Below are 115,343 nucleotides of genomic sequence, written 5' to 3'. Positions count from 1 at the left end.
GCCGGAGATAGCGCTGTTTTCTGCCGGAGGCGATACCTCTAAAGAGTGGGCCCCTAAATTTGCCGCGGCCGGAACTACGGTTATAGACAACAGTAGCGCATGGCGTATGGATACTACCAAAAAACTGGTAGTGCCCGAAATTAATGCCGGCGAACTTACAAAAGATGATAAAATTATAGCCAACCCCAACTGCTCTACCATACAAATGGTACTGGCACTGGCGCCGCTTCACAAAAAATACAATATTAAGCGCGTGGTGGTTTCTACCTACCAAAGCGTTACCGGTACGGGCGTTAAAGCCGTTAAACAGCTGGAAAACGAATACGCAGGCATTGAGGGTGAAATGGCGTACAAATACCCCATTCACCGTAATGCAATACCTCAGATAGACGTTTTTGAAGACAACGGCTACACCAAAGAGGAAATGAAAATGACCCGTGAGACCAAGAAAATTATAGGCGACGATTCTATCCAGGTTACGGCTACAACCGTGCGCATACCTACCGTAGGCGGCCACAGCGAAGCCGTTAACGTAGAGTTTACCAATGATTACGAACTGGCCGATATCCGCACCATTTTAGAAAACACCGATGGTATTACCGTACAGGATAACATTGCATTGTTTGACTACCCAATGCCGTTATATGCCGAAGGTAAAGACGATGTTTTTGTAGGCCGCATCCGCCGCGACGAAAGCCAGCCCAACACCCTTAACTTATGGATCGTAGCCGATAACCTTCGTAAAGGTGCCGCCACCAATGCCGTGCAAATCGCCGAGTACCTTGTTGCAAACGGTTTGGTGTAAACCTTTTTAAACTATATTTATAACCTGTAGCGTTTTAGGATGTTGCAGGTTATTTTGTTTTAGATATTATGGAATTAAAAAATGAAGCCGCTTATATTAACCAGCATTTATATCCTTAATTCTTGTAATTATACTTTTAGTATTTTCAATTATCTTCTCAATCTTTTCCTTTTGTTCAATAACAAGATTTGGTAAAATAATTTTAGTTATAATAACACATGTATTTAGATAATCGAGTTCCGAAGATAACATCAATTCATCTACTTCTTCCTTGTATGATTTTTTCGCTCTGTTTATTTCTGAAAAATGTCTATGCCATCGATTCAAAAAAGTTATCATTTGCATTATATAGATTCCTTTTTCTTGTAATTCAACTGGGTCAATAGTTTTTAAACCTATACCGTTTAAAATTAAAATGGCAGCATGCCCTTTATACTCTCTTCCGTTTGAAAATATTGATAATTGCTCAAAATTATTAGCTAGGTTACTCTGTTCATCAAACCTATATTGATACCACCGTAACGCATCCTGCTTTTTCATTTCGGAAATGACTCTGTTTCTCTCATAATTTAAAGCATCAAACTGCATCCTATTGGCTTTCAGTTGCGCCTGAAAAGAAACGTAAACCAATATTGCCCCAAACAAACCAATTATTGGCGCGGTTAGCCCGCCTATAGTATCTCCAATTTGTCCGGTTGCAGTAAAATCAAAACTTTCGAACGAAAAATTCCGTGTCAATAAAAACACCCAAAGGAATAATAAAATGACTATACCTGTGGAAATTAATATTACCGGCCAATACTTAACATCATACCTTTCTTTATCCAAGTCGTGCTTTTCCATATTAACTACACAAATGATTATAACTTTTGTTTAAAAACATTTTTTTAGCTAATATAACCGTTAAATCTTCAGTAATTGCAGCAAAATTAGTATTCATAAGAAAAATACCCATTGGTGGGGATAACATTTGCGCTTCGTTAAAAATTTCCTAAATGCAACTTTATTGCAATTAATAAAATTCTTTTAGTACCTTTGCCTTTCATGAAAAGAAAGTTCGCATTATTTAACCTGGCACTAATGGCATTGGTACAACTTACCATTGCCTACCAGTCTTTTCATGCCTTTAGCCACAAGCACACTGCCGAAACGCATACGCATGAGGCACACGCTAAGGAAAGCCACAACCTTACAGCCGACATCCAACATGGTGATGACGACTGCCACATTTGCGATTTCCACTTCGACTTTTTTGTTGCCCCGCCGCAATTTTGCCTTACCCTCAATTTTGCTTTTACCCCAATACCTTACAGCTACAGCAATACAGAAAGTGCCACTTTCTTTGCCGGTAGCCTCTTTGCACTACGAGCACCTCCTGTTTTAGCATAGCGTCATTTTAGACCTCACCCCCAGCCCCTCTCCAAAGGAGAGGGGAGCAACTACACCCATACTTACATCTATCAGTAAATTATATTGACGCGATAGAATACAACCTATTTACATCCGTAAGTAGCACGTTTGAGTTCCCCTCTCCTTCGGAGAGGGGTTAAGGGTGAGGACAAACAAGCTACTCGTCACTTAATATCCATCCCTGGCTCCCCTCTCCTTTGGAGAGGGGCTGGGGGTGAGGTCAAATCACATTACCATGCGAATTTATTTCACGCTGCTGGCCGTATTTTTGGCCGGAAGCTGGTGCGCATATTCCCAGGTTACCCTCAGCGGAAAAGTTGCCACCACCCAAAACCAGCCCTTAGATGGGGCGCACATCCACATAGATAACCTGCACGCCATGAGCCTGCCCGATGGGTTGTACAGCCTGCCCGGCATCCCCGCGGGGAGTCACCGCGTGGTTGTATCATACATTGGGTACAAAAGCCTGGATACGGTAGTCGATATCTATCGCAACCTTGTTTTAGATGCCGTCCTGAATCCCGAAAGCACCCAATTGCAGGAGGTGGTGTTAACCGAAACCGCACAGGCCAAAAGTACCGTGCACGAAGACCGGCTCAAGGCCGAAACCATAGAAAAATACAGCAACACCAGCCTGGGTGATGCTCTTAAGGAGATTGCCGGGGTAAGTTCGCTTAAAACGGGCAGCACCATTGTAAAACCGGTTATTAATGGGTTGCACAGCAGCAGGGTTCCGGTAATTAGCAATAATGTTAGGTTGGAAGACCAGCAATGGGGTACCGAACATGCCCCCAATTTAGATATCAATTCCGCCGGGCGGGTATCGGTAATAAAAGGCGCGGGTGCCTTGCAATATGGCGGCGATGCCGTGGGTGGCCTCGTTCTTGTAGAACCCGTTTCCGTGCTAAAGGACACGCTTTTTGGCCGCACGATACTTACCGCCGACAGCAACGGGCGCGGAGGCAGTGTAACAAGCAGCCTGCATCAGGGAGCCGAAAAAGGCTGGGCGTGGAATGCAAGTGGCACATTTAAATACATGGGCGACCGCGAAACGCCTGACTATGTGTTGAGCAACACCGGCAACCGCGAGGCCAATTTTGCAAGCGATGTAAAATACATTGGAAGCAACTACAACTTGCAGGCTACCTATAGCTTTTACAATGCTACCATTGGCATTGCTGAGGCTACACACATTGGTAACGTGAGCGATCTGGTTCGTGCGATTAACAATCAGGAGCCATCGGTAATTAGGCCGTTTACGTATAAAATTGGCGCGCCAAGGCAGGAGGTGCAGCATCATTTAGCAAAGCTGAATTTCAATAAAGATTTGGCAGATGGCGCTACCCTTGCACTACAATACGCCTTTCAGTTAAACCGAAGGGAGGAGTTCGACCTTCGCCGTGGCGATTACGCCAACATAGCAGCGCTCGACCTAACCTTATCAACACACTCCGTAAACGCCGACTGGAAAAAAACCGCAAACAACGCCACGTACAAGGCCGGCGTAAGCGGATCGATGCAGCATAACGATGCGAGTCCGGCAACAGGCATACGTCCGCTAATTCCTAATTACGATAAGTTAGATGCCGGGGTGTATGGCATTTACCAGTATGCCTTTAGCAGCAGCCTTAGCGGCGAAGCAGGCGTGCGTTATGATTTTAGCCGTATAGATGCTACTAAATACTACCAGAAATCACGTTGGGATGCCTTGGGTTATAACGGCGTTTTTGATGACATTATAATAGGCGATTACAGTTCGCAGTGGCTCACCAATCCTAAATTTACGTATCATAATGTTTCGGCAAGTGTGGGGCTACGGAAGGATTTCGGCAACAGCCTGACCCTTTTGGGTAATGTAAGCTTAGCTATGCGCAATCCTAATCCAAGCGAACTTTTTAGCGATGGCCTGCACCACAGCAACGCCACCATAGAGTTGGGTGATTTACGCACCCAAAAAGAAAAAGCCCTTAAATTCTCTGCAACGCTTTTAAAAACCGGCAGCGCGTTTAGTTTTGAGCTTACGCCTTACCTTAATTCCATCAATAACTTTATTTACCTGAGCCCTACAGGTGTAGAATATACTATTCGTGGCACGTTCCCGGTATACAAATACATGCAAACCAATGCCCTGCTTGCAGGCGCAGACCTGCATACCGACTGGAACATTACATCACATCTTAAGCACAGCCTTAACGCAGCCTATCTGCATGCTACCAATACATTGTCCAGCGAGCCGCTTATAGATATGCCACCGTTAAATATCACCAACACGCTTCGCTATACGCTTCAAAATTTTCACAGCCTGTTCGCTGAGGTACGTAGCGAAGCCGTGTTTACCCAAACCCGCTACCCCAACAATAATTTTAATGCCGATGTACCCGCGGGCAACGAGTTAGTGCCTACGCTGGTTAACATCAGTACTCCGCCGCCCGGCTATCAACTACTGCATTTTACAACGGGGGCGCAGTTTGCCTTAGGTAAAACAACGGCCGCGATAAATGTGTCGGTCAACAATATATTTAACACTGCATACCGCGACTATTTAAACCGCCAAAGGCTGTATACTGATGAAGTAGGCCGCAATTTTCAATTACAATTAAAACTTAATTATTAATACTTAAATACATTTCAAAATGAAGAATTTCAAAACCCTTGTCCTTGCTTTAGTAACCATTGTATCGCTTAGCGCATGCAGCAATGATGATACCCCCGCACCGGTAAACGAAGAAGAAGTAATAACCACCCTAACCGCAACTTTTACCCCAACCGCAGGCGGCGCGCCAGTAGTACTAACATCGCGCGATTTGGATGGCGACGGGCCCAACGCACCTGTAAAAACAGTATCGGGTAACTTTGCAGCAGGTATGGCTTATACCGGCACAATAACCTTTTTAAATGAACTTGCCAGCCCGGCCGATAATATTACCGAAGAGGTACACGAAGAAGCCACCGACCACCAGATCTTTTTTCAGCAGAGTGGCTTAGGCACCTTTACGTATGCCGACATGGATGCTAACGGGCACCCTGTGGGGCTAAACTTTACCTACACAGCAGCAGCGACAGGCACAAACGGCAACCTGACCATAACACTGATCCACCTGCCTAATAAGTCGGGCGCTAACGTAGCCAACGGCGATATTACGAATGCAGGTGGCGGTACCGATGCCGAAGCTACTTTTGCGGTAACTGTAGAGTAGCCATAGAATTATTTTAACCACAAATTACCAAATCAACAAATTACCAAATCCACTTGGTAATGGGATTTGTGGTTAAAATTTTCTGTTTATCGATATCATAAAAATTTCATAAAATTATTCAGGATAATTTAGTAGCTTTAGGTAATATTTTTATAATTAGTAACTTATAAACATTTAGCCTATGAATTCTAAATTTACCCAAATTGTAAGGATCTTGCTTGGAATTATCTTAATCGTGTTCGGTGCCAATAAAATTTACACCTTTATCCCCCTGCCGCAACCCCCTGCCGAAGCCGCCGATTTTTTAAAATCACTTGCCGATACCGGCTATGTACTTACCGTGGTAGCCGTTTTAGAAATTATTATAGGCATTATGCTCATCTTTAAACTCTGGGTGCCATTTGCCATATTGGTGCTCGTACCCATATCGCTTAACATATTGTTATTCCACCTGTTTTTAGATGTGCCTGCCATAGCAACAGCACTGGTAGTAGTAGCATTAAACGGAATATTACTGTATAAGCACAAGCAGAAATACAAACCTTTATTTACACAATAATAGTTTTATTTGGGTTATTTTTGTGTGAAATAAACGAGGCCACTTACCCATGAAAAACACCTTAGTTACCCTTACTATGGCCTGTGGCCTTAGCATGACCGCACAAATGAATCCTATCAAAATACAGTACCCGCAAACACGAAAAGACGCAACAACCGATAATTATTTTAACACCGCCGTTCCTGATCCGTACCGTTGGCTGGAAGACGACCGGTCTGCCGAAACTGCCGCATGGGTAAAGGCTGAGAATGAGGTTACGTTTAACTATTTGGATAAAATCCCTTTTAGGGAGGCTATACGGGCGCGCCTTGAAAAATTATGGAATTACGAAAGGATATCAGCGCCTACAAAAGAGGGTAACTATACCTATTACAGCAAAAATAACGGTTTGCAGAATCAAAGCGTAGTTTACCGTAAAGACAAAAATGGTAAAGAAGAGGTGTTTTTAGATCCCAACACGTTTTCTAAAGACGGTACCACATCACTGGCTAAACTCGACTTCAATAAAAATGGCGATTTAGCTGCCTATATGATATCGGAAGGCGGCAGCGACTGGGGCAAAGTTATCCTTATGGATGCCGTTACCAAAAAACCGCTGGAAACGCTGGAAAACATAAAATTCAGCGGCCTTGCATGGAAAGGTAGCGAAGGGCTGTATTATTCAACTTACGAAAAACCCGAGGGCAGCCTCCTTTCGGCAAAGACCGATGAGCACAAACTATATTTCCACAAAATGGGTACTGCCCAAAAGTCGGATAAGGTTATTTTCGGCGACAGCCAGAAAAGAAGGTACATAGGTGCCAGCCTAACCGAAGATGAGCGTTACCTGGTAATCTCGGCGGCGAATTCAACTTCGGGTGGGGAGCTTTTCATACAGGATCTCAGCAAGCCTAATAACCCTATAATTACCGCGGTTGACAACCTTGAAAGCAACAGCCATGTTATTGATAACGATGGCACCACCCTGTACATCCTTACCGATTATAAGGCCCCTAACAATCGCCTGGTTACTGTAGATGCTGCCAACCCGCAACAGGCAAATTGGAAAGATATCATTGCGGAGACCGATAACGTGCTTACCGTTAATAAAGGCGGCGGTTACCTTTTTGCCGCTTATATGAAGGATGCGGTATCGGCCATTAAGCAATACGATTACAAAGGCACACTGGTTAGGGATATTGAATTGCCGGGACTGGGCACTGCTGCCGGATTTAGCGGCAAAAAAGACGACAAAACCCTGTATTATTCGTTTACCAATTATGTTACACCGGGCACCATTTATTCATACGATGTAAAATCCGGTAAATCGGCCGTGTACGAAAAGCCTAAAGTAGATTTCAACAGCGATAATTACATCTCTAAACAGGTATTTTACAACTCTAAAGACGGTACTAAAATACCCATGATAATAACTTACCGTAAGGATTTAAAGCTGGACGGTAAAAACCCAACCATACTATACGGTTACGGTGGTTTCAACCAAAGTGTTACCCCTGCGTTTTCAATAGGCAATGCCGTATGGCTGGAAAACGGCGGTATTTATGCCGTGGCTAACCTGCGCGGTGGTGGCGAGTACGGTAAAAAATGGCATGATGCCGGTATAAAAATGCACAAGCAAAATGTATTTGACGATTTTATTGCCGCTGCCGAATACCTTAACGCCAACAAATATACATCTCCCGATTACATTGCCATACGTGGCGGTTCTAACGGCGGACTACTTGTAGGTGCCGCCATGACGCAGCGCCCGGAGCTGTTTAAAGTGGCGCTGCCTGCTGTAGGCGTTATGGATATGCTGCGTTACCACACCTTTACCGCAGGTGCAGGCTGGGGCTATGATTATGGCACTGCCGAAGACAGTAAAGAAATGTTTGAGTATCTAAGAGGTTACTCACCCGTACACAGCATTAAAAAAGGTGTTAAATACCCGGCAACCCTTGTTACTACCGGAGACCATGACGACCGCGTTGTACCGGCGCACAGTTTTAAGTTTGCTGCCACCCTACAGGAAAACCAGGCAGGCCCGGCACCGGTGCTTATCCGCATTGATGTTAACGCCGGCCACGGTGCAGGAAAATCAGTCAAGCAAAGTATTAACGAGCTGGCCGATATACAATCGTTCACGCTTTACAATATGGGTGTAACGCCAAAATAGTTTACCGTTGAAGTTTACAGTCGCAGTCGCAGTTTTCAGGAGCCGGTCATTGCGAGGGAGGACGACCGCGGCAATCTCACATTATTGTAACAGATGCTTCGGCTCTGTTGCGACTGAGACTGTAAACCGCGACTGAAAACTATTAATGCAGCATGTATGACAACACTATAGAGCCGTAATAATACCCCTCTATAACATTGTTATATAGCTCTTTACCGCGGTAGTTAAATGAGTAAGAGTACGTCCACGCATTTTTGCGGTATTTAACTCCGGCTTCGGCATTAAAGCGGTAGGGCACTAAGGGGAATGTAACCGGACTTTTATCGTTAAAAGGGCTGCCCTCTATGGTAGCATCAAAATATTGGTAGTTGATGTTAGGGTTAACGTAAATGAATAACTCGCGCTGCTCTTTGTATGCCTCAGGGTCGTGATTTAAGGCTGCTCCGTGCAAGGCAGAATCATACATGGGCAACAACAGCCCTTTAAGGCTTATACGCGCCATAATGCCCGCAGAAGCGCCAACCCAAATAGTTCCGGCATCGGCCTGCAACTGCGCATGAAAGTCGACTTTATCTTTAAAAGAGCCTCCTAATATTTTGTGGGAATATAATCCGTTAAGCTGTAACGCGGGTGTGGTGGTTATTTGGTAATTCCACCCCCTAACGGTGTGGTAACCTAATAAATCGTGTAACCCCTGCTGTGCCTGTTCGGCACCGGCTTCGGGTCCTACTACCCCTCCCTGAAAGTTAACTTTCAGTACGCTTTCATTTTTGTAAAAGGTGTTAATACCTGCTTCGGCAAAAAGGTAGCCTGCAAAAGGCCTGTCGTGCACATTAAGTTCTGCCGCCTGTATCGACTGAGGGTTGTAAATATACATTCCCAGCTTAAATTCGGTTATTTTTTTGGCAACATTTTCATTTTTTGCTTTGCCCAGGTAATGGCAAATAAGTTCTATACCCGCCGTGTAATACTGGTCGTTTACAGGCGATGTATACAGGTCGTTATCGGTAACAAAAGAAAATTCAACCGGCTTTTGTGCCGCGCATGCCATTGTAAAAAGCAGGGTTATAATAAAGCCGAAATGCTCTTTCATGACTAATATTCCAGCTTTACGTAACGCATAAGCTTTACTATCCTGCCTTTGCGGCGTTCTATGTACCGTGACGATTTTGTAGCCCTGTATTTAAGCGGGTTGGGAAGTATTGCCGCAATACTGGCGGCTTCGCGCCTGGTAAGGCTGGCCGCATCTTTATGGAACCAATGCTCTGCGGCTGCCTGGGCCCCGTATACGCCTTCGCCCATTTCTATGCTGTTAAGGTACACCTCCATAATGCGCTCTTTGCTCCACAGCAGCTCTATCAGCACGGTAAAATAAGCCTCCATCACTTTACGCACATAGCTCCTGCCCTGCCATAAAAACACGTTCTTGGCAGTTTGCTGGCTAATGGTACTGCCCCCTTTAATTTTTTTGCCTTTTTTATTGCCTTTATAGGCTTTGTACATGGCATCAAAATTAAAGCCGTGGTGGGTCAGGAATTTATCATCCTCGCTGGCAATAACCGCTTTTTGAAGATTAGGTGATATCTCCTCTATAGGCACCCAGTCGTGGCTGCTGTGCATTTCCCGGCCATCGGCTTTTTGTTCAAAAGCACGGCTTATCATAAGCGGGGTAAAAGGAATAGGGATAAAACGCAGCAGGAGTACCGAGAGTACCGATACTACAACAAACCACAGCATCAGCTTATACAATAAGCGGAGTATTTTTTTAAACATAAAAACAACAGGTTAACAGGCTGCGAAATTACGAATTTACCCTTTAGCAAATCATAATCAGGCAGTAAAACTATTCGGCATCATACTCGGTATTTGTACTATCGGCCTCTTCATACTCGTTAATGAGATTCTCTAAAAGCTCCAGTTCTTCGCCATCGGGGGTGTTGGGCTGTGCATGAAAAAGTTCCATAGTACGCCTTATGGCCAATTCGTATTCTGCCTCTGTAGTAATAGTTTTCCAGTCCATTGGTATGTGTTTTTAACGAAGATAAAACTTTTTGCAGAAATTAGAATGCTTATGATGAAACAATTAGCGCATAAATTTACTAAACTTCTTCCTCCTCATCCTCTTCGGCTTCAATGCCGTGTTCTTCCTCATAATCGGTAACCTGTTCTAAAAGTTTTTCCAGTTCTTCCTCTTCGGCAGTACCGGCTTCGGCATTAAATAATTCAATAATCCTGGCAGTTGCTTTTTGGTATTCTTCTTCTGATTGTAGTGGCTGTAAACCCATAGTATTTCTTTTTTACGAAGGTAAAACTTATTATGTATATTTAGTTACAGGCTTTTAAAAATGAAACACCTTATTACCATAATAATAATAATAATAATAATAATGCTATCCCTGCAATGTTTGTATGGGCAGAATGCGCCTAAGAAAGAAGGAGAAATTGTTGTGAAAATTATAGGGCATTATTTTAAGACTGATGAAGATAATAAGATCACTAAAAAAATCAGTAATAGAGCTAACAGGCCCTCTACAGTATTTTATTTAGATAAAAATGGCAGGCTCTTGGAAAAACTTGGTTATGCAAAGCCACACAGCAATGATTTAAAACGTATTGATAATTTTACAACGTATCAATATAATAATCTAAACCTGCTTGTAAAAGAAATCAAATTTTATACCGACGGCGAGAAAACTTTTTATCGTGGATATGAAAGCACGTATAATTATAATGACAACAATAAACCGATCGAAGAATTGAAAAACTTGCATTTTGGTGACTCTGTTAGTAAAAAGATAAATTATGAGTATGACCAAAACGGCAACAAAACCAAAACAATTTTCGAGTCGGGTTATTATCTTGAAAGGCTTTATGATTCAACCAACAGACTAAAAATTAAAAGACAGGTATATAAAAATCAATTAACTTGGGAATATATATACACCTATACCGACTCAACTCGTATTGGCAACTTTACAACATATCACGGCGACGGTGAAGATTATACTAAAGATGAGATCGTGAGGTACAATAACGATAACCAAATAATAGAGAGGGAAGAGATTTACACCAATGAGAATGGTCTTGATACAAAATATAAATATTTTTATAGTAAAGAAGGTTTGTTTGAAAAAACAGAATATTACGAAAGGTTTCTATCACACCAAAAAGACTATCATATAGTATCATATACAATTATAAAAACAGACGGGTTATCTACCAATCGAGATAAGACAGTTGTTGCGATGATAAACAAAATTTTACAATCTGATGATGATTGAGAGTAGAAACTTAAACCAAATCGGCCAGTTCCTGCCCGATAATGCTGCCAATGGCAATACCCATGCCGCCCAGCCTTACACCGCAGTAAACGTGGTTAGATAGTTGCTCTACCACGGGCTTTTTAGCCATACCCATACCCATGATGCCACTCCAGCGGTGGGCGACGGTAAAATCGGTTGTGGGGAGGATAACCTCCCGCAGTAGCTTTTCTAATTGGCTCTGGATGATGTCGGTCTCGCCGAAATCAGTGGTAGTTTCGCCCTCAAAGTCGAGGTTGCGGGCACCGCCAAAGAGTATGCGGTTGCCAATATTTCTAAAGTAATAATAACCTCTGTCGATATGAAATGTACCATTAATATCTAAGTTAAGAATAGGATCTGTAATAAGCACCTGCGCCCGTGCAGGCTTTACAGCACCATTGGTTAATTGCGATGCAAAACCGTTAGTAGCAAATAAAAGCTTTTTAGTGTTGAAGCTAAAATCGCTAAGGGACACCTCAACCCCATCGGCATTTTCGTGATAGGCAGTAACCGTTTGGCTGTTTAGGATAAGAATGTTATGTGCAGCAGCTTCTTTAAGTAACGCCTGCATCATTCGCCCCGTATCTATCTGCCCTTCAAACGGGTTAAATACCAGTTTTTCCTGCGTGCCTTTAAAGCCAAAACGGTCGGCCTCCGTAGCAAAAACATCGGCTTTAAATAACGGGCGAAGCACATCGTTTACAAATGGTAGTTTCCGCAGGCAGGTTTCATAACCTGCAGAATCATTATCCAGGAATATCTCGTATCCGCCGTAGGGCTTAAAATCAATTACGGCATCGCCCAGGCGTTTGCGCAGTAATTGGAGTCCGCTCCAGCGTTTTTGTATGAGGTTTATAACCTCTTCCTCGGAGTGGATATTGAGGTCGTCTATAATTTCAGAAAGGCTCCCAAAACAGGCAAAACCGGCATTTTTGGTACTGGCACCCTGTGGCAGCGGGCCTCTTTCTAAAACCAGTATTTTACTATGGGGGAAACGCTCGCGCAGCCGTATAGCTGCATGCAGGCCTACAATGCCGCTACCTACAATGGTATAGTCGACATTAGAGAACCAACTGTCTATTTCCCACCAGCTGAGTTTCAATTCGGGAAAATGCCTGATTTTTCGTTATCATCGTCATCGGTAGCCTCTTCTTCAAACTCCTTTTCGGTAACCTTATTACCTTTAAGGGCGTTAAGCACAAGTGGCACGGTAGTTATAAGTACAATGGCTATGATAATAAGCTCAATGTGCTTTTTAAGGTCGATATCAAACTTGTTCATAAACAACTCATACAGGTAGTGGCCTGCAAAAATAAGCGTAAACGACCACAGCAGTGAGCTGATGATGTTAAACAGCATGAACTTTTTCTTCTCCATTTTAACCACACCGGCTATAATGGGCGCAAACGTACGGATGATGGGTAAGAAACGCGCAAAGATGATAGCGCGGCCACCGTGTTTTTCAAAAAACTCGTGCGATTGTATAAGGTACTTTTTCTTGAACCAAAAGCTGTCTTCTTTAGCATAAAGGTACGTACCGCTCTTGGCACCAAACCAATAGCCAAAGGTATTGCCTACCACACCCGATGCCGCTACAAGCAGCGCCAGTATGGTAACATTTAAAAAGTCGCCATCAAAACTAAGCACGGTGCTAACCAGTTCTGTACTGTAAATACCCGCAAGGAACAAAAGGCTGTCTCCCGGTAAAAAGAAGCCTGCAAAAAGCCCTGTCTCGGCAAAAACAATAAACAATACTACGTAAATACCAACGGGTACCCCACCTATCTGCAGGTTAATATAAAACTCCGGGTTAATTAACTGCATCCAGTCGAAACCGTTTTCCATATCTCTTTAATTTTTTAATCTGTTTTAGTTTCCCATTTATCCACTGCTGTGGTGGCAAGGGCGTTACCAAGCACGTTAGTCATGCTTCGGGCCATATCGCAAAAATGGTCTATGGGTAATATAAGTGCTATGCCTTCTGGCGGAATGCCAAACATGGCGCAGGTAGCCACCACTACAATAAGTGAGGCGCGCGGCACACCGGCCACACCCTTACTGGTAAGCATTAGCACAAGCAGCATAAGCAACTGTTTTTCTATAGGCATGTCTATGCCGTATACCTGTGCTATGAAGAGGCTTGCAAAGGTCATGTACATCATGCTGCCATCCAGGTTAAACGAGTAACCCAGCGGAAGCGTAAACGATACTATTTTAGGGTCGCACCCAAAGCGCTCCAGTTCTTCGGTAAGCTTCGGAAAAACCGCCTCACTGCTCGTGGTACTAAAGGCAATAAGCAACGGACTCGCCAGCCTTTTTAGCAGGGCGAATAATCGTTTGCCTAGTATTAAGTACCCAACAGATAACAGTAAAATCCATAATAATAGTATGCCGAATGCAAAATCTACAAGGTAGTTGGCATACAGCTGCCAGATATCAAAACCGTAAATAGCTACGGCACCAGCTACTGCACCAAAAACGCCCAGCGGCGCTACCCACATAATATAGCTTACCATTTTTAGCACTACGTGCGATATGGTATCTAATACTTTAATAATGGGCTTGCCAATATCGCCTACAGATGATAGGGCAATGCCAAACATTATGGCAAAAATAACAATCTGTAAGATCTCGTTAGCCGCCATAGCTTCTATAATACTTTTGGGCACTACGTGCACCACAAAATTTTCAAGGGAAAAAGACCCGGTGTTGTGTACAAGATCATCAGCAGGGGCAACATCCTTCATGCTCACGGTAGTATTTTTGCCCGGCTCCAGCCAGTTTACCAAAACCATGCCTAACAACAACGATATTAACGACGCCGATATAAACCAGCCCATGGCCTTACCGCCCACGCGGCCTACCATTTTCATGTCGCCCATTTTGGCAATACCCACCACAAGGGTGCAAAAAACAAGGGGAGCAATTATCATTTGCACCATACGTATAAATATGGTACCCAATAGCTTGATGTTTTTAGCAAAGGCAGGGGCGCTCTCGGGCGCGTTATAAAATACCCACCCACCTAATGCCACACCGGCTACAAGGCCAATAATTATGGCTATAAATAATTTGTTATTGCTTTTCAATCCTGCCTGTTTTAAGCGCGTGAAATTACTGATAATTTTTTAAACGAGCCTTAGTTAATGGTTATTTAAACGGCAGTATCACCGCAGCAGTATGTATTAGCCTATAAATATATAATCAACAAAAACGTAAGAAAAGTATTTAAATGTTATTATTTAATCGTAAATAACCGTTATTACATCGGAATTTAACAATAAGGTTGATATTTGTTAAAAAGTAACGTTATTTTTATAGGATACCAACTGTAATATTTATGAAAAATGCACTACTAACATTCGCCATGTTGGCATCATCGGCATTGGCAAGTGCCCAAAGCGGCAAAACATTCTTTACCCCTGCACAGCAGCAAAGCGGCATAGCTACTTTTAATAACAGGGCTGCCCTACCGGGCAAAACATTGTTTAACCTTAACATGCAGGGCCTTAAGGCTGCCCTTGCCAATGCACCACTCCGCGGAAGCGGCACGTCTAAACTCGTTATTTCATTTCCGGATGCTGATGGCGTTATGCAACGCTACCGTATTATCGAAGCCCCCGTAATGGAAGCCGAGCTTGCAGCGCGTTATCCTGAAATTAAATCGTATGCCGGCCAGGGTGTAGATGACCCTATGGCTACCATCCGCTTTAGCGTTTCGCCCTTAGGCCTGCAAACCATGACAATGGCTGCCGATAAATCGGCCGTGTTTATTGAGCCCTATGCAACCGACCTGTCTACGTATTCGGTTTACAAAAGGGCAGACAAAACCATTCCGTTTTCTAAATTCGACTGCCAGGTAATGGACCATGCCTCAAAATCTATTAATGGCAGCCCATCTACACTACGGCCTAATGCAGATGATAGCACCCTGCGCACCTACCGCCTTGCCATGAGCGTTACCGGAGAATACACCGCATACTACGGCGGTACAAAAGCACTGGCCCTGGCAGCAATTAACGCTACCATGACGCGTGTTAACGGGGTTTTTGAAAAAGATTTTGGCGTACACATGAACCTCATTGCCAATAACGATGCGGTTATTTACACCAGCGCCTCAACCGACCCCTACGGCAGTACCGATGCCAATTACAACAGCCAGCTACAATCTACACTTACCAGCGTTATTGGTAACGCCAATTATGATATCGGCCACCTTATGTCGGCCATTGGCAATAATGGTAATGCAGGATGCATAGGCTGCGTATGCGCCAGCGGAAAAGGCAGCGGGTTTACTACCAGCACCGCACCTTTAGGCGATAATTTTGATATTGACTTTGTAGCCCACGAAATGGGCCATCAGTTTGGCGCCAACCATACCTTTACTTTTAGTAACGAAGGCACGGGCGTACAAAACGAGCCCGGCAGCGGCACTACCATTATGGGTTATGCAGGTATTACCGGTGCTACCGATGTGCAGCCACACAGCGATCCGTTTTTTCATGCCGTGAGCATACAGCAGGTAACCAACTATGTAAAAAGCACAAGCTGCCAAACCAACACGCCTACGGGCAATGCCGTACCAACAGCTAATGCGGGCAGTGATTACACCATACCCAAAGGCACACCATTTATGCTAACAGCCAGTGGTACCGATGCTAATGCCGATGCACTTACCTACTGCTGGGAACAAATGAATTCAGGAACCTCAACCACTACCTACCCAAGTGTAACGGCAACTTCGGGGCCTGCATTCAGGTCGTTTGTACCCAGCACCAGTGGGGTGCGCTATTTCCCAAGGCTTGCCACCATTAAAACCGGCGCAACTTCATGGCAATGGGAGGCTGTACCCAATGTGGCACGCACGTTAAACTTTAGGGTTACTGTACGCGACAACCACGCGGGCGGCCCTGCCAATAACAGTGATGACATGGTAGTAACTGTAAATGCAACCGCTGGGCCTTTTGTGGTAACAGCACCCAATACCGCAACATCATGGGCGGTTGGGTCTGCCCAAACCGTAACATGGAATGTAGCCGGAACCACTGCAAACGGCGTTAACACCGCCAATGTAGATATTTTACTCTCTACCGATGGTGGCGATACCTACCCCATTACCCTGCTAAGCGGAACCCCTAATGATGGATCGCAGGCTATAACCGTGCCTAATAACCCGGGCACATTAAACAGGATAATGGTTAAGGGAAGCAACCATATTTTCTTTGATATATCTAACACGAACTTTACCATAACTACAAGTACGGGCGACCCTACGCCGCCTTCTACCCCGCTTAACCTTGTAGCATCGGGTACTACGCAAACCACAACCAATTTATCATGGAGCGCTTCTACCGATAATGTTGGAGTAACCGGGTACGATGTATTCCAGGGCGGCGTGTTTAAGGCTAACGTTACCGGCACTACCTATACTGTTACCGGGCTAAGTGCTTCAACCGCTTACAGTTTTTATGTAAGGGCTAAAGATGCTGCGGGCAATGCATCGGGCAACAGCAATACCGTTAACGTAACCACACTTGCAGGTACGGGCGGATCGGCATACTGTGCCTCTAAAGGCAACAGCGTAGCCGATGAATACATAAGCAAAGTGCAGTTGGGCACCATCAATAATACTTCAACGGGCGGTACGGGTTATTCTGATTTTACATCGATATCTACCAACTTAACCAAAGGCACAGCCTATACGATAACTGTTACACCAACGTGGACAGGCAGTGCTTACCCTGAGGGATACGCTGTTTGGATAGATTATAACGCCGATGGGGATTTTAGCGATACAGGTGAGTTGGTATGGAGCAAAGCAGCCGCAACCACTACCCCTGCAACAGGCACGTTTACACCACCCACAACTGTCATTACAGGCACAACCCGAATGAGGGTAAGCATGAAATATAACGGCATACCAACGGCCTGCGAAGCCTTTAGCTATGGCGAGGTAGAAGATTACACCGTTAACCTTACCACAGGCTCCGGAGGTGGTACAACACCAACAGCTTATTGTGCCAGCAAAGGCAACAGCGTAGCCGATGAATATATTAGCAAAGTACAGTTTGGCACCATCAACAATACCTCTACGGGTGGCACCGGTTATTCTGATTTTACATCGGTATCTACATCGGTAAACAAAGGGTCGGCATACACCATTACTGTTACCCCAACATGGACAGGCAGTACTTACGCGGAAGGCTATGCTGTTTGGATAGACTACAATGCCGATGGGGATTTTAGCGATTCGGGAGAACTGGTTTGGAGCAAAGCGGCTTCTACCGCTACACCGGCAACGGGGTCGGTTACCATTCCCGCGACTGCTACAACAGGGTCAACGCGCATGAGGGTCAGCATGAAATACAATGCAGTGCCAACCGCCTGCGAAGCCTTTAGCTACGGCGAGGTAGAAGATTACACCATTGTAATTGCCGGTACCGGTAAAGGTGGGCAAAGCGTTCAGGCCATAGCCGATATTAAGCTATATCCTAACCCTACGGAAGATATGCTCAACATTACCAACATTACCAATCAGGCAACCTACAGGATAATCAATATTTATGGACAGGTAACCTCACAAGGCAAACTTACCGAGGGCACTGTAAATGTTGCCAACCTTGCATCCGGCACCTACCTCATAGAAATTAACGACAACGGAACGCTTTCTACCCTTAAGTTTATTAAAAAATAACAGGATACATCAATGTTTAAAAGCTGCCTTCGGGCGGCTTTTTTATTTAAAAATCAGTACGTTTACATGAATATATGCCGTAGCGCCGGGCTCATGCCGGTTGCATAAACTCTATGAATTACTACTATTCCAACATTTAGCTTTGAAGGAGCGGGATATAAATTTAATGAATCTACTTATTAAGCCATCCCTTAAGTAGTTTTGTAACAAGCGGCATTACTACCCAGGTTAACAAGCTTACCACACATGCGCCAAAAACCAACTGTTGTACAAGCACGTTTGCGTTGGCAATAAAGGGGCCAATTACATAGGAAAGAAAAACTCCCGTTGGCACAACCCCAATAAGTGTAGCAATGGCCATTTTATACCGCGGCGGTTGCCCAGGCGATCTAAACCATGCCTCTAACCCTGTTAAGTTGCGGTATATTCCCGGTTCTGTAACTGTGTTGGCATAGGCATCCCAGTCTTTAAATAGCTGCGAGCTGTAAAAGGCATCGCGCTCGGCTTCGCTGGCAAAGGTGCGCAAAATACCTATCTCGTTAGGTTGCGCGCCCGGCAATGCGGTTATCATCCCCGCACCCTGAACCCCGCCCTGTATAAACGATTCGCCTAAAAAATTCCTGAGGGCCGTTTTAAACTCCTCCTCTTTTCCGGGCAATACTTTTCTAACAATAGCAACGTGTACAGGTTTTTGTGTTTTCATGGTTTGGGGTTTATAAATGCGGCATAAATATAATCCATTTTTAAAAAGCCCGTAAATCTTTACGGCAGCTTTACAGTAATTTGATGTTTAATGCCTGTGCCTAAAAACTATTAATTATTTTTGGGAAAGTTTTTACACAATTCAACACATGAAAAAAGTTCTTCTCTTAACATTAACCATCATGGGATTATCTGCTTCGGCACAAAAAAGCATGACACCGGAACTGCTTTGGAGCCTGGGCCGCGTGAGCACACTGGGCATTACTAAAGACGGAAAAAGTATTGTATATAAAGTGAGTAAGCCTAATGTGGCCGAGAACAAATCGGACGCAAAGTTTTACACCATTCCTGTAACCGGGGGCGCAGCTACCGAAGTTAAGGAATACAAAGCGCTGCTGGCCGATAAGTATGTATCGCCCGATGGCAAATACTTTCTTACAAGTAAAGAAATTAAGGTAGAAAAAGTGTTGGGCAGCGACCATTATACCGACCTTGATAAAAGTACCGTACAAATATATGACGGGCTGGATTACCGCCACTGGGATACCTGGAACAACGGCACCCATAACCACGTGGGCTTTACTCCCGTAGCCGATAAAGATAATTTTACCGATATTATGCCCAATGAGCCGTATGATTCGCCGCAAAAGCCTTTTGGCGGTGAGGAAGATTACGCCTGGAGCCCCGATGGCAAAAGCATTATCTACGTTAGTAAAAAGAAAGCGGGCACGGCGTATGCCACCAGTACCGATACTAATATTTACGAGTACAACCTGGCTGCTAAAACCACCACCAACCTAACGCCAAAGAACCCGGGGTATGATACCAACCCGGCTTATTCGCCTGCGGGCGACCTTACCTGGCTGCAAATGAAACGCGACGGTTATGAGGCCGATAAGAATGATATCATTGTACGCTTTAAAGGTATGGATATTAACCTTACCGGCGGATGGGATGGCACGGTAGACAGTTTTATGTGGAGCCCCGATGGTAAAAAAGTATATTTTGTTGCCCCTATAGACGGTACAAAACAATTGTTTGAGGTTAACTTTCCCGGGTTAACAAAAATTGCCGTTACCGTTACGCAGTTAACCGATGGCTATTTTGATGTAAACCACATTGTGGGCTTTAGCGGCAACACTGTTATTATAGAGCGTGCCGATACCAACCACGCTACCGAGATTTACAGCTACGACCTTAAAAAGAAAACATGGAAACAGCTTACCACCGTTAATAACGAGGCGTACAGCTCTATTAAGCTAAGCAAGACCGAGAAACGCTACGTTACCACTACCGATGGTAAAAAGATGCTTGTTTGGGTAATACTGCCTCCTGATTTTGATGCGAAAAAGAAATACCCTACTCTATTGTATTGCCAGGGTGGCCCGCAAAGCGCGCTAACGCAGTTTTACTCGTTCAGGTGGAATTTCCAGCTTATGGCAGCACAGGGATATATCGTGGTTGCGCCTAACCGCCGCGGTATGCCTGGGCATGGTGTGGAGTGGAATGAAGCCATCAGCAAAGACTGGGGCGGCCAGGTTATGGACGATTACCTTAGCGCTATAGATGATGTGGCTAAAGAGCCGTATGTAGATAAAGGCAGGCTGGGTGCCGTGGGAGCCAGCTACGGTGGCTACTCGGTGTTTTATTTAGCGGGTATACACAACAACCGCTTTAAAACCCTTATAGCACACGATGGTGTGTTTAACCTGCAAAGCATGTACGGCACTACAGAGGAGGTTTTCTTTACTAACTGGGACAGCGGCGGCCCGTATTGGGAAAAAGATAATGCAGCAGCGCAAAAAACCTACAGCCAGTTTAACCCGGTTAATTATGTAGAAAAGTGGAATACCCCAATACTTATCGTTCAGGGCGGTGTTGATTTCCGTGTGCCGATAGGCCAGGGACAGGAAGCATTTCAGGCGGCACAGTTAAGAGGCATAAAAAGCCGCTTTTTATATTTCCCCGATGAGAACCACTGGGTGCTGAAGCCGCAAAATGCACTGGTATGGCAACGCGAATATTTTAAATGGCTAAAAGAAACTTTGTAGAATTTTCACAAAACATTAAGATTTTGTAAATTTTATGTATTTTTGGCCTAATTATCACACATTAAATGTATAAAGCTATGTCTAATTTTTCAATTAAGCCCTTTGTTGCCGCATCATTACTGCTTGCAGGCTTTCAGGGTGCTAATGCACAGGATTACCTTGTAAATTCGCTTAAAAGTAACCAGAGCGCAAACAGTAAAGATTCGTTTCAGTTTAAAGATGTTATAAATATCGAGAATACGCCGGTAAAAAACCAGGGATCATCGGGTACGTGCTGGAGTTATTCGGCCAACTCGTTCCTGGAGTCGGAAATGATCCGCGCAGGCAAGCAGCCGGTAGAGCTTTCCCAAATTTACACGGCACGTAATGCTTATATAGAAAAAGGTATTAACTATGTGCGCATGCACGGCGCTATTACCCTTGGCGATGGCGGTGCCCTGCACGATGTTATAAATATGTACCGCAAATATGGCGCTTTGCCGCAAAGCGTTTATACAGGCCTTAACTACGGCACTACCAACAATAAATTTGGCGAAATGGCTGCCATGAACGAAGGCCTTCTTGCTGCGGTGGTTAAAAACCCTAACGGTGAGCTTTCTCCAAACTGGGTTAAAGCCTATACATCGGTTATTGATACGTATCTTGGTGAAGTACCGCAGTCTTTTGACTATAAAGGCAAAAAATACACGCCGCAAACTTTTGCTAAAGAGGTGGTAGGCCTTAACCCTGATGATTATATTGAGCTGTCATCGTTTACAGATCATCCATACTACACACAGTTTGTACTTATGGTACCGGACAACTGGTCGCTTGACCTGGTGTACAACGTAAAAATGAACGACCTTACCGATATTATAGATGCTGCCCTTAAAAGTGGGTATACTGTAGGCTGGGCAGGCGATGTGAGCGAAAAAGGCTTTAGCTGGAAAAACGGTGTTGCCTACATTCCTGCAAAAAACCCGGCTGATATGACTGCTGAGGAAAAAGAGTCAATCTTTAAAGGCCCGCAGCCGGAACTTGAAATTACTGAGGCTTTACGCCAGAAAGCATTTGACGACTACCAGACTACCGATGACCACGGTATGCACATTGTAGGCCTTAGCAAAGACCAGAACGGTAAAGAATACTACATTGTTAAAAACTCATGGGGTGCCACTAACGACTACAAAGGTTACCTGTACATGAGCAAAAACTTTGTAAAATATAAAAGTACTGCCATACTGTTAAACAAGGGTGGCCTTACTAAAGAGATGACTAAAAAGTTAAACCTTAAGTAGTAATCCTTATTTTCAGAATAGAAAGTCCGCACATCGTTGCGGACTTTTTTTGTGTTGTTAAATGGTTAAGTGCTTCATTATTTAAATTTTAAGGTTATTTTAGCCCTATAGGTTATTAAATCTCTCAAAAATTGCATGAAAAAATTACGATGTTTTATTATAGCGCTAACGGCTTTTTGTGGGTTTAGTACGTACGCCCAGGACAGCCTTATTACCCAGCCCTTACCCACAGTACGCAGCCTTGTAAATATACAGGTGGGCATTGTAGGCGGGTATGTTAGTTATGAGGCGCGCATTAGCAACCAGTTCGCCCTGCGTACCGAAGCCGGCCTTGCAACAAACCTTTACAGCCGCATTAGCGAGGGCTACTTTACCCCAAACCTTACGGTAGAACCACGCTGGTATTATAATATAGAAAAGCGTGCGCGCCTTAATAAACGCACCCGTAACAACAGCGCTAACTTTGCAACCGTTGCCGTTACTTATTATGATGCTGTGTTTAAAGTAAGGGGTGGCGATGACGATGATTACGTTCCGCAGCAAATTGCGTTTATGCCTAAGTATGGCATTAGGCGCGATATAGGCCGAACCAACCTAAACTATGAAATTGCACTGGGCATTGGCTATCTTTTATTTTTAGATGATGCAACTAAACCTACCGTAAAGACCGGCGAACTGGCCGCCGACATCCATTTTAGGATTGGGTATACTTTTTAGCAGTTTTATATTTGGCTATGAATATTTTAAAGCTAATTTTGCCGCCAATTAATCTCCCCTAATGAAAAATACTTTACTCGCCTTACTATTTACGGGCTTTGCGTTTAACGCTTCTGCTCAAACCGCTGAAACAACCACTACCGAAACTGCATCCGGCATGGTAGAAAAATCAATCATTAACGTACAAACCGGTGCCGTAGGCCTTTGGGGCAGCTATGAAGGCCGCCTTAGTAACCGCTGGGCACTTCGTGCCGAAGTGGGCCTTGACCTTTGGTTTTATGAAGCGTATGAGGGCTATAGTTTTGCTAACAAAAAGACAGGCTCGTTTTTAGCGCCAAGCGTTAGTGTAGAGCCACGCTGGTATTATAACATAGAAAAACGTGCCCGTAAAGGCAAATACAGTGCAAACAATAGCGCCAGCTTTGTAACGGTTGCCATAAAATATTACCCCGACCTGTTTAAAATAGGCGGCCCTGACTATTTGTATGTACCTAACCAAATAAGCATTATACCTAAATGGGGCATTCGCCGTTCTATTGCAAAAAGTAATTTTAATTACGAGCTGGGCTTTGGTATCGGCTACCTGCGCTACCTTGACGACAGTTACTATTATTCTGAAAAATCAGATGTAGCAATAGACGTTCATGCACGTATAGGCTACACTTTTTAATACACATCCCGAAGTTAGCGCTTCGGGATTTTTTTTGATGTTACGTTCGCCTCTAAGGGCACGTCACTGCGAGGGAGGTACGACCGCAGCAGTCTCACTTGTTAGTAAAGATTGCTTCGTCGTTCCTCCTCGCAAAGACTTTCCCTGTAAGATGAGAAGCCAGGTAATTTGGCCACACCCCCATCAACGCGTGAGGGATTGCAGCGAACAGCCCACAGCGGGTGGCTGAGGCACGAAGCCGCCTGCGAGGACTGGCAGCGTAAAGCCCGGCCCGCAGGGACACGCCCAAAATTACTTATGCAGAATTATTCAAAATAACGTTTTCATAATGTTTTAGGCAAGGTTATAGAGAGGTTAAATAAACGGTTCTGATTAATTTTGTAAGGATTAAACATAAAAAACCTGCGCTTTTGCTTTTGCCGATAGGCGCATGGTACCAAACCGTATGAGAAAAATATTTTTAATTGCCAGCGTTACTGCCCTGGCCATAATTGCACTGCTAACGTATATTAATGTAAAGTCGGCATTGCTGCTGTTCATATTTTTACCGCTAATTTTAATGGGCCTGTATGATATGTATCAGTCTAAAAAAACCATTAGGCGCAACTTTCCGCTACTGGGCAGGCTAAGGTATTTACTGGAATCTATCGGCCCCGAAATGCGCCAGTACTTTTTTGAAACCGACCTTGATGGCAAGCCGTTTAACCGCCTGCAACGCAGCCTGGTGTACCAGCGTAGTAAAAAAGACCCCGATACCATGCCTTTTGGTACTCAGCTTGATGTGTATAACGAAGGTTACGAATGGATAAACCACAGCATACGTGCCATACCTTTTAATAAGGTAAACCTGGAGCCTCGGGTTAAGATAGGTTCATCGCAATGCGAAAAGCCGTATGAGGCGAGCCTTTTTAACATTAGTGCCATGAGTTACGGCTCACTTAGTAAAAATGCCATACTGGCGTTAAACTCGGGTGCCAAGCAGGGTAACTTTTACCACAACACGGGCGAAGGTGGCCTTTCTCCTTACCACCTGCACGAGGGTGGCGATGTGGTGTGGAACATTGGTACCGGCTACTTTAGCTGCCGTGACGATGATGGTAATTTTAGCTATGAGCAATACACCAAGCGCGCCGTGCTGGATAACGTAAAAATGATAGAGATTAAATTCTCGCAGGGTGCCAAACCCGGTCACGGAGGGATATTACCTAAAGAGAAAGTTACCGATGAAATTGCCAACATCCGCCTGGTGCGCAAAGGGCACGATATTATTAGTCCGCCCTACCACTCGGCGTTTACAACGCCGCTGGAGCTGATGGACTTTGTAAAACTGCTTCGCAAAGGCAGTGGCGGCAAGCCTATTGGCATGAAAATTTGTATTGGTAACAAGCACGAGTTTATTGCCATTTGCAAGGCTATGGTGCAGACTAAAACGTACTTTGACTTTATTACCGTTGATGGTGGCGAAGGTGGTACGGGTGCTGCCCCTCAGGAATACAGCGACCACGTGGGTATGCCATTGCGTGATGCCCTTGCCTTTGTGTATGACTGCCTTGTGGGTTACGGTATTAAAGACCAGATTAAGATTATTTGCAGCGGTAAAATCATTACCGGTTTTGATATTATTAAGGCGCTTTCTATTGGTGCCGACCTTTGTAACTCGGCACGTGGAATGATGTTCGCCCTGGGCTGCATACAGGCGCTGGAATGCCATAACAACACCTGCCCTACCGGTGTTGCCACCCAGGATCCGCACCTTGTTAAAGGACTTGTACCCGAGGAAAAAAGCGTGCGCGTGTTCCGCTTTCAGCATGAAACGGTTAAGAGCGCTATGGATTTAATGGCATCGGCGGGTATTGCCCATCCCGATGATGTAGACCGCAGTGTGGTGAGTATGCGTACCGACCGTACCACGATTAAAACCTACGAGCAAACCTACCCTGAGCCTGTACCGGGCTGTATGCTTGAAGGCCACTCGGTACCTACCGATATGTTTTACTTTTGGAAGAAAGCGAGCGCAGAGCGGTTTTAATACAGTGATGTATTGGACACAAATTTCACTAATTATCATAAATTAATTTGTGCTAATTCGTGTCGGACTATAGGTAATCTATAATCGATTCTAAAACAAAACCCGAAGCGTTTGCTTCGGGTTTTTATATATCCTTATTTTTCAAGGCAATCTTTTAATTTCTTTTTGTTGTCGGCCCTGCCGGCACCATAAATTTTGTATTGATCTTCGGTAAGAACACTTTTAAGTTTCGCTTCGCGGTCGTCGTCAATAGTTTTTAGCTTTTTAGCCTGCTCAACTTTATTAACGCTTTTTGCTTTGCTGTCCTTAACTTTTACCAGGTAGGTTTTGTTAATTTCCAACACTTTAGCATACTGACCATCATTTAGGGCAAGCTGCGTTTTCATACCGTCGGTTACTTTTTTAGTACCCTCGGCAACTTTGTCCTGCGCCATAGCAGCCGTTGTAAACATAACAAGCAGCGCCATCGCACTTGCTAACTTTTTTAAGATCTTGATCATTATTTGTTTTATTTATAGGTTGATAATCCGGATTCAGGGCAGCAATAGCCGACCCAAATTTTGATTGTCCGAATATACTTATTTTGATTATCTATACAAAAAAATTATTGCGGATTGGAGGGGATATTTTTTTGTTGGTGAGTTTGATTTAAAAGCACGGATTGCAAATCGGTGATATCGTGGGGTCTTTTTTGTTACCTTTATATCCATTCATTTTTTTTGTTATAAATCTAATCATAAATGCTATTCGAACAAGCAGCAGAAGCAACACAGAATAATGATTCTACATTCAAGATATTGGCAATACTATCACCATTTTTGAGTGGAATTATCATCGGTTTCATTACCAACAAACTTTCGAATAAATCGAAGAAAATGGAATTACTTTATCAAAGTAAGATTCCAGCTTTCAAAGAAATACATAAAGCATTAATTATGTACCGAACTTATCTAAATTCTATTATCGCGGAAAACGAAGGAAATGAATTTTATCCTCAATCTGAACAAACAAATAATTCATTGGGGCATAGAGGTATAATTTTAGAAGCTTTTGAATTAAATGGTATTTACTTAAATAAAAGTAGTAAAAAAGCCATCGAAGATTTAATTGGTAATATGTCCATTCTCTGCAATATTGAACTTTGGCAGGCTGGCGGAACAGATTCAACGGAAATTAATACAGTAGCTGCTTACGAGGAAAGCGTCAGTGAAGTGGACAAAGTAATAGAGTTATTATATAAAGACCTAAACCTGTAAACACCTATGGATCAAGAATACTATAAAACGTTTTATAATAGAATTATTGAAAGAAATCATGAGAAACTTTTTCCTTATCGTGAATTTGAGTCTCCTATATTCTGCAATTTGACAGGCTTGATGAATGAAAACTTTACTTGCCTAATGTTTGATAATTTCATTGCAAGTATTACTGTTAGTAATCATATTTTGGAAAGAATGATAAAGTTGACTCTTATTTACAATAAAAGTTTGCATGCTGACAAAGCAACCTCAATAGCAGCATATAATCAGTATCAGGGCAAACCTTTGGGGAAAAATATTGAAGCCTGCAGAAACCTCAATATCATTAGCAAACAAGAATATGACCATCTCAAACAAATTGTAAATGATGTAATGAGAAATGGTTTTTCACATTCTGAATTTGAAAAAGTGATAGGAGATATTCCATATGTCACCAAAGGTTATCAGGGCAGCTTCCATAGTCGAGAAATCAAGGAGGTTGAAATCGATAGAAGACATTTTGTTTCACTTTCTCAGATGATGATGCATGATTTCGCAAAACAAAATGCCTTTGAGTATTATAAATATCTAAGATACTTGCTATCCGAATTAGAGAAGAGATTGTTAGAAAAAACTAAAATGGATTAATTAGTACATCCAAATATATAATTATCTTAAATTTTATTCATACTAGTTTGAAACTTCAAAAAATTTAAATGTGCGATAAATCGCCAACAATATACCAATTTAACCCCAAATAAAAAGCCCCACGCAATGCGTGGGGCTTAATGTATATTGAAAAGTGCAGAGGAAAACTATTCTTCTACGCGTTCGTTCATTTTAAAACCTTCCATAAACTTGGTGGTGTAGTTACCGGCAACATAATCGGGCTCATCCATCAACTGCCTGTGGAAAGGAATGGTGGTTTTAATACCCTCTATAATAAACTCATCTAAGGCACGCTTCATTTTGCTTATGGCCTCTTCCCTCGTTTGGGCTGTGGTAATAAGTTTAGCGATCATAGAGTCGTAATTAGGCGGTATGGTGTAACCACTGTAAACATGAGTATCAAGCCTTACACCATGGCCACCCGGCATGTGCAGGGTAGTGATCTTGCCCGGCGACGGACGAAAATCATTATACGGGTCTTCAGCATTAATACGGCATTCTATAGAGTGCATTTGCGGCAGGTAGTTTTTGCCGCTAATAGGCACGCCTGCTGCAACAAGTATTTGCTCGCGTATAAGGTCGTAATCTATAACCTGCTCGGTAATAGGATGTTCTACCTGTATACGTGTATTCATTTCCATAAAGTAGAAATTCCTGTGTTTGTCTACAAGAAATTCTACGGTACCGGCGCCTTCGTAAGCAATGTATTCTGCGGCTTTAACAGCGGCAGCGCCCATTTTATCGCGAAGTTCGTCGGTCATGAACGGAGACGGAGTTTCTTCAGTAAGTTTTTGGTGGCGGCGTTGTACCGAACAATCCCTTTCAGAAAGGTGGCAGGCTTTACCAAAAGAGTCGCCCACTACCTGAATTTCGATATGGCGTGGCTCCTCGATAAGTTTTTCCATGTACATACCGTCGTTACCAAAAGAGGCGGCAGCTTCCTGCCTGGCGCTTTCCCATGCTTTAAGAAGTTCTTCTTCTTTCCACACGGCACGCATACCTTTACCCCCGCCGCCGGCCGTAGCCTTAAGCATTACAGGGTAGCCAAATTCTTTAGCCAGTTTTACAGTTTGCTCGTACGATTCTAATAAACCGTCAGATCCCGGTACACAAGGTACACCGGCAGCCTTCATGGTTGCTTTGGCCGTAGCTTTATCGCCCATTTTGTCTATCATCTCCGGCGATGCGCCTATAAATTTAATACCGTGCTCCTGGCATATCCTGCTAAAACGTGCGTTTTCGCTAAGGAAACCGTAACCCGGATGAATAGCATCGGCATTGGTTATCTCGGCAGCGGCAATTATATTTGATATTTTCAGATAAGAAAGGTTGCTTGGCGGCGGGCCTATACATACGGCCTCGTCAGCAAACTTAACGTGCAGGCTCTCGGCATCGGCAGTACTGTATACCGCAACGGTTTTTATGCCCATTTCCCTACAGGTCCTTATTACACGAAGTGCAATTTCTCCCCTGTTTGCAATTAGTATTTTTTTGAACATCACTTAGAATTTTAAATGTTGAATTTTAGATCTTAAATTATTTCAAACGGTGAAATTCACCATTTAAAATGTATAATTTAAAATTCTTTATGATGGGTCTACAAGGAATAACGGCTGGTCGTACTCTACAGGAGATGAATCATCTACCAGTACTTTTACGATCTTGCCCGATACTTCGCTCTCTATTTCGTTAAACAGCTTCATAGCCTCTATAACACATACAACATCTCCTTTAGAAATGTTACTGCCTACTTCTACGAACGTAGGTTTATCCGGCGATGGTTTCCTGTAAAGCGTACCAATAATTGGCGACTTAATTACAAGGAATTTAGAGGTGTCTTCTGCCGCCGGGGCTACCGGTGTAGTAGCTGCGGGAGCAATTTGTTGTTGCGGCTGGGCTACAGGAGCCTGCTGCTGAACCGGTACCTGCTGAACGTAGGTTGTAGTCTCGGGGGCGCCGGCCTCGTTAGTTGTTTTTATGGTGATCTTAATATCATCCATCTCTAATTTAACTTCTGTAGCTCCGGACTTAGCCACAAACTTTATTAGGTTTTGAATTTCTCTGATATCCATACTTTTCCGTTTTGTTTAGTTTGTTTTATTTTGTGTCGTAGGCCCATTTAAGGTAGATGGAACCCCAGGTAAACCCTCCGCCAAAAGATGCGAAAACAAGGTTGTCCCCTTTTTTAAATAAGTGTTCAAAATCGTGTAGTAACAGCGGCAGTGTGGCCGATGTTGTATTCCCGTACTTTTCTATATTAATAAGCACTTTAGATTCGTCTACGCCCATGCGCGAAGCTGTTGCATCTATAATCCTTTTATTGGCCTGGTGGGCTACTAAAAAGTTTACATCGCTGTGCTGCAGGTTATTTCTTTGCATTATCTTCTCGCTCACATCGGCCATGTTAGATACTGCATATTTAAACACGGTTTTACCGTCCTGGTGCACAAAATGCTGTTTTGCAGCAACTGTTTCATGGGTTGGTGGCAGTAAAGATCCGCCGGCCTCTATTTTAAGGAATTCACGGCCTATGCCATCGCTCCTTAATACTTCGTCCTGCAGGCCAAGGCCCTCCTCATTAGGTTCAAAAAGTACCGCACCGGCACCATCGCCAAAAATAATGCACGTGGCCCTGTCGGTATAATCTATTATAGAAGACATTTTATCGGCGCCTATAAGCAGCACCTTTTTATAACGGCCGCTTTGCACATAGGCAGCAGCGGTACTCATACCGTATAAAAAGCTGGAGCAGGCCGCCTGAAGATCGTAAGCAAAAGCATTAACGGCGCCTATATGGCTGGCCACATATACTGCGGTTGCAGCAACGGGCATATCGGGTGTGGCAGTTGCCACAAGCACCATATCTATATCCTCTGGGTTAGTACCCGATTTTTTTAGTAAATCTTCGGCTGCTTTTATAGCTAAAAAAGAAGTCCCTTTATCGTTATCCTTAAGAATGCGCCTTTCCTTAATGCCTGTACGGGAGGTAATCCATTCATCGTTGGTATCTACCATTGTTTCCAGCAGTTTGTTTGTTAAAACAAATTCAGGAACATAGGCCCCTACGGCGGTAATGGCGGCAGTTAGTTTACTCATATAGAATTATAATATCATTCAGTCCGGGCGGCGGGGGAAGCCCAAAAAGTGGTGGAAATTACAAAAATTTTACAATATGGCAGGCAATAAGCCCTCCTAATTTAAAAAAAAGGGTATTTAACAAAAAAACTCCCACCAAGTGAGAGTTTTACCCTTTACTTTCCAGCAATTAAGCTACAGCTTCTGCTTTATCGATAACTACCTGGCCTCTGTAGTACATTTTGCCTTCATGCCAGTAAGCTCTGTGGTATAAATGTGCTTCGCCTGTTACCGGGCATGTAGCGATTTGAGGAACAGATGCTTTATAATGTGTCCTTCTCTTATCTCTTCTTGTTTTCGAGGTCTTTCTCTTAGGATGTGCCATTTTACTCTAATTATTATCCGTTAATAGTTTCTTTAAACCGTCCCAACGGGGGTCGGTGCTTTTTGTTTCTTCTTCTTTTTTGGGCTTTACCTGCTCTTTTTTAGGAGCAAGTTCTTCCAGCTTATTTAATATTGCGGCATCTAAAGTGCCGTCTTTAATTCCGGGATGCACCCGTTTAGTAGGAACCGACAGTATTATCATTTCATAAATATACTGCGCCACATCTACCTGGTATTCGCCATGTGGCAGCACCAGCAGCTCGTCGTTATCATTATTAAATTCGTCGCCAAACTTAACAATCAGTACCAGCTTGCCTTTTATAGGAAGATCAAAATCTTCGTTACTAAGGTCGCACGGTACATTAACGGTGCCTTTATGCTTAAAGCTAAGCTCCAGCATAGTGCTCTTTTTTTCTAATACAAGATTTACTTTTACATTGACGTTGTTATACTCGTCAAATTCAAAGTCATCAAAGAACTTTTTATCAATATCAAACTGGTGTTTTCCCTGCTTTAATCCCACAAAGGGAATTAAAAATTCCTTGTTCACTTTCATGTTTCCGGCCAGTTGTTACTGTTTTAGTTAAACAAATGCGGCTTTAAAATACCGCAACTCATTTCATTCCAACAGTTTTGAGCGTGCAAAGATATAAAATTATTGCAAATCCAATACTGTTATGAATATTTTTTTGATTCTTCCTGTTTTTCCCTTATTTTCAGGGGGTTGCTTGTAAGGTTATCGTATTCTGCACGGTTGTGGTAAACATCCAGCGCCAGGTAAACGGCTTCCTTAAACGAATTATGGTCGGCCTCGCCTTTTCCGGCAATATCATAACCGGTACCATGATCCGGCGATGTGCGAATGCCCTCTAAGCCTGCGGTATAGTTTACACCGTTGCCAAAAGACAGGGTTTTAAACGGTATAAGCCCCTGGTCGTGGTAGGCCGCAATAATGGCATCGTACTTTTCGTACTGGCCGCTACCAAAAAAACTATCGGCGCTAAACGGGCCAAAAACACGCACACCCTCTTCAAACAACTTTTTAAGCGCAGGCTTAACAATAGTATCATCTTCTTTACCAATAACACCATTATCGCCACTGTGCGGATTTACCCCTAAGATAGCAATTTTAGGGCCATTTATCTTAAAATCTTTTTTAAGCGATGTATTAATGGTAAGTATCTTTTTACGGATAAGCGCCTCGGTTAAATGTGCCGAAACCTCGTTTACCGGTATATGGTCGGTAAGCAGCCCTACGCGCAGGTTATCCTGTACCATAAACATAAGGGCATCGCCTCCAAGCTCCTGGTCTAAATAATCGGTATGCCCGGGGAATTTAAATTCGTCGCTTTGTATGTTGTATTTATTAATAGGTGCCGTAACCAGCACATCTATCTGCTTTTCTTTAAGGGCGGCAACGGCTTCGGTAAACGATTTTATTGCATATTTACCCACCTCCGGGTTGTTCTTGCCAAAATCGATATTTACGCCCTCGCGCCACACATTAAGCACGTTTATTTTGCCTACAACTAACTGGTCTAAACTATCTATGCCGTGCAGTGCACACTCCAAGTTAAAGGTTTTTTTTATGAACGACAGCACTTTTACATTGGCAAAGATTACCGGGGTACACATATCCAGCATTCGGGCATCTTCAAAAGTTTTTAGTAAAACCTCTGCGCCTATGCCGTTTAGGTCGCCTATTGATATGCCCATTATTACATTTTCTCCCTTTTTTGCCATGATGCTGTTTATTGCTTAATTTTACAACTACAAATTTAGTAAAATTAATCAGCATGTTTACAGGAATTATTGAAACCGCAGCAACCATAACTAATATAGTAAAGGAAAACGACAATATACACTACACTCTTACCTGCCCTATTGTAGCCGAACTTAAGATAGACCAGAGCCTTAGCCATGATGGTGTGTGCTTAACGGTAGTAGCACTTGCACCCGACAGTTATACCGTTACCGCTATTAAAGAAACGCTGGAAAAGACCAATTTAAAGGAGTGGACGGTAGGTACCAAGGTGAATTTAGAGCGCGCCATGAAGCTGGGCGACCGCCTGGACGGCCATATTGTGCAGGGCCACGTAGACCAGACCGGTGTTTGCACCAGCGTAGAAGAAGCCGGCGGCAGCTGGTATTTTACTTTTACGTATGATGCAGGGCCTAACAACATTACGATAGAAAAAGGATCTATAACCGTAAACGGCGTGAGCCTTACCGTAGTAAACAGCAAGGCTAACGGGTTTAGCGTAGCGATTATTCCGTATACGTATGAGCACACCAACTTTAATACTTTTAAAGTAGGCACCACCATTAATTTAGAGTTTGATGTGGTAGGCAAATATGTAGCAAGGCTGCACGCTTTAAGGAGTTAAGCTCTGAAAATATTTTATAGGAAGCCTCACGTTTGTGGGGCTTTTTTTGTTACTATCGATTACCGTTGACAAGACAAATTTGCTCTAAAAAAATGGCGCACCTGTATCTCTGAAAGGTTATTAAAATAAGATTCTAATTATTTTTTTGAGAAGTCTTGAGCATATCTATCAAAATGGCCGGAAGATATTTCCGACCATAACTACCTTTCCGGTTGCTTTTTTGTTGGGTTACGCTTTATAAACCCCTGTTATCGTATTGTATAGCAGTAGTGCCTTGCCATCTGTAAGGGTAGATACAAAGTGGCAAATGTGCAGCAGGCGGTCGTAAAGGTTCATTTTTTCGGTTACAAATTTTTCAGGCAGCAGCTTTAAAACAAGGTTGTCATAATTGCCTGCTACGCCCTCAAATTTGTTGTTATACGCCGTGCAAAAGGTGTCCAGCAACGTATTGATGATGCGGTAGCCTATAACCTCTTTTTCTACCACCTCACGGCTTTGGTAGATGTTCTTTATACTTAGGTTGATGATGTCTTTCATTTGGGCGGTATACTTACCCTGGTCGGTTAACGCATACGGGTATTTGCCCTGTAATATAAGCTCTTCGTTCTCTAAAAAAGTGGCAACAGCGTCATTAATCAGCGTGCCAATAGCAAGGGCACGCAGGTAACTAATACGGTCTTCTTTAGTGGTAAGGGTTTTGTACTTTTCTACCTGCACGCTGTCTTTAACCAGCTTTATGAGGTATTCTAAAGCAAATTCCTCTGGTATTACCCCAAGGTTAATACCGTCTTCAAAATCAATTATGGTGTAGCAAATATCATCGGCAGCCTCAACCAAATAGGCCAGCGGATGACGCTCAAAACCAACATCATCGCCGGTTTTGTTGGGTATCAGCCCCAAATCTTTCGCTACATCCTGAAAGAACGCAGCATCGGTTTGAAAGAAACCGTACTTTTTGTCGGCAATATTAGGCGTAGGCTTTTTAGGGAGTGATTCCTTTGGGTATTTCATAAACGCGCCAAGCGTAGCGTAGGATATTCGCAGGCCACCCTCAATACCCGGGCGCGAAGCTGTTAACAGGTTAAAACCGTTGGCATTGCCTTCAAAATCTATAAGGTCCTGCCATTGTTTAGGGGTAAGTTCATCTTTATAACGCTGACCACGACCAATTTTAAAGTATTCGCCTATAGCCTTTTCGCCGCTATGCCCAAAGGGTGGGTTGCCAATATCGTGCGCCAGGGATGCCGCCGCTACAATAGCGCCAAAATCGTTCATCTGGAAACCATGGATGTCCTGCAAATACGGGTGCTTTTCTATTATCTTTTTACCTACAAGCCTGCCCAGCGAACGGCCCACAACCGATACCTCAAGGCTGTGCGTAAGGCGCGTGTGTACAAAGTCGGTTTTAGAAAGCGGTATTACCTGTGTTTTATCCTGCAGGCTACGAAAAGCCGACGAAAATATAATACGGTCGTAATCTACCTCAAAACCCAGTCGGGTGTCGTCCTGCTCTTTGCGCAAACGCTTGCTTGTATCGCCTTGCCTTTTTAAAGACAAAAGCTGTTCCCAGTGCATCATTGGTTTATTTATTGAAAGATTGAAAATTTAAAGATTTAAGATTGAGCTACAATTGCTGTCTTCTCATTTGTAAATTGCCAATTGCTTATTGCCAATTATTACTCTTTGCCCTCTTCTCTTATAAATTTCTTCTTATCGGCTAACGAAAAATCCTTTGACTTTGTTGGATACTTGCCGTGGCTGATATCGCTGGAATTTTCTATTACCGATTTGATGGCAATCTTATCGCCTTCGTTAAAACGGGTAGTAACCATTTTATAATCAAGCAGGTATTCGCCACAAAAAAAGTTACCGTTCTCGTCTTTTTCTATAATGCCGGTGTATACCGGCTTATCATCTTTTGCCATTGTTTTTATGTATTTGGGTTAATCCTGCCTTTATAGGCAAATTGTTGTTTGTTAATTTATATCGTCGCTGCCTATATCGTTAACCTCATCTTTTTGGCGCATTGCAGTTTTATAACGATAAATATCTACCACAAGCGTTTTAGAAAGGCTATCGTGCAATCCTACCGGACCAATAAGGAATGATATAATCTCGAAAGGTATAAGTCGGCAAATAGTCCTTAATAAAACTGCACCGGCTTCGGGAGTAGTACCATCCCGCATAATTACTTTAGTACCAGTTACAAATTTACCTAAGCTACGCCCTGAAACCGACTCAATAAGTCCATAATATATTATTAATGCAGCATAGCTGTACAGGGTAAAGCCGTAGTTATTTAATATCGGAAGCCATGATTCTATGGTTGTAATATTATCATTGCCCTGAAAAATTAAATTTAGCTTTAAGGCAAGGACAGCAAGTATAGTGGTTACTAAACCATCTATAAAATAATTGGCAAACCTTTGGCCTTTGGTAGCCAGCATGCCATAGGTAATATCGGCTCTGCCTTGTTCATTCTTCATAAAACGTAAATATTAGCAAAAATAGCAAAAAAGGAGCATTACTGCTCCTTCTTTCGTTTGTATATATAACCTGAATAATTAAGAGCCACACATTTCGCAGTCATCCGGCTCTGCAGCGCGTGAGCGCTCTATCATTGCCTGGAATTCGCTAAGCTCTACCGCTGTAGCCTCTACAGGCACAGCAACGTGCTTAACAGCCGGTGTTGGTGCTGCAATAGCCTCCACTTCCGGTTCTGCTTTTTTATCGTTGTTAAGTGTAAATTTAATAGCATCAACTGCACTCTTGGTCCTTAGGTAGTACATACCGGTTTTTAGGCCGCTTTGCCATGCATAAAAGTGCATAGAGGTAAGTTTAGAGTAGGATGCGTTTTCCATGAACAGGTTAAGGCTCTGGCTCTGATCTATAAAGTAACCACGCTGGCGGCTCATATCAATAATATCCTTCATACTCATTTCCCATACGGTTTTGTACAGTTCTTTAATGTCCTGAGGGATACCATCGATGTTCTGGATCGATCCGTTGTTACGCATAACCTCCTGTTTAAGGCTTTCGTTCCAAAGGCCAAGGTTTACAAGGTCTTCCAGCAGGTGCTTGTTTACCACAATAAACTCGCCCGAAAGTACCCTACGGGTGTATATGTTAGAGGTATACGGCTCAAAAGCTTCGTTATTACCCAATATTTGCGATGTAGATGCTGTAGGCATTGGCGCCATAAGCAGTGAATTGCGCACACCGTTTTCCATAACCTCTTTACGAAGCGAAGCCCAGTCCCAACGGCCGCTAAGGTCGCTGTCGTTTAATCCCCAAAGGTTGTACTGAAACTCGCCCTGAGATATAGGCGAACCTGCAAACGATGAGTACGGACCTTCCTCCTTAGCCATTTCCATTGATGCGGTAACGGCTGCAAAGTAAATGGTTTCAAAAATTTCCTGGTTAAGCGCTTTAGCAGCATCGCTTGTAAACGGCAGGCGCATTAGTATAAAGGCATCGGCAAGGCCCTGAACGCCCAACCCTACCGGGCGGTGGCGCATGTTGCTGTTCTCCGCCTCTTTAACCGGGTAATAGTTACGGTCTATAACCTTGTTAAGGTTACGGGTAATGCGTTTGGTAACGTTAAATAAGAACTCGTGGTTAAATTTACCGTTCTCTACAAACATTGGTAATGATATAGAGGCAAGGTTACACACCGCGATCTCGTCTTCGCTGGTGTACTCCATGATCTCTGTACACAGGTTTGATGAACGTATGGTGCCCAGGTTCTTTTGGTTCGATTTCCTGTTGGCGGCATCTTTGTACAGCATATAAGGCAATCCGGTCTCAATTTGAGATTCTAATATTTTTTCCCAAAGCTCACGGGCTTTAATGGTTTTACGACCTTTATTAGCAGCCTCATAGCTTAGGTAAAGGGCATCAAACTCATCGCTGTGCACGTTGTAAAGGTCCGGGCACTCGTTAGGGCACATAAGTGTCCAGGTGCTGTCTTCCTGTACGCGTTTCATGAAAAGATCCGGAATCCACATGGCAAGGAAAAGGTCGCGCGTGCGCATTTCTTCTTTACCCGTGTTTTTCCTCAGGTCAAGAAACTCAAAAACATCGGCATGCCAAGGCTCAAGGTAAACAGCAAAACTGCCTTTACGCTTGCCCCCACCCTGGTCTACATAACGGGCTGTATCGTTAAATACCCTAAGCATGGGCACAATACCGTTAGAGGTACCGTTTGTGCCGCGAATGTACGAGCCTGTAGCCCTTACATTGTGGATAGATAAACCTATACCCCCCGCCGACTGCGATATCTTAGCCGTGTTGCGAAGCGTATCATAAATACCATCAATACTATCGTCTTTCATAGAAAGAAGGAAGCATGACGACATTTGCGCTTTTGGTGTACCGGCGTTAAATAGCGTAGGCGTAGCGTGGGTAAAGAATTTTTTAGACATAAGCTCATAGGTTTCTATGGCCGAGTCGATATCGTTAAGGTGAATACCTACAGATACACGCATAAGCATGTGCTGCGGGCGCTCTACAATTTGCCCGTTAATGCGCAGCAGGTACGAGCGCTCCAGGGTTTTAAAGCCAAAGTAATCGTAGTTAAAGTCGCGGTTGTATATAATGGTAGAATCTAATCTTTCGGCATTTGCCATTATGGCCTCATACACCTCGTCTGACAGCAGCGGAGACTCCTGGTTGGTGCGTGGGTTAACATAATGGTACATATCGTTCATGGTTTCAGAGAACGATTTTTTAGTGTTTTTATGTAAGTTACTTACAGCAATACGGGCAGCAAGCTGGGCATAGTCAGGATGCGTAATGGTCATAGATGCAGCAGTTTCTGCGGCAAGGTTATCCAGTTCTGATGTAGTTACACCATCATATAATCCTTCAATAACACGCATAGCCACCTTAATAGGGTCTACAAGGTCATTTAGTCCATAGCATAATTTCTTAACCCTGTCGGTAATCTTATCAAACATTACCGGCTCTCTTTTTCCGTCTCTTTTTACTACATACATAAGGCAATAATTATTTAAAGGTTGGTAACTGCGGGATTGCCAATGCGCTCCCTATTAAATTGGTCAGGTTGGTCTCTGATAATTAAAAATCAGCGTCGAAGCTAATTTTTTGTGCATCCTCGCCGTTGTTAATAACACCGGCTTTTTGGTATTCTGATACCCTTTTTTCAAAGAAGTTAGTCTTGCCCTGCAATGATATCATATCCATAAAATCAAACGGGTTGCCGGTATTGTACTGCCTTTCGCAGCCCAGCTCTACCAACAGCCTGTCGGCAACAAACTCCAGGTACTGTATCATCAGTGTGGCGTTCATGCCAATAAGGCTAACCGGTAACGACTCGGTAATAAACTCACGCTCTATAGTAAGCGCATCTATAATAATTTCTTTAATACGGTCTTTAGGTACTTTGTTAACCAGGTGGTGGTTGTGCAGGTGCACGGCAAAGTCGCAGTGAACACCTTCATCACGAGAGATAAGCTCGTTAGAGAAGGTTAAGCCCGGCATAAGGCCACGCTTTTTAAGCCAGAAGATAGAGCAAAATGCACCCGAGAAGAAAATGCCCTCTACTGCTGCAAAAGCAATAAGCCTTTCGGCAAAAGAGTCGCTCTCTATCCATTTAAGGGCCCAATCGGCTTTCTTTTTAATAGCAGGAAACACCTCAAGCGCACGGAAAAGCTGGTCTTTTTCGGCCTCGTCTTTAACGTACGTATCTATAAGAAGGGAATAGGTTTCACTGTGGATGTTTTCCATCATTATCTGGAAACCATAAAAGAATTTAGCCTCGGCATACTGTACTTCGTTTACAAAATTCTCGGCCAGGTTTTCGTTAACAATACCGTCAGACGCGGCAAAGAACGCAAGGATATGTTTAATGAAGTATTTCTCGTCGTTACTAAGTTTTGTGTTCCAGTCGTTAAGGTCCTGGTGAAGGTCAATTTCTTCTGCTGTCCAAAAACTTGCTTCCATTTTTTTGTACCAGTCCCAGATATCGTGGTGTTTTATCGGGAAAATCACAAAGCGGTTCTTGTTCTCTTGTAAAATGGGTTCTATTGCAGACATACTATTTTGACTTTTATTGTATTATAGAATTTGATAATTATTAACGGGCGGATTACAAAGGTTGTCATTTGATTTAGAAAATCAAACTTAAAACCACAGGTACTTATTCACAATTTAGAATAGTTTTTAACAACTGCAAAATTTGTAAAGTTTACAAGTAATTTTTTCAAAATATTGAAAATCAATAAATTGAAAAATTTAACATAGCAAAAAGTTTACAATAAATTTACACCCGAACCGAATGTTTTAAAGGGGTTTACGACGATTTTGAGGAGGATTTTGCTGTAGTTCGTCAGCAACTTTTTCAAGCTCGGTGTACCAATCCTGACCAAATTTTCGTATGAGCGCTTCTTTTACAAATTTGTATACCGGCACTTCTAATTCTTTACCCAGGGAGCAGGCAGGGCTGCAAATATCCCAGCGGTCGTAATTAACAGCGGCAAATTCGGTAAAATCTTTAACGCGTATAGGGTACAGGTGGCAGGACACCGGTTTTTTCCATTTAACCAGCCCCTGGTTGTAGGCCTGCTCTATACCGCATAGCGCGGTCTTACCGTCAAAAATAACGTAAGCACAGTCTTTGTTGTCTATAAGCGGGGTTTCCAGGTCGCCATCGGTACCGTTTACCCATGTGCCCTGTGCTTCTATAGCAGCAATACCTTCCTTACGGAGGAACGGTTTTATAATAGGATAGATCTCCTCCAGAATTTTGGTTTCTTCTTCATTAAGCGGTGCGCCTGCATCGCCATCTACACAGCATGCACCCTTGCAAGCCGAAAGGTTGCAAACGAACTCTTTTTCTAAAATGTCTTCTGAGACTATGGTTTTTCCTAATTGAAACATGCTGCAAAGATAGGTAATCCTGCCCAAATTTGCGTGTAAAGAAAGCCTTCCAAAAATTTTAACCCGGCATTTTATTGGCAGCTGCCTTATTTATAGGTAGTTTTGCACTTTCTTTTAACAACAGGATCATGGGATTTGACTGGAGGGACATATTTACCGTAAGCATGGTGCTTTTTGCCGTTATAGATATTGTGGGCAGCGTTCCCATAATTGTAGACCTGCGTAACAAGCTGGGCCATATACAAAGCGAAAAAGCATCGCTTGTGGCTATGCTTATCATGATCGTTTTCCTGTTTGTGGGTGAAGAGATCCTGAAGCTTATCGGCATAGATGCCAGCTCTTTTGCGGTGGCAGGTTCGTTCGTACTATTTTTCCTTGCGCTGGAAATGATACTGGGCATACGCCTTTATAAAGAAGATAACCCCAGCACTGCCTCTATTGTACCCATTGCATTCCCGCTTATTGCAGGCGCCGGTACCATGACTACCTTACTCTCCCTGCGTGCCGAATATGAAAAGATAAATATTATAATCGCTATAGTTATTAATGTTATAGTGGTGTATGCCGTTTTAAAATCATCGGCTAAAATAGAAAAGATATTGGGCAATAACGGCCTTGGGGTAATACGCAAAGTTTTTGGCGTAATACTCTTAGCTATAGCTGTTAAATTATTTGCCTCTAATGTTAAACAATTATTTGCTTAGCATTATCTTTTTTAATTTTATTGCCATAAAATAGTCTATATCACCTTAAGATATATTATAATGAAAACGTTTATTTACATCCTTATAGTCCTTGCATTAGGGCTAACAATCTTTAACGTAACGCAACTTGATTTCAGCAACTTACTGGAAGGCAATAGCGTTGTAGCGTTAATAGGCATTATAGCCTCTTTATGTGCTATATGTATCCTTTTAATTTTTAAAAGTGCCCAAAGCATAGACGAGAAAACAAAATAGAATACTTTATATATGTTTGATGTACTTATTGCAGGAGGCGGCGTTGCCGGTGTTTCCTGCGCTCTTATTTTAGGCTCTGGCCTAACCCGTGCTTATGGCGAAGGCAAAAAAGTGGGCATCTTTATCCACCAGAAAGCTTCTTCATTACAAAACGGACTTTACAATAATGCTTATGGTATTGCACCGGGCACTACAGGCCAAGAAATTATGCAAACCAGCCTGGAGCACCTTGCTACCGCCTACCCCCTTGTAGAACAATTGCCAACCGAAAAAGTAATGAGCATTACCGGTACTCCCGGAAACTTTACCGTTACCACTAACAAAGGCACTTACCAAACTAAAATGTTTATTGTGGCAATAGGATCAGCTAATAGTTTTGACATTGAAGGCCTTATGCAATATATTGAGCCGCACAAAAAAGCAATGCCGGAGAAAAACCGCATACAGCTTACCAATAACGACCATGTGGTTACCGAAGGCATTTATGTTGCCGGTACCCTTGCAGGTACAAGGAGTCAGCTTGCTATTGCTGCCGGTAGCGGTGCTGCCGTAGGAGCTGATATCCTGAGTTTATGGAACGACGGTAAGCACACGCAATCGCACGATAGCGTACCTAAACAGGCAACGGCTTAAACACAAGTCGCAGTCACAGTTTTCAGTTGCCTGTCATTGCAAATTAAGCGCATCAGAATGTGGCAATCCCACACAAAACGAATGCATACAAAAAAGCAACTCAATTAAATGAGTTGCTTTTTTTGTATAGTCAATTCCTGGAATCTTTATAAATCAACCTTGCGGAGCATTCATGTTATTCTCAACGATATAGACTCACTCGATAACAGATTGCCGCGCTACATTGCATTTCGCTCGCAAAGACAGGCTCCTGAGACTGCGACTGTAAACTATCCTACGCTTCTTTAGTTACAAGCTGCAATGTTTCCCTGCTTACCTGCCTTACCAATACCACTTTGTTTTTAGCAACGGCATCGCCTGATTTTTCATTAAAATGGCGGATGGTGTACAGCGACACGTTATCGTTGTACGTAACATGGAATTTTTTAGAAAGTACACTTTTAAGCTCGGCAAAGTTGCCAAATTTATCTTCTACGCAAACCGAGAAGCTTATCGCTGTATTCTGGATAAGCGTTACTTTAATTTTAAACTTGTGCAGCAGCATAAAGATCTCGCTGATGTTCTCTTCCATGATAAAAGAAAAATCTAACGATGACAGCGATATAAGCAGCTGGTTCTTTTTAACGATAAAGCACGGCGAGTGGGGCTCTAAATCGGCACCCTTGCTCACGCTTGTACCCGGCAACAGCGGGTTTACAAATGATTTTACAAAAAGAGGGATCTCCTTTTTTTGCAGTGGCTGCAATGTTTTTGGGTGAATAACCGTAGCCCCGTAAAACGCAAGCTCTATGGCCTCACGGTACGATATTTGGTTAAGCAGTATGGCATTCTCAAAATAACGCGGGTCGGCGTTAAGCACTCCCGGTACGTCTTTCCAAATGGTTACGCTTTCAGCATTAAGGCAGTAGGCAAAAATTGCGGCTGTATAATCCGATCCTTCACGGCCCAGTGTGGTAGTAAAGTTATTTTCATCGCTACCTAAAAAGCCCTGGGTAATGTTAAGCGTTTTTTTCTTTACGCTTTTAGTTATATTTTTTTGGGTAGACTCCCAGTCTACAATAGCATCACGGTAGGTGTTATCGGTTTTAATAAGTTCGCGCACATCCAGCCACTGGTTTTTAAGGCCTACGTGGTTAAAGTAGTGGCTCACAATACAGGTAGAAATTACCTCGCCAAGGCTTACCACCTGATCGTACACAAAGTTGTAGTTAGGCGACTTATTATTTTTAAGGAAGCTTTCCAGATCGGTAAAAATTTTGGTAACGGCGGCAAACACAGCATGTTTTTCGTCGTCAAACAAGTCCATAAGTATTTGGTTGTGGTACTTTTTAACCTCCTGGATCGATGCCTGCAACTCCGCCGACTTATCAAAGTAGTTCTTTATAACCACCTCAAAAGCATTAGTGGTCTTGCCCATTGCGCTTATTACCACAAGCACATCTTCGTGGCCCACCTGCTGCAGCACGCTGTATACATTTTTAATACCATCGGCATCTTTAACCGATGCACCTCCAAATTTAAATACTTTCATCTGTAACGCTATTATTCTTTATATAGGGTAATTATTATAGGCTAAGTGTAAATTGTGTAATGCCCTGCTCATCCATCTGTACGGTGCGCCAGTCGTTAAAAATGGTAGCGCCACTGCGCTCGTAAAACTCAATGGCAGGCGTGTTCCAGTTTAAAACGGCCCACTCTATACGGCGCACGCCAATGCTTTTGCCATACTTTATAATTTCTTTGTACAGCGCACTGCCGGCACCGGTGCCACGCATAGCCTCGGTAACAATAAGATCTTCCAAATGTATGGTTTTTCCTTTCCAGGTGCTGTAGCGGTAATAAAAAAGCGCCATGCCAACTATTACACCATCCACCTCAGCAACAAAGGTTTGGAATAGCGGATTCTCGCCAAAGCCATCGGCAACCAAGTCAGTTACGGTTACTACCACGGCATCGGGTTCATTTTCAAAAGCTGCCAGTTCCTTAATCAGTTCCAGCACGGCGGGCATATCATCTTCGGTTCCTTTACGGATGTGCATTACACTAAATTTTGGGAGCAAAAATACGCGCAAAAACATTGCTAATTAATAAATTATTTTCATATCACAAAAATTTCGATATTTGTGCCACAACCCAACTATAACGATTTCGTAATGGAAGAAAGAAACAAAACCCTTGGAGAATTTATTATTGAGAAGCAGGAAGACTTTAAATATTCTTCCGGAGAGCTCTCCCGACTTATCAACTCGATACGCCTTGCCGCAAAAGTGGTTAACTACAAGGTAAACCAGGCCGGCCTGGTAGACATTACCGGTGCCTTTGGCGCACAGAATATACAGGGAGAAGATCAGCAAAAGCTGGATGTTTTTGCTAACGACACCTTTATGGAGACCCTTATTAACCGCGAAATTGTATGCGGTATTGCCAGTGAGGAGAACGATGATTTTATTACCATTAAAGGTAAAGATGAGTGCCATAACAACAAATATGTGGTGCTTATGGATCCGCTGGACGGGTCGAGCAACATCGATGTAAACGTATCTGTAGGTACTATTTTTTCTATTTACAGGCGCGTAACACCCATAGGCACTCCCGTAACAATTGATGATTTTTTACAGCCCGGCGATGCCCAGGTGGCGGCCGGTTACGTAATTTACGGCACCAGTACCATGCTTGTATATACTACGGGGCACGGCGTTAACGGCTTTACGCTTAACCCGGCCATTGGTACATTTTACCTGAGCCACCCCAACATGCAGTTTCCTAAAGACGGTACTATATATTCGGTTAATGAAGGCAACTACGTACATTTTCCGCAGGGGGTTAAGGATTACCTTAAATACTGCCAGCGCGAGGAAGAGAACCGCCCCTATACGTCGCGCTACATAGGCAGCCTTGTGGCCGATATTCACCGTAACATGATAAAAGGAGGTGTTTACCTGTACCCTACCAGCTCTAAAGCGCCTAATGGCAAGCTTAGACTGCTATACGAATGCAACCCTATGGCGTTTATTGCCGAGCAGGCCGGCGGCAAAGCATCAGACGGTTTTGGACGCATCATGGAAATTAAACCTACCGAGCTGCACCAGCGCGTTCCGTTCTTCTGCGGAAGTTACAATATGGTAAATAAGGCGGAGGAGTTTATGGCGAAATACGTTTAAGTCGAAAGTTTGAAAGTCTTAAAGTTTATAAAGTAGGCCACGAATTACACAAATTGCACTAATTTTTAAAGTTCTATAATTTGTGAGAATTAGTGTAATTCGTGGCTAAAAATACCCAATAAAAAACCCTCCGTTTCGGGAGGGTTTCTTTCTTATTTATTCATGTGTTGCATTTCGTAAACAAAGGTGTCGCTGTCTACATTCATAACCAGTAGCGAAAGCGATTTATCTACAATGTACTGTACGTTACCCGGGGTAAAGCCCAGCGCCAGTGCAAAACGTGTAAGTATTTCTTTTTGTTTCGGGCCCAATACATGATCGGCATATACCATGCGCGAAAGGTCGTAAAGGCGCTCTAAACGCTGCACGTGCAGGTAAGGAGGGTTAATAGGGTATGCCTTGGGGTTAGCAAGGATCTCTTTGTATTCTTGTCCCGATATCTCAAGCCTTTTGGCAAGTACATCTAAAAACAAGCGTTCTTCTTCACTCAGGTGGCCGTTTTCCATGGCAACCCTTACAATTGAGGCAAAGTGGCCTTTATTCCTGTCTTTAAAACCGCTATCAAATAGATCTGAAATGGACATAGTAGAGTAATTCAAAATTTTGGCAAAGATAATTTTATATTTAAGTTATTAATAATTTTTAAGTAACATTTTGCTTTAACGCAGTAGTATGCCGCAAACTAAGGGGCTTTATTTTATAAAAAATAGTAATTTTACAGCTTACTTAAGCTTTACACCCTTACAATGCCCGAATTTTGGTTGTATTTTAGAATAGGCCTTACCCATGTGCTCAACCTGGGCGGGTATGACCATGTTATGTTTTTAATGGCGTTAACCGTGCCCTACACCTTTAAAGACTGGCGCAACGTGCTGGTATTGGCCACCCTTTTTACTGTTGGGCATACCATATCCCTCATACTGGCTGTATATGGCGTAGTGCATATAGACAGCACCTTTGTAGAATTCCTTATCCCCATTACCATACTTATAACCGCGCTGTATAATATTATTAAGTGGAGTAAAAAAGCGGCTAAAGACAGCAACATAAATTTTATAGCCTTAACCACCCTTTTCTTTGGGGTAATACACGGCCTGGGCTTTTCTAACTATTTTAAAATAATTATAGGCGGTACTGATAGTAAACTGGCACCATTACTGGAGTTTGCCATGGGCATAGAGGCCGCACAGCTTGCGGTAGTGTTCACGGTACTGGTACTATCGTTTATACTACAGGGATTTTTTAAGGTGCAGCGCCGCGACTGGCTTTTGGTAACATCGGCATTTGTGGCGGGGGTGGTGGTACCCATGATAATTGAAAGCGAAATTTGGTAATTTTTTAACGCAGCAAATACGCCTGCTACCTTATCTTAGGCAGGCTTTACACACATGAAAGAGAAATTAAATAAATACGACAGGGCTTATTTACGCATTGCACGCGAGTGGGGACAGCTATCCTATTGCGAGCGCAAAAAAGTTGGCGCAATTATTGTAAAAGACAGGATGATAATATCCGACGGTTATAACGGGACACCATCGGGTTTTGAGAACAGCTGCGAAGATGCAAACAACCTTACCCTGTGGTATGTGCTGCATGCCGAAGCTAACGCCATATTAAAAGTTGCCCGTTCAACACAATCGTGCGAAGGCGCTACGCTGTACATTACCCTTTCGCCCTGTAAAGACTGCAGCAAGTTAATACACCAAAGCGGCATTAAAAGGGTGGTTTACCAAACGGAATACAAAGACAACTCAGGGCTTGAGTTTCTTAGAAAGGCCGGTGTACAGGTAGAGTGCGTTCCGGATCTGGACCAGATATAATACATGAAAATACAACGTTTATACATACCCATTATCGTGGCACTTGCCATGGCTGTTGGCCTGGTGCTTGGCAGCATACTTAACTTTCCCAACAACGGCAGCAGCATGGGCCTGGGCATGACATCCAGCTCTAATAAAAGCAAGCTTAACAAGCTTATGGATTTTATTGATAACGAGTATGTGGATGATGTAAATACCGACTCTATTGTAGACCTTACCGTTAACAGCATACTCGAAAAGCTGGACCCGCACTCGGTTTACATTAATAAAGAAGAGATGGAGCAGGTAGAGCAAAGCATGCGTGGCGACTTTGTGGGCATTGGCGTAAACTTTTATATGTATAAAGACTCGGTGGCGGTTATAAAACCGGTTCCCGGCGGGCCAAGCGATAAGGCAGGCATTAAGGCGGGCGACCGTATTTTATATGCCGATAACTACAAGCTGTTTGGCCGCAAGCTGCCTAACGATACGCTTTTTTCTAAACTTAAGGGCGAAGAGGGTTCTAAACTTACGCTTACCGTTTTTAGAAAAAGCACAAAAAAACAATTTAAGGTTAACCTAACCCGCGATGTTGTGCCTATTAAAAGTGTAGATGCCGCCGTTATGGCCAACACTACAACGGGCTACATTAAGGTAAACCGTTTTGCCGAAACTACCGGCGACGAATTTCACAAGGCATTATCCGACCTTAAAAAACAAGGCGCAACATCCATCATTATAGACCTTAGGGATAATGGCGGCGGCTACCTTGAAAAGGCCGTAGAAATTGCCGATGAGTTTTTAACCAAAGGCCAGCTTATTGTAAAAACCAAGAACAAAAAAGGCCGTGTTGATGAAACCAAAGCCAGTGGCGAGGGCATTTTTGAAACCGGCAAATTGTTTGTAATGATAAACGAGAACAGCGCTTCGGCCAGTGAGATATTAGCCGGTGCCATACAAGATAACGATAGGGGCACGATTGTGGGCCGCAGGTCATTTGGTAAGGGTCTTGTGCAGCGCGAAATGCCCTTAGGCGATGGCAGTGCTGTACGCCTTACCGTAGCGCGTTATTACACGCCGTCGGGCAGGTCTATCCAACGCAGCTATGCCAATGGCGGTGAGGAGTATTATAACGACTTCCAGAAGCGTTATGAAAGCGGCGAGCTGTATGCTGCCGACAGTATTAAAATAGCCGACACCCTTAAATTTAAAACCATAAAAGGCCGTACCGTTTACGGTGGTGGCGGTATTATGCCCGATGTGTTTGTTCCGCTTGAAGGCAAACACGGCGATGAGAGCCTGGCACAAATTATGCAAAGCGGCATTGTGAGCTATTTTGTTTTTGAACAGCTGGATAAAGACCGTATAGGCTTTGCGGGACTAAACGCCGTACAAATAACCGATAAGGTTATTACCGGCGATAAGTACTTTCATGCCTTTAATAAATATTTGCTGAGCAACGGCCTGGTATTTAAACTTGATAAATACAACGCCCGCGTTAAGCACTACCTTGCTGCCGAGTTTTGCAGGCAGCTTTTAAGCGAAAAGGCTTACTACGAAATGATCCTTAAAGAGGATAATATGGTAAAGGCTGTTTTAGCAGAGAAGAAGTAGGACAGTTTTTAGTCGCAGTTTGCAGGAGATTAGCGGTTACGATTTTTCCAAGAGCCGGTCATTGCGAGCGAAATGCAATGTAGCGCGGCAATCTCACTCGGGAAGCAGAGATGTGAGAAACCCTATGAAGATTCTTCGACTTCGTTGCACTGCGCTCAGAATGACACACAGTATTTTAATATCTGCTGTAGGATCGCTTCGTGCCTCGCGAAGACGTACCTGAAGAGCAGTACGCTATTCCATTTCGACCGGAATGCAGAGGAGTGGAGAAATCTTTAAATTTAGCTTTTAATGGACGTTTTTGAGATTTCTCCCTGCGGTCGAAATGGAAACCCAAAACAGCTTATCTATTACTAAACTCGCTATCCCAAATAGCAGTATTAAAGCTTTTGCCTTTCCAGAAGCAATAATAAAGTGCTACCCCACAAACCGATTTAAATGTAAACAGGAATGCAATGAGCAGGAACTGGTCGGTTTTATCGCCGGTAAATAATACCTCTGTGATGAATAGCGACAGGAGCAGGCTTACAACAGCCAGAGTGAATAACAGGCTGCCAAAGTCGCGCACCGGGCGCACCAGGAGCTTGCGGTAGGCACTCAGGTCGGTTCCCCATTTGTGTATCAGGTAAAAGTAATCGTTGCCTATGGGAGCAAACAGCAATGGGTCGTCGTAATTTTTAAGCTTGAAAGTTTTAGAGGGTGCCATAATTTTAAATCCGCCCAGTGTAGTACCGTGTTCTTTTTGCAGCGCATTAATTTTAGAGATAGCCTCTTCAGGTATTGGGTTTTTAAAATAATGGCTGTCTAAAAACCGCAGGCGGTAATCAATGCAGATAGCTCGTATTTGATCGACATTGAAAATACGGTCGGTTTCCAGAAAATCGAAAACAAAACGGTTTTCGGCGACAGCCCCTTCCCTGCCCAATTGCGCTTTAATAGCGGCGCGGTGGGTTTCACCTTCGGCTAAAATTTGTTGTATTTGCTGCATAAGCGCGCCCTCGCTTATACTTTTATTGCGCCTGTTAAGAAGTTGCCTTACTAAATCTGGTTTTTCCACTATCATATTCAAAAGGTTTTTTTTGAATTCAACAGCCTTAAAATTAAGCAAAAAGCGGATTGGTAGAAATGGGTAGGATGTTAAAGTTTAGTCGCAGAAGATTATCCTAAAATAATCATCCACTAATCTTAATTTTTAAGCACATTGTAAATCCCATTTATGTGAGATCGCCGCGCTCCGTTGCACTACGCTCGCGATGACAGTACAGAAAAACTGTAGTAGCTACTCAATCAGCCCCACAGTTTTAAGGTTTTCTTCTATAAGCGACTCCATTTCATCGCTCACACCTTTGCCGCACCATTTAAGCTCGCCATTGCGCAGCAGGCAGTACGGGTGAAAGTTTGGCGACAGCTCTTCTTCATCTCCCTCTTCGTTAACTGCAGAGCCTATCTGAACCTCAAAACCGGCAACGGAATAATCGGCCAGTTCGTTTAGCTTGCGCAATAAGGATTGATAACCCGTAATATCAATACCCGGGTAAAAACCAAACCATACTTCAAGGTAACCGTTATGATAGGTTATAGAAAAACTACAATCGTCATCGGTACCAATGTAAGCTGTAATGGTTTCTTCAAAATTACCTTCATCTACCAATGCATCATAAGTCTCCACACTTATTTCCTCGGTGTAATTTTTAGTAATGTAATCAATCGTAAAATCTGAAAACAGGCTTTTTACAGCCCTTTTTTCTTGTAATGGGATCATAAAATGAAAGCCCAACAGGCCATACTCTCTATTTTCCATAATATGATGTATTTAGTATATGTACGTGTGTATATACAAACGTATGAAAAATCTGAATATTAAATACTTGACTTTATCACTTTACAACAAAACGCGTATAATTATATAATAAATTTAGCAATTATATATTAAATGTCATTGCATTAACTTCTTAATTTTTAGGCTTAAATACACTACTTTTGCCATTTTTGAGTTATAAAGTAACGATGCTTAAATACGGTATTTTATGGGTGCTTTTATGTTGTGTTTCCGTGGTTTACGCACAGGAAACCCCTACGCCCTACAAAAATAAAAAAGCCGTTGCCGTGCAGGACACTATACGTATTGACAGCATAAGCCTTAACCCATCGTACTTTAAACTACAAGACATTGCGGGCAAAGAAGTTGATACAACTAATTATAAAGTAGATTTTACCAGCGGCACCCTTGTCTTTAAAAATGGCTTTACCTCCCAGGACAGCCTTACTGTTAGCTACCTGCCCTACCCACAGTACCTTACCAAAAAATATAGCATATATGATGCCAATCGTGTGGTTAGTAATGATGCAACCACCGGAAACCGTTATACCGTTACCCGAGATGCCCTTAATAGCTACAAACCTTTTGACGGTTTAACCACATCGGGCAGTATAACGCGCGGTATCACGGTGGGCAATAACCAGAACGCCGTGGTTAACTCTAACCTTGATTTACAGATAACCGGTAAACTGTCTGATAAAGTTAGCCTGCGTGCCTCTATACAGGACAGCAACATCCCTTTACAGGAAGGTGGCTACTCGCAAAAGCTGGATGAGTTTGACCAGATATTTATTGAGATGTTTAGCGACAGGTGGAACATACGGGCGGGCGACCTCTTTTTAGAGAACCGCCAATCGCGTTTTTTAAACTTCAACAAAAAAGTACAGGGGCTTAGCACTTCTTTTAATTTTGGTAAGGAAGGCAACAAGACCTCGATATTTGCAGCAGCGGCGCTGGTGCGCGGCCAGTATGCCCGAAGTACCTTTACCGGGCAGGAAGGCAACCAGGGGCCATACAAGCTTACCGGTAACAATGGCGAACTGTATGTCTTGGTAATATCGGGGTCGGAGCGCGTATATGTAAACGGGATATTGTTAGAGCGTGGCGAGAGCAACGATTATATTATTGATTACAATGCAGGCGAGATAATCTTTACGTCGCTTTTCCCTATAACATCCGAGATGCGTATTAACGTGGAGTACCAGTACACCCAACAGAATTTTACGCGTTTTGTTACCTACGGCGGTGTCACCCATGAGCGCGACAGCTGGAGCATAGGCGGGTATGTATATTCTGAAAGTGATATGAAAAATCAGCCGTTGCAGCAAAACCTGAGCGAAGAGCAGGTGGCTACCCTGCAACAGGCAGGCGACGATGTTACCCAAATGACGGCGCCAAGTGCGTATGTAGATACTTACAGTGAAAATAAGGTACTGTACCGCAAAACATTTGCAGGGGGCATTGAGGTTTTTGAATACAGTAACGATTCTTTAGAAACATTATACAACGTGCGCTTTAGCCTTGTGGGCAATAACCAGGGCAACTACATACTCTCTAACGGGGCGGCCATAAGCCGAATTTACGAATACATTACCCCCATAAGCGGCATCCCGCAGGGTAACTATGAGCCGGTTATCAGCCTTACGCCACCCAGCAAAATCCAGATCGCTACGGTGCTGGGTAAATTTAACCCCAGCGAAAAGACCCTGATAGATTTTGAGGCGGGCATCAGCAATAACGACCTCAACCTGTATTCGCCTATAGATGATGGCAACAACAACGGCCTTGCCGGTAAGCTTAACGCGCGGCAGCGCCTGTATACCAATGAGGTGTGGGAACTGGATGCCTTTGCCAACTACCAGTTTGTGCAAAAGGATTTCCGCACTATAGAGCGCCTTTTTAATATTGAGTTTAACCGCGACTGGAACCTTACCAACATTATTACTACCAATAATAACCAAAGCTACCTGGTGGCCGGTACTACCCTGCGCCTGCCCAAGAAAGGGCAACTGAATTACCAGGTGGAGCAACTCGACTTTAGTAGTGCCTTTAACGGTACACGCCATGTGGTAGATGCCCAGTTTAAGTTTGACAAGCTTGTAGTACAAAACCGCGGAAGCTGGCTTAAGAGCGATGGCTCATATTCGGAGTCGAAGTTTATACGTAACGAGGCTTTGGCAAAATACCACTTTGGCAAGAACTGGGTGGGCGGCAGCCTCAGGCTGGAGGATAACGAGGAAAAGCTTAAGGAAACCAACTTATTTTCGGCGCTAAGCCAGCGCTATACCGAATATGGCGCGTTTATAGGCCGTGGCGACAGCACTAAGGTTTTTGTGGAACTTGGCTACCTGCAACGCGCTAACGACAGCCTTGTGGACGGCCTGCTTAAAAAGGTAAACACCTCCCGCTCCTACTACCTTAAATCGCGACTGCTTAAAACCGATAAAAGCGACCTTACCCTCTTTGTAAACTACCGCCGGCTTAAGTTTACCGATCCGGCATTTAAGGATGAACCCAGCCTTAATTCGCGCCTTTTGTATAACGACCGCTATTGGGACCAGCTTGTGCAGGTTACCACGGCTTACGAAACGGCATCGGGCACCATAGCGCAGCAGGAGTTTACCTACCTTGAGGTAGAACCCGGCCAGGGTGTGTACCGCTGGAACGATTATAACAACAACGGCATACAGGAGCTGCAGGAGTTTGAGGTGGCCCCCTTCCCGGATCAGGCTATATACGTGCGGGTGTATTTGCCCAACCAGGTGTACATAGGCACGCACCAAAATAAATTCTCGCAGTCGGTTACCTTAAATCCGGGTCAGTGGCAAAACGGTACGGGCTTTAAAAAACTGCTGTCGTATTTTTACAACCAGAGTTCATATTTAATAGACCGTAAGATAGAGCGCAACGCCGGTAATTTTGACCTCAATCCGTTTTCTACCAGCGAGAACGAGCTGCTGGGGCTTAACTCCTCTTTTAGGAATAGCCTGTTTTACAACCGGGGCAAGCAAAACCATTCGGTTACCTACACTTACCTTAACAACCGGGTAAAGAGCCTGCTATCGGTAGGGAGCCAGGATGCCAAAACGCTGTCGCACCAGGGGCAGTATGCGCACTTAATACAAAAAACGTGGCTGCTGAGCTTTGCCGGGCAAACCACCGAAACATCAAGCGTTAGCGATACCTATGGCAGTAAAAACTACACCATAAACAGTTACCTGCTGGGCCCTAAGGTGTCGTACATTTTTTCGCGCAATGCCAGTTGGGATGTGTTTTACGAGTACCAGGACAAAAAGAACAAAATAGGCGAACTGGAAACCTTGTTACAGCAGCGCTTGGGTACGTCGTTCAGCTATGCGTCCGAGAAAAAGTTTACCGCCAGCGGCGAGTTCTCCCTTTATAAAAACGACTTTAAAGGTACCGAAACCACCGCTGCTGCCTACCAGATGCTTCAGGGGTTACAAAGTGGCCAAAACCTTACCTGGAGGCTGCTGCTGCAAAAAAACCTAACCCAGTTTTTAGACATCAACATAAACTACCAAGGCCGTAAAAGCGAAACCAGTAAGGCGATACACACGGGTAGCGTGCAGCTGAGAGCGTATTTTTAGGAGCAGATGTGAGTATTGAGATAATAGATTTGCTGAAGAAGATGTTATTCCATGACGAATAAAGCGTAGCGTGATAAAATAACAGTGACATTCTTCACGTACCGTCTTCGCGAGGTACGAAGCGATCTCATTATTTATGTATCATACGAGTGGGATCGCCGCGGTGGTGCCTCCCTCGCGATGACAGCACCTGAAAAATGGGATGTTATGAGCGCTGTACCACCCGCTGTATTATTCTTCCACAACTGCAACTTTCCAAACATCATCTGTAACCGTTAGGAAAATTCTTGTTGTGTGTACTGAATCATCCGGATACGTTATCTTTTCTTCAATAACATAAATATTATCTCTAAATCGCTGTAAATTATAAAATTCACACTTTAAATTACTAAAGTCAGGAAACCCATTTTCCTGTAGGGCTTTAATTAATAGTAGTTTCCCGAGCCTGGCTGTTTCATCGATAAGTTCAGCACTTATGTCGTCTTTAAAATTAGACTGCTCCAAAATCAATTTTGCTTCAGTTTTAAAATCCTTAGAGTTTAAAACATTTTCCAAATCTTTATCAGAATATGCTTTTTCTAAAGAAAGTATAGCATTTTCCGGAGTGTCATAATTATACATTTATATCAATTTAGTCATTATTGCTTAACGAAAAATCACAATCCTAATCGAGGTAATAACCATCAGGGATTTCCACGCTTCGCTGCGCTGCGGTCGAAATGGAACAACATAACATTCTTAACGTAAGTCTTCGCGAGGCACGAAGCGATCTCATAATTTAATCAGTACACGGCGGTGAGATTACTTCGTCAGTTCGGGCAAAGCCCTCGGGTGCCACAGTCGTTCCTCCTCGGCAATGAGAGCACCTGAAAAAATGGTATGTTATGAGTAACAGTAACGCAGGTAAAGGGTATTATTCCCGGTTAATCTAACTTAATAAATTCTAATTCTTTTAAGTTCATCTTCAAAATTTCTTCATCAAATTCCTTTTCATTTAAAGGCCCAATGATACGTTCTTCAGGGTAGATAGCCAAACTATCATTCAAAGTAGGCACTATGTAATAATCAAAATCCAAGTCATTATTTTCAATCGGAATTTGTTTTAAGAATATATACCTATCATTTTTGCAATATGCGACAGCTTTAGGCGGAACCAAACAAACATAGTCTCCACTTTCAACTTCATAAGCCAAACATTCATCTTCTGGTATATCTACAGCTACAATATGATATTTCCCAACAATTTTCTTGTCTTTAACAAAGCCGCATGATGTAATAGAGTTACATATACATACCAGTATTATTAATACTAAACCTCTCATTGTTAGTTTTAAATTTATGTATTTATGTTCACGCCAGCAAACGAGGCAGTCATTATAAGGGGGCATGACGAAGCGATCTTTTTATTATTAAAACAGGATGAGATTGCCACGCTCCGTTGCACTCCGCTCGCAATGACGGTGCCTGAAAAGAGGGGATGCTATATGCTGTACTATATCTTCAACATTACCCGATAGCGCGGATTTGCAATCCGTGCCGATAATCTTACAAGATTTCTACACTGCGGTCGAAATGGAATAACATAACATTCTTTACGAACAGTCTTCGCGAGGCACGAAGCGATCTGATAATTTAGTCAGTACACGGGTGAGATTGCCGCGCTCCGTTACACTCTGCTCGCAATGACGGTGCCTGAAACTTGCTGGCCGCATTATAAGCCGAAATAGGTATTACATCTACTACTTCTCTATAACGTAGCGCGCCGAAATCTTAAATCTCAATTCTTAAATCTAAAAGACCAGTCCGTTAAGCACAGCATCATTATAATCATCCACAACGCAAAGCACGTTATCGTTTGCCAGTTCTTCGGCGGTGTGGTAGGAGGCAATGCCTACGGCTTTCATACCGGCGCGGCGGGCTGCCTCGATGCCTTTTGGCGAATCTTCAAACACAACGCAATTGGCGGGGTCTACGCCCAGTTGCTGTGCAGCTTTAATAAACACTTCGGGGTCGGGTTTACTGGTAACCACATCTTCTGGGCCTACAATTACGGGAAAGTAGTTGCGCAGGCTAAGGTTATCCAGCACAAAATCAACATTATCTTTAATGGCGGCGGTGCCAATGGCCAGTTTAACGTTTGTGGCTTTAGCTTTTGCCAGGAAGGTATCTAAACCATCAATGAGTTTCAGTTCGGGTAAAAAGTCTTCGCGGTAGCGGCCCTCCTTGCGGTGGGTAAAGGCGGCAATTTCTTCTTTAGTGTATTTTCCGGGGCCAAAAACACGCTCAAACAACTCCTCGTTCTTGCCATACATGTGCAGTTTTACCTCCTCTTTGGTAAGCCCGGCGTTGAGTTCTTTAACCAGGATGTTAAACCATGCCAGCTCGTGGTAATGCATGTCGTTAATCATGGTTCCGTTCATATCAAAAATAAAGGCGGTGTATTGTGGCATGTTGAATGGTTTTAGATTAGTAAATATATTTTAATATTTTGAGACCGCAAAGTTACAACGGCTTTTTGCCGGTAGTACTGAAGCGGTATTTGCAGTAAATCCAACCTGGAGAAAATTCCAAATTTAGGCACCGAATTTTTCAATCTAAAATATTTCAATTTTAAATTTCCTGAATAAGCGAATCTCGAAGTCCAAAAGTGAAATATTAAGCCTTTTTACTTTTTTACGATATATCGTGAATATGTTAAAATTTGCACGTTTATAAAACAATAAAGGCTCCCAAATTGGGAGCCCCTGCTTATTGAATAGTTAGTAGTTTATTGCTTAACAACCCTTACAGTTGCCGTGCCGCCATCGGCAGCCGTAACTTTAAGAATGTAAGTACCTGCTGTTAACTGAGATACGTTTACCTGAACTGAGTTGTCAGTAGCCTTTTTAGATGCAACTTCCTGTCCAAGCATGTTGATTACCATTACATTAGATAATGCTGAAGCATGAGATACGGTAACCACATCAGACGATGGATTAGGGTACACCTTAAGTCCTTTAAGGCTAAACTTATCTGTACCAAGCAGTTGATTAACAACTACAGCCAGTTTTGCGCTTTCGCAACCGTTAGTATCCTGAGATACATAGTAGGTAGTATCATCTGTAAGTACTGTTGTTACAGGTACTTCGGTAAATACTGTTCCGCTAAGGGTGTACCAGGTAACGGTGGCGCCAGTGGCAGTAGTAACTTCAAGGTCGGCAATGGTTTCACCTGCGTTAAACTCCTGTGCAGCAGCACCGGTAGGTGTAGCAGAAGCCGCGTTAATAGTTACCGTTACCGGTGTAGTGGTGCTTTCGCACGTATTAACCGTTTGTGTAGCATAATAAGTGCCTGTTGTAAGTACTGTTGTACCAGCAAGTTGTGTGCCACCTGTAGCTACAGAGTACCATTTTATACCTGTACCTGTGGCTGTTAGGTTAGCCACGGTAGCTCCTGCACAAAATGTTTGTGCTGAGGCAGTTGGCGCAGCAGCTGTAGTTATGGTTACAGTAACCGGTGTTCTTGTACTTGTACAGGTGTTTAGTGTTTGGCCTACGTAATACGTTGTACCTGTTGTAAGTGCAGTTGTACCAGCAAGTGCCGAACCACCTGTAGCAGCTGCATACCAGCTAATTGTTGCACCTGTTTGGCCTGTAGCCGAAAGGTTAGCCACCGTAGCCGATGTACAGAAGTTTTGCTGTGCTGTAGCAGTTGGCTGGTTTACAGTTGTAACTGTTACAGTTACAGGCGTCCTGTCGCTTTCGCAGGCGCTAAGTGTTTGGGCTACATAGTAGGTAGTATTAGTTAGCGTAGTTGTTGATGCCAGTGCCGAGCCACCTGTAGCTGCTGTATACCAGTTAAATGTAGCGCCGGTTAAGCCTGTTGCAGTTAAGTTGGCAACGGTAGCGCCACTACAAAATGCCTGTGCCGCCGCTGTAGGGGCAGCCGGAGGGATACAGCTAAAGGTTTTATTTAGTGCGAAACCCCTGTTACTGCCGTGGTTAGCAATAGCAAAGGAGGCCGATGAACCCCTTGCCCATACAAAATCTATCTCGGTATTGGTGTATACAAAGTTGTAATCGCCGGTACCGCCGGTAAATGCACGGGTAGCAACAATAGTCCTTGTATTACCGCTTACTGTGTTAGAGCTTACTGTCCAGTTGTTTACGGCATCTATAGATGGTGTTGCACCTACTCCGTTTTGAGAGGCATCTACAAGGGTGGTGCCGTTGTAGTATACTAAGTCAGTTCCCGGTGCCATACCGCCTGTAAACGACCCAAATTGAAGGGCTATCCACCTATCCTGCGGGCCGGTAAGCGTTAACGTTGCCGTAGAGGTATCGTTATTTAAATCGAGTTTGGCTGTCATGCCTGTGGTAAGGCTAACAGACCCCGTTGTCTTGCTCTGTGCCTGGACGCCCAGTGCCGCCATTGACAACATTGCAATTAGTAGAATTCTTTTCATTTTGCTGGTTTTTATTTGAATAAATTGATAATTTCCTGGTTATTTAAAAATAAAGCATGATCGTAAGCCGATTTGCCATCTTTATCTTTTTGGTTCTTATCTGCCTTGTATTTAAGCAACAAGGCTATAAGTTCTTTGTTTTGAAACTGTACGGCATATACTAATGGCGTAACCCCCGATGGGTCGGCAATGTTAGGGTTGGCCTTGTTTTCTAACAGCACTTTTGCCAGTGGCACATCGCCCTTAACCGCCACCGATGCCAGTGCTGTACCGTTAGAACTGTTGTAGTTAATGTCTTTCACATTCTTGGCGAGGTATTCTGCTACGGGTGCGTTGCCCCTGTAACAGGCCAGTATAAGCGGCGAAAACCCAGCTGGGTTTAACGCATTTATAGTGTCTTTGTTCTTTTTAACCAGCAGTTGCATCTCTGCTACAGTGCCGCTACGGGCCGTATCAAAAACATCTTTGCCCTGAGCGTTGCACAATGTGCTGCTTATAAAAGCAATAAGTAAGAGGATCTTTTTCATAGTCTATGGTTTTACCAACTGAAAGCTATAGGTTACACTTATCTTATCGGCCACTTTTTTACTAACAACACTGGGGATCTCAATGGCAAAATCTCCCGGTTTAACCTCAAAAGCCCCAGTTATTGTAATAGTATTTCCTGATTTGGATACCTTAGCGGCATCTGATATTTTCTTGGTCTTGCCATGCAGCGTTAAATCGCCTGTAACAGTGTATGTCTTTGCATCAGCCGTTAGCTTAGAGACATCCAGCCCTTCCACCTTACCCTTAAAGGTGGCTTTAGGATATTTATCCGACTCTACATAGTTCTCGTTAAAGTGCTCCTCCATAAGGGCTACCTTAAAACGAAACCCTTTCATTAATGCCAGTGCAGCAAAATCGCCTGTTGTAGCATCCAGTGCGGCAGATGTAGTTTTGCTCTCTCCGGCAACTTCTTCAAAAGAAGGTACAGTGGCCTCAAACTTAATATTACCTGTTTTGGTACCGTACTTTTGAGCAAACATGCAGTTGTAGATCATTAAAATGATCACTACTATTATAAACCTTAAATTTTTCATAGCTTTTGAATTTTATTGTTCAGGAAGTCCGTCAGTATTCCACTGTAGTATTATATTAATATTGCCCTGTGGCATTCTGCCTGTTGTGGGCATTTGCCCCGGTTCGCCATTTTGGCGCTGTATACGGTCTAGTAATTGTGCATTTTGCACAGCATCTACCACACCCGCATAGGTTGTAAGGTCTCTAAAGGACGCCTGCCCGCCATCACTATGGCAACTCACGCAATTATTATCTATAATCGCTTTAACGTTAGCCTGATAGGTAGTAATGGCAATTGTATCTACCGGTGGCACATCGGCTTCAATCTCCGCATAAGTATTGCTATCACAACTATATAAAGCTAAGGCAGCCAGTGGTATGTATATATATTTCTTCATTTTTAGCACTTTTAAAAAACCCTGTATAAATTAAACCCGAAAAAGAAATCGCCATCGCCCCAGTCGCCCGCAGCATTAGTAATATAACCGCTCTCTGTCATGGCCTGCGAGTTAGTAAATATGAGCTGGAAAATATGCCCACCGGTCTCTACATCCAACCCTACCGATAATGGGTTCTTATAAAAATCAGGCTTATCAAAATTATGGCCGTACTCCAGGTTTAACGACAGCCTTTTGGTAAGCTTCATACGCCCACCTGCCGCAAGGGCAAACTGGTCGTCGTTCTCTATCGCAGGGTCGTATAGGTTTCTGTGTATAAAGGTTGGCGCAAGCTCCAGAGACAATTTATCAGAGAATTTCCTTGAGATAAGCAACTGGTTTACATAGGTAAGCCTGTCGGCGAATTCAATTTTAGGATAATCCTCTTTCTCTAAAAAGGTGTTGATATCTAACGTATTGTAACCTACAATATCTACAGGAAAATCGGCACTTTGCCTTGCCAGCCTGTATTTTACGCTGGTTTCGTACATTTTTAACAATGTATGCCTGGATGCACTAACCGAAAGCCAGTTGGTTATACCATACACGCCTCCTAATTTAGTGGTTGCACCATCAAGGCCAAAAAACTCATCAATACCGTTTTTAACGGTACCAAACCTGTGCGACACCACAAAATACCACTCTTTCGCAGCGGGTAGTTTGGTGCTTTGCAGCGTTACTATCTGCAGCCCCTTAAAGGTTGAGGTGGCATAACTGTCCTGCACCTGGGTAGAATCCAGCTCAGTGAGCAAATCGTCCTGGGCATAGGTAAATACGGAAAACAATAGGCCTGCAGCCAGTAAAAATTTCTTCATGCTTAAATAATTATTCTTTGGTGGTAATAGTACACTGGTCTAATTTTACTTCGCCAAAAAGCTCATCAAAACCTATGACCCTTCCTTTTATGGTTACATTTTTATTAATGCTGCCTGCATCGGGCTTTACATCAAAACCGCAAAACACTTGTGAATCTACGGTTAAAACCGAATCGGTTACCTGCGTTACCTTTCCAGTAATCTCTACCGTTTTATTAAGGTAAGCAGCATCGGCCTTTTGCTGGTTACCTGCATATTCGCTTATCAGTTTTGAAGCCGGTACTTTAAACGAAGCATCCTCACTGCTTATATTACGAACATCCTTATACAGGTATCCGTAGCTAAAAAATGCCCCTGCGGCTATCATTACTAATATGACAATCAATACTATGAAACCCTTTTTTTTCATGCTTTCCTGAATAAAAAATACTTACTGTATCTTAATTTTTAAACAAAAATATCAATTGTATACAGCCCTCAGCCCAAATATGGACAGATGTATTTTATGAATTAGGATTTGCACGGTTTCACCGAGAATTTGATTTTTGAGGGGTATCAGCTGTGATCTACTGTAATTTCAGGCAATACAAGGCAAAAAAAATACAGCCACGAGGGCTGTATGATATTTTAAAGTTGTATGGGTTAATTGAACATCGCTTTTTCTTTTTGCGAAAATGCACCCGATTGTAGTGCATACTGTTTTGTAAATGCCTTAAGATCGTCTGGCTGTTTGGCGTAGTTTTTTATAAGGAACTGCTTATCCTGCTTAATTTTAGATGTGTAACCGGTTATCCACGGCACATTATCCTGAATATTTAGGCGAATAAGGCGTGCCTCATAATTATCAGGCGCTTTTTTAATGGTAGCTTCCAACAAATCGGTACCACGGTTAAACAGGCGGGTTTTGGTTATAAGGCCACTTTCATACTTTGCCAGCAATACTATAGAGGCTGCTTTGTATGCCAGTAAGGTGCAATTGTTGTGGCTTTCATTTATGGTTTCAAAGCTTTTATGAAAGGCATCGGCATCTGCTTCAGAAACCGCTGCACTAATATAGTTTTGGCGGACTAATGACAATTCCGGCGAATTGAAGAAGGTAAAAACAATGATACAAAGCCCCAACAATTTCATGTTTTAAAGTATTTTAAGGTGTATAGCAACAAATTAAAGGTAATAAAGCCATAAACAATATAAATCTGACTAAATTTAACTTTTGTTGAACGCTAAATTATTTGAATTTGAAACCATTGGTACCCTACCTGCCTTTGCTTATACTACTGTTTTTACCGCTAACGATTGTTGCACAAACAAGGGTGGCAATATCTGAAGATTATAGAATTGCCCTTGAAAAACATAATGCTGCGGCTGATACCACTACTGCACAGTTTTATTACGAAAGAGGCGGCATACGTCAGGACCATTTAGATGATGAGGGTGCAATAGTTGATTACAACAAAGCGATACAATTAAAACCCAACAACCCAAAGGCGTACTATAATCGTGGGCTCGCAAAGCTAAACCTTAAGTTACTGAGTAATGCTATAACCGATTTTGATAAGGCCATTGAATTAGATCCTGAAAAAGCAGATACCTATAACAACCGTGGTATAGCAAAACATTTTCTTAAAAAATACCAGGCTGCAATTAAAGATTATGATGCTGCAATTTCAATTAACCCTACCCATGCCGAAGCGTACAACAACAGGGGTATAAGTAAGATAAAATCAGGCAACGTAAACGACGGCTGCGAAGACCTGCACAAAGCCTTTGAACTGGGAGATAAAGCCAGTAGCGCCAGTATCAAGAAATACTGTGAAGAATAATGATAATTACATCGAATTTAAAAATGCAAGCAAATCGTCGCGGTCCTTAGTGGTAAGTGCCTTAAATTTATCTTTAGCCTGCTGCGCCTCTCCCCCATGCCATAAGATGGCTTCGGTAATGTTGCGTGCACGGCCATCGTGCAATAAATTAGTATGCCCATTTACAGTTTGTATCAGCCCAATACCCCATAAAGCAGGTGTGCGCCATTCGTTACCCGTAGCTAAATAATCAGGAGCGTTATCGCTCAGGGCATCGCCCATATCATGCAAAAGCATATCGGTATACGGCCTTATGGTTTGGTTTCTCATACCCGCAAGCGGATGATCGTTACCGGTTTGCATTTTAGGTATATGGCAGGCAACACAATTGATATCGCTGAATATCTGTTTACCCCTAAGCACGTTCTGCTCGGTATAATTGCGTCGCACAGGTACCGACAATGATCTTGAATATAACACCATCCTATCAAAAGTTACATCGGGTACCTCCGGGCTTCCGCCGTTAGGATATACGCTGCAATCAATACCCGGCGGGCAGTATTCATCGGGGAATAAATACGATGTTAGCCCCATATCGCCCGATAGTGCCGCAGCTACCTGCTGTCTTACATCAGGCTGGTTGGCTTTCCAGCCAAAGCGTCCCATTTTTGTAGTGTTAGTAGCAATATCATGCACATAATTTGCACGGCCCGATATGCCATCGCCATTAGCATCGGCCTCATCTGCAAAGCTTAAAAGGGTAGATTGTGGCACAGCCTCAAGCAATCCAAGCCCAATGATCTGGTTGGCAACACGTGGTGATATTTTTATGCCGGCATCAAGCGGGCCATAGCCCAGCTCATTAACCTGGTATATGGGTTTTTGAAGCTGCACGGTAGTACCATCAGCTAAAATTTCGGTTATGGTTTGGTAGGTAATGCCTATTTTGCCTTTAACAACAGGGCCTAAAATAGCATTATCCTGAAGTTGGTGCCCGTAAACAGGGTCGCCCAACGCACCGTTAAAAGCGTCGGTACCTGCAATGCTGAGTCTTAACAGCAGGCCTTTGCCCATTTCGCCATCAAAGGCAGGCGGGCGGCCACGGCCATCTTTAAAGTGGCAGGAAGAACAGGATGTTGCATTAAAAAAAGGCCCAAGCCCATCGCGTGCTGTAGTGCTGGATGGTGCAGAGACCCAGTTTTGCCTGAAAAAAGAATTACCAATACCAAAATCAGTCTGCTCATCGGCAGTAAGCGTGTTAGATGAAAAACCAAACGCCTCCTCTGTAGCATTATTTACCGTAGACGTACCCCCGGAAAATTGCTCGCCCTCCTCGGCAGTAAGTGGCACATAGTCATCTTCATTATCTTTATTACTACATGCTGCGCCAACAAGGCACAACAGCATAAGGCAGCGTAATTGTATTTTTTTCATGGTAACTTAAAAACAGAAAAGAGTGCCGCAAACTTACGGCACTCTTTTGTAATACTAAAATATCTTTATGTAAATTACTCAGGATTAACCGCTATACCTATAGCGCTTGCTCCGGCAATAAAGTTTGCACCAAGTGTTTGCAATCTTGTAACAGCTGTTTTTACTTTAGCGCCTTCAGGAGAATCAGGCCCACCTGAAATGGCATAATCAAAAGGAGTAGCAATAGCCGCAACCGCCGATTGAGCTGCCTCAATAGCATCTTCGGTATCGTCATAAAACGGACTGTTGCTCTCTTGCACAAGATCGGCAATAGATGGGCCATCAATGTTACCGTATTTACCTTCATAAACATTTATAACACCTTGCAGGTTAAGGGCAATATCACGGTGCGTGTTATCGCTAAAGCAAGAATGCTCATCTTCCTGATTAGCGTTACCAAGGGCAACATCCATACGCTCTATGGCAAGTTCTGCCTGGGCAAGGGTTGTAATACCTAAAAGTATGTTTTGCAAAGCAGTATCTTCATCAAGAGCAAGGAAGGTAGCACGGTACGACCCGCCTTCTTTCCAAAGGTCAACTAAATACGTAAGGTGATCTGTAAGTAAATCAGCACAAATACTAAGGTATTGCCTTCTTCTTGCCTGGTTATCGTGGGTACCATTATCTACAAAGTCGGTATATTCCCTTTGGCCCGGCTGATTAGCAGACGGATCTGTAAGGTCCTGTCCCCAAAGTAAAAACTCTATAGCGTGGTAGCCTACACTTATGCTTTTCTCATCAGCCGATTCGTTAAGCTCTATAAGCAGGTCTTTAGTTATTGATGGGTAAATTTCAGGATTATTAATGATACCACCGTTGTAAAGATCTCCGCTGTTATCCGTATAATCTATAAAGCTTTCATCAAGCGGCCATGCATTAAGTAAGCCCTCAGGGCCGTTCTCATCGTCAATTGGGCCATTAGCAAACCTAAAAGCCTCTGTAGTACCATAACTTTCCCTTGCATCTTTCCATTTTTTTCTGGCTTCATCAAAACCTGCATCGGTAGGGTTAGCGGTAAAAGCGTTAATGGCAGTTTCAAGTTCCTGTGCATCAGTAAGTGCAGCTTGGTAGTTGGCAGCAACTATGTCGGCATAATTTTCTATAACCGCAGCTTTACTTGTTCCTTGCGGTTCAGCACCTTTATCATCATCGTTACTACAAGCACCTACAAAAAGGCCGGTTACTGCAAGTAACGTCAGGCTAAGTGAAATTTTCCTCATATGACTTTAATGTTTTATTTAGATTGATTAAAAACAACGCAAAAGTAGAAACATTTAAAACATATGCAACTATGAAATATTAAAATTTCTAATTTTGGCCAAAAATTATTTAGAATAACTTTATATAAGAACATTCTCTTTCCTACTTTTGCAAAAATTTTACAATGAAAAAATTATTTATAGCGCTAAGCATCATAGTTTTCGCAGTAGCTTGTTCCGGCGATGGCGATGGTGGCGATGGCAACTCTACCGATACCTTTGACAGGGCTGCAATGCTTACCAACTGGGCAGATAACATAATTATACCCGCGTATACTAATTATCAGGCTAAGGTAAATGCATTAACTGCAAGTGCTGCTGCCTTTAATGCTGCACCAACCGAGGCTAATCTTATAACATTACGTGAAAGTTGGCTACAGGCTTATAAGGCCTACCAGCATGTTGCCATGTTTGAGATTGGCAAAGCTGACGAGCTTAAACTACTCTCCTATGCCAACACCTACCCCGCCGATGCTGCCCACATTAACAGCAATATTGCAAGCGGCAGCTACAACCTTAGCCTTTATGATGAGTTTTCCAGCCAGGGTTTCCCGGGGCTGGACTATATTTTAAATGGCCTTGCAAACAACGATGCCGATATTGTTGCTTTTTACAGCACTAATACAAACGCTGCTCATTACAAACAATACCTTACTGATTTAACAACCAGGCTTAAAACAGTTGCTGATGCAGTACTTGCCGACTGGACATCGGGCTACCGTGATACGTTTATTACAGGCACGGGTACATCGGTTAGCAGTGCGGTTAACGTAATGACCAACAACTTTGTAAAGCACCTTGAAAAAGACGTGCGTACCCCAAAAATAGATATTCCTGCGGGGGTGCTTTCTAATGGGTCAACGTTCCCTGACAAAGTTGAGGCTTACTATAAAAATAATGTGAGTAAAGAACTTCTTAATGAGGCAGTTACTGCGTCGAAAAACTTCTTTAACGGTAAACATTTCACATCTGAAACTAACGGGCCAAGCCTTAAAAACTATCTTGACGCTGTTAATGCAGTAAGGGATGGGCAAAAACTGAGTGACATTATTAACGACCAATACACTACTGTATTAAGTACTATCGGCGCACTTAACAACAGTTTTTCGCAACAAATAACTACCGATAACACTAAGATGGTTGCCGCACACGATGCGTTGCAAAAAAACGTGGTGTACATAAAAAATGACATGCTGCAAGGGCTTAATATACCTATTGGCTTTGTAGATGGCGACGGCGACTAACCCATGCAACGCTACCTTAAAGCATATTTAAACTCGTATACAGATACTGCAACGCTGGCCTTCTTCAGGATGGCGTTCGGTATTTTAATGTTCCTGAGTATTATACGCTTTACGGCTTATGGATGGATAGACCAGTTTTATATTAAACCTGTTTTTCATTTTACTTATTACGGTTTTGGCTGGGTTAAGCCGTATGGTCTATACACCTACATTGCCTTTATAATCTGCGGGTTAGCAGCCATTATGGTGGCGATTGGATACAAATGCAGGTTTGCCATCACACTATTCTTTTTGAGCTTTACCTACGTAGAGCTGCTGGATAAAACCACCTATCTTAATCATTACTACTTTGTTAGCATTATTAGTTTTGTGATGATCTTTTTACCGGCCAATGCCTACTTTTCGGTTGATGCATACCAAGATCCGGCGAAAGCCTATGGTAAGATACCACGCTATACTACTGATATACTGAAGCTTTTATTGGCACTCGTATACATTTATGCCGGCATTGCCAAGCTAAACTCCGACTGGCTCTTACATGCCATGCCCCTTAAAATATGGTTGCCGGGCAATGCACACCTCCCTCTTATTGGCCCACTGCTCGCAAAACTGTGGATGGCATACGTATTTAGCTGGGCAGGTGCTATTTATGATCTGATTATTGTATTCCTGCTCATAAACAGGCGCACCCGCTGGGTTGGGTTTGCGCTGGTGGTAGTATTCCACTTGCTTACGCGGATACTCTTCCCCATAGGTATCTTTCCGTATGTAATGATCGTTTCTTCACTGCTCTTCTTTGATGCCGGTTTTCATAAAAAAGTACTTTTATACATCGGTAAAATATTCAGGATAAAACCATTAGAAGTAAATTCCAAAATACAAATTCCAAATAACAAACCGTTAGGGCAGTTAAAAATAGCATTCCTCATTGCGTTTGTGGCATTCCAGCTTGTCTTCCCTTTCCGTTACCTATTGTACCCGCAGGAGTTGTTCTGGACGGAGGAAGGCTTCCGGTTTTCGTGGCGCGTTATGCTTATGGAAAAAGCAGGCTATGCACAATTTACGGTTTCTGACCCATTGACGGGCAAGGGATTACAGGTAGACAACAGCAAATTCCTTACCCCCTTCCAGGAAAAGCAAATGTCTTTTCAGCCCGATTTTATACTGGAGTATGCCCATTTTTTACACGACCATTACCAACAGGAGGGCATGCACGACCCCGAAGTGCGCGTTAACGCCTATGTAGCGCTAAACGGCCGCCTAAGTATCTTATATATAGACCCTAAAGTAAACCTTGCTAAACAAGATGAATCATTTTCGCATAAAACCTGGATACTCCCCTTTCGCGATACCATTAAAGGCTTTTAGTCTGATGCTGTTACTATTAGCAACACAAAGCTTTGCGCAAACCACGCTTAGTGGCACTGTAATCGCCGAGGGCAGCCCTGTACCCATGGCAGAAATATTTAACACTACCACAGGTGTAAAACAAACATCGGGCAACGATGGTTCGTTTACTATTGGTATGCAGCAAGGCGTTAACAAATTGGTGGTTTTTAAGGCTAATTTTTCACTTTTGGAGTTAGAGATTGCGAGTGATGAATCATCTGTTACCATCGAATTAAAAAAAGCCATCGAACTTAACGAGGTGGTCATTCAAAAAGAGAAAGAAAAACTTTTTGCCTTGAGTCATTTAAAAGATATTGATGAAACTGCAATTTATGCCGGCAAGAAAACTGAGGTTGTAAATGTAAGCAACCTTACCGCTAACAAGGCCGTAAATAATTCCCGACAGGTATTTGCACAGGTGGTAGGGCTAACCATTAGCGAAAACTCCGATGGTGGCCTTCAGCTCAACATTGGTGGGCGCGGGCTTAACCCCAACCGCACCGCTAACTTTAATACACGCCAAAACGGCTACGACATTAGTGCTGATGTTTTAGGCTACCCCGAAAGTTACTACACCCCTCCCGTTGAAGCACTTGATGAAATTCAGGTGGTGCGCGGTGCGGCTTCGCTGCAATACGGTACACAGTTTGGCGGCCTGCTCAACTTTAAGTTTAAGCAGCCATCAGCAAAAGCTATCGAGGTACAAACCCGGGCAACAGCGGGGTCGTATGGGTTACTGACCAATTTTACATCGCTTAGCGGTACCAAAGGCAAATTTAGTTACTATACCTTTTTTAACTATAAGGAAGGCGATGGTTTCCGCCCTAACTCAGCGTTTAGCAGCCGTAACTTCTTTATAAACCTCAACTACGCATTTACTAACAGGACATCGCTGCATTTTGACTACACCCTATTTGACTACCTGGCAAAGCAGCCCGGCGGCCTTACCGATTATATGTTTTACCAGGACCCTGCGCAAAGCAACCGCAGCCGCAACTGGTTTGATGTGAACTGGAACCTTTTTGCACTTCGACTAAAGCATAAATTTACAGACCGCGCCGATTTTTCACTTCAGCTATTTGGACTTGATGCCAGCCGAAGCACCGTAGGCTTTAGATCTAACCGGGTGAGCAATCCTGATTTTCCTGATACTCTACGCGACCTTATAAAGGGCGACTTTGTAAACTGGGGCGCCGAGGCGCGCTACCTTCAAAAATATACGCTTAAAGGGCAAAACAGTGCCTTGCTTTTGGGTGCTAAATATTACCAGGCACGCAACACCGCTATACAAGGGCCGGGGAGCAGTGGCAGCGGACCCGATTTTAACCTTGCAACTACCGAGTTCCCCACTTACCCAAGCCAGTCGGACTACGTGTACCCTAACCTCAACTTTTCTTTTTTTGGGGAGAACATTTTTAGGATATCGCCTAAGTTCAGCATAACACCGGGCTTTAGGTTTGAGAACATCCGTACTGAGGCAAAAGGCTCCTACCAAAACATAGTTACCGACCAGGCCGGCAATGTTATTTTAAATGAAGGCGAAACCGAAGACATTGTAAAAAGCAGGAATCTGCTATTATTTGGCATCGGCTTTAGCTATAAACCCGGCAATGCTACAGAGTTGTATGCTAACATATCTCAAAACTACAGGTCAGTTACCTTTAATGATATCCATACCGTATCACCAAGTTTTGTGGTAGACCCCAACATTACCGATGAAAAAGGCTTCACAAGTGATATTGGCCTGCGTGGTAAAATAAACGATCGCTTTAGTTATGACACCAGTATTTATGCCCTTTTGTATGATGATAAAATAGGCGAAACCCGTATTGTAGATGGCGATGGGCGTATAAAACGCTTTCGCACCAACCTTGGTACCGCAATAACTTACGGTTGGGAAGCACTGGGCGACTGGAACATTGCCAGGACGTTTTTTAGCGGCAACGAATCATTTTTATGGAATGTATTTGCTAACAGTGCCATAACAACATCGGAGTATTTAAAGAGCGATATGCCCGGCATAAAGGGCAATGAGGTAGAATTTGTACCGCTGTTCAATATAAAAACAGGAACAGGTGTTGGCTATAAAAACTTTTTGGCAAGCGTACAGTTTACTTACCTGTCATCTCATTTTTCCGATAGTTATAATAGTACTACTACACAAGATGATAATAGTTTTGGCTTTACAGGCAAAATACCGTCATATTACGTAGCCGATTTTTCGGCATCTTACAAATGGCGCAATTTTAAACTGGAAGCCGGTATTAATAACTTTACCAATAATTACTATTTTACTAAGCGCGCCACAGGATATCCCGGACCAGGAATTTTGCCATCAGACCCGCGCACATTTTACACAACACTACAAGTAATATTTTAGATTTACTATGCGCGCATTGCATTTTATGTAAAATTTCAGGCTAAATTTTATTTATAACAAATAAAAACTAACCTTTTATAGAGAAATCCCTGACAAATTAACGATCAGGGATTTTTTTTTAAATGTTAAAACTATGTTATTTATCGGTTTTAAAGCTCATTACATCGGTTAAAAACACAGATGCCTCGCAAATTATCTATAATATAATTTTCTTTGCTATATAAACGGAAAATGTGATAATGATGCAATGATATAAAGTAATCCGTAAGATATTGATATTTTTTTAAGCAATTTAATCAATATATAATTATTTATTTAAAATATAATTATTTATAAGTAATCTAAGCAATCGCATAAAAATCTCAAACTCCTTTAAAATAAATGTCTTTAAAATCACTCCCACTTTTATAATACCCGTTACCAAAAATATTTAATTAAAAATTAACTACTTAAAAAGTTGCTTATGAGTAATTCATTACGCTTAACAATGTACAGGTTAACTTTGCTGTCATTGTTGTTATTTGTATCGTGGTCGTCTATGGGACAATCTACCACAGCTTTTAGTACCGATTTTTCTACATCAGCCGGTACATTGTACACTACAGCAAATGGGCCTATAGGCAGTAGCACCAGTTGGTCTATGTTGCGAAGCGGTACCGATATGGGCGCGCGTATTAACTCAGGAATCCTGAGCTTAACCAACGATGCAACAGGGTCTTACAATAATTACGGGTGGGTAATGGCCTATACTTCGGCACCCGGATCGCCATACACCACAACTCTAACCTCTAATCCGGGGATTGTAACCTGGTCGTTTAACATGAGGCAGATACGATCTAATCCGTCAGCGATGGCAAATGGATATTACAGCAACGCTTTTATACTGGCAGGAACATCAAACACTACAGCCACTACCGGTACCGGCTACGCCGTTGTTTTAGGCCAGTCGGGCAGCATAGACCCAATAAGGCTTGTGCGTTACTCGGCAGGTGTAAGGACCTCTACTAATATCATAGCTTCAAACACGAGTGGATTGGCCGACTTTGGTAACCAGTACTTAAGTGTAAAAGTTACCTATACACCATCTACAAACAGCTGGCAACTGTATGTGAGGAATGACGGAAGCGCATTTCAGGACCCTTCTGTAGGCACACTAAGCCTTCAGGGCACTGTAGTAAATAATACGTATACAGGTACAGCTCTGCCCTTAATGGGCGCATTTTGGAATACAGGGTTAAAAAGTAACCAAACAGCCTTTTTTGATAATGTAAAAGTTGCGATAGCTACACCAGCTTTAACTTCAATTTCCCCAACATCTAAAGTTGCAGGAACAGGTGCTTTTACCTTAACGGTTAATGGCAGTAACTTTATAAATAGTTCTGTGGTAAAATGGAATGGTGTAAACCTTACAACAACCTATGTTTCTGCCACGCAGCTAACCGCCGCTGTACCCGCAGGTAACATCAGCTCTGCAGGTACGGCCGCTATAACAGTGGGTACGGGCACAGCAATATCTAATGCACTATCATTTACTATAGATCCGGCGGGAGTACCCTCTATATCTACCTCAATAAGTGCAATTCCAGCATTTACAACCATAACAGGAACAGCATCGGCGGCACAAACCTTTACATCATCAGGTGCTAACCTAACCGGTAACATAACGGTTACTGCACCGGCAAACTTTGAAGTATCGCTTGCCAGCGCAGGTACCTACACGCAAAGTGTTAACGTAACAGCCGCATCTACTCCTGTATATGTAAGGGTAAGCGCAGGGGCACCGGCAGGAATATATACCGGTACAGTAAACCTTACTACGCCGGGTGGTGCCACAAAGCAAATAGCTGTTAATGCAACGGTTTATAACGCTGAGCCTACAACATCGGCTACATTGTTAACATTTACAAACGTAACCTCAATATCCTTTAACATTAATTGGACTGTAGGTAATGGCAGCAACCACCTTGCAGTGATACGTGCGGGCAGTGCAGTAAACGCTACACCTGTAGATGGTACAACCTATTTTCCATCTACTGTATACGGTGCCGGATCTGAAATTGGCACCGGCAATTATGTGGTTTACAACGGTACCGCTAATAGCGTAAACGTTAGCAACCTAAACCCCGCAACTACCTATCATGTGGCTATATATGAATTTAACGGTACCGCAGGCACCGAAAATTACCGCACTGCCACTCCGGCTATCGGAAACAGGACAACACTTAACGCCCCTGTGGGATTACAGGTTACAGCCGCGAATACGCAGTACAAAGTTGATTTTGACACCACTGTAGAGGGTGTTAATAATGGCGTTTATGCTGGTGGTGGCCTTGGTGTTAGCCCGGATGATGGTGAATTAAACTCTAACACATTTGCATTTACCCCATTAACTACCGGCGGTGTAACTTTTGGGTCTGAAACAACAGAAGACGACGCTGCTTTTGGCAACGGCGCATCTGAAGGTGGAGTAACCGAACCCGGCCTTTACGCTTTTGAAACATCTCCAGATAATTTTGGATTAGGTATACAGCCTGGTGGCGATTACGCATCGGGTAGCACAACAATGCGCTTCCAGAACCAGACAGGAGCCGCAGTAACCTCATTAAGCGTGGGCTACAAAGTATATGTTTACAATGATGAAGCAGGTTCTAACAGCTACAACTTTAGCCATTCGGCAAACAACAGTACATATACCCCCGCTACAGTTCTTGACCTTACATCGCCTGCGGCGGCAGATGGCGCTCCGCAATGGAAAGCTTATTATAAAGTAATTACATTAACAGGCCTTAATATTGCGGCTAACGGTTATTACTATTTAAGATGGAGCGGCTCGCCGGTATCTGGCACCGCTTATGATGAAATTGCCCTTGATGATATTTCTATCGTAGCGAATCCTACCACCACTTTTGCATCATTTGCAGGCACTGCCGAAACATTTGTATTAGCGGGAAATGCTAACCTTGCAGGAGATGTAACCGTAAATGGCGATATTACATTTAATAATGGTAAAGCAATTATTGGCGCTAACACCTTAACCTTAAAAGGTACGGTTACTAATACCGTTACAGGCGGCCTTAGGGGCAGCGCAACAAGTAACCTTGTTATTAACGGCGCGGTAAGCCCTACCCTTAGTTTTGATCAAACAACTGTGGGCACTACTAATATGCTAAATAACTTTAGCGTTGCAACAACCGCGGCAAATACAGTTACCCTGGCTAACAGCATAACAGTAAGCGGCACGTTAAATACTAACGAGTTTCAAACGCTTAACCTGGGCACTAATACCATTACAGGAGCTTTAAGCACCATTACAAACAACGGTAATGTTACAACGCAAAACACTACTACTACCCCGTTTGCATCAGGCAAAATTTGGGGCGGTGTGGGTACTGTAACATTTAATGCTGCCACTACAGCACAATACTTGCCTACGGGTACTTATAATAAAGTAACGGTAAGCACAACCGGTGGTGTAACAGCTACAGGCAATGTAACATTAACCGGCGATTTAAACCTGCCTAACGCAAACCCATCTGCCACTAAAGGTAGCTTTGATACCAGCACGTTTACCCTTACAATGGGACCACTTGCCCAAAATATTGGTACAGGCGATGTAAGCGGTACGGTAGCGAGAACAACCATCTTGCCTAACGTAGATTATACTTTTGGCCATCCGGTAACCAAGATCTTATTCCCTAACGTAGGTACGTTACCTGTCAGCCTTGGGTTAAGAACCGTACTGGGATCGGCACCGGCAGGAAAACCGGATAGTATACTAAGAACATACAATTTTATACAAAGTGGTGGTAGTGGCACAAAAGCTATTATATCTGCCCACTATCTTGATAGCGAACTTAACGGTAATACAGAGAACAAACTTGTAGACTGGATCGTTATTCCGTCGCCTGTTACACTTATAGAGCAGGGACGCACCAACTATAGTGTATCACAAAACTATGTAGAGCTTGCTAATGTTAACGTGAGTGCTTTTGCCTCTACTTATGGTTCAATGCTTTTAACACTGGCTAATTCTCAGGTGGTAGGTTCTACATGGAACGGATCTGTAAGCGATTCATGGACAACTGCTGCAAACTGGACACCGGCTGCAACACCATCAGACGCTACAAATGTTATTATACCCGATGCAGCAACTACGCCAAACGATCCTATACTTAACCCCAGCGTTACAATTGGTACGTTATCTATAGAAAATGGCGGGATACTTAATTCGCCTACCGGTTCGCAGTTTATAATTACCGGCGCTAATGGTGCATGGATTAATAAAGGAACATTTAACCCAAGCAATGGCACCGTTACCTTTAACTCTCCTGCCGCAACTGCCGGAGACGCTACCATTGCGGGTAACTACACCACGTTCTATAATTTAAATGTACCTACAGGCACCACGCTTAGGGCACTAACAAATAATGTTATGGATATTGCAGGAACCTTTACAAAAACGGGAAGTTTCATAGTAGGTTCTGTACATAATACAGTTATCTATAGTGGTACTAACCAAACTATTGTTGTGCCTAACGGAGGCCAAACAGCTTACCATGGCTTAACAATTAGCGGCACAGGAGCAATACTACCGGCATCGCTAAATATACTTGCAGAGTTAACAACTAATGCTGCCGTAAATTTTGCGGGCACTACAGTTACAATTTTAGGATCTGAAGGTGAAAACCCTACCATTAGCGGTACTGTTAGCCCTACCTTTAACAATCTTACCATTAACGAAGCTACAACAGCAAATGTTTTACTTGGCACTAATATTGCTGTTTCAGGCACGCTTACATTAACATCGGGCATATTAGATATCGGCAACTACAACCTTACTTTAGGTGTAAATCCTGTTGCAGGCACATTCTCTGACACCACAATGATAGAAGCAGAAGATAATGGTGTTGTAAGAAGGCCATACACAGGCCCGGGTTCTTATTCTTTCCCAATTGGCGAAGGTTTTAGTAACACCACCTACTCTCCTATAACCGTTAATATAACAGCTGCATCTTCCTTTAACAATGGCTATATAAGCGTAAATTTAAGAGATGCCGTACACCCTAACAACTATAGCACAGGATCGTACCTTACACGCTACTGGAATGTTACCCCTACAGGCATTACAAACCCTATAGTTTCTATAACAGCAAACTACAGAATTGGCGATGCCGTAGGCGGAGAGAGTAACCTTGTAGCGGCACAGTTAAACGGTACGTTTAATGTGTTAACTAACCCATGGGTTAAATTTGGCACACTTGGTTCTACCACGCTAACAGCCAATGCCTTATTAACAGATGGTAAAACATCTGTATTTACGGGGCTAAAGGCTACCACTCCGGTTGTAGAGATTATAGGTGAGGGCAGTTTTTGTCAAAATACCCCTGTAACCCTTACCACTACTGTAACAGGTGGCGATGCACCTTATATTTACCAATGGTCTGGGGGGTTAGGAAGTGCCGATACAGCTACCCCTCCTACAACCACACCGGGTACAACTAACTATACATTAACGGTTATAGATGCTAACGGTATAACATCTACAGATACTGCTCAAATAATTGTAACTCCTACAGTTGTTGCAGGAACAGCCACCGGAGATCAGGTTTTATGTGCTAATACTACTCCCGGCGACGTTACACTTACCGGATACACAGGAAACATTATTAGATGGGAACGCGCAAACACACCAGATTTTGTAGGGGCTACAATAATTAACGTAACAAATCCGGTATTAACCGGAACGCAAATTGGTACGGGTATTACCAGCACTAAATATATTAGAGCCGTAATACAAAGCGGATCGTGTGATGCGGTTTACTCTAATACTGTAGTTATAACCGTAAATTCTACAACCTGGAATGGTACTGCCTGGAGTAATGGTGTACCAACAGATGGTTATACTGCAATCTTCTCTGGTAACTTTACAGCAACGGCAGATATTTATGCCTGTGCGGTTATTGTTAACAGTAATGCGGTTGTTGTTATACCAACAGGCTTTAATGCAATAATTACAAACAGCGTAAGAATTTTAAGCGGTAGCTTTAATATAGAAAACAACGCATCATTGGTGCAAATTAATAACATCTCAAACAGTGGTGATGTAATTGTTAAAAAGAATAGTAACCCTTTGTTCAGGCTTGATTATACCATGTGGTCATCTCCCGTAACAGGACAGCCGCTAAATACATTTTCGCCGTTTACAGCTACAAACCGTTTTTATACCTACGGCGGGTTTGATTCGAACAATGTTTACCAGGACCAGTACTTTGTTGTACCAGATCTGACAGCTACTTTTCAAAGAGCAACCGGATACTTAATCCGTATGCCTAACAGTATTAACGGTACGGCAACAGGAACGTATTACAACGGTACGGCAACGCATTCTTTTGTAGGGATATTTAAAGGTGTTGCTAATAATGGATCTGTTACTAAAGCCTTAAATACATCAGGTGGCAGATACACTGCTACGGGTAACCCTTACCCTTCCCCAATAAATCTTGCAGATTTCTTTACAGAGAATGCAGGTGTGCTGGATAGCGGTTCTGGTTTATACTTCTGGAGAAAGAAAAACGACAGCAATGTATCTACCTATGCAACATTAACACTTGCAGGATTAGTAGCTAATGGTGCCACGCCAGATCCTACACCGGAAAATCCTAATCCAAGCCCGGACTCTAACTACCAGTATGGTGGCCAAACCCAAGAGGCATTTTATACCGGCAATAACCAAAACTGGATTGTTTCTCAAGGACAGGGCTTCCTTGTAAGGGCAGCGGCAAATTTAGGCAACCCTCAATTAAGGTTTACTAACGTTATGAGGAGAAAATCTCCTGCAAATGGGCTTCAGCCTTTCTTTAAAGGTATGCAAAATGGCCAGGACGATGCATCGCGACTATGGTTAAACATAACGGGCACCAGTAGCTTTAGCCAGGTAGCCGTAGCTTATATAGCAGGCGCAACCCTGGGGCTTGACTACGGGTACGACGGTAAAAGGCTAACCGATGGCGGCAATGCACAGCTTTACACAATGGTAGATGACACAAACCTGGCAATACAGGCAAGGCCGGCATTTAATGCTGCCGATGTTGTACCACTTGGGTTTACAGCAACTGCACCGGGCCAGTTTACTTTTGCAATAGACCATGTAGATGGTGTATTTGCACAAGGCCAGGAAATATATCTTGTAGATCATCTTACAGGTGTTACACACGATATTAAAGGAAGTGCCTATACGTTTAGCACCGAAAGCGGTACATTTAATGACAGGTTTAGCATTGTTTACATGAAAACCACACTGGGCGTAAACAACCCTGATCTTATTGCCAACGGTGTAATTATTTACAAAGAAAGCAAACAGATTAAAATTACATCCGGAGGTATAGATATGACTGATGTAACTATTTTTGACTTAACAGGAAGAAATATTTACAATGAAGATAATGTTAACATTACTACATTTACAAGCGATGCATTAAACATAGCACAACAGGTAATTATAGTTACGGTTAAATTACAAAACGGGCAAACCGTTAGTAAAAAAGTACTCTTTGATTAAGTTTTTTTAGATATTTTAAATTATTGAATGCCGCGGTATGATTTTAAATCATGCCGCGGTTTTTTTATCTATAATTTTAAAAAGTGCTTACCTCTACCCCATTATAAAGTTTGTGCCTGTTAAAATTATCTATAATTTTCTTGGCAAAAATTGAAAAACTCGCCGTTTATCCGATTTTTTTACCATTCATCGAGCCTAAAATGTAATTTTTACATTTCAAAAACCCTAAATTTTCTTTAACATAATTTAACAAAAAGCTTTAAATGTTAGTTTAATATAACTTTCTTAGAGCATCTGTTAGCAATACAGCAAATGTTATGCACACATAACTTAGCGATAGTCTTTTAAATATATTTGTGTAATATTTTAAGATTTTTTTAACAAAAATATTTTAGAGCTAATTTTTTGATTCATTTTGAAGCCATAAATGCAAACTCCACATATACAAGGATGTAGCAAAATAAGTTTTCTCTATGGAACTATAAATTAAAAATTTGAAATGTTAAAATTTAACAAAGCCTTAACTTATACATTTGCCCTATAATTAATCAACAATCACAAAGATTATGATCCAAGTCTACCAAAAAATTACCGCTAACAACTGTATTAAGCTGGCCTTACTAACCACGCTTTTATTATTAAACATCAGTGCAAAAGCACAAACATGTACTCCTCAGGGAAACCAAACTGCTTACGGCCAAAACCAATGGCTGGGCTACGTGTACAATAATATAGACCTGGCTAACCCGCCGGTAAATGTTTTTGTATCTGCAAACTACAAAGGGTACATTACCCGTACCGATGCATTTGACCAAAATATAGGCGATGACGCCTTACCTGCCGAAAGTACATTATGTACCGGCACTTATAATGCAAATTTTGGCATACGCTATAAAATGCAAAAAACATTACCCGCAGGATGGTATACCTATACCGTAAATGCGGATGACGGATACAGGCTGAGTGTAGACGGTGGACAAACTTTCCCCGCCAACCTTATGGATTGGGCTGACCACGGCTTTCAGGGTAAAAGCGCAACCTACTACCACGCCGGTGGTGTACTAAGCCTTGTATATGAATATTACGAACACGGTGGCGCATCAAGGGTATCTTTTAGCATGACCGATGCCGCTTGTACAACCACAGCCCCAACAGGCATATCAAGCACAGGCATATCAAGCACAGGTACATCAAGCTGTACAACTACAACTACTTTAACTGCTACCGGTGGTGTAGCCGGCACTAACGCCACTTACCAATGGGGTACAGGTACCGTTGCAGGTACTAACATCATTTCAGGCGCTACAACTGCATCTATCGCAGTACAGCCGTTATCAACAAAAACATATTGGGTTAGGCGTGTTGCTGCTGCACCATGCTCTAACACTACCGATGCTGCTTTTGCAGAAATAATACCGGCCTCTCAGGCACCGGGTAACCCTACAGCTTATGGTAACAATGTTTGGAATGTGTATGGCTATAAAGGAAAAGACATTAACCTTGGCGCTTCAATAGAATATGCCGGATATTATACCACATCTACCTTAGGGTTCGACTCTACAACATCATGGCCAGATAACGGATCGCCATCTACAAATAATGCCGCCTGGAACGGCTGTACCATACCCGATGATAACTTTACATTTGTACACAAAAGGCAGGGTTTTCCTTGCGGAAATTATACTGTAAGGCTTTTAGCATGGGATGATGATGTAGTTGTTTACATTAATGGTACTGCTGTATACAGCCACAACGGTTACAGCGGTGGCGTGGGCGCACAAACATTAGGCACTTACAATCTTGACGCTAACTCAACTATAGAAGTAAGGGTTAAAGAAGATGGCGGTGGTGCAAATGCTAAACTTAGCATAGTAAGCACTACAACTGCCCCTACAAGCATCAGCGGTACACTTACTGTAGGTTGTGGTACAGAGTCTACAACACTTACTGCAGTAGGAGGCGCATCTCCATCAGGCGATTTATATGAATGGGGTACCGGAAGTATAGTGGGAGAAAACATAATTGCAGGTGCTACAGGCGCATCTATAACAGTTTCGCCACCGGCAACAACAAAGTATTGGGTAAGAAGAGTTACAAACACACCATGTTATTATGCTTCGGCAGGTGTTTTTGCAACGGTTGTAAGGCAGGTATCGCTTATAGACCCAAGCATTTTTGGCACCGGCAAATGGAACGTTTACGCTTACAACGGCACCGATATTAACACGCTTAGCAATAACGTTTACAGGGGTTATTATACTACTACTCCATTAAACTTTGATAGTGCTGCATCATGGGCGCCAACAACGTCACCATCAACTCCTATTGGTAACACTGTGTACACAGGTTGTACTATAAATGCAGATAACTTTACATTTGTACACAAAAGGACAGGTTTTAACTGCGCTACATATACTATCAGCATGGTTAAATGGGATGATAATGCACAATTATATATTGATGGTGTAATGGTATGGAGTGCAACGGGATATAGCGGAGATGCCGATGTAAACGTAATTGTTGGTACTTACCAGTTAACCTCTACTACAAAAATAGAATTAAGGACAACCGAAATTAACGGCAGTGGTGTGGCTAAAATTAAATTCACAGCAGTTGCTGCTCCTAACGCTACAGCAATTACAGGCCCATCGGTTGTATGTAAAGATTCATCGGTAACATTAACGGCTACAGGTACACTCCCTGCAAATTCAGAGTACCAGTGGGGTACAGGCAGTACTGGTTCTAACATTATTGCAGGCCAAACAGGCGCCAGCATAGTTGTTGCACCCGGCACTACTACTACTTACTGGGTTAGGATTAAAAACACGATATGCGATACCTATTCATCGGGTATTACAAAAATAATTACAGTTCCTGCTGCGGTTACATACACTGCAAGCGGATGGAGCGCTACACCAACCATAACTACTCCTGTAGATATTGAGGCCGACCTTGACCTTACAACTAACCTTGAAGTATGTTCTTGCCGCGTAAAAAACACCGCTACTGTAGTTGTTAACACGGGTGCTACTCTTACTGTAAAACGTAAACTTACTGTAGATCCTACTGCGGCGTTCTTTGTTCATAACAATGCAGCTCTTGTACAAATTGATAATGATGTTACTAATGAGGGTAAAATTAAACTAACTAAAAACAGTAACCCATTATTCAGGTTAGATTACACTATGTGGTCTTCTCCGGTAAGCGGGCAAAACATTGCAACGTTCTCACCTTTTACAGCAGTAACACGTTTTTATACTTACGGTGGGTTTGATGCCAACAACGAGTACAAAGACCAGTATTTTACTGCTAATGTAAACAACAATTTTGACCTTGCCACCGGTTACCTTATCCGTATGCCAAACAGCGTTAACGGTACAACTTTAGGAGGCTATTATGCAGGACAGTCACAGTTTACTTTTGAAGGTAACTTTACAGGTGTACCCTACAACGGAACACAGCATAAAGAACTTCATACACTTGGCGGACGTTACACAGCAGTGGGTAACCCATATGCGTCGCCAATAAGCGTTAAAGAATTTTATACTCAAAATGCAGGAGTTCTTGATGCATCATCAGGTATGTATTTCTGGAGAAAGAAAAACGACTATACGGTATCTACTTATGCAACCTTAACACTTGCAGCGTTTGTAGCCAATGCGGCATCGCCAGACGGTACAACCACACCTACACAGGGTTATGTTTATGGTGGCCAGGACCAGGCTGTATACTTTACAGGCTCTAACAGCAACAATAATAACTGGGCTATAGCACCGGGGCAAGGGTTTATCGTAAAAACGAAAGACGGTTTAACCAACCCTCAGGTTGAATTTAACAACACTATGAGGAAACCGGCAACAATAAGCCAGTCATTCTTTAAAGTAATGGATGAAAACACTACATCACGCCTTTGGTTAAACCTTAGCTCAGCAACAAGCTTTAGCCAGATAGCAGTAGCTTATATTGATGGGGCAACACTTGGCCTTGATTTTGGTTATGATGGTAAAAGGCTTGGCGGCGACAGCCAGACTGCCTTCTACTCTACTGCAGGCGAAGACATCCTTGCAATACAGGCAAGGCCTACATTTGATGCCAGCGACATTGTACCACTTGGTTTTGTAGCTACAGATGCAGGTGTGTATAACGTTACTGTAGACCACGTAGATGGTGTATTTGCAAACGGACAGGTAATTTACCTTAAAGACAAACTTACAGGAGCTGTACATAATGTTACAAATGGCGCATATACCTTTACTACCGAAGCCGGTACATTTAACAACAGGTTTGAAGTAGTTTACGAGCAGCCATCTCTTGGGGTTAACAACCCGGTACTTAACACAAACAGTGTTATAGTTTACCAGCAGGGTGGTGTAATAAATATTACATCAGGAAACGTAAATATGAACAGTGTTACAATATATGATATACGCGGCAGGAAACTTTATGCCCAGGATAAGATAAACAATACAGAAACTGCAATATCTAACTTACAGGCTCAGCACGAAGTTCTTATTGTAGAAATAAATACTACTAACGGTACCGTTAGCAAAAAGATTATTTTTTAAACACAACTATCTATTTTTTTAAATCCCTGTTGCTTTTTAAGTAACAGGGATTTTGCTTTTACACCCAATTCTCTTTACCAAAAAACAGCGGCTATTTTAAGCAATTATCATTTAATTGATATTAAAAAAACAACTTACTGATAGTTAAATAATTACTAACTAAAAATACAAGCATAAGAATTTTAGTACTAATATTTAAATATTAAATATTTATCTAATTATAATTTAGGTGCAAGTTGTTATAAAAATAGTAAATAACGCCTTGTTAATTAATAGAATTTAACGCCATTATTCTGACGTTTAGTGCAAAAGCCTGTAAGAATATGTATTTCGTCCGATAAATATACGCTTTGTCGAATATTTGATGATTAGCTAAATATCTACTTAGGAATTATTTGTTTTGTGTTGAATAATTACAATTTTAACATAATTACAATTAATTATATAATAAATATTAATCTAAAAATTAAATATCCATGAAAGACTTCTACTTGCCTTACAAGTACCTGTTGATGATGTTTTTATTGGTTACGGGCAATGCCTTTGCCCAATTGCCTACGGTTACTTCTTTTACACCATCTGTGGTAACACAAAGGGTTATTGTAACTATTAACGGCACCAATTTTACCGGTACAACGGCCGTAAAATTCGGCAGTACCAATGCGCTCTCCTTTATCGTAGTTTCAGACACTCAAATATTAGCCATTGTAAACAACGGCAGCTCCGGTAGTGTTGTGGTTACAAATGCATCAGGAAATGGTTCTAAGTCAGGCCTTACCTTTAAAACTGTATTGGTAACACCAACAGCTGCTAAGGTAACACGCGTAATATCCGACTGGAACAATTACTGGTCGTCTACCGAAGAAAGCACTAATGCGCTAAACCAGCCAAACGACCACCATAACCTTATAGGCTTTACGTATAATGATGTTGTTTACTCTACAGGTGTAAATGATGCCGCCCTTACAACAAATGGGGCAACACCTTTTACCGCCGCGAGCTTCAACGCTTTTCCTGTAACCAATATGCCCGGCACAACCGGAGCTAACAGCAATATTATTGCAGGCCAGCTTGTAGATGGTAATGCCAATGTGGTAAACTACCAGTCATCGGCAATATCAACATTAACTGCTGCTGCCTCGCTAACTGATGGCATCAGGGGATTAGATCTTGGTACAGGTGTAACTAACATTAGCAGCTCTGCCATTATGAGTTTTGGCATTACATCTATAGAAAGTACCAAAATTAGTGACAGCGACCCGGATATACTTGTAACGCAAATAGCTGTACCAACATCTACCAGCGATATTTACTTTTTTGCCGATAGTAACGGTAATGTAATAGGCAGCCCTATCGCCGCAAACCTTTCCACCACAACCATACCGTATATAGCAACCTATAGGGACGATTTGTTTTCTATACCCGCTAACCTGCCGTATGCCACAGCAACCGCTACCGGCAATGGCGCTAAAGAAACCAAGACAATTAAAATGATAGCTTATAAGCTGTCAGATTTTGGACTTGATGCAGCATTGGCCTCAAACGTATCAACGTTTAACATCTATCCGGGCGGCGCGAGCGATATGGCTTTTATAGCCTATAACGGCAGCGCAGTGGCGCTACCTGCCCCCGCAATTACAACGCAGCCGGTATCTCAGGCAGTATGTGCCGGCACAGGCCAAAACGTTACTTTTAGTGTAGGCGTTGCAGGAACTGTAACCTCATACCAGTGGAAAAAGAACGGTACCATTATACCCAGCGCTACAGATTCATCTTACACTATAAACAATGTAGATGCCAGCCATACAGGCGCCTATACAGTTGTGGTTGCAAACAGCACGGGCAGTGTAGAAAGTACAGCTGCATATTTAAATACCGTTATTACAGCCCAGCCACAATCGCAGGCTACCTGCCAGGGATCGGCAGTGGGGCTTTTGGTTACTGCTTATGGTACTAACCTTAGCTACCAATGGTACTCTAACACGGCAAACAACAACACAAGCGGCACCATTATAAATGGCGCAACATCTAATATTTACACACCATCGGTAAGCAGCATTGGTACAAAATATTACTATGCAGTAATTACCAGCAATGGCCTGGCCTGTACAACTAAAACAAATGTTGCCGCAATTACGGTAAGCACTGCTGCAAGTGTAGGTACAACATCGGGCAACCAAACAGTATGTCCTAACAACGCAGCTATAATCAGCATTGCTAACTACAGCGGCACAGTACAATGGCAGCAATCTGCCAACGGTAATACAGGCTGGGAAAACGTAACAGGTGGTATTATAGCTAACCCCACAACTTATGTTACCCCTGCCCTAACCACTTCAACCTACTTTAGGGCAGTCGCCACAAACGGAAGCTGTACGGCTACATCAGGCGTTATATCAATTACCGTTGCCGAAAGCTACATCTGGACCGGTGCCCTAAGCTCAGACTGGAATGCCCCAGGAAACTGGTCGTGCGGTACAGTGCCTACATCGGCACAAAACGTAGTTATTACTAACCAGGCTGCTAACCAGCCCGAAATTTCAGAAACTACAGGCTATGCAAAAAGCCTTACGCTTTCATCAGGCGCAGTATTAAACATATTAAGTACGGGTACGCTGGAAATAGCTAATGAGATCAACGTAGCTGCCGATGCCGTATTTACTGTGCAAAACAATGGTTCTATACTACAAACAAGTACCGCTGCAAATACAGGTAAAATAATAGTGAAGAAAAAAAGCAATATGCTGTACAGGTTAGACTATACTATGTGGTCTTCTCCGGTAACCGGCCAGCCGGTAAATACTTTTTCTCCGTGGACAGCTACAAACCGTTTTTATACCTACGGGGGGTTTAACAGCAGCAACGAATACCAGGACCAGTACTTTAATGTTACTAACCTTTCATTACCCTTTAGCGTGGCTACAGGCTACCTTATCCGTATGCCAAACTCTATAACAGGTACTGCAACAGGCCCCTATTTTGAAGGCCTGGCACCATATGCTTTTGAAGGTTCGTTTAATGGTGTGCCTAACAACGGTACTATAACAAAATCAATCAGTGCATTGGGCAACCGCTACACGGCTATAGGTAATCCTTACCCATCGCCTATAAGCGTAGAGGAATTCTTTATGCAAAACCAGTCTGTACTGGATGGCCTTTCAGGAATGTATTTCTGGAGAAAGAAAAACAATGCCGATGTTTCTACATATGCCACCTTAACCCTTGCAGGTTTTGTTGCTAATGGCGCAACACCCGATGATGGATCTGAACCAACACCGGGTTATGCTTTTGGCGGGCAGGACCAGTCTATTTATTTCTCAGGTGAAGATAACTCTAACACCAACTGGCTTATCGCACCGGGACAGGGCTTCATCGTTCAAACCAAAGAAAACCTTAGCAACCCACAGGTTACTTTTAATAACAGCATGAGGAAAGCCGCCCCAACAACCGGCGAAATTGCTTTCCTTAAAACTGCTCCACAAAAACCAATATCACGCGTTTGGATAAATCTTAGCTCATCTAACAGCTTTAGCCAGACTGCCATTGTATACATGAATGGTGCAACAACCGGACTTGATTATGGTTATGATGCCAGAAAATTCATTAACGGTAGTGCAACCCTGTATACGGCAGCCGAAAACGAAATGCTATCGATACAGGCAAGGCCAAACTTTGATGTGGCCGATGTGGTACCAATGGGCTATGTGGTAGAAAATTCAGGTAACTATACAATCGCGCTCGATCATTTTGAAGGCGTATTTAACAACGGGCAGGACATTTTTGTTCACGATAACCTGCTTGGTATTACCCGCAACCTAAACGAGGGTAATTACAGCTTTACATCGGCGGCAGGTAACTTTGCCGACAGGTTTAAAATTGTATACAACCAGCCACTAAGTGTAGATGACAATTTACTTACAGCAAATAATGTAATAGTATATAAAGAAGGTACTGCCATAAACATTAACACAAGCACAGCTATAATGGCCAATGTTACTGTTTATGATATAAGGGGAAGGGAGCTATATAACGCAAATGCAATTAATGCATCGCAATTTAGCATACCGGGCCTTGCTGTACAGCAGGAAGTACTTATAGTGCAGGTAAACACCGATAAAGGCACTGTAAGCAAAAAAATAGTTTACTAACGCGTCCCCAAATATTTATTGATGATCCCTGTTGGCTTACGCCGGCAGGGATTTTTTATTTTTGAGAAGTAAAATTATCAAACAAAAACATCTGACTGTCAATAAATTAATTGCACCTTTTTGAAATTTCTAAAAAAAATATATTCCTCAGGCAACTTTTAAAAAAAATTATCCGTCTTTAGTATAACCAACCATTACATACACCTTGAAAATAATTGCATTACATACATCAGACGAAACGCTTATTAAAAAAGCGCTGCGTAATGACAGCAAAGCAGAGCAGTCGCTTTTTAACCGGCATGCCCCAAAAATGCTGGGCGTGTGCCGCAGTTATATTAAAGATTTGCATTATGCCGAAGATGTGATGATACAGGGGTTTACCAAGGCTTTTGAGAACCTGGACAAATTTAGGCACGAAGGCAGTTTTGAAGGATGGCTGCGCCGAATAATGATACGCGAGGCGGTTGACTTTTTACGGAGCCGCAGGCAGCTTTACTTTAGCGATATTGAAGAGGCAGAAACCGTACCTATACCCGCCGAATCGGATTATGATATAGAGATACTGCAATGGCTTATGGATAATTTGCCCAATGGCTACAAAACAGTTATGATATTGTATTCGGTAGAAGGGTATAGCCACAAAGAGATAGCAAAAATGCTGGATATTACAGAGAGCACCTCTAAATCGCAGCTTTTTAAAGCACGTAAAATGCTGCAACAGCAATTAGCAACACTTAGCAGGAAAGAAAATGGATAAATTAAATATAGAAGAACAACTGCAACGCAAGTTTAAGGATCGTGCCATTACCCCTTCGCCCGATGCGTGGACCAGGGTAGCTTACAACAGGCAGAACAATAAGAAAAAGAACCGCAAAAACATACTATGGTATTGTGCCGCTGCATGCTTTATCCTCACCGCAGGCATCGTTATGTTTATACTGATGCAAAACAATGTAGCAGATAAACCGCAGCAACTACAGGTGGTTACAGCTCCGGAGAGTGTACTTGCACCGGAACCGGTAGCGGCTCCTGTAATTACCCCTGCCGATACTTTTGCCGCACCAACATCCGTAGCAATAACCGCACACAAAAACAATCCTGATGAGGCAACGCGACAGCCCATTACTGCTTCGGTAAAAGATACGTTAACAGCAGTTGCCGTAAATACCCCTCTACCCCAATTAGAACTTTTAAAAGCTAATGAAATTGCATATACTTTAACTCAGATGTCGCAAAAAAATGGACAGGTAACACAACAGGAAGTCGATTCGCTGCTGCTTTCGGCACAAAAAGAAATTGCCCTGGAGCGCCTTAAAAATACTAATAAGCCTACCAGCAACACCGCCCTTTTAAACGAAGCTGAAACCGAGGTAAACACCACCTTTAGAGAAAAAGCCCTTAACATTTTTAAGCACAAATTTAAAACCATAAGGATAGCCGGTAAAAATTAGCACGCCTTAATCAATAAACAATCATCAATCATGAAACGAATTATTTTTTACATCGCCCTTGCGGCGGCAGGATTTTGCATGCCTAATGCCAATGCACAAACCGTTAAAGACAGTGTGGCATCAGCTACTATAGCTTCACAGTATGCCGAAACCCAAAAAAGAAATACTCTTGCTTACCTTGAGGCACAAAAGGCCGATATTGCCGAGCAGGAAAAGTACAGGCTTAAAAAAGCCATAGAAGATATAAACACCAAGCTTGAACTTAACCTGATTACCAAAGAACAGGCGCAAACCTTTAAAGAAGAAGAAGCTAAAAAAGCAGCGCTTAATATTGATAATAAGTCGGCTATTATTGATAACCAGATAGCTTTGGTAAAACGTAATGAGTCCTATGAAACTAAGCTTAATGAGGGCTACACTGTAGAGTTGGGCTTTGGTAACGCTTATGATGATAAGGGTAGTTTTTTGCTGGGTGTGCATTATAATGCAAAAAATTCTAAGATTAAATATGATAAACGCACCCGATCGGACATTGTTTTAGCCACTGGTTTTAACAACACCGTAGGCGACGGAAAAACTATTGGCGACGATTACCATTTTGGCAAAAGCGGATTTGTAGAAGTAGGTATTGCCCTTAGGACACGTATGTTTAAAAACTCTAATGCAATACGCCTGGTTTACGGAATTTCGTATCAGTTTAATACGCTTTCGCCTAAAGACAATCAAATTTTTGTAAACAACAACGGCGTGACCCAGTTAGAGGAGTTTCCTTATAAACTTAAACGAAACCAGTTAAGGATGGATAACCTGGTCGTGCCATTTCATTTTGAGTTTGGGTCATCTGTTAAAAAAGAATATAAAGACTACTTTAGGTATGATAATAATAACAAGCTTAACGTAGGCTTAGGCGGCTTTGTAGGGCTAAATACCGGCGCAATGCAACGCCTTAGGTACAAAGAAGACGGCGACAGGGTTACCAGCAACATACGCACCGATTATAATGTAAACAAATTTATTTATGGCGTTAGCTGCTACATAGGCATTGGCGGGGTTGCGCTCTACACCAAGTACGAACTTAACCCTGTTTTTAAAAATTCGCCTACTAAGCACCATAACATCTCTTTCGCACTGCGTGTAGATCTTTAAATATAATTCTCCGGTTTAGGCCGGAGTTTTTTTTACGCTTTTTCCCAACGGGTTTCTCTCCAAACCTTTTGCTCTTCTCCCGATAAAAATGTCCACGCTACAACACGTGCTGTTTTGTTACCGGTGCCCATTACAATGGTTTTGATTTGTGTAGCTTCCAGCTTTTGCAGCAGTTTATAAATGCTTTTCAGATTAGACTCCTTAGATACTAAAGTTGTAAACCAATAGCAATTTTTAGCCATTTTCCTGCTCTCAAAAGCCATGTTGGTAATAAACCTAAGTTCACCGCCATCATATATAAGTTCATTGCTTATACCTGCAAAATTAAGCTCTGGGGTTGCAGACTTTTTACCTGAAAGGTTCTTTACTTTTCGACGTGTGCCTTTTAGCGCATCTTCGGCAGAGGCGTGAAAAGGCGGGTTGCATACCGTTATATCAATCTTTTCATCAGGGCCAATTATACCCTGAAAAATATGACGTGGATTTTCCTGCAACCTGCATTCAATTTTTCCTTTAAGCGATGGATTATGATCTACAATATTTTGTGCCGATGCGATAGATTTTGGGTCGACATCCGCCCCGATAAACTTCCACCCATACTCGGTAACCCCAAGTATTGGGTAAATGCAATTAGCGCCCACGCCCACATCAAGGCAGGTTAGGGCATCTCCTATAGGGATAATCCCAGCATCATCTTCAGCTAACAAATCGGCAATATAATGCAGGTAATCGGCCCGGCCGGGTATTGGCGGACATAAATTGGCATCAGGGAATTCCCAATATTCAATTCCGTAATAATGATTAAGCAATGCCTTATTCAACAGTTTTACCGCCACAGGGTTTGAAAAATCAACCGATGCATCACCAAATTTATTTGGCTTCACATACTTGGCCAATTCGGTTTCGGCAACAATCAGCGCATCCAGGTCGTAACGTTCCCGGTTTTTATTGCGGGGATGCAGTTCTGATTTTACAGATGGGCTGTTTTGTGATGGCATGAGTTAGCTTCTTAATCCGTAAATGTACAATTACACTAAACATTTTAAAAGAATAAAGTGTTTATCTTTTAACAGCACAAAATTAGCCTGAATAGAGTATTCTAAATTTTAAGTAACTTTACGTTTACGATTCCAAACCCGCTATTAGTAAAAACATGAAAAACCGATTAAGAAAAATATCATTTTCCCTTATAATTGCAATTGCCTTTGCATCGTGCAAATCTCAAATGGCAACTACCCCAAAAGACTCCTTTTCTAAAGGTGCCGATGTAGGCTGGCTACCCCAAATGGAAGCTACAGGCTACAAATTTTATGATACCGATGGTTCTGAAAAAGATTGCTTGCAACTCTTAAAAGACCGTGGCATTAACACCATACGCCTGCGTGTTTGGGTTAACCCGAATGATAATAAAGCAAGCGGGCATTGCAGCCCAGAAGAAACTGTTGCGATGGCAGTGCGGTCTCAAAAGATGGGAATGCGCATTATGATCGATTTTCATTACAGCGATACCTGGGCCGATCCCGGCAAGCAGGCAAAACCCGCCGCATGGGCCAACCATTCTTTTGCCGACCTGCGAAAAGATGTGTATAAGCATACCTATGATGTATTACAGCTACTAAAAAATGCCGGAGTTACACCGGAGTGGGTTCAGGTGGGTAACGAAATCCCTGGCGGCATGCTATGGCCCGATGGTAGTACCGATAAGTGGAGCCAACTTGCATTATTATTAAATGAAGGGTATGATGCCACTAAAGCTATCGACAAGAAGATAAAAGTAATTGTACACGTAGATCAGGGTAACGATAATAAGAGGTTCCGCGAATTTTTTGATAATGCCACGGCAAACAATGTAAAGTATGACGTGATAGGCCTCTCCTACTACCCTTACTGGATTAAAAGCGACTATACCGAAAACATTGCCGACTTACAATATAACTTAAACGATATGGCTGCCCGTTACAATAAAGAGGTTATGGTGGTTGAAGTGGGCGGTGAGGATACCAAAGTGCAAAACACTTATGATATGCTTGCAGCCACTATAAAAGCGGTTAAAAATGTACCTAACAACAAAGGCCTTGGTGTAATTTACTGGGAACCGCAGGGAGCAAGAAGCTGGAGCAAGTATGCCTTAAGCGCCTGGATGGAAGATGGCAAGCCATCTCCAGCTTTAGATGCTTTTAAAGATTGATAAAAAAACATTTCAGTAAAACTAAGAAGAAGCTGTTCCCCGCTTAAAAATATCTCGCCCTGAAAAATATAATATCCAAAGATAATAATTAAAAAAACCGCCTCAATTTAAGTATTGAGACGGCTTCTTTTCTATTAGGAAATAGTAACCTTAATTTTTAACAATCCTGATGGTTTGTACCGCATTACCTGCGGTTAACCTTGCAAAGTAAATGCCCGCTGCAAAACTGCTTGCGCTTACGTTTGCCTGTGTAGTATTAGGCGCTGCATTATAAATAACTTTACCGGTAACATCTGTTACCTGTACGCTGTTAATAGTATCGTTACCTGCATTAAATGTCCATGCGGTAGAAGATGGGTTAGGATAAACTGTTGCTTTAGCTGCTTTAATATCGGTTAAGCCTGTTGTAGGCTCGGTAAAGGCAAATGCACCTGTAACTCTGTTAAAAATAACAGCATACGTTCCGGCAGGAATAGCCATATTACCACCATTGCCCACTATTGTTGCATTACCCATAGGGAATGAAGCATTACCCCAAGTGGTATCCCATGCATTATTTAGCCTAAATTTTACTTCGCCTGTCGTAAATACCTGGCTGGCAACACTATAATTCACACCATCTGTAGTAACCATATTTACATCTGTACCCCAACCACCTACGGCATCGCCTGTAATGCTTATAATAACATAGGTAAAAGCATAAGCGCCCGTTTCTTTATTAAATGTAATGTTGTAATTGTTTTCCGGTACAGGGATACTGCTGCCCTCTACAGCGGTTCCCGTAGGGAAACTGCTGCTACCCCAGCCTACTGCCGCATCATTTACCTTAAAAGCAAAATCGCCTGCCGTTAGCGCTACGTTATTAGCAAAATAATTAATTCCGTTAGTTGTAGCTAAAGCTGCATTTATACTCCCGCCCACTATCGCAACAGCATCAAAACCGCCAACATCTTCAAAATTGTAGGCAAGTGTTGTTACATTAAAAGTAATATCATACAATCCCGGCTGTACAGGGATATCAACACCACCAGTATTAAGGATTCCTGTTCCTGAAGGAAAAGTTGTACCTCCCCAATCATCGCCGGCATCCCACGAGTCGTTAGACCTGAATTTAACCACCCCGGAGGTAAGTGTAAAGTTATCTAATGTGTATGTTACACCATCGGCAGTAGCCATATCAGTATCAGTATCCCATCCGCCCGGCGTTGCACTTCCAATAATACCCATACTGGTAATCTGTCCAAAAGAAATTGCAGTACCCGCTATGAACACTGCACAAAATAAAAGTAGTTTTTTCATCATGTGATAAAGTTTAAGAATTAAAAATAGAGTTTAAGAAAACGTTATAGTAAATATAAAAAAAGAAAGCGCACATGCATTTGCACGTACGCTTTTTATTTATTTTTTAATTAAAATCCAGTATTGCCACGGTTTAGCATCAATTTTTTGGCCTTTTGCCATAGTTGTTGCATTTCCGCTCATGTAATCATTATAAGTACCTTCTAAATCTACCGTAAAACTCATTGGGTTTTTAGTAAGATTTGCCATAAAGTATACTTTCTCGCTCCCATTACTTCTCTCAAAAGCAAGTACATTAACATCATTAGATGTTTTTATCCTTCTGTAGGCTGCCGCGTTTTTACCACCGTTTAATGCTGCGTTTTTATTTTTAAGTTCGCCCAGCTTTTCATAAACAGCAAACATGTGCCCTTTAGTTTTTTCTATAGGGTCCTGCTCAAAAAACTTAAGTCGTTTTTTGTTATCATATTCCTGACCTGTATAAATAAGCGGCATACCCGGCATAACATACGTTAACGCAGCAAAAGTCTCGGCGGCATCGCCCATCCTTTCGTACTCGCTGCCGTTCCATGCATTTTCGTCGTGGCTACTGGTAAGGTTCATCATAATATCATCCTTCTCATATTTTTCAGATAGATGTATCATTAATTTATCCCAGTCGGCAACGGTTTTAGTGCCTTTGGCAATGTCGTTCATTACATGATGTGCTTCAAAGCCATAACCCATATCAAACTGGCCTTTTAGCAAATATTCTTTTTCCGACTCCATAAGCATAAACAATGGCTTTACAGCTTTAAGCTTAGGCAGGGCGAAATTCCAGAAATCGGTAGGTACATTATCGGCAACATCGCATCTAAAACCATCTATACCTTGGTCTTTAACCCAATAAATCATTTCGTTAAGCATGGGCTCGTACACCTTTTTGTTTTTGTAGTCAAGGTGGGCAACGTCGGTCCAGCCCCAAGGCTCGCCTGTTTCCGGATTAAGCGGATCGGTCACTTCGCCTTTCTTGTTTTTCTCGTAATATTCAGGGTGCTCGGTAATCCATTTATGATCCCAACCGGTATGGTTAGCCACCCAATCGAGGATAACATACATACCATTATCATGCGCAGTTTTTACGAGTTTCTGGAAATCCTCCAGCGTACCCAAATCCGGGTTAATGGCAGTATAATCAGTAATGGCATACCAGCTACCCAGGTATTTTTTCTTTTCAGCCGGGTCGGTAATATCTTCAATCGACTTATCAGCAGTTGCCTTACGGCGTTTCATTGAGATTGGATAAATGGGCATTACCCACAGCACCTTAACCCCTAACTGCTTTAGTTTAGGAATATCCTTTGTAAAGGCATTAAACGTGCCTTCCGGCGAATAGTTACGAATATTAGCCTCGTAAATTACGCTGTTCTCTGAAGTGGCATCGCTTACAGGAGGCAAGCTTACCTCAGCCGCTGCAATGGACTCACTTTGAGTTTTCTTTTCATCCTTACAGGCAGTTGCTACAAAAGCCAATGCCATAAGGGTTATAATCGATTTTTTCATGCTATAATAGTTTGGTTGTAGCAAATTAATTCAGTTCCAGTACCAGTACCGATTTTGGCTCCATAGTAACCTCACCGCCTACATCTACCGTTTTACCGGTAAGTACATCGTTAGCAATTTTATGGTTTTTGATATTTTCTGCAAAGCGTGCCGTTTTAAATGTTTTAGCTTCGGCACTGTTGTTTATGGCAACCATAACGGTTTCTTTATCATTGTACCTAAAATACACGTACACGTTATTATCAGGAATATACTGTGTAGTTTTACCGGTGTGTATTACTTCTTTACCTTTTCTCCAGGTAAATAGCTTTGATGTAAAATCAAAATACTGCTGTTGCTGCGTATCGCGGCCTGCTTTGGTAAATGCATTATTGGCATCGCCTGCCCAGCCGCCCGGAAAGTCATGACGGATATCGCCATCTCCTTTGCCCTTATCGCCTGCCATACCTATCTCCGACCCATAATACAATTGCGGAATACCCCTTACCGTAGCAACAATTGCCATTGCCATTTGGTATTTTTTAAAATCGTTTTTATAGTTCTGGTTTATACGGTTGGTATCATGGTTCTCGGCAAAAACAAGGATGCTGTTTATGTCAGGATACAGGAAATCGTTAGTAAAGTTATTGTACACTTTTTGCATACCGTTATCCCATCCGGCATTGTCGTCGTTAAACGACCATTGCAGGGCATCATACAAGGAGAAGTCCATAACGCTTGGCAGGTGCGAGTTGTAGCTTTCTATCGCTCCAATTTTACTGTCTTTTTGCCAGTAAGCCATATGCGCAGGGTTTTGCATCCAAACCTCACCCACAATATTAAAATACGGATATTCATCGGTAATGGCCTTAGTCCATTTTGCAATACCTTCCTTATCATTATACGAATAGGTATCAACCCTAAAACCATCAAGATCGGCGTACTCAATCCACCAGATGGCATTTTGCGTAAGGTAGTTTAACACTAACGGATTTGACTGATTTAAATCGGGCATTGAAGGTACGAACCAGCCGTCTACACATTGCCTTTTATCTATTTGAGAAGCGTTTGTATCAAACTGCGTCGACATACGATAGTTACTCTGCGAATAGCCCGGAAACTGGTGCACCCATTCGTACATTGGCAGGTCTTTATACATCCAGTGCTCTGCGCCCCAGTGGTTGGTTACATAGTCTAAAACCAGCTTCATGCCTTTCTTTTTTACTTCTGCCGAAAGGCGCAGGTAATCCTCATTTGTACCGTAGCGTGGGTCTATTTTATATACATCGCTTTGCCCATACCCGTGATAGCTGCCACGCGGGTCATTGTCTTCGCACAGTGGCGTGCTCCATACAGCGGTAGCGCCAAGTTCTTTTATATAGTCGAGGTTTTTAATGATCCCTTCAATATCGCCACCGTGACGGCCGTTAGGATTATCCCTTTTAACTTTCTCTGTAGTCGATTTTTCTGAATCGTTATTGGGGTTACCATTAGCGAAACGGTCGGGCATGATAAGGTACATCATATCCGACGAATCGTAGCTTTTGCGTTGCGCCGAGTTGGCCTCACGCTGCTTTAGCTCATATTTTTGCGTAAAGGCAACTTTATTTTTGTTTTTAAACGAAAATGTAAGTTCTGATGCCGGTACGTTTTTAGTATCTATGGTTACAAAAACATAGTTGGGATTTTCTGTCTTTACTACATTTTTTATTACCACATTGTTAGAAACCGTTGGCGTGTACTGCGCTATGTTTTTGCCGTAAAACAGTATCTGTAGCTCTGGGTTGTGCATGCCACTATACCAAAATGGCGGTTCTACCCTTTCCGCTTGCGCGAAAGCAAAGCCGTAGGTAAAAAGTAGTAGGTAAAGTAATTTTTTCATTGTTGTTGTTTGATTCCTGCAAGGTTTTAAAAACCTTGTAGGTATGTTTTTATTTAATTTAACCCTGATTGGCATTCCCCTCCCTTGGAGGGGTGCCCGCAGGGCGGGGTGGTTATTAGTATATAGAAACAACCACCCCGGCTTTCAGCCACCCCTCCAAAGGAGGGGAATGCCACGATTGCTGACTAATCTTTATAATATCTAAACTGTTACCAGCGTATTAGGCTGTACCGTAACCTCTTTACCGTTTACCACAACGTTTAGCGGACTGTCGCCCTCAAGGGTAAAGCGGGTTTCGCCCGGCTGTACCGATACTTTAAGAACCTGGTTACGGAAGTTAATTTTAAACGAGTAGCCTTTCCATTGTTCCGGTATTCTTGGTTCAAAGTGCAGGGTATCGTTTTTAACACGCATACCGCCAAAACCCTCTACAATACTCATCCAGGTACCGGCCATACTGGTAATGTGCAGGCCTTCTTCTACCTCTTTATTATAATCATCAAGGTCAAGGCGCGATGTACGCAGGTAGAACGTGTACGCCTGCTCCATCCTGCCCAGGCCTGCTGCCTGTATAGAGTGTACACATGGCGATAAACTCGATTCATGTACCGTTAACGGCTCATAAAACTCAAAGTGTTTTTCGAGCTGGTCTTTGGTAAAGTGGTCTTCAAAAAAGTAGAAGCCCTGTAGTACGTCGGCCTGTTTAATATACGGCGAGCGCAGTATCCTGTCCCAGCTCCATTTTTGATTAATAGGGCGCTGAGAGCGGTCTAACTGACTAACCGGTACTAATTCTTTATCTAAAAAGCCGTCCTGTTGCAGGTACACCCCATGCTCGTCTGAGAACGGGAAATACATATCATCGGCCACTTTTTTCCATTGCCTTATCTCATCAGCGTTCAGGTTAGCCAAAGCCATAATACGGTTAAAATCGGTTGCATATTCGTCTTTAACTTTGGTAATCTGGTCTACAGTATAATCAATACACCATTTAGCAATGTAGTTGGTATAGAAGTTATTGTTTACGTTGTTTTCATACTCATTCGGACCCGTTACACCAAGTATCATGTACTTGTTCTTAGCCGAAGAGAATGTAGCCCTTTGGTACCAGAAACGTGCAATGCCTATTAATACTTCCAATCCTTTTTCCGGAATGTAGCTATAATCTCCGGTAAAGCGGTAGTAGTTATAAACGGCAAAAGCAATAGCCCCATTACGGTGAATTTCTTCAAAGGTAATTTCCCACTCGTTGTGGCATTCTTCGCCATTCATGGTAACCATTGGATACAAAGCTGCGCCATTGTTAAAGCCCAGTTTGGCAGCATTTTCTATAGCCTTGCCCAATTGGTTGTGTCGATACGTTAACAGGTTACGTGCCACCTGCTGGTCTTTGGTAGCCATGTAAAACGGTATGCAATACGCCTCGGTATCCCAGTAGGTGCTGCCACCGTATTTTTCGCCTGTAAAGCCTTTAGGTCCTATGTTAAGCCTTGGGTCTTTACCTAAATAGGTCTGATTTAGTTGAAAAATATTAAAACGGATACCCTGTTGTGCTTTTACATCGCCATCTATAGTAATATCGGCCATTTCCCAAATACCAGCCCAAGCTTGTTTTTGCTCTTCTAAAAGTGCATCATAACCTTTGGCTTTCGCCGAAGTTATCACACTCTTAGCAGCATCTATAAGCGCTTCGTTATCGTGGTTAAGTGATACAGTGTAACCGCCAAATTTAACAATAGCTGTTGTTTCGCCCATGTTGGCCTCTACAGTATAATCAAACTGCACCTTATCTTTAGATGTTTCCACATTTGTAGGAAGCACCTGCAAATCGTTACCGTTTAGTAAAATACAGTTGTGCATATAGGTAGCCGCATTAAAATGCGTTTTAAAGGTACGTGCGGTTACAAACCCCTGGTTGGCATTGTGCTGAACATCTAACGGTTCCCAAAAGGTTTCTTCCCAGTTGGCATCCATATTTTTAACGCCTGCATCTACATACGGTTTAAAGGTAATTTGCGCTGCACGGTTTATCGGCGTAACCTCATATTTTATAACGCCAAGCTCATCATCGTTAACCGATAGAAACCTTGTAACGTTAACCTTAATTTCGGTACCGCTTGGCAGTACCGCTTCAAACGAACGGTTGTACCAGCCTTCTTTCATATTAAGCTCGCGCCTAAAATTTACCACCTCGCTGCATTTGGCAAGGTCCAGGCTTTCGCCGTTAATTTCTATATCAATCCCAATCCAGTTGGGTGCGTTTAATACTTTTGCAAAATACTCAGGGTAGCCGTTTTTCCACCAGCCCACCTTTGTTTTGTCGGGGTAATAAATACCCGCAATGTAACTGCCCTGAAAAGTATGGCCAGAGTAGCTTTCCTCAAAATTGGCACGCTGCCCCATGGCACCGTTACCTATACTGAACAGGCTCTCGGACGATTTTACCCTTTCGGCATCAAATCCTTCTTCTATTATACTCCAATTATCCGGTACTATATAATCCTGGTTCATTGTATTAATTAACTAAAGTTTGTAAAAAATCAGTACTAAATTCTGTAAAGTCGGCCACATTGTACCGGGCTTCGTTAAGTATGGCCTTATCGCCAATACCTATACTTACCATGCCTGCTATGTTGGCCGCCTGTATGCCCGCAACCGAATCTTCGAAAACCACTGCACCTTCGGCAGGCATGCCTACTAATTGGGCTGCTTTTAAAAATACTTCCGGGTCGGGTTTGGCATTGGTAACATCGTTACCATCTACAATAGCATCAAAAAAGTGCAGTATGCCCACTTTTTCTAAAATTGGCCTTGCATTTTTACTGGCTGATCCTAATGCTATGGGTTGGTTATTTTGCCTTAAAAATTCCAGCACAGGTACTACACCTACTAAAATTTCATCGGCTTGCATATGCTCTATATAGTTAAGGTAGTCTTCGTTTTTTTCTACCAGCCATTTGTCTTTGTCTTCCTGGGATGCTTCTACGTTGCCAAGCCCCAATATAATATCTAACGAGCGTATGCGGCTTACGCCTTTTAGCAGTTCGTTATGTTCATGCGTAAAATCTATTCCTAACCTGTTGGCTATTTTTTGCCACGCCAGGTAGTGGTATTTTGCAGTATCCACAATTACCCCGTCGAGGTCGAATATAAATGCTCTCTGACTCATTATTTTGATTGATTGATGTTGATGTTTGCTTTATCATTTACCAATAGCGCCATAAAGCCGGCCACTACCATAGATACGCCTCCTATTAAGAGTGCATAGATGGGTTCATTATGAAAAAAGAAGGATACTAGGAAGCCTAATATTGAGGCTGCCAGTAATTGCGGTATTACTACAAAAAAATTAAATACCCCCATATAATACCCCATTTTAGATGCCGGCAATGCGCCGGATAGCATAGCAAATGGTATGGATAGTATACTGGCCCAGGCTATACCTACGCCCATCATAGAAATGTCGTACATATAGAACGTAAAGTTAAAATACGATTCGGGCGACCCGATCCTGAAGATCACATCGTTAAACGTACCGGCATTACCTAAAAAGTAAATAGAGGCTAAACCAATACCGCCTGCGGCAAGTGCTAAAAAGTGGGTAAACTTTCTGCTGGTTCTTTTTGCAATTAGCGGTAATAAAAAGGCTGCAATAGCGCCAACCAGGTTATAGTTGGCAAACATTTCGTTAACCACATTGGCTCCCGTGTTATAGGCAACCGATGTAGTGTCGGTGGTTTTAAAAATATGTTCGGTTACGGCACCGGTGGTATATATCCACATAGAAAAAAGGGCAAACCAGGTAAAGAACTGCACTACGGCAAGTTGTTTCATTACCTTGGGCATAAACTGAAAATCGTTCATAATGGTTACAAAACCATTGCGATAATTACCCGCCTTTTGGAAAAGCCCGGATACTATAAGCGCGGCACCACCAAGGCCAATAAGCCCAAGCGATAGTACGTAAAGGTCTTTTTTTAGATTGTGAGCATACACAAAATACGAGAACAGTAAACCAAGGGCAAGCGTAAGCACACCTATAAGTAAGTGGCGTTTACCATTTGCCGAAAACCAGGATACCGGTCGTTCTTCTACATGGTATTCATCGGCTTCAGCCTTTTCAAAAGCTTCCAGTTCGGCCGGGCTGTATTCTTTAGTTGTAAAGATGGTTACCAGTACCGATATGATAAAGGCCGCGCCACCAATGTAAAATGAATATTTAACTGAGTCCGGTATCTGCCCTGTGGGAGCCACATTGTTTACATTATAGTACGTAAGTATGTTAGGCAGCTTGCTGGCTACATAAGCCCCGAGGCCTATAAAAAAGCTTTGCATGGCAAAACCCGTGGTACGTTGTTTTTCAGAAAGCACATCGCCTACAAAAGCCCTGAAGGGCTCCATAGTAACGTTTATAGAGGCATCGAGCATCCATAAAATACCGGCTGCAAACCACAGTACAGGAGAGTTGGGCATAATGAAAAGCGCAACCGATGCCAATAGGGCACCTGCAAGAAAATAGGGTTTTCTACGGCCCAGCCTGGTCCAGGTCCTGTCGCTAAAGTAACCGATGATGGGCTGTACAATTAACCCGGTGAGCGGGGCTGCTACCCAAAGTGCCGGAATATCGTCTATCTCGGCGCCCAATGTTTGAAAAATCCTGCTAACATTGGCATTTTGGAGTGCAAAGCCCATTTGTATCCCTAAGAAACCGAAACTCATGTTCCAGATTTCCCAGAAACCTAATTTACGCTTTTCCATTATCGTAATTTAATGATTATTAAAACGATAAGCGCGTATGGCTTATCAAAACTATAATTGGTTGAAGTGAAATTATATGCTTTGATAATCAGGACAAATATAATTAAATTTTGATGTGAAAAATTTTTTAGGATAAAAAAATTCCGGCATTACGGCCGGAATATCATTTTTAACAATTTGGTAAACAATATTTTACAACAAACTACAACGTTGACGTAGATTCCCGTTCTACCAAATGTGTCTCTATAAGTTCAGTAGTATATTGCTCGTTTTCTTCTTCCAGTTCCAGCCTGTCTATAAGCATTTGTGCAGCCCGGCCTCCCATTTTTATACCATTCTGGCTTACTGTGGTTATGCTCGGGCTTGAGAATTGTGATATAATACCATCGGTAAACCCAATTACCGAAAGCTCTTCAGGAACCTTAATGCCCATTTTGGTAGCCAGTTTAATACTGGTTACAGCAAACAGTTCGTTTACAGCAAAAATGGCATCGGGCTTATTTTCCAGCAATAGCTTCTCAATTTTAGTGGCGCAGTTGTCAATATCTTCAATTTTAACAATCATATTATCGCTAACCGGCATATCATGGTCCTGCATGGCATTAGTGTAGCCATCGGTACGCAGCTTGCCTACGCTAACATAATCTACCGTTGTTACTAGGGCAATGTTTTTAAAACCATTGTTTATCAGGAAATCAACGGCTTCGTAGGCAGCACGCTGATCGTCTATAATAACTTTATCGCAAAGCACATCGTTAGTAATACGATCGAACATCACTACCGGCATACCCTGGTTTATAACCTCTTCTATATGGTGGAAATCCTTTTTTTGCTGTGTTTCTTTAGATAACGACATGATAAAACCATCGGTACTGCCATTGGCCAGTACCTCCATATTTATTACCTCTTTATCAAAGCTCTCGTTGCTTAGGCATACAATTACATTATAACCGTTTTCGTTAGCCACCTGCTCTATACCGCTAATAACGGTAGCGAAAAAATGGTGTACAATTTCGGGGATAATTATACCAATAGTCTTGGTTTTTTTATTCTTAAGGCTTAGTGCAATATTGTTGGGCCTGTAGTTGTACAGTTTCGCAAAAGCTTGTACCTTTAGTTTAGTATCCTCACTTATTTCGGCACTGTTTCTCAGCGACTTAGAAACTGTTGAAATTGAGACATCGAGTTCTTTGGCAATTTGCTTTAAAGTGACCTTTCTTTTCATTTTGGGCAAAAAATTATTGAATTGTAAATAAAGGTAAATAAAATTTTGAATAATATCGATTTTAAGCTTTGAAAATCAAAAGTTTTCAACACGACAACGTTTGCGTAACGTTCATTTAACGAAAACGTTTTTTTGTGTCCTTATTTTAGATAATTTTAACCTTTGAAGTGAATTTATAAGCTAAAACCCTTAAATTTTAACCTAAACAACTTGTATGAAAACTATGTATCAAAAGTTACTACTTTTATTACTTATGCTTCCCATAAGTGTGCTGGCACAAAGCACATTAACGGGAACTGTTCGTGATAATACAACCGGGCAGCCCGTACCCGGGGTCAGCGTCTTAGTGCAGGGCACACAAAACAGCACTGCTACTGACATTGACGGTAATTATACTTTGGGCAACCTAAAGAGCGGAGACGTTCTTGTGTTTTCCTTTATTGGTTTTGCCGAGCAGGTAATAGAGTACACCGGCCAAGCAACGCAAAACGTAACAATGCAGGAAGATGCAACACAATTACAGGAAGTTGTGGTAATTGGGTACGGTACCGTTAAGAAAAAAGACGCAACCGGATCTGTAACCACAGTTTCTCAAAAAGATTTTAATAAAGGTGCTAACGTTACTGCAGAAAACCTGCTTAACGGCCGTGTAGCCGGTGTAACAATTAACACCAGTGGCGCACCTGGCTCAGGTTCAGAAATAAGAATAAGGGGGGGCTCATCTTTATTTGCCTCAAACGACCCGCTTATTGTTATAGACGGCTTACCTATTGTTAATGAAGGAGGTATTGGTGCCACATCGGTACTATCAAGCATTAACCCTAACGACATTGAGTCGTTTACTGTGCTTAAAGACGCTTCTGCTACAGCCATTTATGGTTCAAGAGCATCTAATGGTGTAATTATCATCACTACTAAAAAGGGAGCAAAAGACCTAAAAGTTAGCTATAACTTTACGTATGGTTCCGGTAAAATTACCGATAAGATAGATGTATTCAGCGCAAGCGAATTCAGGGAAATTATAGCCGCTAACCGCCCGGCCGCAGATCTTGCCCTTCTTGGCGATTATGATACGGACTGGCAGGACAAAATTTACCAAAGAACAGATTACGTAGATAATAATGTATCTCTTAATGGTAACCTGTTTGACAAAATTCCTTCACGCCTATCTATTGGTAACACTTACCAAGAGGGTGCAAGGCTAACTAATAAATTTAACAGGAGTACGGTATCGTTAAGTTTAAATCCTTCATTTTTAGATGACCATTTAAAATTCAGGGTGAGCGCTAACTACTCTAACGAAAAAAACCGCTTTGCAGATGGTGTTGAGTATCAGGCAATACACTTTAACCCTACCCAACCGGTTTATGATGTTGATTCTCCTTACGGCGGTTTCTTTGAATACTACAACCCAAGCAACGGCCAAACCTTGTTAGGCACCAGGAACCCAGTTGCCCAGCTAAGGCAGGTTCAGGATAATGGTTTAAACAACCGTTTGTACGGTAATATTGAGACAGAATACCGTTTTCATTTTTTACCAGAACTAAAAGCTGTTGTAAACCTTGGCTATGACAGGTCTAACGGTAACAGGACGCGCTTAGTACCAACTGATGCCGCTTCAGGCCCAAGCAATAACAGTACACCTTACGGTAACAATGAGTACAGCAGGCGTAAGCTTGACAATAAGCTAATTGATACCTATTTAAACTATAACAAAACCTTTGGTAAATTTAATGTAGATGCTACAGCAGGCTACTCATACCAAAAATTTGAAAGGGAAAGTTTTTATACCGGTAATATTTTAAACCCGCAGTTGGGAAGCAACTTCCCTGAAACTGATCTTGACCCGGATGTGGTATTGGTAGGTTTCTTTGGAAGGACTAATTTTTCATTTAATGACAAATACCTTCTTACCTTCTCTTACAGAAGGGACGGATCATCTCGTTTTGCTAAAGAAAACCGTTGGGGTAATTTCCCGGCAGCAGCATTTGCATGGAAACTTGGCGATGACCTGTTTAAGGACTCTAAAATAGTGAGCGACTTTAAACTGCGACTTGGTTACGGTATTACGGGCCAGCAGGCTATCCCGGAAGCTAACCTTTACCTGGAGCAGGTACAGTTAGGCGATGGTAACAGCCAGTACATGTTTGGAGGCTCTCAGTACCCTGTAGCAGTACCGCGTAAATACAACCCTTTTCTTAAATGGGAAGAAACTACTACCTACAACGCAGGTATAGATTACGGCTTGTTTAATAACAGGATTACAGGTGCTGTAGATGTTTTTTATAAAAAGAGTGAAGATCTTCTTGTAGATGCTCCGGTAGCCGATGGTGGCAACCTTTCTAATTACATATACCAAAACATTGGCAGCTTTACAACTAAAGGTGTAGAGGTTAGCATAATATCTGATGTTGTTAAGACCGAAAACTTTACCTGGAATGTAAACTTCAACTTTACTAAATACGAGAGAAGGATTGATAAACTTGCCTACGGGCAGGACATTTACCTTGGCGGAACAGGATCTGGTACAGGTGGTAACGTACAGGTATTTAGAGAAGACTATACCCCTTATTCATTTTACCTTTACAAACAACTTTATGATACCAGCGGAGCTCCGATTGAAGGCGCTTATGCCGACCTTAATGGCGACGGTATTATAAACGATAAAGACCGATACATCTACAAAAACCCAGACCCGGATGCAACCTTTGGTTTCGCTTCTACTATCAACTGGGGCAATCTTGATTTCTCATTCAACATGAGGGCAAGCATTGGCAACAGGATATACAATGCGGTTAATGCAGGTAATGCTAACTTATCGCTTTTAAAGGCTGATTCAGTTTTAGCTAACGTTCCTGCATCCGTAACCTCTACTAATTTCGTAAATACCGGTGATGTAGTGTTTTCTGATATTTATATCGAGAACGGATCATTTTTAAGAATGGATAACATCACACTGGGCTATACCTTTAAAAAATGGCTTGAGGGCAAAGCATCTGTTAGGTTCTTTGGTGGTGTTCAAAATGCATTTATTATTACTAAATATTCGGGCTTAGATCCTGAAATTACTAACAATGGCCGTGACCAGACTATTTATCCAAGGACAAGGCAGGTATTATTTGGTGCTAACATAAATTTCTAAAAAAATGAAAATGAAAAGAATAAAAATAAGCTTGTTATGTTTGTTTGGGCTCTATGCCTTTAGCGCCTGTACAAGTGATCTGGACGTCACTCCGGAAGACGACGATACTTTAACAACCGAGGCTTTTTACGCACAGCCCGGGGCTTATAAACAAGCGTTGGCGGGTGTGTATGGTAATTTATCTATTACCGGTACAGGTGGTTCGGGCAGCTCATTACTACAGGGTGTAGATGCCGGTACCAGCAATTATGGCCGTTGTATATTTTACATGGAAACCCTTACCACAGATGAAGCTCTTTGGAGTTATGAGAACGATGCCGGTTTAAGAGAGCTGCAACGTAATATATGGACAGCCGATAACCCGGTTATATTAGGTATGTACAGCCGCCTTATGCTTGAGGTAGCGCTTGTTAATGAATATCTTAGGCAAACTACTCCTGAGAAATTGAGTGGTCGCGGTGTTACCGATGCTACAGAACTTGCAGATATTGAACTTTATCGTAATGAAGCACGAGTTTTAAGGGCATTGGTATACTACAACATGATAGACATTTTTGGTAAAGGTACTTTTGTTACCGAGAATGATCCTATAAATGTTCGTGGTCCGCAGTATAGCGCACAACAGCTATATGACTTTGTAGAAAGCGAACTTACTACTGTTTTGCCAAGCCTCAAGGCGGCACGAAGCAATGAGTATGGCCGTGTAGACCAAGGTGTAGCAAACATGATACTTGCTAAGCTATACCTTAATGCTAACGTATTTATTGGTACGCCTAAATATGCTGAGTGTGCTGCAAAATGTACAGAGATAATTGGTTCGGGCTATACACTTAACACCAACTACCTTAACAACTTTACGGCAGACAACCAGATATCTTCAGAGATGATCTTTACATTGCAGTCAGATGGTAATGTAACCCAAAACTATGGCGCCACCACCACTATGATTAATGGCCAGGTAGGTTCTATAGAGCAAAACGGCGAAAATTTTGGTGTTAGTGCAGCTGCATGGAGCGGTGCTATAAGGATAAGAAGGCAATTTGCTGAGAAATTTGCAGGCAATGAGTTTACTAACGACGTTAGGAATACTGTAATTAGCGGTGACAGAGCAATTGACATTACTGATATTGCCGACAGGGACCAGGGATATATTGTTGGTAAGTACTCTAACATATCTTCTACAGGTGTAGTTGGCCCTAATACAACATTTGTTGATACTGATTTCCCATTATTTCGTCTTGCCGACGTTTACCTTATGTATGCAGAATGTGCTGTGAGAAATGCCGCAGGTACCACAACCGCACAGGCTGTTACTTATGTAAATGCCTTGAGGATGCGTGCACGTGGGGGATCTGTAAACGGAAACATAAGCGCATCGGAGCTTACGCCTGATTTTATCTTAGATGAACGCGCGAGGGAATTATACTGGGAAGGCCACAGAAGGCAGGATCTTGTTCGTTTTGGCAGGTATGCTGGCGGAAGCTATAACTGGGCATGGAAAGGCAATGGCTCTAACGGAGTTGCTTTACCTAACTATTTTAACCTGTTCCCAATACCTACATCTGCATTAAATACAAACCCTAATTTAACTCAAAACACCGGTTACTAAAATTTAACTACAAATTTAATTAGCAATGAAAAATATATTTAAATGTTTTATGGCAGCCATCATTATAAGTGGGTTTGCCTCGTGTGAAGAAGAACAGGACCTTATTTATGTAACGCCTGCGGCTTCGTTCCAGATTTTAACCCCACAAGCGGGTGAAGGCGTTATATTAACTGCCGAGACGGCAAACAACCCTGGCCTTGTTATTAGCTGGGAAGATATGGATTATGGCACAGATACAGCCATTAATTACACAGTACAGGTGGCAGCAAACGGCAGCGACTTTTCTGCACCTGTAAGCCTTGCTTCTACCGGAAGCACTTATGCAACAATTACGGCTTCTGCCCTTAACACTGCTGCACTAGGCTTAGGCCTTGAGCCGGGTGTAGAAGGTGCAATAGATGTAAGGGTTATGTCTACCGTAGGTACACAAGATGGTCAGGCAGCCTATTCTAACACTATTACTTACCTTGTTACTCCTTACCAAAGCGCAGTAGCTTTACAGGATTTCTTCCTTGTAGGCGACGCTACCGATGCAGGCTGGGAAAACAACAATAACAATGTACCGTTGTTTAGAGACCCTGAAGAAACTAATATGTATTATTACACAGGCTATTTTAATGCAGGTGCATTTAAATTCTTAGCTGCTAAAGGCGAATGGCATCCACAGTATGGTGCTGCTTCAGATGGCGTGCTTGGCGCAAGCGGTGCAGACGGAAGTAATGAGCCGGGAACTATAAACGTTGCAACTGCCGGTTACTATACATTTACAGTTGATACTGATGCTATGACATATACTTTTACTGCTTACGAAGCTGGTGCAGGAGCTACAACTTATCCTTCAATGGGTTACATAGGCTCTGGAACACCGGGCGGATGGGATGCTGATACTGATATGACGGTAAGCGCAATTAACCCTCACCTATGGCATGCAACAGGAGCAGCCCTTGTAGATGGCGAAATGAAGTTTAGGGAAGGTGATGCCTGGACTAACAGCTGGGGCGATACTACGCCTATAAGCGGACAGGGCCAAAATGCAAATGATGGCAACATACCGGTAACAACAGGAACATATGACATTTGGTTTAACGACCTTGACGGAAGATATATCCTTATCCCGGTAAACTAAATAAAACTTTTAAATGGGCTATGCAAAAACGCATAGCCCATTTTATAATTACATTAAAATGAAAAAATTTACACTACTACTATTTTTGCTGGTTGGCCTTGTAAGCCAGGCGCAGGTAACAACAGTTCCTTCGCCTCCTGTAGCCACAGGCCCGGTTACTATAAACTTTGATAAAGCCGGCACACCCATGGCCGCATACACAGGCACTATTTACGCCCATATAGGCCTAACGGTAGATGGCCAGCAATGGCAATATGTACAGGGCGAGTGGAATAATAACACCAATCAGCCTGCTTTAACACCGGTATCGGGTACTACATATAAGTTAGATCTTACTCCAAACCTTTACACTTATTTTGGTGTACCCACAACAAGTACAATTACACAAATATGTGTAGTATTTAGGGCTGCAACAGGTTCGCCGCAATCGGCAGATACGTTTATAAACGTAGGCAGCTTTCAGCTAAATCTTACTGCACCGGCAGAGAACAGCACTACAGTAGTAAGTTCAGGTGCTAACTTTACCATCTCTGCAACAAACACAGGTGGCAATGCAAGCTATAACCTAAAAGCTAATGGTACGAGCATCAACACCAACCCTTCAACATCAAGTTATAGCTATACGCACAGTAACCTTACTGCAAACCAAAGTTATGAGCTTGTAGTAACACAGGGCACAAATGTAATTACTAAAGATTTTAATGTTATTGTAAACCCTAATACTGTTACCGCTGCCCTGCCTGCAGGAGTGCGCGATGGTATTAACTACAGTACCGATGCTACAAAAGCTACTCTTGTGCTTAATGCGCCGGGCAAAGACTTTGTATACGTGGCAGGTAGCTTTAACAACTGGCAGCCATCATCGGCGTATGCCATGAAAAAAGATGCCGCTACAGGCAAATTCTGGATAGAGCTTACCGGCCTTACAAGCGGTGCAGTTAACACATTTCAGTACTGGGTGGTAGACCAAACGCCGGTTGCCAATTCTCCTGTTTTGGTTAAAACCGCCGACCCGTTCTCTACATTAGTACTGTCTCCGTACGATGACCCCTACATAACCACTTACCCTAATATGCCGGTATACCCGGAAGGACAGCAGTTTGAAGTATCGGTACTACAAACCGGGCAGATACCATACGATTGGCAGGTAACTGATTTTGTTCGCCCTGCTAAAGAAGACCTTATTATCTATGAACTATTGGTTCGTGATTTTGACAATGCTAAAACATGGGAAGGACTTGTAGATAAGATCGATTATTTTAAAGGCATGCGCATCAATACCATTGAGCTTATGCCGGTTATGGAGTTTGAAGGCAATATTTCATGGGGTTATAACACAGCATACCACATGGCTCTTGATAAAGCCTATGGTACTGCCGATAGCATGAAAGCGTTTATTGACCTGTGCCACGAAAATGGCATTGCTGTAATATTAGACCTTGCCCTTAACCACGTTTACGGCCGTTCTCCCCTTGCGCGCATGTGGGTTAACGACCCTGATGGCGATGGCTTTGGCATTACTACTGCAGAAAACCCATACTGTAACGTAGAGGCGAAACACGCTTACAGCGTGGGTACCGACCTTAACCACCAGTCACCGCTTACCCAGTACTATTCTGAAAGGACAATGGAGCACTGGATGACCGAATTTAATATTGATGGTTTCCGTTGGGACCTTACTAAAGGCTTCACGCAAAACTGTAGCCCCGATCCTACAAGCTGTACTGAAGCATACCAGGCTGACAGGGTAGCGATATTAAAACAATACGCTGATTATCAATGGGATTTAGACCCTGATTTTTATGTGATCTTTGAACATTTAGGTTCCGGGGGTACTGCCCCAAACACATCGGGTGCTGAAGAAGTTGAATGGGCTAACTACCGTGCCGATGAAGGTAAAGGCATTATGCTGTGGAGCAATCTTAACTATCATTACAACCAGTTAAGTATGGGTTACGCCGATAACAGCAGCATTGCCAACGTAGATTTTGAAAACAAAGGCTTCTCTAAGCCACGTGCGGTAGGCTATGCTGAAAGCCATGACGAGGAAAGGCTTATGTATAAAAACGGCCTTTATGGTGCCATTAACGGTAACTATAGCGTTAAAAACTTAGCTACTGCATTAGAGCGCCAAAAAGCTATAGGTGCCATGCTGTTTACGGTTCCAGGCCCTAAAATGATGTGGCAGTTTGGCGAACTTGGTTACGATTTTGGTATTAACTATTGCGAAAACGGCACTTATAATAATGATTGCCGTACTAATCCTAAACCAATCCCGGAAGCCATAGGCTATACTACAGATCTTGCAAGGGTAGCAATACGCAATACATGGTCTAAGATCATTAATCTTAGGCTAAACAACCCTGTATTCCAAACTACTACATTCACGGTAACATCGGGCACGCTAACCCCTCGTATAGATGTTTGGAATGATGCCTTAGGTGCTGATGCGCTTAATAAAGTTATTGTTATAGCAAACTTTAATACAAGTGCACAAACCATTACAACCGGCTTTACAGGCACTACCGACTGGTATAACCTAATGGATGAAACTTCTATAAGTGCTACTACGGCAACTGTTACACTACAGCCGGGCGAATACAGGATATTTGGTAACAAACAGGCTATACTGGGCAACGGGGAGTTTACCACAGCAAAAGCAGTGGTATATCCTAACCCCGCCAGCAACCAGTTTAACATTAGCATAGCTGCCCAAAAGGTAGACGTTTATGCCATAACAGGCCAGTTGGTTAAAACCTTTGGTGCATCAACATCTGGCAACAGCTATGATGTTAGCGGGCTTACCCCGGGTATTTACCTTGTTAAGGTAACCCAGGAAGATAACCGCCAAAGTACTATCAAATTAATTAAGGAATAATCTCGAGTTAGTTAATATGTTAAGTTTTTTAAACGGCTCCCGGCAACGGGGGCCGTTTGTTATTTATATCTTAAACGTTTGGCATAAGCCGTGGGCAAATACTACATTTAATGTTATTCTACGATTATTAAACCATGAAAAAGATATTTTTAGTCCTTGTAGCAGCTTCCCTTTTTGTAATGTGTAAAAGCTCTAAAAGCAGTGCATCTAAGGCTGATAGTCCTAAAGAAGTGGCCGAGGTGCGCCACAGGGACGATTTTAGGAGTGCAAAAGCATCCGAGAAAAAGGCTGTGCTGAGCGAGCTTAAAGCTTCGGAAGCAACCTATTCGGTTCTAATATTTACCCAAAATTTTAAAGGTGAGAAAGTAACAGCATCAAATGCTAAGAAGCAATTGTATAGTGGCTATGTAATCAGCGACCCCAAAACTGGCATTGCAGATAAAATTCGCATAGATAATAGTGTAGACACTAAAGTATATGACGATGCCACAAAAAGAGAATTGATCATTGAAGCTAAGGAGGCTAAAAAAGCAAAATTTATCTACCTAATGAAAAACCCGGGTGGCGATACCCCTTTTATAGTTACCTACAGTAACACCCTGCGTCCTTTAAAATAGCATTAACTGTTATAAATATCATAAAGCTTGTTATAGGTATCATAAAGCACTCGTTAAACAAATTTTGTTGTAGTAAATTTAATATCAACATCTTAATTATTGAATTATGAAACAGATATTACTTTTTGCTGCCGCATTACTATTGGTAATGTGCAAAAGTGCAAGCTTAGATGAGAGTGTTGCCCAGGTGCATCACAGGGACGATTTTGAAGGCTTAAATCCTGACCAAACAACTAAAGTGCTTAAAGAACTTGAGGCTACTGATGATAAATACTCAGTATTAGTATTCACACAAAATTATAAAGGCGAGAAAGTTATAGCCACCACGGCAGGTAAACGAATGTATACTAATTACATAAAGTCAAACAAAAAAACAGGTGTCGCCGCTAAGGCACGTATAGAGAACACTGCTAATACCCGCGTGTATGACAACCTTACCAAAAAAGAAATTGTTATAGACAGTGAAGAAGCTAAAAAACACAAGTTTATTTACCTTAAAAAGAACCTTGAAGGCGACACCCCTTATACCATAACCTATAGTAATACGCTAAAGCCGCTTAAATAGGATTCTTCAATATATCATATAAAAAACGGGGTATCCTTAATTTTGGATAACCCGTTTTATAATTAGAGTGAAGTTCAAAACTTCATTACTAATATGGTTTATTTAGCTTTGTTAGCCCCTAAAGATGCCGCTACAATAACATCGGCTACTTCCTTAGGATGTGTTATGTATACAATATGGCTGGCTTTAACCTCTTTTACTACAGATCCTGCCCTTTTGGTCATGTTGTGTTGCAGCTCTGGGGTAATGCTTTTATCCTGTGTTGCAAGAACGGCCCATGATGGTTTGTTTTTCCATGAAGTTTGTGTTACAGGGGTAATAAATGCCTTAAGGGCAATTGGCGCTTGCGAAGCATACATAAAATCAGACTCTGCTTTACTAACACCGCCTGCAAAACCGGCATGAAATTTCTCTTTGCTGAAGTATAACAAACCATTAGCATCTGGAGGCAATATACCATTTTCGGGAGCAGGAGTAACGGTTTTAGCAAGGTCTAAGGACGATTCTCCTGCTTGTGGCTGTAAAGCAGCAACATAAACAAGACCGGCAACTTTAGGGTCGGTGCCAGCCTCTGTAATTACGGTGCCACCCCATGAGTGGCCTACCAGTATTGCAGGACCATCCTGTTTTGCCAATGCACGGTTTACAGTTGCCACGTCATCTTCTAACGATGTTAGCGGATTTTGTACAATTGTAACATTATAACCTTTAGCTGCAAGTATGTCGTGTACTCCCCTCCAACCGGAGCCATCAGCAAAAGCACCATGTACAATTATAATGTTTTTAACCGGAGCTGTTACTGCCTTAGCAGTTTTTGATGCCGACTGGCTGTACCCAAATGTTACACTTAACAGGGCAAACGTAGATAGAAATAAATTTTTCATGATTCTAAGTATTTAATTATTAATATGATGATGTATAATTACAGTACAAACGTACGGCGGTTAAATACATAAATCAAATTAATAAAATTTTAGCATCATAAATAAAAAGTATAATCATAAACATCGAAGCGATAAGCAAAGAAAGAAAACCTTTAATTGGCTACAAAAGTACTATCAAGATGTCGTTGATATTCTTCTGCGGTAATAGTAATTACAGTGTCTCTTTTAATAATTTTAACGGCATCAGTATCCCGCTCCTTATAAATAGAATCTCCTACATCCGTATTATCCCAAATAAGCTCACTAACATATTCCTTCTTTTGTTTAACAATAAGGTAAGGAGACTTTCGACCAGTATAATCTAAAGCTTTAACGGTTATTTTTCCAACAATTTTGTATTCTTTAAAATTTTCAACAGCGTTTTGTTTTATCCATCTGTCACTACTTACCACAAGTACAAAGCAAAAACAACAAACCCCTATTAAAGTCAAAAGGATAGACTTTATTTCCGGACGCTCAAAAAAGTCCTCTTCTTCATTATTGTCTAAAAAATTAATAGGCATACTTATCGTTTTAAACAAACTTACTGAAGTTTCATATTATACGTTCACAATAATTGTAGTAATCCCTTTTGATAAGAAAAAGTTTGGCCTATTGAGGCACATAAGTCAATGACCCCCTCGATAAATCGCCAAAAAGAAGCTATCTTTGCATCCTTCAAAAAGTTAAAAATTATTCGCTTAAGAATAATTTTTCTACATATTTGAATTTCTAATAAATAATTGTACTTTTGCATCCCCTTTATTGGGGACGGAATGTTTAATTAAAATTATTTATTGTGAACACATTAAGCTACAAAACAGTTTCAGCAAACAAAGAAACTGCTCGTAAAGAGTGGATTGTTGTTGATGCTGAAGGTCATAATTTGGGCCGTTTTGCTTCTAAAGTTGCGATGCTTTTAAGAGGTAAATACAAAACAAATTATACCCCGCACGTTGACTGTGGCGATAACGTAGTTGTTATCAATGCAGAGAAAATCAACCTAACAGGTAACAAACTGGATGACAAAACGTACATCCGCCACACAGGTTACCCTGGAGGACAGCGCACTCTAACTGCTAAAGTTGTAAAGGCTAAAAACCCTGCAATCTTAGTAGAGAAAGCTGTAAAAGGAATGCTTCCTAAAAACAAATTAGGCGCAGAGCTATTCCGCAATTTAAATGTATATGTAGGACCTGAGCACAAACATGCTGCACAGACGCCTAAAACCGTTAACTTAAACGACCTAAAGTAAGATGGCAACCATTCACAAAATTGGTAGGAGAAAAACTGCCGTTGCCCGTATTTACCTGTCTGAAGGCTCAGGAAAAATCACGGTTAACAAAAAAGAATTAGAAGTTTACTTCCCAACAGCTACTCTACAGTACAAAGTAAAACAAGCGCTTAGCATGACTAACAATGTTGAAAACTTTGATGTAAAAGTAAATGTTTACGGAGGTGGTATCACTGGCCAGGCAGAAGCTGTGAGAATGGCTATCGCCCGCGCTATGTGCGAAGTAGATGCTGAAAACAGAAGCATCCTTAAACCAGAAGGCCTGTTAACAAGGGATCCTCGTATGGTAGAACGTAAGAAATTCGGCCAGAAGAAAGCCCGTAAGAGATTCCAGTTCTCTAAACGTTAATATCCAGAATGCCCTGATGCTGCTCGCGGATGTCATCCGGAGTGCGCTTAAGGAAATTAAAAATTTAAAAAACCTAGTTGTTGTTGCCCCGCTGAGGCGTGGGGTTAGTTTAGCATCTAAATACTCAGGGCCAGCCACTGTGCGCCACCTGAATATTGCGCTTACTCAACAGAACGTAAACTATTACAAAAATGGCAAATAAAGTAGAAGTTAAAGACTTACTGGAAGCTGGTGTTCATTTTGGACACATGACCAGAAAATGGGACCCAAACATGGCCCCTTACATCTATATGGAGCGTAATGGTATTCACATTATCAATCTATATAAAACTGCAGCTAAAATAGAAGAGGCTAACGAAGCCCTTAAAAAAATCGCTGCATCAGGCAGAAAAATCCTTTTTGTTGCTACTAAAAAGCAGGCAAAAGATATCGTAGCTGAAAAAGCTGCTGCTGCTAACATGCCATACATTACCGAAAGGTGGCCTGGTGGTATGCTTACTAACTTTGTTACTATCCGTAAAGCTGTTAAAAAAATGGCTTCTATTGATAAAATGAAGAAAGACGGTACATTTATGACACTTTCTAAGAAAGAGCGTCTTCAGGTAGATCGTTTACGTGCTAAGCTTGAAAAAAACCTTGGCTCTATTGCTGATATGACAAGGCTTCCTGCCGCGTTGTTCGTAGTAGATATTAAGGCAGAACACATCGCAGTAAAAGAAGCTCAAAAATTAAACATTCCGGTTTTCGCAATGGTAGATACCAACTCTGATCCACGTCAGGTTGATTATGTTATCCCTGCAAATGATGATGCTTCTAAATCAATAGACAAAATTTTATCTTTAGTTACCGGTGCCGTTATTGATGGCCTTTCTGACAGGAAATCTGATAAAGATGACTTTCAGGACCAACCAGCTGGTGAAGAAACTGCTGTAGAAGCTGCTCCGGCTCCCGTAGCTGCTGAAGCTCCTGCAACAGAAGCT

At 42.5% G+C, this 115,343-nt stretch carries 94 protein-coding genes (2 of these 94 cut by a window edge); 45 read left to right on the top strand and 49 right to left on the bottom strand.

What is annotated here, in order from left to right; all coding sequences use genetic code 11:
• Positions 1–805: the 3' portion of an aspartate-semialdehyde dehydrogenase gene (locus FMM05_RS18135; RefSeq protein ID WP_143374838.1), read on the top strand. It extends 185 nt beyond the left edge of the window; 805 of the gene's 990 nt are visible here — the last part of the coding sequence; its start codon lies beyond the left edge, outside the window; the stop codon is at positions 803–805.
• Between the two features lie 96 nt (positions 806–901).
• On the opposite strand, the gene FMM05_RS18130 is transcribed toward FMM05_RS18135, so the two are convergent.
• The gene (locus FMM05_RS18130) at positions 902–1,648 is read right to left on the bottom strand and encodes a hypothetical protein (RefSeq protein ID WP_143374837.1); all 747 of its coding nucleotides are present in this window, start codon (positions 1,646–1,648) and stop codon (positions 902–904) included.
• A gap of 201 nt (positions 1,649–1,849) precedes the next feature.
• Here FMM05_RS18130 and FMM05_RS18125 point away from each other — a divergent pair, with 201 nt between their 5' ends.
• From FMM05_RS18125 to FMM05_RS18105, 5 genes are all read left to right on the top strand, one after another.
• Positions 1,850–2,194, top strand: coding sequence for a hypothetical protein (locus FMM05_RS18125; RefSeq protein ID WP_143374836.1), 345 nt, complete (start codon positions 1,850–1,852; stop codon positions 2,192–2,194).
• Between the two features lie 256 nt (positions 2,195–2,450).
• Complete coding sequence (locus tag FMM05_RS18120) at positions 2,451–4,829, top strand: TonB-dependent receptor (protein WP_143374835.1); 2,379 nt, start codon at positions 2,451–2,453, stop codon at positions 4,827–4,829.
• Positions 4,830–4,848: 19 nt separating this feature from the next.
• Positions 4,849–5,412, top strand: a complete 564-nt coding sequence (locus FMM05_RS18115) for a type 1 periplasmic binding fold superfamily protein (RefSeq protein ID WP_143374834.1) — start codon at positions 4,849–4,851, stop codon at positions 5,410–5,412.
• A 181-nt stretch (positions 5,413–5,593) separates the two neighbouring features.
• Positions 5,594–5,971 carry a DoxX family membrane protein gene (locus FMM05_RS18110; RefSeq protein ID WP_143374833.1) on the top strand — a complete coding sequence of 126 codons (378 nt, stop codon included), beginning with the start codon at positions 5,594–5,596 and terminating at the stop codon, positions 5,969–5,971.
• Between the two features lie 49 nt (positions 5,972–6,020).
• Positions 6,021–8,126: a prolyl oligopeptidase family serine peptidase gene (locus FMM05_RS18105; protein WP_143374832.1), complete on the top strand. Its 2,106-nt coding sequence runs from the start codon at positions 6,021–6,023 to the stop codon at positions 8,124–8,126.
• Between the two features lie 142 nt (positions 8,127–8,268).
• Here the strand turns inward: FMM05_RS18105 and FMM05_RS18100 are convergent, their stop codons facing one another.
• From FMM05_RS18100 to FMM05_RS18085, 4 genes are all read right to left on the bottom strand, one after another.
• Positions 8,269–9,219, bottom strand: coding sequence for a lipid A deacylase LpxR family protein (locus tag FMM05_RS18100; RefSeq protein ID WP_143374831.1), 951 nt, complete (start codon positions 9,217–9,219; stop codon positions 8,269–8,271).
• A 2-nt stretch (positions 9,220–9,221) separates the two neighbouring features.
• A complete protein-coding gene (gene mtgA / locus FMM05_RS18095) occupies positions 9,222–9,899 on the bottom strand; it encodes a monofunctional biosynthetic peptidoglycan transglycosylase (protein WP_143374830.1) in 678 nt (225 codons plus the stop codon).
• Positions 9,900–9,969: 70 nt separating this feature from the next.
• Positions 9,970–10,146: a transcriptional regulator gene (locus FMM05_RS18090; RefSeq protein WP_143374829.1), complete on the bottom strand. Its 177-nt coding sequence runs from the start codon at positions 10,144–10,146 to the stop codon at positions 9,970–9,972.
• Between the two features lie 79 nt (positions 10,147–10,225).
• The gene (locus tag FMM05_RS18085) at positions 10,226–10,411 is read right to left on the bottom strand and encodes a hypothetical protein (RefSeq protein ID WP_143374828.1); all 186 of its coding nucleotides are present in this window, start codon (positions 10,409–10,411) and stop codon (positions 10,226–10,228) included.
• Between the two features lie 60 nt (positions 10,412–10,471).
• On the opposite strand from FMM05_RS18085, the gene FMM05_RS18080 reads away from it, so the two are divergent.
• Complete coding sequence (locus tag FMM05_RS18080) at positions 10,472–11,407, top strand: hypothetical protein (RefSeq protein ID WP_143374827.1); 936 nt, start codon at positions 10,472–10,474, stop codon at positions 11,405–11,407.
• Between the two features lie 10 nt (positions 11,408–11,417).
• Here FMM05_RS18080 and FMM05_RS18075 read toward each other — a convergent pair whose 3' ends face one another.
• Genes FMM05_RS18075 through FMM05_RS18065 form a run of 3 tightly spaced genes read right to left on the bottom strand, consistent with a single transcriptional unit; the run spans position 11,418 to position 14,517 of the window.
• Positions 11,418–12,530, bottom strand: a complete 1,113-nt coding sequence (locus FMM05_RS18075) for an NAD(P)/FAD-dependent oxidoreductase (protein ID WP_143374826.1) — start codon at positions 12,528–12,530, stop codon at positions 11,418–11,420.
• Positions 12,527–13,273, bottom strand: a complete 747-nt coding sequence (locus FMM05_RS18070) for a DedA family protein (RefSeq protein ID WP_143374825.1) — start codon at positions 13,271–13,273, stop codon at positions 12,527–12,529. Before FMM05_RS18070 ends, FMM05_RS18075 begins: the two co-directional genes overlap by 4 nt.
• A gap of 14 nt (positions 13,274–13,287) precedes the next feature.
• Complete coding sequence (locus tag FMM05_RS18065) at positions 13,288–14,517, bottom strand: dicarboxylate/amino acid:cation symporter (protein ID WP_143374824.1); 1,230 nt, start codon at positions 14,515–14,517, stop codon at positions 13,288–13,290.
• A 251-nt stretch (positions 14,518–14,768) separates the two neighbouring features.
• Between FMM05_RS18065 and FMM05_RS18060 the strand changes: the two genes are divergently transcribed.
• Complete coding sequence (locus FMM05_RS18060; protein ID WP_143374823.1) at positions 14,769–18,122, top strand: reprolysin-like metallopeptidase; 3,354 nt, start codon at positions 14,769–14,771, stop codon at positions 18,120–18,122.
• 172 nt (positions 18,123–18,294) lie between these two features.
• Here FMM05_RS18060 and FMM05_RS18055 read toward each other — a convergent pair whose 3' ends face one another.
• Positions 18,295–18,825 carry an antibiotic biosynthesis monooxygenase gene (locus FMM05_RS18055; protein ID WP_143374822.1) on the bottom strand — a complete coding sequence of 177 codons (531 nt, stop codon included), beginning with the start codon at positions 18,823–18,825 and terminating at the stop codon, positions 18,295–18,297.
• Between the two features lie 148 nt (positions 18,826–18,973).
• Here FMM05_RS18055 and FMM05_RS18050 point away from each other — a divergent pair, with 148 nt between their 5' ends.
• The 5 genes from FMM05_RS18050 to FMM05_RS18030 all read left to right on the top strand — a co-directional run bounded on the left by FMM05_RS18050 (position 18,974) and on the right by FMM05_RS18030 (position 25,568).
• The gene (locus FMM05_RS18050; protein WP_143374821.1) at positions 18,974–20,875 is read left to right on the top strand and encodes a S9 family peptidase; all 1,902 of its coding nucleotides are present in this window, start codon (positions 18,974–18,976) and stop codon (positions 20,873–20,875) included.
• 77 nt (positions 20,876–20,952) lie between these two features.
• Entirely contained in the window at positions 20,953–22,152 is a 1,200-nt protein-coding gene (locus FMM05_RS18045; protein ID WP_143374820.1) for a C1 family peptidase, read from the top strand.
• A gap of 135 nt (positions 22,153–22,287) precedes the next feature.
• The gene (locus tag FMM05_RS18040) at positions 22,288–22,869 is read left to right on the top strand and encodes a hypothetical protein (RefSeq protein WP_143374819.1); all 582 of its coding nucleotides are present in this window, start codon (positions 22,288–22,290) and stop codon (positions 22,867–22,869) included.
• A 61-nt stretch (positions 22,870–22,930) separates the two neighbouring features.
• Positions 22,931–23,539 (top strand): hypothetical protein, encoded by a 609-nt coding sequence (locus FMM05_RS18035; RefSeq protein WP_143374818.1) that lies wholly within the window; start codon positions 22,931–22,933, stop codon positions 23,537–23,539.
• A gap of 445 nt (positions 23,540–23,984) precedes the next feature.
• Entirely contained in the window at positions 23,985–25,568 is a 1,584-nt protein-coding gene (locus FMM05_RS18030; RefSeq protein ID WP_143374817.1) for an FMN-binding glutamate synthase family protein, read from the top strand.
• Positions 25,569–25,702: 134 nt separating this feature from the next.
• On the opposite strand, the gene FMM05_RS18025 is transcribed toward FMM05_RS18030, so the two are convergent.
• Positions 25,703–26,068, bottom strand: coding sequence for a hypothetical protein (locus tag FMM05_RS18025; RefSeq protein WP_143374816.1), 366 nt, complete (start codon positions 26,066–26,068; stop codon positions 25,703–25,705).
• 240 nt (positions 26,069–26,308) lie between these two features.
• Here FMM05_RS18025 and FMM05_RS18020 point away from each other — a divergent pair, with 240 nt between their 5' ends.
• Both FMM05_RS18020 and FMM05_RS18015 read left to right on the top strand, forming a co-directional pair.
• On the top strand, positions 26,309–26,824 hold the full coding sequence (locus tag FMM05_RS18020) for a hypothetical protein (protein WP_143374815.1): 516 nt from the start codon (positions 26,309–26,311) through the stop codon (positions 26,822–26,824).
• 6 nt (positions 26,825–26,830) lie between these two features.
• Positions 26,831–27,454: a hypothetical protein gene (locus FMM05_RS18015; protein WP_143374814.1), complete on the top strand. Its 624-nt coding sequence runs from the start codon at positions 26,831–26,833 to the stop codon at positions 27,452–27,454.
• Between the two features lie 167 nt (positions 27,455–27,621).
• On the opposite strand, the gene accC is transcribed toward FMM05_RS18015, so the two are convergent.
• From accC to pdxA, 6 genes are all read right to left on the bottom strand, one after another.
• Positions 27,622–28,974 (bottom strand): acetyl-CoA carboxylase biotin carboxylase subunit, encoded by a 1,353-nt coding sequence (gene accC / locus FMM05_RS18010; protein WP_143374813.1) that lies wholly within the window; start codon positions 28,972–28,974, stop codon positions 27,622–27,624.
• An 87-nt stretch (positions 28,975–29,061) separates the two neighbouring features.
• The gene (gene accB / locus FMM05_RS18005) at positions 29,062–29,547 is read right to left on the bottom strand and encodes an acetyl-CoA carboxylase biotin carboxyl carrier protein (RefSeq protein ID WP_143374812.1); all 486 of its coding nucleotides are present in this window, start codon (positions 29,545–29,547) and stop codon (positions 29,062–29,064) included.
• Positions 29,548–29,572: 25 nt separating this feature from the next.
• Positions 29,573–30,571: a beta-ketoacyl-ACP synthase III gene (locus FMM05_RS18000; protein ID WP_143374811.1), complete on the bottom strand. Its 999-nt coding sequence runs from the start codon at positions 30,569–30,571 to the stop codon at positions 29,573–29,575.
• A gap of 169 nt (positions 30,572–30,740) precedes the next feature.
• Positions 30,741–30,935, bottom strand: coding sequence for a 50S ribosomal protein L32 (gene rpmF, locus FMM05_RS17995; protein WP_026993360.1), 195 nt, complete (start codon positions 30,933–30,935; stop codon positions 30,741–30,743).
• 6 nt (positions 30,936–30,941) lie between these two features.
• Positions 30,942–31,490, bottom strand: coding sequence for a YceD family protein (locus tag FMM05_RS17990; RefSeq protein WP_143374810.1), 549 nt, complete (start codon positions 31,488–31,490; stop codon positions 30,942–30,944).
• A 119-nt stretch (positions 31,491–31,609) separates the two neighbouring features.
• Positions 31,610–32,677 carry a 4-hydroxythreonine-4-phosphate dehydrogenase PdxA gene (gene pdxA, locus FMM05_RS17985; RefSeq protein WP_143374809.1) on the bottom strand — a complete coding sequence of 356 codons (1,068 nt, stop codon included), beginning with the start codon at positions 32,675–32,677 and terminating at the stop codon, positions 31,610–31,612.
• 53 nt (positions 32,678–32,730) lie between these two features.
• Between pdxA and FMM05_RS17980 the strand changes: the two genes are divergently transcribed.
• A complete protein-coding gene (locus FMM05_RS17980) occupies positions 32,731–33,321 on the top strand; it encodes a riboflavin synthase (protein ID WP_143374808.1) in 591 nt (196 codons plus the stop codon).
• A 228-nt stretch (positions 33,322–33,549) separates the two neighbouring features.
• Here FMM05_RS17980 and dgt read toward each other — a convergent pair whose 3' ends face one another.
• The 6 genes from dgt to FMM05_RS17950 all read right to left on the bottom strand — a co-directional run bounded on the left by dgt (position 33,550) and on the right by FMM05_RS17950 (position 40,221).
• Complete coding sequence (gene dgt / locus FMM05_RS17975) at positions 33,550–34,896, bottom strand: dGTP triphosphohydrolase (RefSeq protein ID WP_143374856.1); 1,347 nt, start codon at positions 34,894–34,896, stop codon at positions 33,550–33,552.
• 101 nt (positions 34,897–34,997) lie between these two features.
• Positions 34,998–35,246, bottom strand: coding sequence for a hypothetical protein (locus FMM05_RS17970; RefSeq protein WP_143374807.1), 249 nt, complete (start codon positions 35,244–35,246; stop codon positions 34,998–35,000).
• 51 nt (positions 35,247–35,297) lie between these two features.
• Positions 35,298–35,807, bottom strand: a complete 510-nt coding sequence (locus tag FMM05_RS17965; protein WP_143374806.1) for an RDD family protein — start codon at positions 35,805–35,807, stop codon at positions 35,298–35,300.
• Between the two features lie 78 nt (positions 35,808–35,885).
• Positions 35,886–38,318, bottom strand: coding sequence for a ribonucleoside-diphosphate reductase subunit alpha (locus FMM05_RS17960; protein ID WP_143374805.1), 2,433 nt, complete (start codon positions 38,316–38,318; stop codon positions 35,886–35,888).
• 82 nt (positions 38,319–38,400) lie between these two features.
• Positions 38,401–39,378 carry a ribonucleotide-diphosphate reductase subunit beta gene (locus FMM05_RS17955; protein WP_143374804.1) on the bottom strand — a complete coding sequence of 326 codons (978 nt, stop codon included), beginning with the start codon at positions 39,376–39,378 and terminating at the stop codon, positions 38,401–38,403.
• 246 nt (positions 39,379–39,624) lie between these two features.
• Positions 39,625–40,221: a DUF3109 family protein gene (locus tag FMM05_RS17950; RefSeq protein ID WP_143374803.1), complete on the bottom strand. Its 597-nt coding sequence runs from the start codon at positions 40,219–40,221 to the stop codon at positions 39,625–39,627.
• A gap of 128 nt (positions 40,222–40,349) precedes the next feature.
• On the opposite strand from FMM05_RS17950, the gene FMM05_RS17945 reads away from it, so the two are divergent.
• The 3 genes from FMM05_RS17945 to FMM05_RS17935 are packed head-to-tail and all read left to right on the top strand — an operon-like array spanning position 40,350 to position 41,813.
• On the top strand, positions 40,350–40,925 hold the full coding sequence (locus FMM05_RS17945) for a MarC family protein (protein ID WP_185965627.1): 576 nt from the start codon (positions 40,350–40,352) through the stop codon (positions 40,923–40,925).
• A gap of 60 nt (positions 40,926–40,985) precedes the next feature.
• Positions 40,986–41,180, top strand: a complete 195-nt coding sequence (locus tag FMM05_RS17940) for a hypothetical protein (RefSeq protein WP_143374802.1) — start codon at positions 40,986–40,988, stop codon at positions 41,178–41,180.
• Between the two features lie 12 nt (positions 41,181–41,192).
• Entirely contained in the window at positions 41,193–41,813 is a 621-nt protein-coding gene (locus tag FMM05_RS17935; RefSeq protein ID WP_143374801.1) for an FAD-dependent oxidoreductase, read from the top strand.
• A 274-nt stretch (positions 41,814–42,087) separates the two neighbouring features.
• On the opposite strand, the gene FMM05_RS17930 is transcribed toward FMM05_RS17935, so the two are convergent.
• Positions 42,088–43,344 carry an aspartate kinase gene (locus tag FMM05_RS17930; protein ID WP_143374800.1) on the bottom strand — a complete coding sequence of 419 codons (1,257 nt, stop codon included), beginning with the start codon at positions 43,342–43,344 and terminating at the stop codon, positions 42,088–42,090.
• Positions 43,345–43,378: 34 nt separating this feature from the next.
• The gene (locus FMM05_RS17925; protein WP_143374799.1) at positions 43,379–43,852 is read right to left on the bottom strand and encodes a GNAT family N-acetyltransferase; all 474 of its coding nucleotides are present in this window, start codon (positions 43,850–43,852) and stop codon (positions 43,379–43,381) included.
• 114 nt (positions 43,853–43,966) lie between these two features.
• On the opposite strand from FMM05_RS17925, the gene fbp reads away from it, so the two are divergent.
• A complete protein-coding gene (fbp, locus tag FMM05_RS17920; protein WP_143374798.1) occupies positions 43,967–44,974 on the top strand; it encodes a class 1 fructose-bisphosphatase in 1,008 nt (335 codons plus the stop codon).
• Between the two features lie 152 nt (positions 44,975–45,126).
• On the opposite strand, the gene FMM05_RS17915 is transcribed toward fbp, so the two are convergent.
• Complete coding sequence (locus FMM05_RS17915; RefSeq protein WP_143374797.1) at positions 45,127–45,558, bottom strand: tellurite resistance TerB family protein; 432 nt, start codon at positions 45,556–45,558, stop codon at positions 45,127–45,129.
• A gap of 162 nt (positions 45,559–45,720) precedes the next feature.
• Between FMM05_RS17915 and FMM05_RS17910 the strand changes: the two genes are divergently transcribed.
• From FMM05_RS17910 to FMM05_RS17900, 3 genes are read left to right on the top strand one after another with little or no spacing between them, the layout of a single operon-like run.
• Positions 45,721–46,308 carry a HupE/UreJ family protein gene (locus FMM05_RS17910; RefSeq protein ID WP_143374796.1) on the top strand — a complete coding sequence of 196 codons (588 nt, stop codon included), beginning with the start codon at positions 45,721–45,723 and terminating at the stop codon, positions 46,306–46,308.
• A gap of 54 nt (positions 46,309–46,362) precedes the next feature.
• Positions 46,363–46,794 carry a deoxycytidylate deaminase gene (locus FMM05_RS17905; protein ID WP_143374795.1) on the top strand — a complete coding sequence of 144 codons (432 nt, stop codon included), beginning with the start codon at positions 46,363–46,365 and terminating at the stop codon, positions 46,792–46,794.
• A gap of 3 nt (positions 46,795–46,797) precedes the next feature.
• Positions 46,798–48,387, top strand: coding sequence for a S41 family peptidase (locus tag FMM05_RS17900; RefSeq protein ID WP_143374794.1), 1,590 nt, complete (start codon positions 46,798–46,800; stop codon positions 48,385–48,387).
• A gap of 343 nt (positions 48,388–48,730) precedes the next feature.
• Here FMM05_RS17900 and FMM05_RS17895 read toward each other — a convergent pair whose 3' ends face one another.
• Positions 48,731–49,450, bottom strand: a complete 720-nt coding sequence (locus FMM05_RS17895; RefSeq protein WP_221932287.1) for a hypothetical protein — start codon at positions 49,448–49,450, stop codon at positions 48,731–48,733.
• A gap of 216 nt (positions 49,451–49,666) precedes the next feature.
• Complete coding sequence (locus tag FMM05_RS17890) at positions 49,667–50,188, bottom strand: hypothetical protein (protein ID WP_143374793.1); 522 nt, start codon at positions 50,186–50,188, stop codon at positions 49,667–49,669.
• Between the two features lie 206 nt (positions 50,189–50,394).
• On the opposite strand from FMM05_RS17890, the gene FMM05_RS17885 reads away from it, so the two are divergent.
• Positions 50,395–53,814 (top strand): hypothetical protein, encoded by a 3,420-nt coding sequence (locus tag FMM05_RS17885; protein WP_143374853.1) that lies wholly within the window; start codon positions 50,395–50,397, stop codon positions 53,812–53,814.
• Positions 53,815–54,045: 231 nt separating this feature from the next.
• Here FMM05_RS17885 and FMM05_RS17880 read toward each other — a convergent pair whose 3' ends face one another.
• Positions 54,046–54,435: a hypothetical protein gene (locus FMM05_RS17880; protein WP_143374792.1), complete on the bottom strand. Its 390-nt coding sequence runs from the start codon at positions 54,433–54,435 to the stop codon at positions 54,046–54,048.
• A gap of 302 nt (positions 54,436–54,737) precedes the next feature.
• A complete protein-coding gene (locus FMM05_RS17875; protein WP_143374791.1) occupies positions 54,738–55,136 on the bottom strand; it encodes a hypothetical protein in 399 nt (132 codons plus the stop codon).
• 24 nt (positions 55,137–55,160) lie between these two features.
• On the opposite strand from FMM05_RS17875, the gene FMM05_RS21045 reads away from it, so the two are divergent.
• Entirely contained in the window at positions 55,161–55,331 is a 171-nt protein-coding gene (locus tag FMM05_RS21045; RefSeq protein WP_185965626.1) for a hypothetical protein, read from the top strand.
• Positions 55,332–55,604: 273 nt separating this feature from the next.
• Here the strand turns inward: FMM05_RS21045 and FMM05_RS17870 are convergent, their stop codons facing one another.
• The 8 genes from FMM05_RS17870 to FMM05_RS17835 form a co-directional block, all read right to left on the bottom strand.
• Positions 55,605–56,264 (bottom strand): HAD family hydrolase, encoded by a 660-nt coding sequence (locus FMM05_RS17870; protein ID WP_143374790.1) that lies wholly within the window; start codon positions 56,262–56,264, stop codon positions 55,605–55,607.
• A 317-nt stretch (positions 56,265–56,581) separates the two neighbouring features.
• On the bottom strand, positions 56,582–58,258 hold the full coding sequence (locus FMM05_RS17865; RefSeq protein ID WP_143374789.1) for an Ig-like domain-containing protein: 1,677 nt from the start codon (positions 58,256–58,258) through the stop codon (positions 56,582–56,584).
• Positions 58,259–58,269: 11 nt separating this feature from the next.
• Entirely contained in the window at positions 58,270–58,785 is a 516-nt protein-coding gene (locus FMM05_RS17860; RefSeq protein WP_143374788.1) for an ankyrin repeat domain-containing protein, read from the bottom strand.
• Between the two features lie 3 nt (positions 58,786–58,788).
• Positions 58,789–59,340 (bottom strand): YceI family protein, encoded by a 552-nt coding sequence (locus FMM05_RS17855; protein ID WP_143374787.1) that lies wholly within the window; start codon positions 59,338–59,340, stop codon positions 58,789–58,791.
• A 12-nt stretch (positions 59,341–59,352) separates the two neighbouring features.
• A complete protein-coding gene (locus tag FMM05_RS17850; RefSeq protein WP_143374786.1) occupies positions 59,353–59,718 on the bottom strand; it encodes a cytochrome c in 366 nt (121 codons plus the stop codon).
• Positions 59,719–59,729: 11 nt separating this feature from the next.
• The gene (locus tag FMM05_RS17845) at positions 59,730–60,572 is read right to left on the bottom strand and encodes a DUF5777 family beta-barrel protein (RefSeq protein ID WP_143374785.1); all 843 of its coding nucleotides are present in this window, start codon (positions 60,570–60,572) and stop codon (positions 59,730–59,732) included.
• 10 nt (positions 60,573–60,582) lie between these two features.
• Entirely contained in the window at positions 60,583–60,981 is a 399-nt protein-coding gene (locus tag FMM05_RS17840) for an OB-fold protein (RefSeq protein ID WP_143374784.1), read from the bottom strand.
• A 233-nt stretch (positions 60,982–61,214) separates the two neighbouring features.
• Positions 61,215–61,703 (bottom strand): hypothetical protein, encoded by a 489-nt coding sequence (locus tag FMM05_RS17835; protein ID WP_143374783.1) that lies wholly within the window; start codon positions 61,701–61,703, stop codon positions 61,215–61,217.
• A gap of 107 nt (positions 61,704–61,810) precedes the next feature.
• On the opposite strand from FMM05_RS17835, the gene FMM05_RS17830 reads away from it, so the two are divergent.
• Positions 61,811–62,395, top strand: coding sequence for a tetratricopeptide repeat protein (locus FMM05_RS17830; RefSeq protein WP_185965625.1), 585 nt, complete (start codon positions 61,811–61,813; stop codon positions 62,393–62,395).
• Positions 62,396–62,401: 6 nt separating this feature from the next.
• On the opposite strand, the gene FMM05_RS17825 is transcribed toward FMM05_RS17830, so the two are convergent.
• The gene (locus tag FMM05_RS17825; RefSeq protein WP_143374781.1) at positions 62,402–63,808 is read right to left on the bottom strand and encodes a di-heme oxidoreductase family protein; all 1,407 of its coding nucleotides are present in this window, start codon (positions 63,806–63,808) and stop codon (positions 62,402–62,404) included.
• A gap of 74 nt (positions 63,809–63,882) precedes the next feature.
• Positions 63,883–65,067 carry an imelysin family protein gene (locus FMM05_RS17820; RefSeq protein ID WP_143374780.1) on the bottom strand — a complete coding sequence of 395 codons (1,185 nt, stop codon included), beginning with the start codon at positions 65,065–65,067 and terminating at the stop codon, positions 63,883–63,885.
• 164 nt (positions 65,068–65,231) lie between these two features.
• On the opposite strand from FMM05_RS17820, the gene FMM05_RS17815 reads away from it, so the two are divergent.
• The 9 genes from FMM05_RS17815 to FMM05_RS17775 all read left to right on the top strand — a co-directional run bounded on the left by FMM05_RS17815 (position 65,232) and on the right by FMM05_RS17775 (position 88,987).
• Positions 65,232–66,350 (top strand): imelysin family protein, encoded by a 1,119-nt coding sequence (locus tag FMM05_RS17815; RefSeq protein WP_143374779.1) that lies wholly within the window; start codon positions 65,232–65,234, stop codon positions 66,348–66,350.
• Positions 66,351–66,353: 3 nt separating this feature from the next.
• On the top strand, positions 66,354–67,718 hold the full coding sequence (locus FMM05_RS17810) for an HTTM domain-containing protein (protein ID WP_143374778.1): 1,365 nt from the start codon (positions 66,354–66,356) through the stop codon (positions 67,716–67,718).
• A gap of 4 nt (positions 67,719–67,722) precedes the next feature.
• Positions 67,723–70,119 (top strand): TonB-dependent receptor domain-containing protein, encoded by a 2,397-nt coding sequence (locus FMM05_RS17805; protein ID WP_143374777.1) that lies wholly within the window; start codon positions 67,723–67,725, stop codon positions 70,117–70,119.
• A gap of 463 nt (positions 70,120–70,582) precedes the next feature.
• Positions 70,583–77,677: a T9SS sorting signal type C domain-containing protein gene (locus FMM05_RS17800; protein WP_143374776.1), complete on the top strand. Its 7,095-nt coding sequence runs from the start codon at positions 70,583–70,585 to the stop codon at positions 77,675–77,677.
• A gap of 566 nt (positions 77,678–78,243) precedes the next feature.
• On the top strand, positions 78,244–82,242 hold the full coding sequence (locus tag FMM05_RS17795; RefSeq protein ID WP_143374775.1) for a T9SS sorting signal type C domain-containing protein: 3,999 nt from the start codon (positions 78,244–78,246) through the stop codon (positions 82,240–82,242).
• Positions 82,243–82,718: 476 nt separating this feature from the next.
• Positions 82,719–86,390 carry a T9SS sorting signal type C domain-containing protein gene (locus FMM05_RS17790; protein ID WP_143374774.1) on the top strand — a complete coding sequence of 1,224 codons (3,672 nt, stop codon included), beginning with the start codon at positions 82,719–82,721 and terminating at the stop codon, positions 86,388–86,390.
• A 205-nt stretch (positions 86,391–86,595) separates the two neighbouring features.
• A complete protein-coding gene (locus FMM05_RS17785; protein ID WP_143374773.1) occupies positions 86,596–87,147 on the top strand; it encodes an RNA polymerase sigma factor in 552 nt (183 codons plus the stop codon).
• Positions 87,140–87,841, top strand: coding sequence for a hypothetical protein (locus FMM05_RS17780; RefSeq protein WP_143374772.1), 702 nt, complete (start codon positions 87,140–87,142; stop codon positions 87,839–87,841). The genes FMM05_RS17785 and FMM05_RS17780 overlap by 8 nt, the downstream gene beginning before the upstream one ends.
• A 30-nt stretch (positions 87,842–87,871) precedes the next feature.
• On the top strand, positions 87,872–88,987 hold the full coding sequence (locus FMM05_RS17775; protein WP_143374771.1) for a DUF2059 domain-containing protein: 1,116 nt from the start codon (positions 87,872–87,874) through the stop codon (positions 88,985–88,987).
• 32 nt (positions 88,988–89,019) lie between these two features.
• On the opposite strand, the gene rlmF is transcribed toward FMM05_RS17775, so the two are convergent.
• The gene (rlmF, locus tag FMM05_RS17770) at positions 89,020–89,985 is read right to left on the bottom strand and encodes a 23S rRNA (adenine(1618)-N(6))-methyltransferase RlmF (protein WP_143374770.1); all 966 of its coding nucleotides are present in this window, start codon (positions 89,983–89,985) and stop codon (positions 89,020–89,022) included.
• 155 nt (positions 89,986–90,140) lie between these two features.
• Between rlmF and FMM05_RS17765 the strand changes: the two genes are divergently transcribed.
• The gene (locus FMM05_RS17765; RefSeq protein ID WP_143374769.1) at positions 90,141–91,175 is read left to right on the top strand and encodes a glycoside hydrolase family 53 protein; all 1,035 of its coding nucleotides are present in this window, start codon (positions 90,141–90,143) and stop codon (positions 91,173–91,175) included.
• A gap of 150 nt (positions 91,176–91,325) precedes the next feature.
• Here the strand turns inward: FMM05_RS17765 and FMM05_RS17760 are convergent, their stop codons facing one another.
• The 7 genes from FMM05_RS17760 to FMM05_RS17730 form a co-directional block, all read right to left on the bottom strand.
• Complete coding sequence (locus tag FMM05_RS17760) at positions 91,326–92,477, bottom strand: T9SS type A sorting domain-containing protein (protein WP_143374768.1); 1,152 nt, start codon at positions 92,475–92,477, stop codon at positions 91,326–91,328.
• 96 nt (positions 92,478–92,573) lie between these two features.
• Entirely contained in the window at positions 92,574–94,016 is a 1,443-nt protein-coding gene (locus tag FMM05_RS17755; RefSeq protein WP_143374767.1) for an alpha-amylase family glycosyl hydrolase, read from the bottom strand.
• Between the two features lie 25 nt (positions 94,017–94,041).
• Positions 94,042–95,877 (bottom strand): glycoside hydrolase family 13 protein, encoded by a 1,836-nt coding sequence (locus tag FMM05_RS17750; RefSeq protein ID WP_143374766.1) that lies wholly within the window; start codon positions 95,875–95,877, stop codon positions 94,042–94,044.
• A gap of 201 nt (positions 95,878–96,078) precedes the next feature.
• Positions 96,079–98,388 (bottom strand): glycoside hydrolase family 65 protein, encoded by a 2,310-nt coding sequence (locus FMM05_RS17745; protein WP_143374765.1) that lies wholly within the window; start codon positions 98,386–98,388, stop codon positions 96,079–96,081.
• Positions 98,389–98,392: 4 nt separating this feature from the next.
• Positions 98,393–99,046: a beta-phosphoglucomutase gene (gene pgmB, locus FMM05_RS17740; protein WP_143374764.1), complete on the bottom strand. Its 654-nt coding sequence runs from the start codon at positions 99,044–99,046 to the stop codon at positions 98,393–98,395.
• Positions 99,046–100,635: an MFS transporter gene (locus FMM05_RS17735; RefSeq protein ID WP_143374763.1), complete on the bottom strand. Its 1,590-nt coding sequence runs from the start codon at positions 100,633–100,635 to the stop codon at positions 99,046–99,048. Before FMM05_RS17735 ends, pgmB begins: the two co-directional genes overlap by 1 nt.
• Positions 100,636–100,837: 202 nt before the next feature.
• Positions 100,838–101,860, bottom strand: coding sequence for a LacI family DNA-binding transcriptional regulator (locus FMM05_RS17730; RefSeq protein ID WP_143374762.1), 1,023 nt, complete (start codon positions 101,858–101,860; stop codon positions 100,838–100,840).
• Positions 101,861–102,074: 214 nt separating this feature from the next.
• On the opposite strand from FMM05_RS17730, the gene FMM05_RS17725 reads away from it, so the two are divergent.
• The 6 genes from FMM05_RS17725 (at position 102,075) to FMM05_RS17700 (ending at position 111,797) form a co-directional block, all read left to right on the top strand.
• Positions 102,075–105,002 carry a SusC/RagA family TonB-linked outer membrane protein gene (locus FMM05_RS17725; protein ID WP_143374761.1) on the top strand — a complete coding sequence of 976 codons (2,928 nt, stop codon included), beginning with the start codon at positions 102,075–102,077 and terminating at the stop codon, positions 105,000–105,002.
• A 10-nt stretch (positions 105,003–105,012) separates the two neighbouring features.
• Positions 105,013–106,611 carry a RagB/SusD family nutrient uptake outer membrane protein gene (locus FMM05_RS17720; protein WP_143374760.1) on the top strand — a complete coding sequence of 533 codons (1,599 nt, stop codon included), beginning with the start codon at positions 105,013–105,015 and terminating at the stop codon, positions 106,609–106,611.
• 25 nt (positions 106,612–106,636) lie between these two features.
• Positions 106,637–107,737, top strand: coding sequence for a SusE domain-containing protein (locus tag FMM05_RS17715; protein ID WP_143374759.1), 1,101 nt, complete (start codon positions 106,637–106,639; stop codon positions 107,735–107,737).
• A 58-nt stretch (positions 107,738–107,795) separates the two neighbouring features.
• On the top strand, positions 107,796–110,615 hold the full coding sequence (locus FMM05_RS17710) for an alpha-amylase family glycosyl hydrolase (protein WP_143374758.1): 2,820 nt from the start codon (positions 107,796–107,798) through the stop codon (positions 110,613–110,615).
• Positions 110,616–110,749: 134 nt separating this feature from the next.
• Positions 110,750–111,232: a hypothetical protein gene (locus tag FMM05_RS17705; RefSeq protein ID WP_143374757.1), complete on the top strand. Its 483-nt coding sequence runs from the start codon at positions 110,750–110,752 to the stop codon at positions 111,230–111,232.
• 106 nt (positions 111,233–111,338) lie between these two features.
• Positions 111,339–111,797, top strand: coding sequence for a hypothetical protein (locus tag FMM05_RS17700; protein WP_143374756.1), 459 nt, complete (start codon positions 111,339–111,341; stop codon positions 111,795–111,797).
• A gap of 98 nt (positions 111,798–111,895) precedes the next feature.
• Here the strand turns inward: FMM05_RS17700 and FMM05_RS17695 are convergent, their stop codons facing one another.
• Both FMM05_RS17695 and FMM05_RS17690 read right to left on the bottom strand, forming a co-directional pair.
• Positions 111,896–112,681 carry an alpha/beta hydrolase gene (locus FMM05_RS17695; RefSeq protein WP_143374755.1) on the bottom strand — a complete coding sequence of 262 codons (786 nt, stop codon included), beginning with the start codon at positions 112,679–112,681 and terminating at the stop codon, positions 111,896–111,898.
• A 152-nt stretch (positions 112,682–112,833) separates the two neighbouring features.
• Entirely contained in the window at positions 112,834–113,244 is a 411-nt protein-coding gene (locus FMM05_RS17690) for a hypothetical protein (RefSeq protein WP_143374754.1), read from the bottom strand.
• 275 nt (positions 113,245–113,519) lie between these two features.
• Here FMM05_RS17690 and rplM point away from each other — a divergent pair, with 275 nt between their 5' ends.
• From rplM to rpsB, 3 genes are all read left to right on the top strand, one after another.
• A complete protein-coding gene (gene rplM / locus FMM05_RS17685) occupies positions 113,520–113,975 on the top strand; it encodes a 50S ribosomal protein L13 (RefSeq protein WP_143374753.1) in 456 nt (151 codons plus the stop codon).
• Position 113,976: 1 nt separating this feature from the next.
• Positions 113,977–114,363: a 30S ribosomal protein S9 gene (gene rpsI / locus FMM05_RS17680; protein WP_143374752.1), complete on the top strand. Its 387-nt coding sequence runs from the start codon at positions 113,977–113,979 to the stop codon at positions 114,361–114,363.
• 191 nt (positions 114,364–114,554) lie between these two features.
• A protein-coding gene (gene rpsB, locus FMM05_RS17675; RefSeq protein WP_143374751.1) for a 30S ribosomal protein S2 crosses the window boundary here: on the top strand, positions 114,555–115,343 show its 5' portion. It continues 24 nt past the right edge of the window; only the first 789 of its 813 coding nucleotides appear in the window; it begins with the start codon at positions 114,555–114,557; its stop codon lies off the right edge, out of view.

Source organism: Flavobacterium zepuense, from assembly GCF_007097145.1.
GTDB classification, from domain to species: Bacteria; Bacteroidota; Bacteroidia; order Flavobacteriales; family Flavobacteriaceae; genus Flavobacterium; species Flavobacterium zepuense.
Note: the sequence above shows the minus strand (reverse complement) of the source record. Positions and strands in the feature narration are given on the sequence as shown.

Excerpts from the sequence above, each read along its gene's own strand:
- FMM05_RS18130 (WP_143374837.1), bottom strand. The coding sequence starts at position 1,648 with ATGGAAAAGCACGACTTGGATAAAGAAAGGTATGATGTTAAGTATTGG.
- FMM05_RS18125 (WP_143374836.1), top strand. The coding sequence starts at position 1,850 with ATGAAAAGAAAGTTCGCATTATTTAACCTGGCACTAATGGCATTGGTA.
- FMM05_RS18120 (WP_143374835.1), top strand. The coding sequence starts at position 2,451 with ATGCGAATTTATTTCACGCTGCTGGCCGTATTTTTGGCCGGAAGCTGG.
- FMM05_RS18115 (WP_143374834.1), top strand. The coding sequence starts at position 4,849 with ATGAAGAATTTCAAAACCCTTGTCCTTGCTTTAGTAACCATTGTATCG.
- FMM05_RS18110 (WP_143374833.1), top strand. The coding sequence starts at position 5,594 with ATGAATTCTAAATTTACCCAAATTGTAAGGATCTTGCTTGGAATTATC.
- FMM05_RS18105 (WP_143374832.1), top strand. The coding sequence starts at position 6,021 with ATGAAAAACACCTTAGTTACCCTTACTATGGCCTGTGGCCTTAGCATG.
- FMM05_RS18100 (WP_143374831.1), bottom strand. The coding sequence starts at position 9,219 with ATGAAAGAGCATTTCGGCTTTATTATAACCCTGCTTTTTACAATGGCA.
- mtgA (WP_143374830.1), bottom strand. The coding sequence starts at position 9,899 with ATGTTTAAAAAAATACTCCGCTTATTGTATAAGCTGATGCTGTGGTTT.
- FMM05_RS18090 (WP_143374829.1), bottom strand. The coding sequence starts at position 10,146 with ATGGACTGGAAAACTATTACTACAGAGGCAGAATACGAATTGGCCATA.
- FMM05_RS18085 (WP_143374828.1), bottom strand. The coding sequence starts at position 10,411 with ATGGGTTTACAGCCACTACAATCAGAAGAAGAATACCAAAAAGCAACT.
- FMM05_RS18080 (WP_143374827.1), top strand. The coding sequence starts at position 10,472 with ATGAAACACCTTATTACCATAATAATAATAATAATAATAATAATGCTA.
- FMM05_RS18070 (WP_143374825.1), bottom strand. The coding sequence starts at position 13,273 with ATGGAAAACGGTTTCGACTGGATGCAGTTAATTAACCCGGAGTTTTAT.
- FMM05_RS18060 (WP_143374823.1), top strand. The coding sequence starts at position 14,769 with ATGAAAAATGCACTACTAACATTCGCCATGTTGGCATCATCGGCATTG.
- FMM05_RS18055 (WP_143374822.1), bottom strand. The coding sequence starts at position 18,825 with ATGAAAACACAAAAACCTGTACACGTTGCTATTGTTAGAAAAGTATTG.
- FMM05_RS18050 (WP_143374821.1), top strand. The coding sequence starts at position 18,974 with ATGAAAAAAGTTCTTCTCTTAACATTAACCATCATGGGATTATCTGCT.
- FMM05_RS18045 (WP_143374820.1), top strand. The coding sequence starts at position 20,953 with ATGTCTAATTTTTCAATTAAGCCCTTTGTTGCCGCATCATTACTGCTT.
- FMM05_RS18040 (WP_143374819.1), top strand. The coding sequence starts at position 22,288 with ATGAAAAAATTACGATGTTTTATTATAGCGCTAACGGCTTTTTGTGGG.
- FMM05_RS18035 (WP_143374818.1), top strand. The coding sequence starts at position 22,931 with ATGAAAAATACTTTACTCGCCTTACTATTTACGGGCTTTGCGTTTAAC.
- FMM05_RS18030 (WP_143374817.1), top strand. The coding sequence starts at position 23,985 with ATGAGAAAAATATTTTTAATTGCCAGCGTTACTGCCCTGGCCATAATT.
- FMM05_RS18025 (WP_143374816.1), bottom strand. The coding sequence starts at position 26,068 with ATGATCAAGATCTTAAAAAAGTTAGCAAGTGCGATGGCGCTGCTTGTT.
- FMM05_RS18020 (WP_143374815.1), top strand. The coding sequence starts at position 26,309 with ATGCTATTCGAACAAGCAGCAGAAGCAACACAGAATAATGATTCTACA.
- FMM05_RS18015 (WP_143374814.1), top strand. The coding sequence starts at position 26,831 with ATGGATCAAGAATACTATAAAACGTTTTATAATAGAATTATTGAAAGA.
- accC (WP_143374813.1), bottom strand. The coding sequence starts at position 28,974 with ATGTTCAAAAAAATACTAATTGCAAACAGGGGAGAAATTGCACTTCGT.
- accB (WP_143374812.1), bottom strand. The coding sequence starts at position 29,547 with ATGGATATCAGAGAAATTCAAAACCTAATAAAGTTTGTGGCTAAGTCC.
- FMM05_RS18000 (WP_143374811.1), bottom strand. The coding sequence starts at position 30,571 with ATGAGTAAACTAACTGCCGCCATTACCGCCGTAGGGGCCTATGTTCCT.
- rpmF (WP_026993360.1), bottom strand. The coding sequence starts at position 30,935 with ATGGCACATCCTAAGAGAAAGACCTCGAAAACAAGAAGAGATAAGAGA.
- FMM05_RS17990 (WP_143374810.1), bottom strand. The coding sequence starts at position 31,490 with ATGAAAGTGAACAAGGAATTTTTAATTCCCTTTGTGGGATTAAAGCAG.
- pdxA (WP_143374809.1), bottom strand. The coding sequence starts at position 32,677 with ATGGCAAAAAAGGGAGAAAATGTAATAATGGGCATATCAATAGGCGAC.
- FMM05_RS17980 (WP_143374808.1), top strand. The coding sequence starts at position 32,731 with ATGTTTACAGGAATTATTGAAACCGCAGCAACCATAACTAATATAGTA.
- dgt (WP_143374856.1), bottom strand. The coding sequence starts at position 34,896 with ATGCACTGGGAACAGCTTTTGTCTTTAAAAAGGCAAGGCGATACAAGC.
- FMM05_RS17970 (WP_143374807.1), bottom strand. The coding sequence starts at position 35,246 with ATGGCAAAAGATGATAAGCCGGTATACACCGGCATTATAGAAAAAGAC.
- FMM05_RS17965 (WP_143374806.1), bottom strand. The coding sequence starts at position 35,807 with ATGAAGAATGAACAAGGCAGAGCCGATATTACCTATGGCATGCTGGCT.
- FMM05_RS17960 (WP_143374805.1), bottom strand. The coding sequence starts at position 38,318 with ATGTATGTAGTAAAAAGAGACGGAAAAAGAGAGCCGGTAATGTTTGAT.
- FMM05_RS17955 (WP_143374804.1), bottom strand. The coding sequence starts at position 39,378 with ATGTCTGCAATAGAACCCATTTTACAAGAGAACAAGAACCGCTTTGTG.
- FMM05_RS17950 (WP_143374803.1), bottom strand. The coding sequence starts at position 40,221 with ATGTTTCAATTAGGAAAAACCATAGTCTCAGAAGACATTTTAGAAAAA.
- FMM05_RS17945 (WP_185965627.1), top strand. The coding sequence starts at position 40,350 with ATGGGATTTGACTGGAGGGACATATTTACCGTAAGCATGGTGCTTTTT.
- FMM05_RS17940 (WP_143374802.1), top strand. The coding sequence starts at position 40,986 with ATGAAAACGTTTATTTACATCCTTATAGTCCTTGCATTAGGGCTAACA.
- FMM05_RS17935 (WP_143374801.1), top strand. The coding sequence starts at position 41,193 with ATGTTTGATGTACTTATTGCAGGAGGCGGCGTTGCCGGTGTTTCCTGC.
- FMM05_RS17930 (WP_143374800.1), bottom strand. The coding sequence starts at position 43,344 with ATGAAAGTATTTAAATTTGGAGGTGCATCGGTTAAAGATGCCGATGGT.
- FMM05_RS17925 (WP_143374799.1), bottom strand. The coding sequence starts at position 43,852 with ATGCACATCCGTAAAGGAACCGAAGATGATATGCCCGCCGTGCTGGAA.
- fbp (WP_143374798.1), top strand. The coding sequence starts at position 43,967 with ATGGAAGAAAGAAACAAAACCCTTGGAGAATTTATTATTGAGAAGCAG.
- FMM05_RS17915 (WP_143374797.1), bottom strand. The coding sequence starts at position 45,558 with ATGTCCATTTCAGATCTATTTGATAGCGGTTTTAAAGACAGGAATAAA.
- FMM05_RS17910 (WP_143374796.1), top strand. The coding sequence starts at position 45,721 with ATGCCCGAATTTTGGTTGTATTTTAGAATAGGCCTTACCCATGTGCTC.
- FMM05_RS17905 (WP_143374795.1), top strand. The coding sequence starts at position 46,363 with ATGAAAGAGAAATTAAATAAATACGACAGGGCTTATTTACGCATTGCA.
- FMM05_RS17900 (WP_143374794.1), top strand. The coding sequence starts at position 46,798 with ATGAAAATACAACGTTTATACATACCCATTATCGTGGCACTTGCCATG.
- FMM05_RS17895 (WP_221932287.1), bottom strand. The coding sequence starts at position 49,450 with ATGATAGTGGAAAAACCAGATTTAGTAAGGCAACTTCTTAACAGGCGC.
- FMM05_RS17890 (WP_143374793.1), bottom strand. The coding sequence starts at position 50,188 with ATGGAAAATAGAGAGTATGGCCTGTTGGGCTTTCATTTTATGATCCCA.
- FMM05_RS17885 (WP_143374853.1), top strand. The coding sequence starts at position 50,395 with ATGCTTAAATACGGTATTTTATGGGTGCTTTTATGTTGTGTTTCCGTG.
- FMM05_RS17880 (WP_143374792.1), bottom strand. The coding sequence starts at position 54,435 with ATGTATAATTATGACACTCCGGAAAATGCTATACTTTCTTTAGAAAAA.
- FMM05_RS17875 (WP_143374791.1), bottom strand. The coding sequence starts at position 55,136 with ATGAGAGGTTTAGTATTAATAATACTGGTATGTATATGTAACTCTATT.
- FMM05_RS21045 (WP_185965626.1), top strand. The coding sequence starts at position 55,161 with ATGTTCACGCCAGCAAACGAGGCAGTCATTATAAGGGGGCATGACGAA.
- FMM05_RS17870 (WP_143374790.1), bottom strand. The coding sequence starts at position 56,264 with ATGCCACAATACACCGCCTTTATTTTTGATATGAACGGAACCATGATT.
- FMM05_RS17865 (WP_143374789.1), bottom strand. The coding sequence starts at position 58,258 with ATGAAAAGAATTCTACTAATTGCAATGTTGTCAATGGCGGCACTGGGC.
- FMM05_RS17860 (WP_143374788.1), bottom strand. The coding sequence starts at position 58,785 with ATGAAAAAGATCCTCTTACTTATTGCTTTTATAAGCAGCACATTGTGC.
- FMM05_RS17855 (WP_143374787.1), bottom strand. The coding sequence starts at position 59,340 with ATGAAAAATTTAAGGTTTATAATAGTAGTGATCATTTTAATGATCTAC.
- FMM05_RS17850 (WP_143374786.1), bottom strand. The coding sequence starts at position 59,718 with ATGAAGAAATATATATACATACCACTGGCTGCCTTAGCTTTATATAGT.
- FMM05_RS17845 (WP_143374785.1), bottom strand. The coding sequence starts at position 60,572 with ATGAAGAAATTTTTACTGGCTGCAGGCCTATTGTTTTCCGTATTTACC.
- FMM05_RS17840 (WP_143374784.1), bottom strand. The coding sequence starts at position 60,981 with ATGAAAAAAAAGGGTTTCATAGTATTGATTGTCATATTAGTAATGATA.
- FMM05_RS17835 (WP_143374783.1), bottom strand. The coding sequence starts at position 61,703 with ATGAAATTGTTGGGGCTTTGTATCATTGTTTTTACCTTCTTCAATTCG.
- FMM05_RS17825 (WP_143374781.1), bottom strand. The coding sequence starts at position 63,808 with ATGAAAAAAATACAATTACGCTGCCTTATGCTGTTGTGCCTTGTTGGC.
- FMM05_RS17820 (WP_143374780.1), bottom strand. The coding sequence starts at position 65,067 with ATGAGGAAAATTTCACTTAGCCTGACGTTACTTGCAGTAACCGGCCTT.
- FMM05_RS17815 (WP_143374779.1), top strand. The coding sequence starts at position 65,232 with ATGAAAAAATTATTTATAGCGCTAAGCATCATAGTTTTCGCAGTAGCT.
- FMM05_RS17810 (WP_143374778.1), top strand. The coding sequence starts at position 66,354 with ATGCAACGCTACCTTAAAGCATATTTAAACTCGTATACAGATACTGCA.
- FMM05_RS17805 (WP_143374777.1), top strand. The coding sequence starts at position 67,723 with ATGCTGTTACTATTAGCAACACAAAGCTTTGCGCAAACCACGCTTAGT.
- FMM05_RS17800 (WP_143374776.1), top strand. The coding sequence starts at position 70,583 with ATGAGTAATTCATTACGCTTAACAATGTACAGGTTAACTTTGCTGTCA.
- FMM05_RS17795 (WP_143374775.1), top strand. The coding sequence starts at position 78,244 with ATGATCCAAGTCTACCAAAAAATTACCGCTAACAACTGTATTAAGCTG.
- FMM05_RS17790 (WP_143374774.1), top strand. The coding sequence starts at position 82,719 with ATGAAAGACTTCTACTTGCCTTACAAGTACCTGTTGATGATGTTTTTA.
- FMM05_RS17780 (WP_143374772.1), top strand. The coding sequence starts at position 87,140 with ATGGATAAATTAAATATAGAAGAACAACTGCAACGCAAGTTTAAGGAT.
- FMM05_RS17775 (WP_143374771.1), top strand. The coding sequence starts at position 87,872 with ATGAAACGAATTATTTTTTACATCGCCCTTGCGGCGGCAGGATTTTGC.
- rlmF (WP_143374770.1), bottom strand. The coding sequence starts at position 89,985 with ATGCCATCACAAAACAGCCCATCTGTAAAATCAGAACTGCATCCCCGC.
- FMM05_RS17765 (WP_143374769.1), top strand. The coding sequence starts at position 90,141 with ATGAAAAACCGATTAAGAAAAATATCATTTTCCCTTATAATTGCAATT.
- FMM05_RS17760 (WP_143374768.1), bottom strand. The coding sequence starts at position 92,477 with ATGATGAAAAAACTACTTTTATTTTGTGCAGTGTTCATAGCGGGTACT.
- FMM05_RS17755 (WP_143374767.1), bottom strand. The coding sequence starts at position 94,016 with ATGAAAAAATCGATTATAACCCTTATGGCATTGGCTTTTGTAGCAACT.
- FMM05_RS17750 (WP_143374766.1), bottom strand. The coding sequence starts at position 95,877 with ATGAAAAAATTACTTTACCTACTACTTTTTACCTACGGCTTTGCTTTC.
- FMM05_RS17745 (WP_143374765.1), bottom strand. The coding sequence starts at position 98,388 with ATGAACCAGGATTATATAGTACCGGATAATTGGAGTATAATAGAAGAA.
- pgmB (WP_143374764.1), bottom strand. The coding sequence starts at position 99,046 with ATGAGTCAGAGAGCATTTATATTCGACCTCGACGGGGTAATTGTGGAT.
- FMM05_RS17735 (WP_143374763.1), bottom strand. The coding sequence starts at position 100,635 with ATGGAAAAGCGTAAATTAGGTTTCTGGGAAATCTGGAACATGAGTTTC.
- FMM05_RS17730 (WP_143374762.1), bottom strand. The coding sequence starts at position 101,860 with ATGAAAAGAAAGGTCACTTTAAAGCAAATTGCCAAAGAACTCGATGTC.
- FMM05_RS17725 (WP_143374761.1), top strand. The coding sequence starts at position 102,075 with ATGAAAACTATGTATCAAAAGTTACTACTTTTATTACTTATGCTTCCC.
- FMM05_RS17720 (WP_143374760.1), top strand. The coding sequence starts at position 105,013 with ATGAAAAGAATAAAAATAAGCTTGTTATGTTTGTTTGGGCTCTATGCC.
- FMM05_RS17715 (WP_143374759.1), top strand. The coding sequence starts at position 106,637 with ATGAAAAATATATTTAAATGTTTTATGGCAGCCATCATTATAAGTGGG.
- FMM05_RS17710 (WP_143374758.1), top strand. The coding sequence starts at position 107,796 with ATGAAAAAATTTACACTACTACTATTTTTGCTGGTTGGCCTTGTAAGC.
- FMM05_RS17705 (WP_143374757.1), top strand. The coding sequence starts at position 110,750 with ATGAAAAAGATATTTTTAGTCCTTGTAGCAGCTTCCCTTTTTGTAATG.
- FMM05_RS17700 (WP_143374756.1), top strand. The coding sequence starts at position 111,339 with ATGAAACAGATATTACTTTTTGCTGCCGCATTACTATTGGTAATGTGC.
- FMM05_RS17695 (WP_143374755.1), bottom strand. The coding sequence starts at position 112,681 with ATGAAAAATTTATTTCTATCTACGTTTGCCCTGTTAAGTGTAACATTT.
- FMM05_RS17690 (WP_143374754.1), bottom strand. The coding sequence starts at position 113,244 with ATGCCTATTAATTTTTTAGACAATAATGAAGAAGAGGACTTTTTTGAG.
- rpsI (WP_143374752.1), top strand. The coding sequence starts at position 113,977 with ATGGCAACCATTCACAAAATTGGTAGGAGAAAAACTGCCGTTGCCCGT.